Genomic DNA, 115,343 nt, shown 5'->3' with positions numbered 1-115,343 from the left:
CAGCAGCAGCCATGCCCTCATCGGTGGTCTCTGCGGAGCCACCCTGGCCTCGGCTCACGGTAACTGGCATGTGCTTATCTGGTCCAAAGCTAAGGTAGATGCCAAGACGGGTGCCGTCACCATGGACGGTCTTTTCCACAAGGTGGTGATCCCCATGATCACCTCTCCTATTCTCGGCTTCATTGTCGGTTTCATCGTCATGGGCTTCTTGTTTTGGTTGATCCGAAACTGGCGTCCGCGCCTCATCAATTCCCTGTTTGCGAAGCTGCAAATCGTCTCGGCTGCCGGCATGGGCTTCAGTCACGGTCTCGCCGATGCCCAGAAGACCATGGGCGTGATCGCGCTCACGCTTTTCACCGCCACCTCGGCGGGCACGCTGGACAGTGCGCCAGGCTTCCTGAGCTTCCTGCGCACGCCCACGTTTGAGGTCGCCACCTGGGTGAAAATCACCTGCGCACTGGTCATGGCGGCTGGCACCTGGGCGGGAGGCTGGCGCATCATCAAGACCCTCGGTCACAAGATGGTGAAGATGAAACCTGTGCACGGCTTTGCTGCTGAAACGACTGCCGCCGCGATCCTGTATGCCACCGGCCACATGGGCATGCCCGTCTCCACCACCCACGTCATCACCACCTCGATCATGGGTGTCGGTGCGGCGAAGCGCTGGAACTCCATCCGCTGGAGTCTCGTGGAGCGCATCGTCTGGGCCTGGGTCATGACGATCCCGGTCACGGCCCTGCTTTCCTACGTGATCTATCGCGTCATCTACCGCTTCGTTGGCTGAGATTTTCGCCCTCTTTAGGGGATGTGGGTTTCGCTCATTAGCCACGGCCACTGCGCCGCATGACCACGAGGGCATCCCCAGGCATGAGCATGGCGGTGGGATTGGGGTTCATATCGGTCCCGCCCTCCTTACGCAGGATGGCCAGCGCCATGAGTCGGCCTGCGGCCTCCGCCTCCAGGTCCTCCACCCGCCGATGCAGCCAGGGGGAGTTCGGGCCGATTTCGATCTCCTCCATGTCCAGCCCCAGCTCGGTGAGGTGATGCTCAAAGTCGAGGCTCGACTTGGTTTTCCCGCCCAGGAGCTCCCGCGCATTGGGATGTAGAATGAGGTGGGCGATCCGATCCGCCCCAATGTGAGCCGGTAGCACCACTCGATTGGCGCCGGCCTGGAGGAGCTTGCGCTCCGTGGACGGTACCTCCCCTCGGGCGATGATCTGGATCTGCGGATTCATATTCCGGGCACTGAGAGTGATGAAAACATTGGCCGCGTCGTTGGGCAGCACCGTCGCCAGGACCTTGGCACGTGCCACCCCGGCCATTCTCAGCACCTCTTCATCTGTGGCCTCTCCAGAGAGCGTCAGCCAACCGGACTCCCGAGCCTCAGCCACCCTCTCGGCCGATTGGTCCACAATGACAAACGGGGTGCCACCGCTCTCAAGCTGACTGGCGATCATGCGGCCGATGCGGCCATACCCGCAGATGATGACGTGCCCGGTGAGTTTTTCGATTTCGTTTTCCATACGTTTTCCTCCCAATGCGCGGTGGATTTGAGCCTCCGTCAGCCACTGTACGAGTGAACCGGTGATGAAGATGGTGCCCGTGCAGCCCAAGACGATGAGGGCCATGGTCCAGACCCGCAGCCAAGGCTCCGTGATCGGCCTCACCTCCCCAAATCCGACACTGAAGTCTGTGATCACCACCATGTAGATGGCATCTCCCCACGACCACCCGGCCACCCGGTAACCGATGGAAAAGACCACCATCACCGCCGCCTCAAAAAGGATCGCGTAAATCAGATGGGTCAGTGGCCGGCTGAAACGGGGGCGCATGGTCGGGGCGTAGCGTGCCCTCTTACCAGCCGGAGCCATGCCAGCGCCTTCATGGAAATGACTTTATGGGTGTCGGCTCCCCGCAGGCAGCGTTCGGAGCCCCGGCTTCAGCCGGAAGGTCTAGGGAGAATCGAAGCTCACTGATTCTGCCTACAGGCGGGGCTCCGAACTCAGACCCCTGAGCCCGGAGGCGGAAACTTTGAACTGAAGCCGCGAACGGCCTCAGGCTTTCACGGGCAGACCGGCGGCGGCGAGGATGCCTTCTTCAGAGACGATCTTGTTGGCCAGATCGGGTTTGCAGTCGCTCTTGAGTTCATCGCGGAATTTCTTGATGAAGCTCTGGGTCGGCCAGGAGCAGGCTTCGCCGAAGGCGCAGATGGTCTTGCCTTCGATCTGGTTGGCCACGCTCTCCAGGGTGTCCACATCATCCGGGCTACCATTGCCGGAGACGATACGGTCACTCAGCTTCTTCATCCACAGGCTGCCTTCGCGGCAGGGGGTGCACTGGCCACAGGATTCGTGGGCGTAGAAGTTGTTCAGGTTGTTGATGACCCAGGTCATGCTGCGGGTGTCATCCATGATGATCACACCGCCGGAGCCGGCCATGGAGCCGCAGGCGGCCATGGTGTCGAAGTCCATCGGGATATCCATGATGGTCAGCTCACGACCGTCCTTGAGTTTGAATTTCTCATCGGCACGCAGGACCTTGGCGGAGGAGCCGCCAGGGATGATGGCCTTGAGCTTGCGACCGGGTTTGAGACCGCCGCAGAGGTCGTTGATCACTTCACCCATGGTCACCTTGCCCACTTCTACCTCGTAGTAGCCGGGCTTTTGCACGTCGCCACTCACGCAGAGGATACGGGTGCCAGTGTTGTTCGGCGTGCCCAGTTTCGCATACTCCGCACCGCTCATCTGGATGATGTGCTTCACATGGCAGAGAGACTCCACGTTGTTCACGATGGTAGGGCACATGTAGAGGCCGAGGGCCGCTGGGAAATACGGAGGCTTGATGCGTGGGTAGGGGCGCTTGCCTTCCAGAGACTCGATCAGGCCGGTCTCTTCACCGCAGATGTAGGCCCCGGCACCGCGGTGCACGTAGATCTCGCAGTCGAAACCGCTGCCCAGGATGTTTTGGCCCAAGAAACCCTTGGCACGAGCTTCGGCGATGGCTTTTTCGACGATCTTGGCCGCGTAGGGGAACTCCTCGCGGATGTAAATGTAGGCCAGCTTTGCCCCCACGGCGAAGCAAGCGATGGCCATGCCTTCGACGAGCTGATGGGGGTCCTGATGCAGAATGTAGCGGTCCTTGAAGGTGCCGGGCTCGGATTCATCGGCATTGCAGATGAGGTAAACGGGCTTGGTGTTCGTGGGTGGGATGAAACCCCACTTCACGCCGGTGGGGAAGCCTGCGCCGCCACGGCCCCGCAATCCTGCGGCCTTCACCTCATTGATGATGGCCGTCTTCTCCATCGTTAGCGCCACCTTGAGCTGCTCGTAACCGCCGTCATTCAGGTAACACTCGATGGACGGGTCATAACCGACTCGGTCGATGTTCTTGAAGATGAGGCGTTTCTCACGCGCGTGAGGCTCTTTGCCGGGGAGATACTGGACTGCTGCCATAGCGCCAGTATCCGACTCCGGCGAAGGGCGGCAAGCAGGTTTGTGAAAAATTTCACAAGCCGGACCCTCAGGGCGGCAGCTCACATGACCGAACGGCCCTGTTTCTCGCTCCTAGCAGCCAGCGGTCTGGAGAAGGTCGAGAGGCATGGAAAGCTTTGGTTTTCAGTCTTTTGTCCCTGGTTAGGGGGCCACCTGCACCTTGACGCCGATGTTCTTGTAGGCGGCGATGATCTCAGCGGCGATTTTCTCATAGGAGCGTTCCTCCAGGAGAATGGGCAGGTGCTTGAATCCGGCGTTTTCACTCATGTCCGGCGGGGTGAGGGAGCGGGGGTAGCTGAAGCGCCCGCCGCCCAGCATTTTCACGCGGGGATCGGCAAAGAAGGCGCGTTTGGCCTGCACTTCACCATACACGGCTTCCATGAAGCGGATGAAGCGGGTGCCTTTGCCATCCCCATCCAGGTGGCAGAAGTAATACACCAGCAGTTGCGAGCGGTGATACATTTCACTCATGCGGCTAGGCGTGGAGCATTCGGCCACCCATTGCTCGCGGGGCATGGTCATGTGTTTCTTCAGGCTGTCGATGCTCGGGGGAAACCCTTCATTTTTCTCCCACACGGAGATGTCGTCCTTGATGGCGTTTTTATGCGCATCTGCCCGGAAGGTGCCGGATTTGTAGGGCAGCATCTCCGCATACTCGGCCGTGCCTTCGATGATCCAGGTGGGCATGAAGCCGAGATAATCATCCATGAGCTGATGGGTGATCTCATGGACAAGGGTGCCGTTGCTGTAGCTGTCGTTTTTGAAATACGTCTGTCCACGCTTTTCCAATCCCAAGCTGGGGAAGGGGATCTTGAAAATCTTCTCACCGGTGTTGTAAACGCCGCCCGAGTTTTCCGGCCCCCCTGCTTCAAAGTAGTCCTGGCGGGATTCATACAGCGCCGCTTGGAAGCGCTGCATGCCTTCCGGTGGGCGGCAGACGACCCCCCAGGGCAGGGCATTGATGAGGGAGCGTGTGGCTTCAAAGGTGCGGGCCACTTCCTTCATCACGCTGCCTGCGAGCTTGGCCTGCGAGCTGAACTCGAACGCCTCAGACTGATACACATACTTCCGCTGAGCCACGCTTTCAGAGATCGTGGTAATCTCAATCGAACGAGGTGGAACGGTGACGTTTTCGGGCCAGGTGCGTTGCGCGATGGGCACACGATTTGGGTCGCTGACGGAAGTTGCCGCAGTAGGGACGGCGGCGCCTCCGCCCGTGCTGGCCACGGCTTCTTTCACAAAGGCCTGATCCACCGCACTGAGTCGGGCCAGCGGGAAGGGGACGGTTTTCTCAGGACTCATGCGCAGCAGCACGCTATCGCCATCCATCCCGGCGAATTCCGCATTCACCGTTCTCCCGGCATCGTCCGTCCATGAGCGCACGGCTCCAGCCATCTGAGCAGGCAGGCTGGCGATCAGCAGAAGGCTGAGGCAAAGGGTGATTTTTTGCATGATCTCGACGGGTTTATCATGAGGCAGCCTTGCGGTGCAAGCATGTGTGACAAACTATCACTGGAACCTGCGCCACATCTCTCTAAAAAGCACGCCCCATGGCCCCAACCCCTCCGCACGTTTTTGAACAGCCAGCCCCCGCCTTCGATGTCTCCACCATCGAGACCCCCGCCTATGTCGTGGACCTGGGTTTGCTGAAGAAAAATCTGGAGAAACTGGCGGATGTGCAGGCCCGCTCCGGAGCCCGCATCCTGCTGGCGCTCAAGGGATTTTCCATGTTTTCCACCTTTGATCTGGTGCGTCAGTATCTCTATGGCTGCTGCGCCAGTGGCATTCACGAGGCGCTGTTGGGCCATGAGGAATTCCGCAAGGAACTGCATGTCTATGCTCCTGCTTTCAAAGAGGCGGAGATGAAAGAGCTGATCCCAATCGCTCACCATCTCAGTTTCAATTCCCCCGCGCAGTGGCAGCGCTTCCGTCCCATGCTGGAGGCCGCGCGCGCCGCTGGGCAGCATGTGCCGAGCCCGGGTATCCGAGTGAATCCTGAGCATAGCGAGGTGGAGTGGAGTCTGTATGATCCCTGCTCACCAAGCTGCCGCCTGGGCACCCGCTCCGTGGATGTCGAGGACCAGGATTTGAGTGGTCTCGAGGGCTTGCATTTTCATGCGCTCTGCGAGCAGGACTCCGACGTGCTGGAGCGCACTCTGGCCGCAGTCGAGAAGCGCTTTCCTAAACTGCTGGCTCAGGTCCAGTGGGTGAACATGGGCGGCGGGCACCACATCACCCGTCAGGGCTATGATGTGGAGCGCCTGGTGCGTGTCATCCGCAGCTTCAAAGAGCGCTGGGGTAAGGAAGTGTATCTGGAACCGGGTGAAGCCGTGGCCCTGAATACCGGCTACCTCATCGCGGAGGTGCAGGACATCGTGCCGACCGATATTCCCACTGCTATTCTGGATACCTCCGCCACGGCACACATGCCAGACACGCTGGAGATGCCGTATCGTCCGCACATCATCGGCACAGATCTCCCCGGTGTCCTGCCGCATACCTACCGCCTCGGGGGGCTCACCTGTTTGGCGGGAGATGTGATCAATGAATACAGTTTCCCTGAGCCTCTGAAGCTGGGGCAAAAGCTCGTCTTCACCGACATGGCGCACTACACCATGGTGAAAACCAGCACCTTCAACGGGGTGCCGCATCCCGACATTGATCTCTATGACCCCGCCACGGGAGAGGTGCGCGTCGTGCGTCGGTTCGGCTACGAGGACTTTAAGCGCAAGCTGTCGTAGGACAGGGGGCAGTATTCAGTTATCGGTATTCAGTGGGCAGTGATCGAACTGAATACCGAACACTGTTAACTGAACACTGACATCATCCCCAGTTTGGTGAGAACACCGCTCAGATCGTCGGGCAATGGAGCCTCCACGCGCAGGACCTGACCACTGGTCGGGTGCTTGAGCGTCAGGGTGCGCGCATGGAGAAAGAGCCGCTTGAGACCAAGGTCTTTCTTCATCTTGCGGTTGAGATCAAAGTGACCGTAAACATCATCGCCTAACAGATGATGCTGACGTGACGATGCCTGCACACGAATCTGGTGAGTCTTACCCGTGATGAGATCGATATTGAGCAGAGAAAGCCGCTCTCCGGGATGTTGAGCCAGCGTTTTGAAATCCAGCTCCGCATTGGGCGGTCGGCCTTTCAGCACCGTGGTGCGGACGCGGCCTTTTTCACGACTGGTGGTGAGGTGATCCTGCCAAGTGCCCTCGGTGCCCGGGTTGCCACGCACAAGCGTGAGATACTGCTTCCGCACGCCATCCGTCTCAAACAAAGCGCGGCATTTTTCCGCTGTTTTGGCATCCCGTGCCCCCAGCAGCACCCCGGAGGTATCTTGATCCAGGCGGTGGATCAGCCAAACTTTGCCACCAGGGCCCTCAAAGCATTTTTCCTCCAGGTCATAGCTCCCCTCAAAGGCCGCCAGCTCCGTGCTGCGGGCCTTGTTCGGATGCGAGAGCACCCCCGCCGGTTTATTGACGACGATGATGAAACGATCCTGATGCAGGATGGGGCATTGGGTGATTGGTGGGCCTTCCGTCGAGGGCATGGTTGAAAGTCTTGAAATGATGAGCGGAGCGTCAAGGCCTAGATTTTGCAGCCGAGCCTTCACCCAGTAAAAAGCGGCGAGCCATCGGGTTCAAACGAATGATTCCGATGGATGCCACGCAACAGGCACAGATCAGCAGTGCGATCACCATCTTTCCTGGCACACTGTAGGGAGGGAGGGGGTGTCCAGATTTCTGAGCGGCGAATTCAATGACTTCAATCCATGCGTGATGCATGAGATAGATGCCATAGGAGCAACTCAATAGAGTGAGCAAAGTTTTGGAGAGCGACTTTGAGGAGATCGCAGGCAGAGCCAAGGCAAAACTTGCTGCGGCGTAACCAGCCAAAGGCTTCATATACATCGAGTCCAGCCAGGGCTTTTCCGTGAGGGTGAGGAATAACAAAGCACCGCCAATCGCCGCACTTAGAACGCCCTTGAGCCATCTCCAATCGAGACGTTGGACTTTCCCAAGCAGGACAGCAGCTGCTACATAAAGGCAGCTCATTTCAACGGCATGATCGAAGCCAAAATAATGCCGGACAGAGCCCACGTAGGAAAACAAGAGTGAGGCTGCAATCAGGGTGCCTCCCAAGACATACTTCTGACCTGACAACTGACGTAAACCCAGGAGCAAGGCCTGACATGTCAGCAAGAGAGGGATGAAATACATCTGTACGGCACTCTCCCCGTAAAAGGCGGCTCCGATAAGATCAGCGTGGAGCGACTCGCCTTGAAAGGCGTGCTTGGCTCCGCGCATGCCCAGATAGGCAAGGGTCCAAAACAGGTAAGGAAGTAACAACCGATGCAGATGCAACTCATGCAGCTTGGACCATGAAAAGGAACCTGAGCGATTCTGCTTCCGATCAAAGTAAAACAGTCCGATGACGATGAAGAACGGAACGCAAAAAACGTTGAACGAACCCCCGAGCCATTCGGCATGAGGTTGGTTGGGAGCCAGATGAATGATAACGACCCCAAAGGCAAAAAAGAGCCTCCAAAGATCTAGGGTGACATTGCGCTGAGCATCCATCCGTTTTAGAAAAGGGGGGTGCGATAGCATCCTCTTTCTTCAAGAAATGGACCCCCGCATCTCATCCTCTAGATGCCTTTGCAGACGAGGCAAGGAGAAACCCTTGCGGAGACTCGTGGCGGTGAAAAGCGACGATTTAAAAGCCAGGAGCTGGCAGGGGACTGCAAACTCCTGGCGTGACTGGCATCAACCCAGATCAAAGAGCAAGCCCTCGGTTTCTCCGGACGAGGTCAGGGTCAAGGTGCCTGCATCCTCCGTGCTGAGGGCATCGCCTGGGTTCAGGGTCTGACCGTTGGCGGTGACTTGACCTCTGATGAGCTGGAACCACACCCCACGACCGGTTTTCACCTCGTGAGTGACTTGAGCCTCATCCTCCAAGCGCACACGATACACCTCAGCATCCTGGTGGATGACCGCGGAGTTTTCACGTCCGTCGGGGGAGATGACCAGCACCTTGGGTTCCTTCTCCAAAGCAGGATCAGGATGCCATTCGGTGTAGCTGGGCACGAGACTGCGAGCCTGGGGCTGGATCCAGATTTGCAGGAAATGGGCCGGGTCTGAGCGGGAGGGGTTGAACTCACTGTGCAGCACCCCTTTACCAGCGCTCATGAGCTGGATCTGTCCAGGTTTCAGCTCGCGGCCGTTGCCGAGGCTGTCCTTGTGGGCCAGGGAACCCTCCAGCACGTAGCTGAAGATTTCCATGTCCCGGTGCGGGTGTGTGGGGAAACCTCCACCGGGGGCAACTCGATCTTGATTGATCACTCGCAGACTGCGGAAGCCCATGTGAGCGGGATCATAGTAGTCGGCAAAGCTGAAGGTGTGGTGGCTGTCCAGCCAGCCGTGGTCGGCGTGGCCTCGTTCGTGGGATTTGCGAATTTGGGTTTTCATGACAGCGGCATCTTGCTCTGAATCGGGCGGCATGACCAATGCGGCGGTTTTAGCCTGAGACTACATCTTGGGTATGCTGGGGCGATCCGGTGGTTGGAAGGACGGACCGCTCCGCTCGGACTTGTAATCCCTGGTGGACATGCTTAGAAGAAGGCCGAATCTTCTCCCCCTCATGCCTTCTTTGGAGCTTCGCCCCTTGCGTTCATTCATCGCCGCTGCCGAGGATGGCAACATCAGCCGTGCGGCGGCGCGTCTGCATCTTACTCAGCCGGCGCTCAGTCGCCAGATCAAGGGTTTGGAGGATGAAATGGGCGTGCCTCTGCTGGAGCGTGGAGCCCACTCCTTCAGCCTCACTCCGGCGGGTGAGCTGCTGCTACGGGAAGGCAAGATCTTGATTGAGCGTGCCGATCTGTTGGAACAGCGTGTGCGTGCCACCGCCAAGGCCCAGACGATACGCATTGGCTACTCGCCGTCACTCACCGCCGGTATCCTATCTCCAGCCATGGAAGCCTTCACTCAAGTGCACCCAAAAGCGCGCGTGGAGCTTTTCGATCTCACCACGAATGAGATGGTGGATTCCCTGCAAAAAGGGTCTCTCGACATTGCCTTGACCGTGCCGCCCCTGAAGGACATCCCCGATATCACCTGGACCACTGTGCAGCAGCAATCCTGGCGGGTCGCGATGTCGCGGCAGCATCCATTGTTAGGTAAAAAGGTACTGGAGCCTCAAGATCTCAATGAGCAACGGCTCGTGGTCTATAGCCAGAAGGAGTATCCCGATTACTGGGCTGCCATCGGCGGCTGGTTCCGCCAGCAAAAGATCAATGCTCGCATTGCCAGTGAATGTGATGGCATCACCAGTCTCATCTCCGCGGTGGATGCGGGCTTGGGCATCGCCCTCGTGGTGGAGCATACGGCCTGCCTCATTCCCGAGCGAGTGGTTTTGAAAACGCTGAAACCTCAGCCCGAGCCGGTGAGCATTGCGGCTGGAATGCTCGATCGTCTGAAGCATGACAAAGTCCTGGCGGTCTTTGTCGAGGAGTTGAAACGCGCAGGGACGATGGATCTGCACCTGCGACACACCAAAGGATAGCCCTAGCATGCCAGTGCTGGAAGCCATTTACATCGCTCCGGCGCGGGGGCAGCCCATGCAGCGGGTGGAAAGGGTGGTGGCTATGGCTGGGCAAGGACTGGTCGGGGATCGCTATGCCGCAGGGCTGGGATATTACTCGGGTCGCTATGACTGCGAGGTGACTTTGATCGAAGCCGAGGTTCTCGAATCCGTAGCTGGCGAGGATCATTTGCCAGTGTTAGAGGGCCAACATCGAAGGAATTTGGTAACGCGTGGTTTGGACCTCCGCTCTCTCCAAGGCCAGCGCCTCAAGATTGGAGAAGTGCTGCTGGAATACCATCGTCCCCGGCCCCCCTGTGACTACCTCCAGCGGATCACCCAGCCCGGCATGACCAAGGCCCTCGGGCGTGGTGCGGGGATTGGCATGCGAGTGATCTGTGGTGGATTACTGAGAGAAGGGATGGTGATCAATGTGGAGGAAACTGCCTCTTTCACACGGTGGTTACCTTGATCGCCTTGGTGCCATGGATGACATGCGATGGCGGGTATTAAAACCTTTGCTAAGATTAAATTTGGCATGCCGATCTGACTGGCAGATGATGGTTGTGGAAGCTGTCGTTTGAACGGAAAGATACCCCACCAAAGGGCAGATGTCGGTTCGAGTCCGGCCGGCTTCTGGCCGTGGTCCAAAGGAAAGACACCTGTTTGCCAAGCAGGGGATGTGGGTTCGAGTCCCACCGGCCTTTTTATTCTTTTGATGGCTCATGAGCAGTTCCAAAACCTTCAGCCAAGCCGAGTGGGATACCTGCATCAAAGTATTGCAGGTGTTGTCGCGTGACCCGGATGCTGCATTGGACGTCATGACCCTCAAAGGGTTGGTGACCAAGCTGTCTCGGGATGCCAAAAAGCGGCAACGAAATGAAGCGGCTACTCAGGACCGGCAGTTAATCTCCCAAACCCGCCTCTGGCAGGCCAATGCGGAGGCTAATCATCCGGTGCTTCCTATGGCGACATCATCTGTGGCAGATCAGGCATCGAATAGCGTGGGTAGGCTGCATGCACCCCGGGCGTGTTATGTCTGTAAAGGGCCTTTCAGCCAGGTTCATCATCACTATCATATGCTGTGTCCGCCTTGTGCGGAGATCAACGAGGCTCGGAGATCGGCGCGTGTGGATCTGTCAGGCCGCACGGCCTTGATCACTGGAGGTCGGATTAAAATCGGTTGGCAGCTTGCTCTTCGGCTGTTGCGTGATGGTGCTCGGGTCATCGTCACCACGCGTTTTCCTCATGATGCAGCACTGCGGTTTGCCAAAGAGATGGATTGTCAGGACTGGCGAGACAGGCTGGTGATCCATGGACTGGATTTTAGGAATGTGACGGGGCTGGAGAACTTCATCCGTCATTTGTTGGAGACAGAGTCTGCGCTCGATATCTTGATCAACAATGCGGCGCAGACCATTCGTCGGTCACCGGCTTTTTATGAGCACTTACGGGAAACGGAGTTGGTGCCCTTACCCGCGCATGTGCCTACTTGGGTAAGTTCGGGATTCGGCCAACTGGCTGCGCCTGCTTCAGAAACCTTGGCCGCTATGCCCCAAGATGCATTGCCTTGGCTGCCCGCGAAAATGCTGGATGCAGATGGTCAGCAGGTGGACCTCACTCCAACGAATAGCTGGACGGCGCGTGCCGGAGATGTCTCGACGGCAGAATTGCTGGAGGTGCTGCTGGTCAGTCAGAGTGCGCCCTTCTTGTTGGCCAGCCGATTGCGTCCGCTGATGCAGCGCAGCTCTTTTTCGCCCCGGTTTGTGGTGAATGTCTCTGCCATGGAGGGGCAGTTTAATCGTCCGAGTAAGACTGCCTCGCATCCTCATACCAACATGGCTAAAGCGGCGCTGAATATGTTTACTCGGACGAGTGCACAAGACTTTGCCACTGATGCCATTTGGATGAACAGTGTGGATACGGGGTGGGTCACTGATGAGAATCCGTTTCCCAAAAAGACACGCATTCTCAGCGAGCAGCATTTCATTCCGCCTCTGGATGCGGAGGATGGTATGGCACGAGTTTATGATCCGATCATTCGCGGGACCACTCAGCCTGATGTGCCGTGTTGGGGAAACTTTTTCAAAGACTATCAGCCCTATCCTTGGTGATCTGTTTGTTCTTGCGCTTTGTCTGTCATGTCTGCAGCTCCGTCACCCTTGCATTGTCCGCATCCTCAACCTCTTGCCACGCCGCCTTATGGTGTCGATGAACTGCAGCCGCTGCTGGGGTTTCTGCGGGAGCAAAAGCCAGTGGATGAACGCATCACCTTCCCTCGCGGCACCGTGCAGCCGGATGGTCGGCTGGACATGTGCAAACAGAATCTGGGCGTGGTCGGTTGTCATGAACTGACACAGGCCTTGCGGGGGCATCCGCACCTCCGTAGCCTCATGCTGGGCACGGATGCCATTGGGGATCAAGGTGCCAGGGCGGTGGCGGTTTTGATGCCAACAACCCCGAACCTGCACACCGTTTATCTGGGGTGCAATGCCATTGGTTCTGAAGGTGTCAGCCATCTCGCCGCTGCTGTGATCGAGAGCCCGCAGGTGCAGTCCCTCTGGATGAAACGCAACCCCATCGGGCCTCTAGGGATCAGGCGCTTGGCGGACATGCTGAAGGATGCACCTCATCTGCGGACGCTGGATCTCGTCCATACGCAGATGGACTTGGACTCCTTGGAATACCTGATGGAGGCTTTGGTGGCTTCTCCTGGTGTTGAGCGTCTTTATCTGGGCGGGAATGTCTTGGACTCACGAGCTGTCTTGAGCTTGAAGCGCCTGTTGGAAAGGCCCGGCAAACTCATCGGCCTTTATCTCAATGTGAACAGACTAGAGGATGCTGGTTTAGAGGTGCTCGCCGAAGGGCTTCTGCACAATACGACGCTGCGCGAGTGCGGCCTCGGCAGCAATGGCTTGAGCCCGGTGGCTGGTGATATCTTGGCTCCGGTGCTGCGATCTCATCCGACTCTGGAGCGTTTAGAACTGGGGCGCAGCTCGAGCACCAAGGTTTTGGGAGCTTCGCCCAATGCTCTTGGGGATGGTGGTGTGAGATCACTCGCCGAGGCCTTGCCGTCGGCTTCTGTGCTCCGTCATCTGGAACTCGATGGCAATGGCATCACGAGCCAGGGGCAGGCGGCACTGGCTGAGGTGATCCCCCAGAGCCGCCTCGTCAGTCTGAAAATCGAATTTCCTTCTCCGGCTTTGCTGAAAGCCTTGGCAGATAACCTCGCTCAATATGGTAGCCCAATCATGCCCGAAGAACTGGCGATGATTCGAAGCGTGTATCGTTAGAGGTGGCAGCTAAACGCTCTGTTGTGGTTTGACGACGGCTGTCCCTCACTCAGCTTCCTTCATCTCTTTCAGCATCTCCAGCAACTGATCGGTGAGGAGGGTGGCGGCATCTTCCTGAACGCGGTTGGTGCCTAACCAGGTTTCATATCCGCCGAGGGCATGCTGTTCTTGAGTGGGGAGGTAACCGTGCCTTCCATTGGCTAGGCCGATGACCATGGTTTGGGCAAAGGGGCTGCGCTTTTTGAGATCGAGGCCGATTTCGACGAAGGTCTCAAAGGGGATGCCGCAGATGGCGTAGTCGCCGATGCGAATGGCCTGTACGATGACGGTGACGGTTTCTTCGGGATTCTCCGCCGCGTTGACGATGTTACGCGCATAGTTCTGGGCCAAACGAGGCAGTTGCTCGATCGCGTTTTTGTCTTTAACCGCGAGTACAGCCTGGGCTTCGGCCACCTGTTGGGCGGTAGGTTTCCGATACTTCAGGGTGACGGATCGCTGGCGCATATCCAGCGTCAGGCCTGGGGTGTGTTTGCCGATCTTTTGATGGGCTAGCCAGGCGGTGTCGGCGGCTTTCTGAGCGACGATGCGGATTTGCTCGAAGGGCTCGCGCGGAGGCCGCACGACGCCGAAGGGGATGTTGTTGATATCGCCGGAGGTGCCGTTGGACATCATGGCGACAAAACCCTCGCCACCGCGGACACGGGCGGGCATGAGCCGAGCAAATTCACCGAAGTAATCGGCGGACATTTCACCCGCAGGTGCTCCACCGACATAGTGCAGGGAGTAGTTGGCAAAAAGGGCGAGCGGTTTCCGCTTGGCGTCTTGAATGGAGAGGATGGTGATGTCGGGATCCGTGGGGCCTGCGGGACGTTCGATGACTTCAGGGCTGGTGCCGGGATTGGTTTTCACCTTGTCTAGGCGCCCAAAGGGATTCAGCGGCATTTTGCCCTCTTTGACATACCAGCGGCGGTTGAAGACCTCCTCGGGCAGGGGATGGGCGGCCATGCCTACCTGAGCAGGCTGTCGTGCCGCGTGAGCTTGGATGATGGCTTCGGAGGCACCGTGAACGAACTTTTGATAATAGCGTGAAGCCATCTCGCTGCGGGTATTCAGGGAGGGGCCGCTGTGGGTATGGGTGGAGCTGATCAGCATCTTCTCCACGGGGATGCCGGTCTTCGCCGAGGCTGCGGCTTTGACTTCATCCAGCACATCGGGACCCGCACCCAGATTATCCACCACCATCAAGGCGAGTTGAGTTCGGCCATCGCTCAAGACCAAGGCGCGAGCATGAAAGGGATCGTGGGCTTTTTGGGCCATGTTCGCATTGAATCCCCCCGGCATGTTCATGGGAAACTCCTCGGGGGTGATGTCCACCGCCGCCGCACCGGCTTCCAGCACGGGTTTCTCGGCGGAATAGCAGAGGGGCGATAGGGCAAAAGCCAGGAGACTGCACCAAAGGAGATGTTTCATCGAGGTGGTTGGTTGACGGTGGGTTGGGCCAGTGACGCGTTTCACTGCGCAGCGGGCGTCATCAGAAAGGCCAGCAGATCCCGCAGCTCGGCATCGGTGAGCGAAGCGACAAGGCCCGGGGGCATGAGGGAGGTTTTGAGCTCGGTGCGACTGAGGATCTCATGCTTCTTAAAGGTGCGTTCTTTGCCCGTGATATCGCGATACACTTCCGTATCTGAGGAGCGTAGGAGGATGCCGATGAAGTCGGAGCCATCGGCCAGCTTGAGCTGGATGGGATAAAACTGCGGAGCCACTTCTCGCTGAGGTTCTAAGATGCTGCGCAGGATGGCGGTGCGATCTCCCTGGGCGGCGACGAAGGTTAAGTCCGGGCCGACGATATTCCCCCGGCCCGTGTGGCGATGGCAGCTCGCACAGAGGCCGATCTTGGGATGGAAAAACAGTCGGCGTCCGGCCTCCACATCCGCCTGACCTGGGAGTGAGTCCAACAAGCGCAGCCACGCGGTGGTGTCGCTGAAAGGGGGGCGCAGGGGATTCAGCGCGAAGAGTTTGTCATGCGTGGTGAAACGCAGCGCACGCTGGGCCTCCTGCTGGATGGCGGGCTCTTGATCTCCGGCCAGCTTCACCACGAGGTCCAGGTCTTCGGGCCTTGGGGAGATGGAGAGCGCGGCAATGGCGGTGAGCCGTGGGGGCAGAGAGAGAGCAGGGTTCGCGGCGATCTCGGCCAACACGGCATAGGCCTCGGGCGCGTTGCGGCCCGCGAGGCACTGCGCCACCTCGGCGGTGAGGCGGGGTTGGTTCAGAGCCAGGAGTTCCTTGAGCAAAGAGATGGTTAGGCTCTTGTGCGTGGGAGGCAGCAGACGCAGGGCGTAGGAGCGGATGAGCGGTGGTGAGGCGGTGTCTTGCACTCGGGCCGCGAGGACATCGGGACTGGTCACACCTGCCTCGGGTTCACCACGCAGGGTGTTCCAGGTGGCGAGGGCGGCTTCAAAGAGGCGGTAACTCAGATCCGGCTTCGTCAGCAGGTGCTCCACATCGGGGGCAAAGCTCTTCATGTCCGCATCGGAGATCCAGCGCAGGCATTCAAACTGAACCTCAGGGTTTGTGCTACCTAACAAGGACCGTGCCCATTTTTCATCGTTGAAGTCGGCTTGGCGGAGCGCCACCACGGCCCACGGTTGATCCTCGGCGGGCATGGCTTGCACACTCTCGGGGGTCCAGTCTTTGCTGCTGCGGGCTAGGGCGGTGAGGGCGGCATCGCGGATGTAGGGGTCGCTGCCTTTCGCCCAGCCCATGAGCTGTGCGAGCTCGGGCGTCTCTTCGCCAGAGCGGAGCTTTTGTGCCAGGGCAGTGGCTTCATTGTGGGGATCGGTCAGCGGTTTGATCCAGGTGGCAAGTTTTGGGTCCACCTCCAGCTTCCAAAGTCGTCCTCGGCCATGGATGGGATAGGAGCTGAAGACCCAATCCGTGAGATACAGCGTGCCATCGGGACCGCGCGCCATGCCGACCGGGCGGAAGAAATCGCTGCCATGCAGAAGCTCGATCCGCTCGGCCCGATAACCCGCGCCCTGGCGGGTGAGGGGGAAGTAATCCAGGCGATGATCGCTCCAGGAGGGGATCAGCACGCCGCCACCGAGATCCAGGATGGAACAAGGGCCTTCACCGCAAGGATGCACCATCCCGAGTGTCCCCCGCAGTTCACCGTTCCAGGCCACAAAGGGGTGCACTGCGGCATTGCCATAGGTGCGCTGGTAACCGTAGTCGGCCCCTTCCACGATGTGCAGGAGACGACAGGGAGGACGGCTACCGGGATCATTCTCGGCGGCAAAGATTTCCCCCGCTTTGGTCACTCGCAGGCCAAAGGGATTCCAAAAGCCACGGGCAATGCGACGCAGTCCCTTTCCATCAGCGGCGCAGCGGAAGATTCCGCCCTCGCCACGGCCCGTGAGGCGGGTGCCATCCTGGCCGATCAGGGTCCATTCTTTGGCAAAGTTTTCTCCCAGCGAAAAGACCAAACCACCATCGGGATGCCAGGCCATGCCGCTGAGGCCGTTGTGCGGGTAATCCTCCACCGTCTCTAGGCGGGCCAGTGTCTCCTCCACATCGCCCATGCCGTCGCCATCGCTGTCCTTCACTCGCAGGATGCGGGAGCGCTCGGCCAGATACAGCCAGCCATCGGGGCCGTGCAGCAGATTCATCGTCGCCTCGGTGCGGTTGTAAAAGACGCGCCGGTTCTTGCCCTCGGCATCGAAGATGAGGATCTCATCCTTGGCGGGGCCGGGGTAGTTGGCGGGGCGGAAGTGGGTGTGGCAGGCGATCAACCAGATTTGGTCCTTGGCATCCACATCGATGCCAGTGGGGGTCACCAAGTCAGGATGCTCCGCCAGCAGCGTCATTTTCACCCCGGGCTGGAGGATCTCGATGGCCGGAGCAATCTCCGCTGGCACCTCCGGCATTGTCGGCGGGCCTGTGCGCGCGGCAAAGGCGGAGGGCGCGGTCAGCAAGAGAGAAAGCAGAGGCAGCAGACGCAAACGAAACATGCTTAGATAAACGCCCGCAAAGCGCATCTCTCCACAAAGAAATGTCATTCCAGCGAAAGCATCACAAAAACACCAGCGGGCGTTGGTGATGATGTTGAAAAGAAGCCGCTTCAGACCGTTCTATCCTGCCATGCTATCTCGTGCACTTGCTCTGACTTTCCTCGGCTTCAGTCTCGCTTCTCTTCAGGCGGCGGAGCCGGAGGTTCGTATCGAAAAGAACATCCCCTACCTGCCTGCGGATCGGAAAGAAAAGGCCGATCTCTATCTTCCTCCCACGAATGAGCAGAAGCATCCCGGCGTGGTGATCATCCATGGCGGGGGCTGGACCAGTGGCATCAAGGATGCGGCGCGTGAGATCAATATCGGCACCACCCTGGCCTCTCACGGGTATGTCTGCATGAGCATCGACTACCTGCTGCACGACTCCAAGAGTGAGCAACCCTGCTGGCCGCAGAATCTGCATGACTGCAAGACGGCCGTGCGCTGGCTGCGAGCCAATGCCGAGCGCCTGCATCTGGACCCGGATCACATCGGTGTCATCGGCGGCTCCGCTGGCGGGCACCTGGCCAGCATGGTGGGCGTGACCCAGGCTAAGGATGGCCTCGATCCCGCAGGGCCTTATGGCGAGTTCTCCTGTGCGGTGAACTGCGTGGTGGATATGTATGGCCCGGTGGATGTCGCCGCATGGAAAGACGTCTCCGCCCTGCGCACGACCCGCGCGGCCAATCCAGCCCTCTACAAGCAGTTTACCGTGTCCACCTATCTGGATAAGAACGATCCACCTTTCCTCATCCTCCATGGCACCGCCGATAAAACGGTGGATGTGAGCCAATCCGTGGCATTTGATAAGGTGCTGACGGAGCACGGCATCGAGCATCACCTGGAGATCATCCCCGATGCGCCTCACACCTTTCATCTCCAGCCGAAACAGAAGGACCTACGCCCGCTCGTGCTGGCCTTTTTTGACAAGCATCTGAAGCCTGCGGCAAAGTGACCGCTTGCAGGTCCGGCGCTTCACGTTCAGAAAAGAGGCATGTCAGACCTTACCGATCGTCTTCAAGAGATTCGTCACCGCATTGCGGAGGCCGCGCAACGCTCAGGCCGCGTCGCCGATGCCGTGGATCTGCTGGCGGTTTCGAAAACCTATCCTGTCGAAGTCATCCAGGAGGCCGTCGAGGCAGGGCAGGTGATGTTTGGCGAGAACCGTGTGCAGGAGATCTTGCTCAAGCAGCCGCAACTGCCCGGACGTCTCCAGTGGCATCTCATCGGGCCTTTGCAGTCCAATAAAGTGCGCAAGGTGCTGCCTCTGGTGCAGATGATTCACGCCGTGGATAGCGTCTCGATCGCTCAGGACATCAATCGCATCGCGGGTGAGCTGGGCTTGCACCCCAAAGTGCTGCTGGAGATCAATCTGGCGGCGGAGTCTTCGAAGCACGGTTTCACACCTCAAGTGATCCGTGAGCAACTGGAGACCCTGTATGGTCTGGATCGCCTGTATATCCAGGGAGTCATGTGCATCCCGCCCTTTGATCCCGTGGCGGAAAAGACCCGCAAGTATTTCACTCAACTCCGGCAGATCCGGGATGAGCTGGAAAAGCTCGGTGGAGCCCCGCTCCCGGTGCTCTCCATGGGCATGAGCCATGACTTTGACGTGGCCATTGAAGAAGGGGCCACCATCGTCCGCGTCGGCAGCGCCATCTTTGGTTCGCGTGCGGCCAAGGCGTGAGGGAGGAAGCCAAAACGTGGGCTGGATGTGTTTGGCGCAAACAAGCTGGGTTGCCTGATTCCATTTACCTTCGCCAAACGATCCGGCTGTTTGGGGAAGGTTGTTAGCGCTAGACCATGCGCGCGTTCAAAGAAGCCGGATCGTTCGGCGACGAACCCACAACTGACAGCCAACTTGGATACGCCGAACACATCCGGCCTTGTATGTTGAGGGCAAGAGCCTCACCCTAAAATCGCCTCGGTCATGCGCAGGGCTTGAGCGTTGGGCTTCACATCATGCACTCGAAAGATGCGGGCACCGAGTTCGCGGGTGTGGGAGGTGAGCGCGACCGTGGGCCAATCTCGGTCTTCCACGGCTTCGCTTTCCAGCAGTTGTTTGATCATGCTCTTGCGTGACACGCCCACCAGCACGGGGCGTTCTTGGACGGTCAACTTTGGCAGGGCCTGCATGAGCGTGGCATTGTGCTCCAGAGTTTTACCAAAGCCGAAGCCGGGGTCGAGGACGATGCGCTGGGGCGCGATGCCTTGCTCCTCCAGCACGCGTAGGCGCTCTTCAAAATAGGCACACACCTCAGCGACGACATCGGCATACTGCGGCTGCTGCTGCATGGTGCGTGGGGTGCCGATCATGTGCATGACCACGAGGCCCGCATCGGTCTCAGCGGCCACTCGCGACATCATGGGATCTCCCCGCAGGCCGGTGACGTCGTTGATGATATCGGCCCCGGCATCCAGCGCGGCACGGGCGACGCTGGCCTTCATGGTATCAATCGAAATGAGCGCCTGGGTTTGTGACCTCACGGCATGGATCACGGGCAGTACGCGTTTGAGTTCATCCGCTTCGGAGACGGGCTCGGCTCCTGGGCGGGTGGACTCGCCCCCGATGTCGAGAATGTCAGCCCCCTCTGTTGCGAGCTCCAGGGCATGTTCCACTGCCCGGCCAGTATCGTGATAACGTCCGCCATCGGAAAAAGAATCCGGCGTGACATTGACGATGCCCATGACCAGGCCGCGCTGGGTGAGGTCATGCTCCTTGCCGTGGATGCGCCAGATGAATTTCATGAGTCGGCAGTTCAGACGAGATGCCGCCGAATCACAAGACGCTTTTCAGCAGCCGTGTCAGATTTGCCCCGGCGCTCTGGCCCACACTCACCACCTCGGCGTGGTGCAGCGTCTGGTCCTTGAGCCCTGCCGCCCAGTTGGTCAGCATGGAGATTCCGGCCACCCGCATGCCCAGAGCCCGTGCCTGGATCACCTCCGGCACGGTAGACATGCCCACCGCATCCGCTCCCAGCGTGCGCATCATGCGGATCTCCGCCGGAGTTTCATACTGCGGGCCGAGCGTGGCCGCATACACCCCCTGATGCAGTGTGAGATCGAGCTGGGTGGCGGCTTGCAGAAAGGCCTCGCGCCAAGCTGGATCATACACTGCGCTCATGTCATGAAAGTTCGGTCCGCCTAACAAAGGGGAGGTGCCGAGGAGATTCAGATGATCCGTGATCAGCATCAGATCCCCCACACCAAACCCGGCATTGATCGCCCCCGCGGCATTGGTGAGGATGAGCTCCTTCACTCCGAGTGAATGCAGAAAGCGGATGCCCGCCGTGACTTCATAAGCGCTGAGACCTTCATACAAATGCCGTCGCCCCTGCGCCACCACCACAGGCCGGTTTTTGACTTGCGTCAGCACAAATCGCCCCGCATGACCCGGCACGGTGGAGGCGGTCAAACCCGGCACCTCCGCATAAGACAATTCCGCTTCAATACCCAAGGACTCAGCCACTTCCCCCAAGCCAGAGCCGAGCACGATGGCAACTTCAGGACGGGCATTTTCAAAGGCGGTCAAAGACATGGCCGGATCAATGCCCCTAGCGTTTGGGAATGCAATCGTGTCTTGGGTTTCGTGCACAAGATGCTTGTGAACCCCTAATAGGCACTAATGCGCTAATGATTTCTGTGGTCCAATCATCAGTGCCCATCAGTGGTTTGAAAAGTTGATTTCAAGAGCACTTTTGAATCAACACCGATGCGCCATTGGAAGGTCGTCGCGTTCTTGGATTAGGCTCCAACTTCGGCAGGTGCATCCCCGCGCACATCATAGCGCAGTTCCACCAGACCTGTGCCGAGTTGCTTCACCGCCGTCAGCTTGAAGGCGCGGGTGGCATGCCGTGGGAACAGAGGCTTGCCCTTGCCTAACGTCACCGAGCCCACCTGCACGATGATTTCATCGAGCAGACCCGCATCGTAAAACTGCCCTGCCAGCCCACCGCCACCCACGACCCACAGATTTTTGTCCCCAGCCGCGGCTCGCATTTCCTCATGCACCGTTCGCACATCGCCTTGGACAAAACGGAGATCTGCTCCTTCGATCTTGGGCAATTCACGACTGGTGAAAACCCACGTTGGTTGGGTATAGGGCCAGGGTGAGCCGACCTCCGCCACGACCTGCTCCGCATTCCGCATCATCCATTCATAAGTCCCTGAGCCCATCGCCAAGGCACCGACCCCAGCAATGAATTCTGGATAGGTCGTCTCATTCACATCGCCCAGGGGGAAGAGCCACTCCAACGAATCATCTTCCGTGGCAATGAATCCATCCAGACTGGTGGCGGTGTAGTATTGGGTTTTCATGGGGCGGTGGAAAGGAGACGGAAAACCGATGTTCGCCAGTGTCTATTCGGGGTTCGAATGGCTTCACCTCGCGCGCCGACTGCGACAGGCATGAATCAGCCCCGTTTGCAGGAAGGGTGCGGGTGGTTCAAACCCTGCATCGGCAATAATAGAGCGGACTTCTTCAGGCGGGATCATCGCCACTTCACGACCGTAAACGACACGTAAGTTCTCGACATTCTCGGCAGGCACATCGGCCTGCCGCATGAGGGCCATCCAGATTTCGAGATCCTCTTGATAGCCTTGGGAAGGCAAGTCTCCCGCCAGATCGGCACTGACCAGCAATCCATTTGGAAGCAGGCGCTCGGCGATGGCGCGGTAATACTGAACTCTTGCCGCACGATCCACGATGAAGTGAGACACCAGCAGGGAAGTGGCCGCATGAAAGGGCTCGGTCGCAGGCAGGGTATTCAGATAGCCTTCATGGAACTCGCATCGCTCGGCAATCCCTGCCGCCTCGGCTTTCCTCCGACACAGCGCCAGCATGGGGGCAGAGGGCTCCACGGCCGCGAAATGCCAGCCTGGAAACATGGAGGCCAGCTTGAGAATCTCTGCCCCGGTCCCGGCTCCCACACAGAGAATGCGAGCGTCAGCGGGTAGAGGATCAAAGACGGCGCAGATCAAGAGATGCAGCGCATCTCGGAGAGGGGCGGTTTTCTCAAAGCGCTTATCGTATTGCGCCGCGTGGTCTTCGGTGAAAAAAGCAGCAGGATCGGTCTTGGACATGCGAGAGATCGGAGAGTTGGGGAAAGTGACTCTACGTTTCGTGATTCGTCGCTGGTTGATCTTGTGATAACCATGCGACGGAATCGTTTAATGGGAGTCATGCTGCGGATAGGGCAAAAGGGCAGGCCCTATCCAATAGATCCAAGCGAGTCCTGCAAAGACACTCGCGCATCCGGCCCATCCTAAAGATTTCAAAGTGCCATGTCGTGCATGGAATCGGGTCATAGCAAAGACGGAAAGAAGCGGATAGATGAGCATGAAGATGGGCAATGCTAGGTGATGAAACCCGAGTATCTCAGAGAGCTTGGCCTCGTCAGACATCGACCCATCGACAATCACTTTGAGCCACCGCAGACTCGCCATTCCAAACGCGGTAAAGATCCAATCCACGGGTCTGATCAAATCACTTGGCATCCGATTCCTCCACAGCAGCCACCCCATGCTGAGGGAAGCCAAGGTGAGTTCGATGATGGGACCCGCCAGGATGACCCAAGCCAATTTCTGGCCGAGAATTTGCATGTCTGCGGACGACAGCAACATTTGGTCATAGCATAGCTTTGGGTGAGCCCCCAGGGAAAGAGCTGTGCTGTAATGAGCCAGCTCATGGGTGAGAATCAGCAGTGGCATAAAGACCGCTGTGATACCAATGGCGAGGAGGTCATTTTTTCTTGCCATAGATGGGTGATCCGTTAGCTCGATCAGCGGGCCAGGGCAGTCTTGAATTCCTCCAGGGTCATACCCGCACTGGGATCATGATCCAGCTCTGCATCTCGCTGCATGGCCTCTGCAATCTCCTCATCGAAGATGGCGCGCTGAGCTTCAGGAAGCTGGAACGCTTGTGCTTCGAGTTCAATGAACCTTGCCATCTTGGCAAGATGATGAACTCATCCGCAGAAATTAGCAACCTGCGGCTTGAGGTCCACGAATCGCTCCACTCAATTCCTCATAAAGCGCCTGCACCTTGGGCATCGCTAGACCTGCGGCCGCTGCTTGGCGCACGGGCTGTCCCCAGATGGCTTCGAGTTCCACTTCACGACCTTCGAGGTAATCGATGAGTGAGGAGGGCTTGTAGGCCTGCATGGTGCGGGTGCGCTCGATCATGTCGTGGACGAGGCCTTCTGGGAGTTGATGGCCGAGCGCGGCGGCGGTCTGAATGATCTCGGTCATCAGTTCACGAACGCGGTTTTCCAGCGTGGGATCAGCCAGGATGGCGGCGGTATCGATGCCTCCGGCGGCAATGGACAGTCCGTTGAAGGGGATGTTCCACACCAGCTTCTGCCAGCGTGCTGCAGCGAGGCTTTCGACGACTTGGCAGTCAATCAGACTGTCTCGAAACGCCTGGGCGATGGCGTGGGTGCGGGGAAGAGGAGCGCGGGTGTGTTCCCCCAGATTGATGCGGCCTTGAGCCAGATGATGAATGACCCCTGGGGCGAGGCGATTGATGCAGACGAAGCACAATCCACCAAGCACGCGCTCCGCACCGAAGTGCTCGGCCAAGAACTCTTCATTGCCCAAGCCGTTTTGCAGCGTGAGCAGCAAGGTTCCCTCATGAAGAAGCGGCGGGATGAGATCGAGCAGAGCTTCATTGGCCGTGACCTTGAGGGCGATGATCACCAGATCACACGGACCGATCTCCTCAGGGCTGCGATGTGCGTTCACCTTCAGCTGGACGTCGCCCTGCGGACTGGTGATCTGCATGCCCTCGCGGGTGACGATTTCATAGTCACTGCGCATGAGAAAATGCACATCGTGTCCGTGCTGAGCCAATCTGCCGCCATAGTAGCAGCCCACGGCTCCAGCCCCGATGATGGCAATGCGGCCTAACGAAAAGGAATGAGAAGAGGCAACCACGGAAGATTCAGAAGACACGGAGGTGGGAGGTTTTGGAGAAACAAATATTCCGTGAGGCCATGTCATGTCTGACACGGAAGTGCAATTCACTCGGATGGAGAAGCGGTGGGCCAAAGACCCAGATTCGTGAGAGCTTCGACACGTTCGGCCCGAGTATTGAAATAGAAGTGAGCATCAATGGGATGGAGTTCACCGTTGGTGTCTAAAATGACATTGTTCTCATGCAAATCATTGATGCACAGATGGCAGTTAAGGGAATCTCCAACCGTGAAACTCGGGATCAATGAGTTTGGAGATTCGTGATGCAGTCCCCTGGCTTCAAGTCCCTCTTTTAGAGCCGCCCAAGGTGGATGGACTCCTTCGACAAAAGGTTGTGAGACGACAATGTGAAGCCTTCCATCATAAAGATAAAAACCCTCCAGGTGGATGGAATCTTGGAAAAGGTAGTTTGAGAGAAGATGGTCCGTTCGATAGTCGAACAAGGATTCGGTGGCGACTGCCTGGACGTCGAGATCTTTGACGACGCGGTTTTGAGATAAGAAATGCGCGACTTTGTGTTCACTGCCACTGCGCATGGCATGCGTTGCCATGAAATCCCGGATGCCAGTTGGGTCCAGCCATAAGCCGGTGCTGCTGGCAAACTGGCTCAGGGCCTGGGTTTCATCGTCGCCTGCAGCGCCTGGACTTTTTCCAGGGTCATCGGGCCCTGATTGCTCAATTGCCGCTGCCGCGCTTCGGAGAAGACCTTGCGGACCTCCGAAATCGTCTTGGGCTTGGTGATAGGCACCTGGATCTTGGGCATAAGCAGCGAGCAATGCTCTAAGCTGCGATCAGAAACCCTGGAATCAAGCAAAAGGTTTTCACTGGGTGTGCTACCGCCTCCGTCGAAGTTCTGGTCTTTATGGAAGCCCTCTGTTTTGAGCAGTCGACGCGGCGGCGCTCTCGGTCAGAGCGCCCGTCTTGATTCATCGCTCGTGGAACTTACGCAATCAAATGCCCTGTGATTGGCTTGGCGAGCTCGGTTTTCACCGTGCTCACGAGATCCTCGATGGCGATGAGTTCCTGGCTGCGGCTGACGAGGTTTTTGATCGTGACCTGCGGGTATTCACCCCCGAAGACGATGGCGAGGCGGGCCTTCTGATTTTCAGCGGCTTGGAACTGCTTGCCAACCTTCTGGGAGCCGAAGCTGAAGTCCACGCGCACATTGGCGGAGCGAAGCGCCTGCACGGCAGCTAAGGCATGACCACGTTGGGCTTCATCGGCAATCACCACATAAGCATCCACGCCTTGCTGGGCATTCAGATATTCGGTGATGCCCATCTGGGCACCAGGAGTTTTGGAGAGTAAGATGCCAAGTACGACATCCCCCATAGCGAAGCCGGCGGCTGGCATGTCCACATGACCATCGCTCATCAGAGCGCAGAGCTTGTCATAGCGTCCACCACCCGCCACAGCACGCAGGCCATGCTTGAGATCGAAGACTTCAAACACGGTGCCGGTGTAGTAGGCCAGACCGCGCACGATGCTGGCATCGATCTTCACATAAGGCCAGAGACCCCGTGCGGTGAGATCCGCACGCAGGGCTGCGAAGGCTGGATGATCACCATCTGTGGAGGTCATGAAGGAACGCACCTCATCCAAGGTTAGGCCAATGGCGGTGAGCTTTTGGGCGGTCTCTTCAGGCTTGGCGCGTTCGATCTTATCGATGATCTGAAGGAAGGCCGAGCCATGTTCTTCCGCGATGCCTTTGTCCTTGAGGAAATCGGTCCAGATCTGGCGATTGCTCAGGCGGATGACGAAGTCTTCTTTAGAGATACCGAAGGCGAGCATCACATCGATGGCCAAGGCCACAAGCTCCGCATCGGTGCCTTGGCTGGCATCACCGAGGATGTCGGCATTGAACTGGATGAACTCACGCGTGCGGCCTTCCTGAGGCTCTTCATAGCGGAAGCAGGAGCCGATCTGGAACCACTTGATAGGTTTCTTGTAATCGCGATGACGGGTGGTGGCCATGCGGGCCAGGGAAGGGGTCACCTCAGGGCGCAGGGAGATTTCGCGCTCCGCTTTATCTTGAAAGCAGAAGAGCTGAGCCGTGATCTCATCACCGCTTTTTTTGCGGTAAAGGTCCGTGCTCTCCACGACGGGAGCTTCGTATTCGACAAAGCCGTAGCGGCGGGCGACGGAACGCCAGGTGTCGAAAATGTAGTTACGCAATGCGCACTCCTCTGGGAAGAAGTCGCGAAAGCCTTTGACGGTGCGGAAGGAGGCCATTAGAAGGGCCGGACACATGGCTGCCTGGGCTGCGAATTTCAACCGAAAATGAGTCCTACAGCTTTGTGGGATGCCCCATGCTGACTGACCTGTTGCTCCGAAACTTCCGCTGTTTTGAAGAATGCCGCGTCACGCTGCATCCTGAGATGACGGTCTTCATCGGGCGTAATGCCCAGGGGAAAACCTCTCTGATGGAGGCGGCTTGTGTGCTACTCCGGCTACAATCTCCCCGCACCAGCAATCGTGGTGAACTCATCCGCTTAGGTGCTAAAACCTTGCTGATCGAAGGCACGCTGGATGGGCATCGGCTGCGCTGTGCACAGTCCGCCTCGGTGCGCCGATTGGCGGTCGATGGTGCGGTGTGTGGTCGCTCCGCAGATTATCTGCAATCCAGCGGTCTGCTGGTGTGGATGGACCATCGCGATATGAATCTGCTGCGAGGTGGCGCAGAGCATCGGCGGCGTTATCTGGACTTCGCTGCTAGCCAGATGTTTCCTGACTATCTTAAGGCCCTGCGTGGTTATGAGCGTGCACTGAGAGGGCGTAACTATGTGCTCAAGCGTGATGCCGTTATCGCTTGGAAACAAGCTGATGCCTTTGCCAAAGTGATGGATGATTTCGCCCAGGTGATTATCGCCAGGAGACAGGAGTTGGTGGCGATCCTTCAGCCTCACGTCACCCGCATTCATGGAGTCTTAAGTGCTGGGGGCGAGGTTGGCGTAACGAACTATGCACCCAGTCTTATCGAGGGATCCTTGCTTGAAAAACTTGGGCTGTTGCGTGAGGAGGAACAGCGTCTGCGGCAGACCCTCGCGGGACCGCATCGGGATGATGTGGATCTCAAGCTCAATGACCTGGATGCGACCTCCTTTGCTTCAGAGGGACAGCAGCGCAGTATGGCGCTCTCTCTAAAAATTGCTCAGGCCCACGCCTTGGAACAGGTATCGGGCAACGCGCCACTTTTGCTCTTGGATGACGTATTTGGTGAGCTGGATGCGGATCGGCGCCGAGCGCTTCTTCAACTCCTGCCCACGGGCACTCAAAAGGTTCTCACCACCACGACGCTGGATTGGGCGCGGGGCGAGTCTCTCCCCGGACAGGTGTATGGGGTCGATAGGGCTCGGATCGAGCTCAAGTAAAACCTTTACGCCGCCTAAGTTTTAATCTTGTTTTTAAATATTGCGTATTGCAATACAATGACTGTCAGGAGTCGAAATTTCAATTTTCTCAGCGGGGATTCTTCCCTTGACCCTAAAAAAGCCCGCTCTTAATCTTCCGACAAGTTCAGGAGCCCCGTGGGTGGCGCTGCTTTTGTGATCTGAGAAAAGCCGGATTCCTTCCACTCCCCCACAGGGTCCGCTGCTACAATTTTCTCAATCTCAACATTTTCAGCTTCATCATGCTAGGCAAACTTTTCGGCTTTGTCGCCAACGACATCGGAATCGACCTCGGAACAGCAAATACTCTCGTTTACGTCAAAGATCATGGCATCGTGCTCCGAGAGCCGTCCGTGGTGGCGGTAAAATCCGGCTCCAATGAGGTGGTCGCCGTGGGGGATGACGCCAAGCGCATGCTCGGGAGAACGCCGGGTGGCATCACCGCCATCCGCCCCTTGAAGGACGGTGTGATCGCCGACTTCCGCGTGACTGAGGCCATGCTGCGTCACTTTATCAAGAAGGTCCAAGGCGGCGGTCGTAAGATGCGTGGCCCACGTGTGGTCATCGCGGTGCCCTCGGGGATCACCGAGGTGGAAAAGCGTGCCGTGAAAGAGAGTGCCGAGCAGGCAGGTGCCCGTGAGGTTTATCTGATCGAGGAACCCATGGCCGCTGCGATTGGCGTCGGTCTGCCCGTGCAGGAGGCTGCTGGGAACATGATCGTGGACATCGGTGGTGGCACCACTGAGGTGGCCATCATTTCTCTCAGCGGTATCGTTTACAGCCGCAGCGTCCGCGTGGCTGGGGATGAGCTGGATGAGGCCATCATCAACTACATGAAGCGTGCCTATAACCTCATGATCGGGGAGCGCACGTCTGAGGAGATCAAGCTGCGCATCGGTTCTGCTTTCCCGCTGGGTAAGGAAACGACGATGGAAGTGAAAGGGCGCGACATGGTGGCCGGTCTGCCAAAAACGATCACCATCACCAGCCAAGAGGTCCGTGAGGCCATGCTGGAGCCGCTGAATGCCATCATCGACGCCGTGCGCACCACTCTGGAGCGCTGCCCACCTGAACTTTCTGCCGACCTCGTGGACCGAGGTATCATGCTCGCCGGTGGCGGTGCCCTGCTGCGGGGGCTGGATAAACTGCTCCAGGAAGAGACGGCCCTCCCCGTGCATGTGGCTGAGGACCCTCTCAGTGCCGTGGGCGAAGGCACAGGCCGCGTGCTGAGCGAGCTGGAATTCCTGCGCAAGGTCAGCACCACGGACGTGTAAGGGAACTGCCATCGATGGAACCCCATCCTGCTCCGTTCACAGCGAGGCTGAAGGAATGAGGCGGAGTAAGATCAAAGGCTGAACCATGAAAAAGCTCAATATCCTGGCACTGCTGCTGTTCATCGCGGCGGTCGTATCCGTCTTCACGATGGATACGCCTGTGACGAGGGACATCCAGAGCCGGACGATGACGGTGCTCGCTCCATTCATCCACTCCAGTGCGGCGGTGGAGCAAAGTGTCAGCGGGGCGATTGCCTCCCCAGATGATCCACGCGAGCTGAAGCGCGAAACGGATCGGCTCCAGATTGAGGTGGACCGGCTGCGCATCATTTCGCAGAAGCACGCGCAGACACTGGAGGAAAATCGTAAGCTGCGGGACCTTCTTGAGTTCAAACAAGCTGCTCCTTTTAAGCTCACAGCAGCACGTGTGATCAAGCGTGTCTCCTCCACCTGGTGGAACAGCATGATCATTGACAAAGGGTCGCTGGACGGTTTGGCGACGGATAGTCCGGTGATCAGCGCTGCTGGGTTGATCGGTAAGACTGGCAAACTAGCCCCGCATATGGCGGAGGTCATTTTGCTCACGGATGAGACCTGCCGTGTGTCGGCTCGTATCGAGGGCACCTTGGAACAGGGCATTCTTTCTGGGGAGCGTGCTGGGCTGGACCTGCGTCCGGATTTGCATTTGCGCTTTCTGAACAAGAACGTGTTTATCAATCCCGGTGCCAATGTGATCTCCACGGGGGAAGGCGGGCTGTTTCCTGCCGGTCTGCTCGTTGGCCGTGTGAAGCGTTTTGTTAACCGCGATCTCTCAGGTGAGGCGGTCGTGGAGCCCGCAGTGGACTTCTCCCTGCTGGAGCATGTTTTCGTCGTGGAAATGCAACCGACGGCCGAAGAAGCGGCTCAACCTGTTGCGCCCAACAAATAGTGTATCCACATGATCCCGGCGATGAAAGATGTGCGAACCTATGATGCATCAGGGGTCTTTGGGATGCATTTGGTTAGTCTCTGCTCACTCGCTGGACAAAACATGACTTTGGCCGCCGTTTCGTAAGACCATGGTTTTCTATCCCGTCACTTTCCTGCTGCTGCTGATCACCTTCGTGGTGCAGGAGTTCATTCCGGGGATCCCGATGGCTCAGTATGCCACGCTGTTTCTGCCGCCGGTGTTTTTCTTTGCTGCTTCCGTGGCGGTGCCTTTTCCGGTCATGTTGATGCTGGCGTTCGTCACAGGCTTCCTCTGGGATGCCCGCTACGTCCCGGGGGTGTTTGAGCCGGCGAAGCATGTGACGAATTCATTTCTGGGAAATGGGATCATGCCTGAGCTGGACATGGTGGCCGGCGGGTTTGGTTTCGGGCTGTCCATTTTGCTTTTCGGGTTGCTGGGCACTTTCCTCCAGGGGGTGCGGCCTCTTTTCCGTCGTGGACGGCTGGAACTGCCGGTCCTGTTGGTGGGGTTCACCACCTTCGCTTGGCTGTTCAGCGAATACATGATCATGACTTTTTTGCGTGGCAGCCTTTATTTTCCAACGGGAGTCTGGACCAAGATGGTCACAGATACCCTCCTGGCCATGCTGGCATCTCCGTTGATTTTCCTTCTCCTCTACATGCTAGCCGGGCTGTCGCGTTACGAAATCAAATATGAAGGACTGAGGTATTCATTCGATGGTCGTTAAATATCGCTTTCGTCTCTACCTGATGACCCTCGCCATGCTGTGCGGGTTTGGGTTGCTCGTGTATCGGCTCTGGTCGCTGCAGATTGTGCGGCAGTTAGAGTTCGTGAACAAAGTGCCGGAGGCTAAGCGCCAGCTCGCTCGTATCCCGGGTGTTCGCGGTGAGATTAAGGATCGCAATGGGATCGTGCTGGCCACCAACAAAGCCTCCTTTGAGGTGCAGGTGAATTTGCGGGAAGTCTTCGAGGAATACGCACGGCAATGCCGTCAGAAGAAGGTCGATATCCCAGTGGTGCCTTTCGAATACATGGATCGTGGTCTGCCTCGTAAAAAAGAGGAGCCGGACATCGTGCGCATGTTTCAGGAGCTGATCATCTCCCGCTTGGATGAGATGGGGCTGGCAGTGCCTTACAATGCGGACGCACTGCGTGTGCACTATCGCAGCTTTGGCGGTGTGATTCCGTGGGTCTATCGCGACAGTTTGAACTTTGCCGAGTTCAGCCGCTTTGCGGAGCACAATCTCGGCTTACCCGGAGTGACGGTGGCGGAGCGCGGCAGCCGTGTGTATCCTTATGGAGCCATGGCGTGTCACATCATGGGGTATGTCCGCCTTCCAGATGATCAACGTGTGTCGGTGGAGGAGCGTAAAGGCTGGGACTACTACATGCCAGATGACTACGGTGGCGCGGGGGTAGAGAAAAGTTTCGATAAGCATCTGCGGGGCAAGCCCGGGGTGCGCACCATGCAGGTGAATGAGCGTGGTCGCTTGGTGGGAGAGGTCAGCTACGAAGCCCCGCGCAAAGGCAATGACGTGTATCTCACCCTGGATGCCCGCATCCAATACATTGCCGAGAAAGCTTTGCGGGATGGTAAAGTGGGACGTGGCTCGGTCGTGGTGATTCAGCCTCAGACCGGAGAGGTGCTGGCCATGGCCTCAGTGCCGAGTTATGACCCGAATCGCTTCATCCCGAGCATCTCTCAGGCAGACTATGACATGCTGCTGTCTAACAAGACGGTGCCGCTGATGAACCGTGCCACCCGCACCTTCGTGCCGGGCTCCACTTACAAGGTGCCTATCGCTTTGGCCGGGTGCTTGGCCGGTATTCAGAATCGTAATTTCAACTGCGCAGGCAGCGTCACCTACGGCAGCAAGGCCATGCAGTGCTGGATTCAACGTCAGAGCGGTGGCTCTCACGGCTCCCTGGGCTTGAGTGACGCTCTCATGCGCTCCTGCAATTGCTACTTCTACCAGTATGGCAATGCGGCGGGGATCGATAACATCACCAAGGTGGGTAAGATGCTCGGGCTCGGTGAACGCACGGGCATCGAGTTGGAAGAAGATGAAGGTGGTATTTTGCCCAATCCGGCTTGGCTACGCATGACCAGCCCCCGGGATCGCTGGAGTAATGGTCATACGGCTAACACCTCCATCGGGCAGGGCAGCGTCCTGGCCTCGCCCTTACAGATGGCCTCAGTCTCGGCGGCTGTGGCTTCGGGCAGGTCCTACATTCCCCACCTGTTGAACCGGGTGATGGATCACGATGAGCTGGTGATGGAAAACAAACCCACCCTGCGCACCGACCTGAGCCAATTTTTCGATCCGAAGTCCCTGGAGCTGGTGCGCAAAGGCATGTGGAAGGTGGTCAATGACGCCGGCGGCACCGCCAAGGGAGCCCGCATCCCTGGGGTAGAGGTCGCTGGAAAAACCGGCACCGCTCAAAACTGGCGGCGTAACGAAAAGGGGGTGCGTGTGGTAGATAACCATACCTTGTTCATTACCTTCGCGCCCTACGTCAATCCCAAGTTCGCCATCTGCATCCTCGTGCAGGGAGGAAAGTCCGGCGGTGGCTGTGCCGCACCGGTGGCTCACCGTGTCCTGGAGCAAGCCCTGGCGCTGGACAACGGCTATCAAGTCACCCCAGAGCCTCTGGGTGAGGTGGAGGGTAATTTCAATCCGATCGAAGCCGTCACCTACTCGGATCTGGCCCTGCCTGTCGTGGCAGCTGCGGATGAGGATGGCGATACGGGGACCAGCGAGCCCCAGCATGAATCTACTGACGAAGCACCGAGCCCACAAAACACACCGAACATCCGCAAGAATGCGGATCGTGAGGGCTCGGAAGGTGTGAACTCCAACCGTGCGGTGCCAAAAGCAGAGCCTGTCCGCAGAGCTCCGCTGTTTAACCGTGGAGGCAACTCCGACTCGACGTCTCCTCCCTCCAACGGGGGCGGTTTTTTCCGTCGGCTCTTTCGGCAGTAGCCCGTTTATCTTTTTAACCAACCCTGACTATTTTTTATGCCTCTTGGAATCGTGAAGCGAATCAAAGAATTCATCACTGGAAAGAAGGACCTTAAGAGCGGCACCCGTCTCGTCATCAATTGCGAGAAGCTGGAAAACCGCGTGGCGCTTCTGGATAATGGCGTGCTGGAGGAATACACCATTGAGCGTGTCGGCACGAGCACCATCGTGGGGTCGATCTTTAAAGGCCGCGTCAAAAACATTGAGCAAGGTCTGAAAGCCATGTTCATCGACATCGGCTTGGATAAAAATGCGTTTCTACACTTCTGGGATGCCATTCCAGAGGCCCTTTCCAATCAAGGCATGGAGGAGGTCACTCGTGGCGGCCAGCAGAAGAAGCGTAAGCGGATCGACGCCAAAGACATCCCCGAACTTTACCCTGTGGGGTCGGAGATCATGGTGCAGGTCACGAAAGGGCCGATCGGCAATAAAGGCCCACGCGTGACGACCAATATTTCCCTCGCCGGACGTCTGCTGGTGCTCATGCCGCAGAACGATCAGTTCGGTATTTCCCGCAAGGTGGAAGACCCCAAAGAACGTGCTCGCCTCCGTAAGATCATTGAGAAGGTCAATCTGCCTGAGGGGATGGGCCTTATCATGCGCACCGAAGCCTCGGGCAAACGTGCTCGTCACATCATTCGAGATCTCAGCTTGCTCATCGAGCAGTGGAATGAAATCGTTGCCAAGCGCGATGGTCAGAAGGCACCCGTTTGTTGCTTCCAAGAGCCGGAGTTGATCGAGCGCACCGTGCGTGATTTCCTCACGGAGGAGATTGATGAAGTGGCCTGCGATGATCCGGGCACCGTCGAGCGCATGCAGAAGATGGCCGCGCTGATTTCCCGTCGCGCGAAGAGCCGCATCAACCTGTATCAAGGTCAGACCGCACTGTTTGAGCACTACGGCATTCAGAAGCAGATCGACAACGCCTTCTATCGGCAAGTTTGGTTGCCTTGCGGCGGTTACATCGTCATCGACCAGACGGAAGCCCTAGTGTCCATCGACGTGAACACGGGCCGTAACAAAGGCGCGAAGGATCAGGAAAAACTGCTTTTGGATACCAACCTGGAGGCAGCTCAGGAAGTGGCCCGTCAGCTCCGCTTGCGGAACATGGGCGGCCTCATCGTGGTGGACTTCATCGATATGAAGCATCGTAAGGACCAGCAGGCTGTTTATAAAGCCATGCTGGAGCATCTGAAGCGCGACAAGGCTAAAACTCAGGTGCTGCCGATCAGTCAGTTTGGTCTCATGGAGATGACGCGTCAGCGTCTGCATGAGAGCCTCAGCAGCGCTCTGTATGAGCCCTGCCCGTATTGCAAAGGCCATGGCCAGGTGAAGACCACCATGACCATGAGTGTGGAACTGCAGCGTCGTCTCAGCGCTATCCTGGGACGCGGCAAGGATGAGCAGAAGAGCCTGCTCGTGGTCGTCCACCCAGAGGTGATGCAGCGCCTGAAGAGTGAGGATGGTGAACTGCTGGTGGATCTGGAGCGCAAATACAGTGCTCGCCTGACTTTCCGCAGTGATCCCTCCCTGCATCGTGAAGAGATGAAACTGGCCAACGCGGCCACAGGTGAAGAGATTCGTAATTGATCCCTCACGCCTTCTCGATTTTTGAACAGACCCTGAGCCTTCGCTTGTCAGCTATACCGTATGCCTTCTGCTCCTCCTTCCAATAAGACAAAGATCATCTTCATTGGCGCTGCCATTGTCTTAATCGCAGCTCTTTATTATGGCTGGCAGTTTGGCAATGAGACCGCTCCGCCACCCGCGGTAGAAAAAGTTGCTGAGCCGAAGAAGAGCGAAGTTCAGCCTTTGGCTCCTAAGGCGACCGATCTTGCTAACATGCCTCCGGCCACACAGCTCACCACGGCTGAGGAAGGGGATGTGCTCATCGATGAGATTTTGCGCTCGGACAAAGAGATCCCTCAGATGGCGCGTGATCTTCATGAATTGGTGAAAAAGCTGAATGGTGAAGCCCAAGTGAATGCCAGCCGCCACCTCGTGAATCTCACCGGTGACGAAGATTACGGCCTGATCGCGGGTTTCTTGGTGGATGATAAAATGAACCCGGATGTGATCGAGGTGCTGTTTTCAGATCTCATGAATCGTGATCGGGCGCTTCAATTACCTCTGTTCATGAACATTCTGAAAAATCCCAAACATCCTCAAAATGAGGAAGTGCGGAATGTGCTGACCATTCTCGCGGGAGATGATTTTGGCACGGACTTCACAGCTTGGGATAAGTGGGCTTCGGATGAGTTAAAGACTCTTCAGGAGCAGTGATTTCAAGCGCAAGCCGTTTGGGGGCGAAAGATTGAACTGTCTTCGTGACAGTGCTGTCTCCCTTCATGCCTTGCACTCTGCATCGCTATTTGATATCCTTACGGCTTCCCTTTTTAGTCCCCCATGAAAAACCCTGACGAACTCATGCTCATCCCTCGCGAGGAGGGCTTCCGTGCATGGCGTCTTAAAGGCGGGCAAGTGATTCAACCGGAGCCTGAGCATTACTCCCGCCGTGGAGTGACATGGATCGCCTTGCCGGCACGCAATTTGGTTTCTGTGCCCATGCGTTTTCAGGGAGTGGACACCGCACGCCAGGAAGGCATGGCCCAGCTTGAATTGGAGGCTGCCGGGTTCAGCGCTGAGATCGGGGAGACACACAATTTTGATATCTGGAGGCTCGGCCAAGACGAGCGGGATCAACGTGCGGCCAGCTTCATCCAGGTGTCACCACTGCCAGGGGATGTTTTGGAGGATGGTAAGGACGCTCAGTTTGCTCCTTCAGTCGCATTTCAGCATCTGGAACCCGGGGAGGCCTTGATCTGGCGTGAGGCTCAGACCTTAGTTCTGGCCATCCCGCATGATACGGGTGCCCCCTTGCACTGTCAGGCTCTCGCAGCACGTGTGCTCGATGCCGATGCCGCAGCGGAGATTCGCTGCATTTTGGCATCCTTAGAGTTAGGTGGTCTGTCTCCGAATGTGCAATCGCTGGCTGTGGTCAGCAGCGCTTTAAAGGCGGACGACGCTTCGGGTGAAGCTGCTGTGGAAGTAGCGCGGCAGGAGCATATCTCCGAAGACTTTGCCCAGGCCCTGGATCTACCGGTGTATCTGCGCCAGGAACAGATGCCTGTCGTGCCTAACCATCCGTCACGCTTGATTCCGGCGACCGTGGTGCAGCAGCGTCAGGAGCGGCAGCAACGTCGGATGGTCATGATGGGGGCTCTAGCCTTCGTGTTCGTTTTGGTGGCGGCCTTGAGTGCCTTTGCTGTTCGTGTGGCGATTCGCGAGCATTCACTTGCGCAAGAGGCCGTGCAGTTGGATGCCCTCGAACCAGACTTGGCGAGTATTCGTGACGCGCAGTCGGCGTGGGAGGACATGAAGTTCGCCATCACCCCCGACCTGTATCCGGTGGAGAGCCTGCATCAGTTGGTCTTACTCTTGCCCAATGAAAACATCCGCATCACCCGCTTTGAGGTGAGGGAAGACGGCATCGTGATTGATGGGGAGGCTTCCAGCCTGGGACACGGCATTGATTTTCGCGAAAAACTGACTTCCGCAGAAGCCTTCAAGCGTTGGACGTGGGAGTTCCCACAACCGACCAGCCTCCCAGATGGCCGTGCCACCTTCCGTGCAGAAGGCCGCCCCATCGGGGGAGCCGAAGAAAACACCGAGATCACCCAGCTATGACCGCCAGTGAACAACGTCTCGCACTGGGCCTGGGGGCCGTGATTGTCCTTGGCGGAGCCTTCATCGGCCTCACCAAATTGAAATCCTGGAAGCAGCGTGTGGATGCGCGTTCCATCGAGGTGCAGACTCGCCGGATGGAGGCGGATGATTTGCTCGCCCAGAAAGATTTCTGGCAGCAGCGTTCCTCTTGGCTCACGGAGACGCAGCCTGAGTTTACCCGTCGGGGTGAGATCGATACCAGCTTTCTGGAGCAGATTGAGTCTTCCGCCACCTCTCATGATATCAAGCTGCCGCAGATCCAGCCGATCGAACCTGCCGAGCGTGCCGGTTTGATTTCCTCCTCCTTCACCATCGAGGCACGCGGAGACTGGGAAGCCATGAACCGCTGGCTGCACGATCTCCAGAAACCGGACGCTTACATCAGTATCCCCATCCTGACGATGGTGCCTAACGAAGAGGATACCAGTCAGGTGGTCGTGAAAATGAACATTCAAAAATGGTTCCGCCTGCCACCGTCATGAATGCTCACCTTTTATTTTTTCAATCTCAGAACGCGGCGCTTCTCAACAGAGTTCCGGCATGGACTGTCAGTAGTGCAGTGAGTTGGGCCATTCCTCATGGCCTAACTAAAATTAACCCAAGATCACGGCGTTCATGAAGAGACTGATTCTAACATACGGTTTGGTTGGCGGCTTGGCTTGGAGTCTTCAGGCTCAAGACGGTGAAGATGTGGCACCTGAGGCTCCAGCACCGGCGATCACGGAGACCGTGCCTGGTGAAGAAGCGACCATCCCTCAGGCCTATGGGGATAACCGTTATGAAGCGACCTGGAAGAGCAATCCGTTTCTCCGCAAGACCGTTGTCATTGCCGGTCCTAAGGTGGACTGGAGCGCGGACTGGGCTCTGGCCGGGATGTATCGCAGCACGACTGGAAAGGTCACGGTCAGTTTGCAAAACAAACAGACGGGTGAATTTAAGCGTGTCACCAGTGATGCGAAGCCCGAGGATGAGTTCCGCATCGTGAAGGCTAACTTTAACCGCAATCGCAACGAAGCTTCTGTGGACATCGCCCGGGGCAGTGAAACGGCGACACTCAAGTATGACGATAACCTGAGTTCCAAGCCGGTGACGGTGGCCAATACCTTCAAAGCACCGACTGGACAACCCGGGACTCCAAATGCCGCAGGGCGCCCTGGACAGCCCGTCAATGCGACTCCTCCTGGAGCCGTCCCGAATGCAGGTATGCCAGGAGCCGCCAATACACCTGCGGCGGTGAATCGTCCCAACATCACACCAGGTCCTGTGGGCCAGCCTCCTACCGCCGCCCCACCCACCATTTCTCGCCGTCGGCAGTTGATCCCCGCTCCTGTCACCCCGCCGCCAGCCCAGCAGTAAGTTCCGCCAGCTTTTTTTGACATGATCGTTTTTCTCCGCCGCTTTTTCCTGGTCACCTGCTTGGCTGGTCTGATTCCCACGGCTTGGTCCCAGATCCCACCGCAGACTCGCCCTGCGAATCCGAATGCCGTGCCTCCTGGGGGTAATCCATCCTTCACTCGGCCCCGCCCTGGAGCACCGACATCGCCTCGACCAGGGGTGAGCGGTCAGGGACAGGCTGCTGCAGGGGAGGAACGCACGGCCATTCGACCTGAAGATGCGATCAAACCCGATGGTGGTGTCGAACTCCAGTTTCCAAACACCCCGCTCTCTCAAATCCTGCTGGTGTATGAAGATTTGACCGGCCTGAAAATCATCCGTGATGCCGCCATTGAGCAGGTGACGGTCTCCATCGAAACCACGGGTGAGTTGCCCAAGGACCGGGCCATCATGTTCATTGAGAAGAGTCTCTTGCTGAACGGTTATTCCTTCGTGCCCGCAGGGGAGGGGATGGTGAAGATCCTCGGCGAGGGCAAAAAGCCACCGACGGAAGGAGCCCCTCTGTATGAGTCAGCTTCGGATCTTCCCGAGACGGAGCAGGTGGTCAGTTTTGTGGCGATTTTGAAGTATCTGAATCCTGATGATGCGGTGAAGGCGATTGATCAGGTCATTCCTCGCCACAGTTATGGTTCCATCACCCCGGTGCCCAATTCCAAGGCATTGGTGATCGTGGAAAACAGCGGCACCATCCGGTCCATCCTTTCGTTGCTAGATCGTCTGGACGTGAAACCCGGGGCCACGGTGACCAAGCGCATCCAGCTGGTGCGTTCGGATGCGGAAGATGTGAAAAAAGCCTTGGATGAAATCCTCGGTCTTGAAGAAAAAGAAGGCAGCGGCAGCTCACCACGGCCTACCATCACGCCCGCAGGCCAGGCCCCAGGTGCCATCCCGGCAGCCACTGCCCCGATCAATCCGAATCTTTCCGCAGATGCCGGCACCTCGGCCGAAGTGAAGCCCAAGATTCTCGCGATCCCACGCACCAATCGTTTGTTAGTTGTGGCGATGCCGGAGACCGCCGACTACATCTCCACTCTGGTGGAGGAGCTCGACTCCGCCTCAGAGCTGCGCACTTTCGTTTCCCGCACCCTGAATTACTTGGACGTGGAGGCGGCCCTCGGCATCATCAGTGATGCGATTTCCCGGACCGAAGGTGAGGATTCAGGCTCTGCCAGCAGCGGTGTGAATAGTCTGGGCCAGCCTAACAGTAGCTCGAACAATCGGAACAACTCCTCCTCATCGAACAGCAGTGGAGGCTTGTTTGGGAACAATAACAGTAGCAGTAGCGGCTTCGGTAGCAATAGCCTCACTGGCAATGGTAGCAGTGGTTTGGGCGGTTCCGGTAGCAGTTTTGGAGGCGGTGGCGGATTTGGCGGAGGCGGTGGTGGTGGAAATCTTCAGCCTTTGCGTGTGAACAATGGCCCGCGATCCATCGTGGTGGGTAAAACCCTCCTCATCAGTGATCCCACTGCAAACTCCTTGTTCGCCTCTGGGCCGCCAGAGCATTTGCGTGTTCTCAACGAGATTTTGGATGAATTGGATCGCCGTCCTCAGCAGATCTTGATCTCTGCCGTCATCGGTGAAATCCAGTTAGGGCGCAGTGATTCACTGGGCGTGGAGTGGCTGTTCCGCAATGGCGGGTCGAGTGGCGTCGCCAGCCAACTTGGCAATTCGGTCGCCCCCCTGGATCCGCGCGGAGCTGTTTCACTTGCCAACTTAGCAGCTCAGCAAGGCTTTACTCTCTATGGTGGACTCAGTAACGGACTTGATGTCGTGATCAGTGCTGCCAACTCGAACAGAAATTTTAAGGTGATTTCACGCCCTTCCGTTTTCACCATGAACAACACCCCTGCGGTAATCAGTAGTGGTCAGTCTTTCCCGATCGCCACTTCTACCCAAGGTTTTGTGGGTAGTGGATCGAACAACGGTCTGCTCTCCAATGTGCAGTATCAAGATGTGGGACTGACCCTTAACATTGTCCCTCTCATCAATTCTTCGGATGAATTGACGCTCCAAATCTCCCAGGAGAACAGCGAATCCGTGCCGGACGAAGAAGCCAATATTGCTGGTAACGATTATCCGGTGCTTACTAAGCAGCTTCTGAATACGGTGGTGATGTGCCGCAATGGTTCTACTGTATTACTGGGAGGGCTTATACGAGAGTCAAAGAACAAAGGGCATGTGAATGTGCCTATTTTGTCCGACATTCCGATTCTCAAATACCTGACAGGTTCCACTTCCACTCAGGATGATCGACGTGAGCTGCTCATTTTCATTGAACCTCGCATCGTGGCGGACAAATATGATCTGCCACCGAATGCCGAGGCTGGCGTGGGTAATAGCTCCTTCGGGCGTCAATCGATGGATTTTATGAATCACGAGAAACGTCTTAGTGCCGAAGAGGCTAAAAAAGCTTATTTGCCAGTCGTCAAAGAAGGGCGCATTCGTTCTTTGTTCAAAAAGCTCTTCGGCCGCGATAAGCCTTCTGAGGATGACTTTCCCATGGCACTGGAAGAGAATTAATCGGCGTTACTCACGTCAACAGCTTGTTTGATCTTCTCTTCAATCAACGTGAGCGAAGAGAAGCACAGATGATCAGGAGAATGAAGCAAGTTAAGAATGATAGGGATGCGACGGTGCGAAAACGCTGAACGCTCTTGAGTTCAGTATCCGTGGGCTTTCTTGACTGAAGTAAGAGGTTAAAAATGCGCCCAGCACCCCAAATGTTTCCAAGCAGCATCGCGAAGAGAGACAGCAGACCTCCAAGGGCGAACATGAGGATCAAATATTCGAGAATCATGTGGAGCATCTCAGTTGAGGCTTACGGATGCCCTAACATTAAGGGATAGACTTCCCGCTTCCTGCAAAATAATCATTCACGGCGGGAAAATCCTGCCGCCAATTCCGGACGGTTTGAGGGCTGATGGTGCACGTTAAAATCCTCTCTCCATCCGAGGCATCGGCGACGATGACCCCATGGGGGTCCACCAAGGCGCTGCGGCCGCAGTAGGTGGATTGGGGCTCTTGACCGCAGCGGTTCACGCCCAGTACGTAAGCTTGGTTTTCGATAGCCCGGGCTTGGAGCAAGGTCAGCCAATGCTGAATACGCCGCGCAGGCCAGGCGGCGATGTAGATGAGGAACTCGGCTCCTTGGGCTAAGGCCGCGCGGGCGAGTTCGGGGAAACGCAGGTCGTAGCAGATCAGCGGAGAGATTTTGATTCCTTGCCATTCGAAAACACGGACCTGTTCCCCTGGCGTGTGGACTTCGCTTTCACCGCCTAAGCTGAAGGGATGGATCTTCGTATAGCGCGCCAGTTCATGGCCGTTGGGGGTGAGGGCTAAGGCTTGATTGAACCCGCGTCCATCGGGAGCTGAGGTCACTAAACCTCCGATGACAGCGCAGTCCCAGTCACAAGCCAACTCATGCAGGAAGCGCTCGGTTTCTCCGCCCGACGCTTCGCGAGTGACGTCGAGCTGGCAACTGAACCCCGTGGCAAACATCTCAGGGAGAACGATGACTGATCCAGGTTTAGGGGGAGTCGCCTCGAGCAGGCGACGCACCCGATCAAAGTTCGCGGTTTTGTTTTCCCAGACAGGATCAAGCTGAACGGCGTGGATATTCATGGTGGATCAAGAATGAGAATCTGCATGAGGTAAGCTCATTTGCATCAGCGCATTCGCCTTGGCATGGACACAAACTTCCCCTAAACCTTTGCCTATGGCCCAATATATCGTTCAGCCAGGAGATAACCCGAGTAAGATCGCACGGAAGTTTGGGATGACGCTGTCCCAGTTTCAGAAGCTGAATCCGGGTCTGTGTGAATACGGCACAGATAACTGCAAGGTGCTATTTCCTGGGCAGGTATTGACTGTTAGCGGTGTTGTCACCGGACAGCCGATGGAAGCTCCTGTAGCACAGCCGGTCAGCTTCAATGCACCGCCGCCATGGATGCAGATTGGCATCATGGAGCAGGGCGTGCAGGAGTGGCCTGGAGATCAGGATAATCCACGCATTCTGGAGTATCTGCGTAGCGTGGGCATCAGTGGCAATTTGCTCAAAGATGAAACGGCCTGGTGCGCGGCCTTCACCTACTGGTGCCTGTGGAAGTCGGGTTATCCGGGGCAGCGCAGCGGCCGTGTGTCGGACTGGTGGGGATGGGGCAGGCCTGTGGCAGCGACTTACGGTGCAGTGTGTATCCTCCAACCTCTAACGACCGATCAGGCCAGCAGCGGTCACATCGGCTTTCTGCATGCGATGGATGCCACGAATGTCTGGCTGCTGAGTGGGAACTCCGCAAACCAAGTGCGAATCAGCGCGTATCCTCGCAATAAACTGATTCATAACTCACCCTATCGCTGGCCTTTTTAAAACCGCATGATCTCCGAGCAACCTGTCGCCATTCGTCATTACCGTCACGAGGATCTGGAAACGCTGCGCCAGATCACGGTGGATTCTTTTGGGGCAGTGGCCCTGGATCAGATGCTGGAGGATCGCCTTGGCGTCTGGAATGGGCGGGATTGGAAAGCCCGCAAGGCTGATAACATCGACGATGATTGCAAGGTGAACCCGGAGGGCTGTTTCGTGGCGGAGCGTGCCGGGCAGATCCTCGGTTACATCACCACTCGTGTGGATCAGGTCAATTCCATTGGCCGCATCCCCAATTTGGCCGTGGTGGAGGCTGCCCGCGGGTTAGGCTTGGGACGCCGTCTCATTCATCACGCCCTGGATTACTTTCGGGATCAAAATCTGAAGGTGGCGAAGATTGAAACCATGGCGTCCAACGTGATCGGTCAGAATCTCTACCCGAGCTGTGGATTTGAAGAAATCGGCCGACAGGTGCATTTCGCGATGAAATTGTGACCGCTCGTCGCTTGATTGAACAAAGCGCAAATGCACTCAGTCTGGAATCGGGTGACGTATCTTGATTTGTTATGAACACAAAAACTCTTTTTAACCTAGGCCGTGCGCTGCTTGCCCTCGTCGGTGCTGTTGGCCTTATGAGCTGCGCCTCTCCGATCGAGCGGCGCATCTCCAGCAACCCGGAGATCTACAGTAAGCTCTCTGACAGCGATAAGGTGCTGATTAATCAAGGTCGCATTCGAGAGGGGCTCTCGAAGGAAGGTGTTTTCCTGGCTTGGGGCCGCCCTGACAACGTGGCCGCTGGCAGCCAAAAAGGGGTGAAGACGGAGAAGTGGACCTATCTCGGCTCACAGCCTGTTTACACCGATAACTGGGGTTGGGGTGGAGGCTGGGGAGGCTACGGCCGTTATGGGCGTGGTTTTGGCTACTATGGGGCCTGGGATCCCTACTGGGGAGGTTACGGCACCAGTGTCACTTACATTCCTTATAAGGCCGCTAGTGTGACCTTCCGTAACAATCGGGTGACCGAATATCTGCGTGGGCCGCAGTGAGGCTGGGGGAAATTGGGGCCAGCCTTCCTAGGCCTCGCCCCACGCACCTCCGCCGGGAGTCTCGATCTTCACGCGATCTCCTGGCTGCACGGCAAAACTGGTGCTGGAGGGCAATTCCGTCTCGATGCCATTTTGCCACAGCGTCTGTCGTCCACAGGCTCCTGGGCTACCCCCTGCCATGCCATAAGGGGCGTGACGACGATGCTGGGTGAGCATGGAGACGGTTAGGGGTTCGAGGAACTCAAATTCACGAATGACACCGTGCCCCCCGCGCCATAGGCCGCTGCCTCCTGAGCCCTGCCGGATTGCGAACTGGTGGAGACGGACAGGGTAACGCTGCTCAATGATCTCTGGATCCGTGATGGCGGTGTTCGTCATGTGGCTATGCAGCGCATCAGCTCCTGCGTAACCGTCTCCAGCGCCCGTCCCTCCGGCGATGGTTTCATAATAACCGAACCGGGCATTGCCGAACAAGAAGTTATTCATGGTGCCCTGGCTGCACGCCTGGAGCTGAAACACCTGAAGCAGTGTATCCACGAGTCGCTGACTCACCTCCACATTGCCTCCGACCACGGCGGGTGCCTCAGCCGCATCCATCGGGAAGCTCGGGTTTAAAAGCGTATTGTCTGGTAGGTGCAATTCCACCGGCGCCAGCAGTCCTTCATTGAGGGGCAGATCTTCCTGAAGAAGCAGCCTCAGCACATACAGCACGGCGCTATTCACGATGGCTCGGGTGGCGTTGAGATTGCCTGGATGAACGGGCGCGGTGCCAGTGAAGTCGAGCTTCAGATGGCCGTGAGTGGTCGGGGAAACCTGCACGCGGATGGTCGCACCATCATCCAAAGACTGCTCTGCCATGCCCGCTTGGATCTGGGGGATGCGCTTGCGCATGACGTCCGCACTGTGATCCAGGATGCTGGCCAGACATTGCCGCAGTGCCGGTGAGTCATCTCCTGCCAATTCGAGGAAACGTTGAGCTCCCTGGAGATTGGCGGCAAGTTGAGCGTGCAGGTCAGCGAGATTATCCGCCAGGTTGCGCGTGGGATACGGCCCTGTGGTCAGGAGGCTGGCGAGGGTTTCAAAACAGGATGCGCCTACTTTCACCAGATGCTGAGGCGGGATGACGACGCCTTCTTGCTCCAGCCGGGTGGCCGCGGCAGGCATGGAGCCTGGCGTGATACCGCCGATCTCCGCATGATGCGCTCGGTTCGCCACAAACCCGAGCAACTTTTCCTCCCGATCAAAGACGGGTGTGATGAGAGTGACATCCGGCAGGTGAGAGCCGCCATAAGCCGGGTGATTGGTGATCAACGTGTCTCCTGGCTGCAAGTCAAAACCGCGTGTCGCTTCTCGCACACAGACACCTAGCGCGCCGAGATGCACCGGAATGTGTGGAGCGCTGGAGATGAGCCTCCCTTCGGCATCCAGCAGAGCGCAGGAAAAGTCTAGCCGCTCGCGGATATTTGTGGAGATGGCGGTGCGGCAAAGCAATGCCCCCATTTCTGAGACGATGCTGTGCAGGCGATGGCGGACGAGATCACGTCGTGAGGCCTGAGACATGAGCCCTTGTGCAGAATCGTTCGTTATGGAGGACTCAGCGTGGGGGATCTTTTTTAACACATGGCCAAATCCAGGCACACGTTCAGTGCGCCATCCTGCCGTCACCACCAGCGTGCTGAAGGCATCTTGGATCAGCAGCGGACCCTCACCGAGAGACTCGGATGACGGAACCGAGGTGGATGATGAAGGATCGGGGGGGCAGGCGCGAACGATGACCCGCAGGCTGACCAGTTCGACAGTGCGTTGGGCAGGGGGAGGATAACCAAAAAGACGTTGATAGGACTGCCGATACTTTTCGGGAAGCTCCACAGCGGTTTGGAAGGGAACCTGAAGCGGCGTATCTTGCCCTCGCAAGCGCATTTCCGCCATGAATGATGCCTGAGGGGTGCGTGTCTCGTCGGGGGCGATGGCGGTGCTGTTCAGTGTTGAGCTTGCTTCCTCGACCAAGGCTTGCACCCACGTATCGACCTCATCCAAGCACTCGCCGAGAGGGCTAATCACCTGCTGCTCAGCGAAACGTTCTGGCAATGCCTGATACAAGCCCACGGCACTGAGAATGCCCGCATGCTCAGGGGCCAGAATCGTGCTCATCCCCAGGCGATCTGCCACCTCACAGGCATGCTGGGGCCCCGCGCCCCCGAAGGCGAGTAGAGCATAGTCAGCAGGATCATAACCCTCCGCCACTGAGATGCGGCGGATGGCATCCGCCATATGCTCAATGGCAAGTTGAAGGCAGGCGTGCAGCAGTTCGTCTTCGCTTTTAAAGCCACTGCTCAGAGCCAGCAGCTCTCGCAAGCGGGCTCTGGAGGCTTCTTTATCGAGCGGGATGGGGGCTCGTGCCGGATCAAAACGGCCTAACAAGAGATTGACGTCGGTGATCGTCAGCGGGCCGCCGCGACCATAGCAGGCTGGGCCTGGGTGAGAACTCGCACTCTCGGGACCGACGGTCAGACCATGCGGAGTCCACTGGCAGATGGAGCCGCCACCGGCCGCTACGGTTTCGATGGCGACGCAGGGGGCCAGAAGTTGCATACCTGCCACATTCTGAGTGAAACGATAACCAGGCTGCCCGTCGATGCGGGCGACATCCGTGCTGGTGCCTCCCATATCGAGCGTGAGAATGCGGGAGTAGCCGAGTTGCGCAGCCGCATTGGCCGCGCCAATGGCACCCCCTGCCGGGCCGCTGAGCAGCAAGTCCTTGGGCTGGATGGTGGCCGTGGATTCGAGACCGCCTGCAGAATTCAGGATGAAGAAAGAGGCGTCTTTCATCGGACGGGCCACACCTTGAAGAAAGGATTCCACCGGCCCTGTAAGGTAGGCATTGGCAACAGCGCTTTGAGCTCGGGGTAGAATCTTGGTGAAGGGAGCCACTTGGCTGGAGGCGCTGACATGGCTGAAGCCTGCCTCGAAGAGGATCTCCGCCACACGCTGCTCATGCTCAGGGTGCGCGTAACTGTGCAGGAGCGCCACTGCTGCATGACGATAGCCTTCACTCACGAGTCGCTCGGCCTCTTGGCGAACCTGTTCTTCGTCCAGCGGCCCGATGATTTGACCGTCAGAGGTGAGGCGTTCAGCCACTTCCGCCACCGCTTTGGCGAAGACCGGCCGGGCTTCGTGTTTCAGCGCAAAGAGATCCGCCCGGCGCTGATCCCCGATGCGCAGCAGATCCCCAAATCCTCGGGTGACGAAGAACACGGTGGGAGAGCCTTTACGCTCCAGCAGTGCATTCGTCGCGCGTGTGGTGGCTAGCCGTAGCTCCAGGGGCGGGAACTCTTGGCCTAACGAGGTGTGTGTTAAAAGCCTCGCGGCCAGCACGGGGGCTTCTTCGCCGGTGCTAAGATCCAGCAGAAAAGGAAGCGATGGAAAAGTAGCATCTGCCGCTTGAGGTTCGATTTCAAGATGGTCGGCCGTGGAATGACGGATGCAGACTCGCACTGGCCCAGCTTGCCCGATGAAGCCTTGGAAAAATCCAGGGCCCATGTTGGGTAGCGCCTCCACGTGCCACCCATGAGCATCTGAGATCGCCGTCACACGCACTCGTAGCAAGCCGGTGGAGAGCACCTTGCAGCGGCTTTCGCGACCCTCGGGATCGCGGGCAAAGGCATCCGTGAATGTGCCACCGGTATCCGCTGCGATTTTCCACATGATCTTAGGCTATTGCTCTGAAAAGGGCAGGCTGATGTTGGGCACCCAGCGGACTTCCATCAAGGTATCCAGGTAGGCGGTCAGTTCGGCGGGCTTGAAGATTGCCTCTGCACGCGCGAGCCAGTCTTTGGCTTCACCCTCATGGGTTTTACCAAAAGCGATGGCTGCATGGCTGAAATAATAAGCCGGCGTGTCATCCATGAAGGTGAAGTGATCTTTCAATGTCTTTTCTGCCGCTTCGAATTTACCTAATTTGACTTCACAAACGAGGCGCTTGTAGAGCGTCAGGTGACGAATCTGTAGCGGCAGCTTGGGGTAGTCATCGAGCAGCTTTTGGAAGGCGGCTTCCGCTTGAGCCCATTCATGCTTAACGAAGAGCAATTCGCCTTTGTTAAAGCGGGGTTCGATGGCCTCCGGGCGTAATTGTTCGGCTTTGGCAAAGTTCTTTTCCGCTTCTGCAAAATCCCGCAAGGCCGGGGTCATAAAGATGGAACCGCGGAGGTTGTAAATGTCCGGGATGTCAGGGTGCGCGGCTTCGAGTTCGTCGAGCTTTTGCAAGGCCTCGCTGTAGTGATTTTCTTGCTGCAGACGTTGCGCCTCTCTGAGCTTTTCGAGCACCTCGGAAGAGGTCTTCTCCTGAGCCTGGGAAAAGATCGTTACGAGCACCAGCGTGAGGGGGATGACGCAGCGGAGAATCATGACGGACCTTAGCTTCGGAGCCGCGACAGGCAAGGGGGGAAGTGCCCTTGCGGATCGCAAAAAACGCACAGCTTTAAGCAAGTGAAGGGCACCCTTCGGCGAGAGGCTTCGATATCAAAAATTGTATGTAATCAAGGACAGCTGCGAGACGTAATTTCGCCCCCCCCAATCCACCCCCCAAGCGCCTAAGCCTTGAAAACAAAACATCTCATCACGACCACGTTCTTCGCCCTCGCCGCCTCATGGGCTCATGCGGACGCCTTGTCAGACTCCTATTTGGCCATGTTCAAGCCTCTCCCCACGGAGATGCCTGCGCCTGAGAATGAACTGACTGAAGCCAAGATCAAACTGGGCCGCATGCTCTACTTCGAGACACGCATCTCGAAAAACGGTCAGATGTCCTGCAATAGCTGCCATGTGCTGGATAAGTATGGCCAGGACAATCTGCCTTTCTCTCCCGGACACGAAGGCAAGCTAGGGGGACGGAGTTCACCCACCGTCTATAACGCAGCGATACACATCGCTCAGTTCTGGGATGGTCGTGCACCATCCGTGGAGGAACAGGCCAAAGGTCCGGTGCTCAACCCTGTGGAAATGGGTATGCCGAGCGCTGACTTTGTCGTGGAAGTGCTGAAGTCTATCCCTGGCTATGTGGAGGCTTTTAACGCAGCATTTCCTGAGGAAAAAGATCCTGTCAATTATGACAACTTTGGCAAAGCCGTGGGAGCCTTTGAGCGCCGTCTCGTGACTCCCGCCCGTTGGGATGAATACCTGAAGGGACGCAAGGAAGCGCTGACCGCAGAGGAGCAGAAAGGGTACGAAACCTTTGCCAAAGCCGGGTGTGCCACGTGCCATAACGGTCCCGCTATTGGGGGCGCGATGTATCATAAACTAGGCCTCGTGAAAGCTTGGCCGGGCCTCAAAGACCTGGGTCGTTATGAGGCGACCAAGCAGGAAAGTGACAAGCACTTTTTCAAGGTCTCGAGCCTGCGGAATGTGACGGAGACAGGGCCTTACCTCCATGATGGGTCCGTCAAGACACTGGATGAGATGGTGAAAATGATGGCTGAGCATCAATTGGGCAAAACACTGACAGACGAAGAAACCGTCAGTATTGTGACCTTTCTGAAGTCACTCAAAGGCGAGTTGCCGAAAGAATACATCGCCAAACCTCGGTTGCCAGAAAGCGGGCCAAATACACCGAAGGCCTGAGGTCGATGGAGTTCTATCGATCCGCTGGCCAGATTTCAGGAAGTGGAAACAGATCCTCTTAAGATCTGAATTGTTGAACCTCTTTCGATCCGAAAGAGGTTCAACGTCATCATCGAGTTGCGATGAAAACCAAAAAAGAAAAAGGTTTCTTCATTCAACTCAAGGAGACTCGGCTTCGCCTTCCTCAGGGAAACGTTCCACGAAGCGCATGGCGTAGTCGATGAAGCGCAGGGGCACGTCATCGGTCGGGCCGTTACGGTTCTTCGCCAAGATGAGCAGGGCCTGCCCCTTCTTGCGCTCTTCTTCCTCCTCGGTGCCGACTTCCATCTTACCGCCAGCGTAGTCTTCACGGGTGAGCAGGCCCACCATGTCGGCATCCTGCTCGATGGAGCCGGATTCACGAAGGTCGGAGAGCACGGGGCGCTGGCCTTTACGGCCTTCCACGGAACGGTTGAGCTGGGCCAGGACGATGATCGGCACGTTCAGTTCTTTGGCGATGCCTTTGATCCCCGCTGAAATTTCCGCGATCTCAATCTGACGGTTATCCTGCGCACGACGGCTGCTGGAGGTCATGAGCTGGAGGTAGTCAATCATGATCATCTGGATATCGTGCTGCTTTTTCATGCGGCGCGCTTTGGCACGCATTTCCAGCACGTCGAGACCCGGTGTATCATCAATCAGGATGGTGGCCTTCTGCAGCTCACGCGTGGCTTTCGACAAAGCCTCCATCTGAGCGCGTGACATGAGACCGCGGGAGAGATCACCTAACGAAAGCTGGGCGCGTGAGACGAGCAGACGGCGCACCAGCATGGTGGCACTCATTTCCAGACTGAAGACCGCACAAGGCTTGTCACAATCCACGGCGACGTGCTCCACCAGGTTCATGGCGAGGGAGGTCTTACCCATGGAGGGACGAGCCGCGATGACGAACATTTCACTGCCCTGCAGACCACCGCTCATGCTATCCAGCTTGCTGTAACCCGTGGAAAGACCTCGGAGCTGCCCGGGGTGCTCGAGCATGTATTGGATGTTATCGATGGCCTCGGCCACGTGGGAGGCCAGAGACTTCACACCATCGCTCTTCCCATTCGTGGCTTCACGCACCGCCAACACACGCTGCTCACTGTGGTCGATCAGCGTATTGATATCCGCATCCAGTTCCGTTTTACCGAACTCGTATGCCGCATCGATGTTCAGCGAGCAGGCATGGATCATCTGCCGCAGGATATGCTTATCCAGGACGATCTTTTTGTAATAGGAGTAATGCGTCGGGACCGGGACGAACGTGAATAACTCCGTGATGGCGGCTGGCCCGCCCACGCGCTCCAGCAGGTTTTGATCCCGCAGTGCATTGGTGAGCATCACTGGGTCCACAGGCAAATTCTTGTCGTAGAACTCCAGGAGCTTTTCGTAAACGGTCCGGTTGGCCTCGTGATAGAAAGCTGCCGCTGGCAGGGTCACGCGGCTCTCACTGAGCCGTTCGTTCGGGTCCTGCAGAATGCTGGAAATGACGCCTTTTTCCGCTTCGTCACTGAAGGGAAGCTGACGGTTGATGTTGGCGAGCAATTCCTCCGCAGTCGGGATCTCATTCCGCTTACGGCCAAAGGGATTGGACTGCGGTTTCGGGGTCGCCTTTTCGGGCAGCTCACCAGGGGCGGCTGCAGCTTGGACAAGGTTGGAAGCGGATTCTGCCATGTCAGAAGATTCATGGCCGAAACCACCGCTGGATTCAATCAGAGTAACTTTGAGAACAACCTGTGGATAACTTGTGCATAATTTCTTCGATATGTGAAAAACTCAAAGCTGGTCACAAAGGGATTACCTCTCGTAAGATGAGGCTTTCCCACCTCGTTCCTTAGCCCCCCATGCTCCGACCATTCACAGCTCTAGCCCTCCTCGCCGGCCTCACGGTGAGCCTCTACGCGGCCAAACCGGATCGACCCGAAAAGCCCGCCAAGAAGGAAAAAGAATTCGTGGCTGCCAAGCCTGCTTTCACCCCTGATCCAGCGGTGCCAGCCTTTGATCCCAATCAGGTGACTCCCGAGCATCTGGACACCAGCATGTTCAAGGTGCCCGAGGGCATGGAGATCTCGGTCTGGGCCACCTCTCCCATGCTGTTTAACCCCGCCAACATGGATGTGGATGCCGAAGGCCGTGTCTGGGTCGCGGAAGGTATCAACTACCGCCGGCATAGTGGCCGCAGCCGTGAGGGGGACGCCATCCGCGTGCTGGAAGATACCGATGGCGATGGCAAGGCGGACAAGTCTCACGTCTTCGTGCGGGAAAAGGAGCTGGAGTGCCCTCTGGGTGTGGCGGTCTTTGACAACGTCATTGTCGTCTCCAACGCCCCGAACATCATCGTTTACACCGACGTCAATCGTGACCTCAAATTCGATCCGGCTGTGGATAAGCGTGAGGTGCTGCTGGATGGCTTCGAGCAGCCTCAGCACGATCACAGTCTCCACGCGGTGTATGCGGGACCGGATGGCCGCTGGTATTTCAGCAACGGCAACTGTGGTGCCCAGTTTAGCGATAAAAGCGGTAACACCTTCCGCATCGGCAGCGGTTACTTGAACAACAGCTACACTGGCGAAAAGAGTGACGACGGTCACGTCTATGTCGGTGGTTTCACCGCCAGCCTGGACCCGAGCGGCCACAACGTGCGCATCCTCGGTTACAACTACCGCAACAGCTTTGAGGGCGTGCGTAACTCCTTCGGCGACATGTATCTGAATGACAATGATGATCCCCCCGCCTGCCGCGTCAGCCATCTCATCGAAGGCGGCAGCTTCGGCTTCTTCTCGCCCGACGGCAAACGCCAGTGGCGTGCCGACAAACGCCCTGGTCAGACCATTGCCGTGGCGGAATGGCGTCAGGACGATCCCGGCAGCATCCCGGCTGGAGATGTCTATGGGGGCGGTGCCCCGACCGGCATGACCTTTTATGAAAACGGTGCGCTGGGCGACAAATGGAAAGGCCTGCTGCTGAGCTGCGAAACAGGTCGCAACGTGGTGTTCGGTTATCTGCCAAAACCCGATGGCGCTGGCATGAAGCTGGAGCGCTTTGATTTCTGCACCAGCAACACCACCGGTGTCTTCAAGGGCAGCGACTTCGTGGGGGGCAAGGACAACATGTCCGATGAGCGCCACACGCTGTTCCGTCCGAGCGATGTCTGCGTCGGCATGGATGGTGCCATCTACATCAGCGACTGGTTTGACAAACGCACCGGCGGTCACATGGATACCGATGAGACCTGCAGCGGCACGATTTATCGCATCGTGCCGAAGGGCACCAACCCCAAGGTGACCAAGGTAAACTACGACACGATTGAAGGTCAAATCGCAGCCCTGAAATCACCCGCCAACAACGTCCGCCATACCGGATTTGTGAAGCTGAAGGAACAGGGAGACAAAGCCCTGCCTGCCGTCACCGCCTTGCTGGATGATGCCAATCCCTACATCGCAGCACGTGCCGTCTGGCTGCTGGCTCAGATGGGTGAAAAGGGTAACCTGAAAGTCCGCACCTGGCTGGAGTCTGACGATGCCAACAAGCGCCTCGTGGCTCTGCGTGCACTGCGCGCTGCGGGAGGAGATCTCATGCACCTTTTCAACACGCTGGCTGCCGATGACAGCGCCGCCGTCCGTAGTGAAATCGCCGTCGCCATGCGCGATGTGCCGTTTGCCCAGAGTGAGCACATCCTGGTGGAACTGGCCAAACGTTCCGATGGACAAGATCGTTCTTACCTTGAGGCCTGGGGCATCGGCTGCACGGGTAAAGAAGCCGAGGTTTGGGCGGCCCTTCACAAACTGAGCAACGGTGTAGCTCCCGAAGAATGGACCAACGCCTTTGCCCAAGTCACCTGGCGTCTGCACCCCGCCGCTGCTGTAGAAGCGGTGAAAACTCGTGCGCTCTCCAGCAAACTGAGTGCGCCCCAGCGCAAGCTGGCTCTGGACACCCTGGCCTTCACCCAAGACGCCTCGGCCGCTCAAGCCATGCTGGCGGTAGCCAAGGATAAGGAATCCCCAATCCATGGTGATGCCATGTGGTGGCTGATCAATCGCAGCACGAATGACTGGTCCAGCTACAACATCGCCGGTGAACTGAAGGCTCAGGGCATCTTCGATCCTGAAGCCACCAAACTGGTCACCATCGAGACCCCTCCCGCCATGCCGAGCCTGGTGAAGCTGGATGAGGTGCTGGCGCTCAAAGGTGATGCCAAGAATGGCTCCTCCCTGGTCGTCCGCTGCGTGATGTGCCACCAGATCAATCATCAAGGCGTCGAGTTTGGTCCGAGCCTGCAAGGCTGGGGGCTGAGCCAGCCGACCGACATCATCGCCCAAGCCATCTTGGAGCCGAGCAAGGACATCGCTCACGGCTTCGAGGGCATGGAGATCGTCACCAAGGATGGCATCAAGATCCACGGCATGGTGCTCACCGATGGGGATGTGCTCATCGTTCGCAGCATGGGCGGCCAGACCCAGTTTGTGCCGAAGAGCCGCATCGCCAGCCGTAAGAAGATGGACCGCTCTCTGATGCTCAGCGCCAGCCAACTCGGACTCTCCGCCCAGGACATTGCCGACATCGTGGCCTACATGCGCCAGACGGAGTAATCGTTAGTCTTCGCTTACAGCAAAAAAGCGGTTGGGAAGTCCCATCCGCTTTTTTTGTGTCCTGCTCGGATTCGAGGTTATCCAAAGCAGCAATCTTGGGCAGGCTCGGCTTTACTTGACCTGCCTCAGATAATGCGTCACCGCCGTCTCGTTGTGCTTACGGATGACCTGGGCGAGCTTATCCGCATCTTGTTGGCGAAAGGCCCGCAGGATGGCTCGGTGATCTTTATTGGCTTGTTCGGGGCTGGGCGGTTGAGTGCCTTGAAAAGCAAGGCGGTGTAGCCTTTCCCACTCGGCCAGGAGGGCTTGGAGCCCCTCTTCGGCGCGGCTGAAGCCTGCGATGTGGCAGGGCAGGAGATGAAACTCACGGTTGGCCTGTTCGAAGGCCGCATGATCCCCGCGTTCAGCCGCCGTCTCCAGTCGCTTGAGAATGGTTTCCAGGGCACGGAGATCAGCCTCCGTCATCCGAGGCAGGGCCTGTAAGGCGGAGGCGGTTTCCAAGGCACCTAACAGAGCAAAGATCTCGGTGATGGCGGAAATATCCACGGGGGTGACACGCACGCCGGTATGCGCTCGAATTTCCACCAGCCGCTCGGACTGAAGCTGCCTCAGGGCCTCCCGCACCGGGATGATGCTCACCTGAAAACGTTTGGCCAAGGCATCGATGACCAGCACCTCCCCAGGCTGGAGTTGCCCGCCCATGATCTCGGCCCGCAGCGCTTCATACACCGCCCGCTGCTTGGTGGGGATCGGCGTGGAACGAATTTCGACATTCGTTCCTTCCGAGGAAAGCTGGGATTTGGCGCGTCGCATGAGGGCGGGGGACTGGAAAAGTCATTTGCCATATATCATATATGATGTATGACGCAACAAGCATCCGCGTTTTCTGCGCAATGCTTTCCAACCAGAATTCTTCGCATCGCATGAGCATCCAACGCATCGGCATCATCCTCAATGGCGTCACCGGACGCATGGGCACCAACCAACACCTTGTTCGTTCCATCTTGGCCATCATTCGGCAGGGCGGGATCAAGGTCTCCGATGATCTGACCCTGATGCCAGACCCCATTCTCACGGGCCGTAGCGCCAGTAAGCTTCAGGCGCTGGCCGACAAGCATAGCTGCGTCAAAACCGGGCCGCTGAAGACCAGTACGGATTTGGAAGCGGTCTTGGCGGACCCTGCTTACCCGATCTTCTTCGATGCTTCAGGCACCCTGCACCGTGCCCGCTTTGTCGAGATGGCGGCCGCCGCTGGAAAGGCGATTTATTGTGAGAAACCCACGGCCGTGGAGACGGCGGAGGCACTGCGTCTGGCGGAGGTTTGTGAAAAAGCCGGGATCAAGAACGGTGTGGTTCAGGACAAGCTCTGGCTCCCAGGCCTGCGCAAGCTGGCACTGCTGAAGGATCAAGGGTTCTTCGGTCGCATCCTCAGCGTGCGGGGTGAGTTTGGTTATTGGGTGTTCACCGGCGAGCATGAGGGCCAGCCTGCTCAGCGGCCTTCTTGGAACTATCGCAAGGAAGACGGCGGCGGCATCATCGTGGACATGCTTTGCCACTGGCGCTACGTGATTGATAATTTGTTCGGCGAAGTGAAGTCCGTGTCCTGCCTCGGTGCCACCCATGTGCCGAATCGAGTGGATGAGAAAGGCCAGGCCTATGTCTGCGATACAGATGATAGCTGCTATGCCACCTTTGAGACCGCTGAGAATGTGGTGTGCCAATTCAACAGCTCCTGGACCGTGCGTGTGCGTCGCGATGACCTGCTGACGCTTCAGGTGGATGGCACTCATGGCTCGGCGTTGGTGGGCCTGCGCAAGTGCTGGTTCCAGTCTCTGGCGGGCACGCCGAAACCGATCTGGAATCCCGATATTGATAGCCCGATCAATCACTACGACCATTGGCAGGAAGTGCCGGACATGATGGAGTATGACAACGCTTTCAAGATCCAGTGGGAGCTCTTCATCAAGCACGTGGTTCTCGATACCCCCTTCCGCTGGACGCTGCGTGAAGGTGCCAAGGGCGTGCAACTGGCTGAACTCGGCCTGCAGAGCTGGGCTGAGCGCAAGTGGCTGGATGTCCCAGCGATTTGATCCTGCTCTCGATCACTCCTCCGGTTCAGGCTCTGCAAAGCGGACTTCAATGTCGGGCAGAGTCTGAGCCAAGGCGCTGCCTTTGGCCTTGCCCATCACACACATGGCGGTGGCGAGGGCGTCGCTGGTGGTGCAGTCGGGGGCGATTACCGAGCAGGCGATTCTTGTGGTGAGACCCAGGCCTGTCTTGAGCGAAAGGATGTGAGAGTAACGAGTGCCCTCAATCTCAATGAACTGATAGAGATCCCCCGAGGTGGATACGGCACGATTCGCCAAGACCACAGTCGTGAGTTCATCGGCATCCCCAGCCCGATTGAAGGTGCGCAGTTTGATTTCCCAGCCCGGTTTCCCCGGTGGGGCATCGCCGACCGCAGTGTCTCCGCCCGCCTGGACCACGGCTTGAGAAAGGCCCTGTTGTTTCAGGAGGCGCAGGCATTCATCTGCGGCATATCCTTTGGCAATGCCGCCGAGATCCAGAAGGGTCCCGGTTTGAAGGGTGACGCTGCGCGTGGTTGGATCAAGCTGGATGCGATGCCAGTCCGTGGCCGTGATGGCTGACTGCAAGCGGGTCTGCGGGGGGAGCTTGCCCTGCCGCTTCGTGCGGCGCCAAAGCTGAGACAGATGGCCACAGGTGGGATCGAAGGCGCCTGCGGTCTGTTGCGCCAGGGTGACGGCACGTTGGAGAACCTCAAAAAGCGGGGGACTGACTTGGACGGGATAGGAAGTCCCGGGCGCACACAGGCGCATCAGTTCACTCGTGGGATCATAGTCCGTGAAGCTGTGATTCAGCTCGGCGATGCGTTTGAAACAAACCTCTGCGGCCGCTTCCGCCTGGGGCTGGCTTTCGGCATAACAAGAGATGCGGAATGTGGTGGCCATGCCGGGGCCGGAAAAGTCAAAGCGCTGGAGTGGGGCAGGGGCCGATGAATGGAGGGGCGATTTTGGGGCTGTTTGGCCTACGTTGATGTGAGATGCTATGGATCGCCCCCTCACCCCAGCCCTCTCCCCGCTGCGCAGGGCGAGGGAGTCAGACGCTGACGCGATGTGAGGTTTCGAAGACCTAGAGACATCATCCCTCTCCTCGGGAGGAGAGGTTAGGTGAGGAGCGATGGTGCCCTTTTCCTGGAGAGGCGGCTTCGTGATTTCCACAGCCGTTTCGCCCGCCTGGATACCCCCCAAACAAAACACCCCGAAAGCCAGAAGGCTAACGGGGTGCCAAAGGTTCATTGAAGAACAGAACTGCGGTTAGGCCACCAAAGTCTGATTGCGGTCAGGGCCGACGCCGAGCAGGCTGACGCGAGCTCCGGTGAGCTCTTCCAGGCGCTTCAGGTAGGCCTTCGCCAGATCAGGCAGATCGGCGAAGTTCTTGATCTGACTGAGGTCCTGCTTCCAACCCTGATGGGTTTCATAGATAGGCTCGCAGGCTTCGATGTCTTCGATGGTGCTCGGCGGATAGTGGATGGTTTCACCGCGCAGCTTGTAGGCGATGCAGATATCGATGGTGTCCAGACCGTCCAGACCGTCGAGGTTGGTGATGGCCAGTTCATCGGCACCGTTGATCATGACGGCATAGCGCACGAGCACGGCATCCAGCCAACCGCAGCGGCGGGCACGACCGGTGGTGGCACCGAATTCACGGCCCATGTTGTGCAGCATGTCACCGATGGCGTCGTTCTCCGTGATGAAGGGACCGGAACCCACGCGGGTGGTGTAGGCCTTAGCCACTGCCACGACCTTATCGATCATGCGTGGAGGCACGCCAGAGCCTGTGCACGCACCGCCAGAGGTGGTGTTGGAGCTGGTGACGAAAGGATAGGTGCCGTGGTCGATGTCCAGGTAGGTTCCCTGAGCGCCTTCGAAGAGCAGGCTCTTACCGGCCTTGATGGCTTCGTGGCAAATGACAGCGGTGTTGGTGATGTGGGGGGCCAGTTCCTTAGCGGCGGCCAGCACTTGCGTGATGGTTTCCTCCACCGGCACTTCGTCCACACCGGCTTCGCGCAGGAATTCGTTGTTGGACTCGATGCGATGACGCAGCTCTTCGGCCAGTTTCTCCGGCTGGGTCAGCAGGATGGCGCGCAGACCGCAACGCTCGACCTTATCCGCGTAGGCGGGACCGATGCCACGACCGGTGGTGCCGATCTTCTTGTCGCCACGCTTGGCTTCACGAGCCTTGTCCAGGCCTTTGTGGTAAGGCATGACGAGGTGAGCGGTCTCGCTGATCTTCAGGTTCTCCGGCGTGATCTTCACGCCCTGGCCACGTAGCTTGTTCATCTCCTCGATCAGGCCAAGCACGTCCATGACGACGCCGTTGCCGATGACGCAGAGCTTGTCTTCCCACAGAATGCCGCTGGGGATGAGATGCAGGATGTATTTGGTGCCGTTGTTGATGACGGTGTGCCCCGCGTTATTACCGCCTGCGGCGCGGACGACGACGTCTGTGTTCTCTGTGAGGTAATCAACGATCTTACCTTTTCCTTCATCGCCCCACTGGGCACCGACAACAATGGTATTGGACATTTACTTTGAGTTTTTCACGGCGCATGGAGGCCGCATCCTTGGTTGGTTTCTGTTCTATCTAAATGGGCAAAAGGAATCTGGCTAGCGGCAATTCACTGCCGCCAGGGATCGCCACGGGGTGCGATCTGGGGGGATTCCGATCAGGCGGTCATTTGGCTGAAGGAAAAGACGGCGTAGGCGCAAACGAGCAGCGCCAGCACGCCCAGGCCGATCAGAGGACCGGCTCCATTGCCTTTGGCCTTGCCTTTCGGGCCGAATCCGACCCGGCGGCTGCGATTGATCGGTGTATCGCCATACCCGCTCGCCATGGTGCGGGTTGGGGCGCTGTAGGTGGGCGCCTCTTCGTAGTCGCCAATGAAGGTGCAGTCCACATGACCGACGGTGAAAAGACTGCCGTGGCCCAGCTCGAAACGCTCCGCAGGCTGGCCCGAGACTTTGCTACCGTTGGTGGAACCCAAATCCGTAAAGGTCCAGGTGCTGCCGTCGAAGACCAGCTCGCCATGATGGCTGGAAACCGAGTCATGGGCAATCACGATCGAATTGTCATCGGTGCGGCCGAGCGGCATGCGCTCTGCGGTCAGCTCGATTTCGCCACTGGTGCCTTCGGGGGTTGTATACTGAATTTTTGCCATAGCGTGAGAGGATTTAGCAGGCCACGGCCTAACTGGCAAGCCGCAATCCTCGCTCCCCGGTCAGTGTTCCACAGGCAGGGAAATCGGCGGTTCCGGCTCGCACGGAAGGCGGGATTGTGCCAAAAGGGCAAGCTGCATGTCCGCCACCTTCCTTTATGCCCTCTGCCGATCTGGTTCTGAGCCTGCCCTGAAACGGGATGTGGCGGTGCGGCTGGGAGGGCAGTTGACCCCCGCTTTCATGCGCCCGCAGTTGATCACCTGGAAGGCGTTGGACGGGGCTGAAACCTCCCTTTTCGATTCCGGGTTTGCCTTGGTTGCGGGCAGGACGGTGGGGAAGGCCACGACCGTGGGCGAGGTTGTCAGCCTCGTTCAAGCCGCAGGTATCACCCCGCAGCGGTTGCAGGTGCTACCGCGTGAGGCCCCAGAGGAAGGCGTCTCCGAAGAAACCTGGGGGCGAGTGAGCACTCTGGGCCGGGAGCTGGCCGAGGCCTTGGCCGTGCCCCATGGCGGACGGGCGAGCCCGGGTGAGACGGTGCTGGATATTATCGTCGGCACGGTGGCTGAGCCTTGGCTCGTCGGGGTGCGAAACCATAGGGACGGGGCTTTTCCCGATGTGGAGGAGCTTTTGCGCGTGGCTCTGCCTGAGGCGGCTCCCTCGCGTGCTTGGCTGAAGATGGAGCAGGCGCTGCGCTGGTTGGGAAAAGACTCCGCCTTGGCCGGAGCCACGGTGCTGGAGCTGGGGAGTGCGCCGGGCGGGGGCTCCCTCTGCCTGTTGGATCACGGAGCGACGGTTTATGGGGTGGACACTGGGGCGATGGACCCCCGAGTGCTGGCTTATCCCACCTTTCATCATCTCCGGGTGTCTGCTGGGGATCTCCAGCGTGAGATGGTGCCTCGGCAGGTCGATGTGCTGGCCTCGGACATGAACCTGGAGCCGCGGGTGGTCTGCCAATATGCCGAGAAGTTCGCCTCACGGCTGCGCCCGGCCGGGCTCATCCTGACCCTGAAGCTGAATACTCCTCAGGTGGAGGCCAGTTTGCCGACGATCATCGACCGCGTTCGGCGCTGGGCTCCTGGCCCCGTCGATGTCAGGCAGCTTCCCGCCAATCGCCGAGAGATCACCCTCGTCTCTTGGGCTGAAAACGACCGGCGCTGATGCACACAAAACCACTCCTCGGCAGCATCATGGTATGTGAAAAGTCGGGGTCTCCGACGTTCTAGGGAGATGATTCGTCTCCTCTCGCTGTTCCTCCTCTCCACCGCTTGGTTGCAGGTGCAGGCTCAAACCAATGTCTTGACGCTCGGCGTCACGGGAGATGGTAAAACCGATGATACGGCAGCGATCCAAAAAGCCGTCAATGAGCATGGCAGCCTGCTTTTCCCCAAAGGCACCTACAAGCTCAGCCGCACCATCGCCGTGGATCTCTCCAAGACGGGGCTGGCGGCTCTCTCCAGCGATGGCACGGCGCGGTTCATCATGAGTGGGGCAGGTCCGGCCTTTCAGATCATCGGGCACCATGAGGGCACTGCCGCACCGTCATCCCTGAAGCCTGAGGTGTGGGAGCAGGAGCGGACACCGATGATCAGTGGGCTTGAGGTCTTTGGCGCTCATCCGGAGGCGGATGCTTTTTCCATTGGCGGCACCATGCAGGTCACGCTGCATCGCGTGGTGGTGAGCAAGTGCCGCCATGCCGTGATCCTCACGCCGCGCAATCGCAATGTCTTGATCAGCGACTGCCATCTCTACGATAACACCGGCATCGGGGTCTTCCTCGACAACGTCAATCTCCACCAGATCAACATCGTCGGCTGCCACATCAGCTACAACCGAGGCGGCGGTGTGGTTTCCCGAGGCGGCAATGTGCGCAACCTGCACATCGGCACCTGCGATATCGAGGGCAACCATCACGCCGACTCGCCACCCTCCGCCAATGTTGAGCTAGACTCCACCGGCGGGTCCATCGGCGAGGTGGCCATCACGGGCTGCACGCTCCAGCACACCAGTAAGGCTCCCGGTTCAGCGAATATCCGCATCCTCGGCGCAGGCACCGATCCCAACCTGGAGCGCCGGGTGGGTCGTGCCCATACCCGAGAAGGCAACGTCACCATCACCGCCAATGTGTTCAGCGACGTGCGGGTGAATATCGAGGTGAAGGAATCCCGGGGCGTGGTGATCAGCGGCAATACTTTCTGGGAGGGCTTTGAGCACGATATCCTGGCGGAGAACTGCGAGCACCTCATCGTCAGCCATAACAACTTCGACCGGAACCCACGCTATCTGGTCAATGGTTTCGACAACTCCGAGAATAATGGCTTGGTTTTCAAAGGCTGCTCAGACAGCTCTATCTCGGGCAACATCATCGCCGGAGTCGTGCGCCAGCGTGCTGCGGTGGATGTGCAAGACGGTCGCCGTCTCATGATCACGGGCAACAGCATCCTGGATAGCGATGGCGCGGGCCTGCGCTTGGAGTCGGTTCAGCAGAGCCTGATCAGCGATAACCTCATCCGCGACGACCGGGAAGGGGACAAGAAGTCCAAAGAACCCTCCCTGCTTCTTATCGGAGGGAACGATAACCAGATCGGGGCTAACCTGCTGGGCAATGGCAAGAAGGTGGAGTGAGGCAGGGCCACTCAGTCGTTACTGATCAGCTTTTTCACAGGCACCGTGTTCAGCCCAATGCCGAACGGTGACTGGGTCTAAGTCGTAGCCGTTAGGCCAAGTCAAGACACCGTCATCAATGTCCATGTCGGCAAAAAACGCCGGAGAATGAAGCGGCATTACCATCGGGCCTGTTTGCGCCAAAAGCCAATCGGATAGATTTAACTCTGCGACTACACCGTCACGAAACCGGACGGCAATCTGATGGTCTCCTGTCACCCGGGCTCGGGTAATGTCGCATGCTGAAAGAGTGGTCAAGGATGCAGGCATAGAGCCATTTTATATTAGAGGAGTAATTTTAAGGCGATTCGTTCCTCTGGCATGTAGGGCTTACTTCTGCCCATAATACGCCCCCGGGCCGTGCTTGCGGAGGTGATGCTTGTCCAAGATGTGACTGGGAATCGGTGTGACGCTTGGGTTTAAAGCGAAGGTGGCTAGGGCCATCTGGGCGCACATTTCCAGGGCGATGCTGTTGTTCAGGGAATCCTGGGCGTTTTTGCCAAAGGTGAAGGGGGCATGATGAAGCTGCAGCACGGCAGGCATCTCCAAAGGGCTGAGCTTCAATTCGCGGAGACGCTCGACGATGGCCACTCCCGTGTAATGCTCATAGTCTGCGGCCACTTCCTCCGGCGTGAGCGCACGCACCACGGGGACGGTGCCATAAAAGTGATCGGCATGCGTGGTGCCGTAGCAGGGAAGCTCGCTCCCAGCTTGGGAGAAAGCGGTGGCGTGCAGGCTGTGGGTGTGGGTGACTCCGCCGATCTCAGGAAACTCGCGATAGAGATGGAGGTGGGTCTTGGTATCTGAAGAGGGGCGCAGTTTTCCCTCCACCACGTGGCCTTCGAGATCGAGGATCACGATATCATCCGGGGTGAGCGCGTCATAATCCACGCCGCTGGGTTTGATGGCCCACAAGCCTGAAACACGGTCGATGCCGGAGACATTCCCCCAGGTCAGGCGCACGAGACCACTGGCGGGGAGGGCACGGTTAGCATCACAGACTTGCTGTTTCAGGTCGGAGAGAGTCATGGCGAGGGGATGTTCTGGAGCGGTCGAGAGCGCTTTTCAAGAATGACAATCTGGATTTGGCAAGGATGAACTTCGTCTCGACGGTCTGCCAAGGCCGTGTTACGCGTTCCACCCCCAGCCAAGAATTTGGCGGTGGATTGTCCCATTTCCCCACATGGCCGAAGCCCTCCCTACGAAGAACCCGTCTCAGATGACGGATGCCGAGATCGCGCAGTTGAAGATGCCCTATGGTCGCATCCTGGTTTACCTGAAGCCCTGGCTGGGCCGTTTCATTCTGGGGGTGGTGCTGGGGATCGGCGCCGCCGCCTTCAATGGGGTGCTGATCATCGCCATCTCCCTGATTTTCCAGTTGGTCCTGGATGGTGGTTCGCAGACCCTGGGCGAGCCCTTGAAGGTGCCGATTTTGGGGGAGGTGAACATTGCCGAGCTCCTGGGTTTCTCCAACGATACGAAGGTGGGGCTCTGGGGGGTCATCTTCGCCTGTGCCTGCATCCCAGTGCTGATGTTCATCAACGGTTTCCTGGAGTATCTGAACAAATACTGCCTGGCCTGGGTGGGCGCTAAGATGCTGTTTCACATTCGCAGCGACGTGTTTCGCAGCATCTTGCGGCAGTCTCCGGCTTTCTTTAGCCATACCAAGGCGGGGGAGCTCATGCAGACGGTGTTTAACCAATCCCGCGTGGCCCAGACGAACGCGGTCCAGCTTGTGCAATTGCTGACCAATCGCCCCCTGACCATCATTGCCATCCTGTATGTGTTGTTCGCGCAGGATTGGTTCTTTACCTTGATGTCGCTGGTGATCTTCCCGCTTTGCTTGGCCCCCATCATCACCATCGGGCGGCGTGTGAGGAAGTCGGGCTCGCGTGAAGAAAAAGAAGTGGGGACCATGATGACCACCATGCATGAGTCCTTCACCGGGATTCGTCTGGTGAAAGCTTATGCCCGCGAGAGCTATGAGGTGAAGCGTTTTGACAGGGCCAACCGCACGATGATTCAGAACATGCTGCGCTGGACCCGGGCCACCGAATTGGTGGGCCCGATTGTGGAATCTGTGGCTTCCATCGGGATCGCGGCAGGGCTGGTGTATTTCTGGATGCAGCAACGCAGTGCCGGCGAGCTGATCGTGCTGGTGATGGCGCTGACGAAGATCTACCCGCCGGCCAAGGAACTGAGCAAGGTCAACATGCTCATGCAGAAGACGGTGTTCGCCGTGAACAAAGTGGTGCACCTGCTGGATCGCGCCGCCGATATTCAGGATGCACCGAATGCGCCTGATCTGCCACGCATCAAAGGTGCGGTGACCTATGAGAATGTGTCCTTCTCCTACAGCAACATTGATGGAAAACCGCTGGAGCGTGCGGCGGTGACGGGGGTGCATCTGGAACTCGCCCCAGGAAAATTCTATGCCCTCGTCGGCCCCAGCGGCGCTGGCAAGAGCACTTTATTCTCCTTGCTCCTGCGGTTTTATGATCCGGCCTCCGGGCGGGTGCTCATGGATGGCATCGATATCAAGACGGTGACTCAGGACAGCGTGCGGGACAACATCGGCCTGGTCAGTCAAGACACCTTCCTTTTCCACGACACGATCCGGGAGAATATCCGCTATGGCCGCCTGGACGCGACCAATGAGGAGATCCTCGCCGCAGCGAAAAAGGCTCATGCCCATGAATTCATCCAGCAGATCCAAGGCGGTTACGACGCCGTGGTCGGGGATGCGGGTTGCAACCTTTCAGGCGGGCAGAAGCAGCGACTGTCCATCGCTCGTGCCATCTTGCGCAATGCTCCGATCTTGCTGCTGGATGAAGCGACCAGTGCCCTGGATACCGAGACGGAGAAAATCATTCAGGAAGCCATTCACACCCTGTCCGAAGGGAAGACCGTGATCGCGATCGCACACCGTCTCTCCACCATCATGGAGGCGGATCAGATCGTGGTCATGAAGGACGGCCAGGTGGATGCCGTGGGCAGCCACAGCGAATTGCTGAAGACCAGCGTCTTGTATCAGAAGCTCTACTCGCTCCAGTTCAACGAGTAAGCCGCACTGGCGATGTGGCCTTGAGTGGGGTCGCAAGGAGACAAGAGGAAATTTCCCTTGTCTCCGCGACACCACCCTGACAGCGATCCATCACCAAGCGGCCACGACCTCGTAGGCATAGCCTGTGAGGTATTCCGTTTCAGGAATCGTGGCCAGGATCGGATGGTCAGGGCGTTGCGTGTAAGTGGCGACCCGGCGCAGGGTCTTTTTCGCATCCACAGCAGCGTCTTCGATGCTGGCGTGAAACTCCCCTTTGCTCACGTGATGGCTGCAACTGTAAGTGGCCAGGATGCCGCCGGGTTGCAGCATCTTCATGGCACGCAGATGGATCTCCTTGTAGCCGCGCATGGCGTCCTTCACGCTGGCTTTGGTCTTCGTGAAGGAAGGCGGATCGAGAATGATCAGGTCGTAGGTGGCTCCGCTGGATTCCTGCTGCTTGAGGAAATCAAAGCAGTTGGCGGCGATGAACTTGATATTGGCTCCTGCGATGGCGGCGTTCTTTTCCGCCAGGGCGACGGCGCTTTCACTGATGTCCACGGCGGTCACTTCGCTGGCACCTGCCAGGGCGCAGGCTTGGGCAAAGCCGCCTTGATTGGTGAAGCAGTCGAGGACACGGCGGCCTTTGGCCAAACGGGCAGCGTGTTGATAGTTATCGAGCTGATCGAGATACAGGCCGGTTTTTTGTCCTTCGATGAGATCGGCATGGAAGGCGCTGCCCTGATACCGCACCACATAAGGTTCTGGGGTTTCACCATACACCGTGCCTTTGATTTGCTCCAGCCCTTCGGCTTTGCGGACACCGCCTTCATTGCGTTGGACGATGCCCTTCGGGGAAAACACTTTCACCAGGGCTTCGATGATGAGCTCCTGCCGTTGAGCCATGGCGAGTGTCAAAGTTTGCAGGACGAGGTGGTCGCCGTAACGATCCACCACTACGCCGGGAAGGCCGTCCGACTCACTCCACACCATGCGGCAGAGGCTGGTATCGACACCGGCATCCTCCCGGCTTTTCAGGGCACGCTCGATGCGGCGGATGAAGAAATCCAGATCCAAGTCCTGGCGGCGATAGGAGAACAAACGTGCGCTGATCTGCGACTTGGGATTGTAGATGGCGCTGCCCATGGGCTTGCCTCGTGCATCCTGAAGCTGAACCACGTCGCCAGGCTGAGGATCTCCGAATCGTCCCTTGATCTCCGTGGCATAAACCCAGACGTGACCGTGAAAAATGCGCGCGCGCGGCTGGATGGAGAGAGTAGGCATGGCTGGGAAGGGGGAAACGAACCCTTTCCATGCACTGGCTTTGCAGGGATAGCAAGTAGTCCAGTTGGGCTCCAACTGGGTTAGAGAAGATGCGAGAGTTCATTGAGCCGTTGGAGCCTAACGGCGCTACTTGAGGGCTGGCGCAGCAATCGTCGTCCAGTTGGGCTCCAACTGGGTTTGAGGAGGAGCGAGAGTTCATTGAGCCGTTGGAGCCCAACGGCGCTACTTGAGGCGCTTGCGCTCTGCCGGACCCTTCATAACTTTCGACATGACATGAAGTTCCACTTTTTCGATCCAGCGTCTGACGTGGAGGTGAGTCGGAGGAACCTTCCGCATTGGGAGCAGCGGGATGCTTATTACTTCCTGACCTGGCGCACGGCAGATTCGATTCCGGCAACCGTGTTGGATCAATGGCTAAGAGAGCGAGGCCAGTGGTTGACTGACCATGGCATTGATCCTGCCCAGGAGGATTGGCAGCGAGATCTTGAAAAACTCCCTGAAGCCGAACATCGAGAATTCTACCGGCGCTATACCGAGCGTTGGCATCGGATGCTGGATGCTTGTCACGGAGAGTGTGTGTTACGTGATCCGAACGTGAGTGAAATCGTTGCGGAAAATCTCCAGCATCAAAATGGTCATCCCTATGAGCTGGAGGCTTGGGTTGTGATGCCTAACCATGTGCATGTTTTGGTCGGCGTGCCAGGGCGCGGGGCTTTGAAGACGCTGTGTCGGAACTGGAAGAACTATACAGCCAAACGCATCAACCAACGGTTGAATCGCGTAGGACAGTTCTGGCAGTGGGAAAGCTTCGATCACCTTGTGCGTAGCGAAGCTAGCCTGGAGAAGTTTCGTCGTTACATCCTCGATAATCCTGGTAAAGCCAAGTTAAGCGAGGGCTCGTATCGGATGTGGAGTAAGGGGCAGCAGGAGCCTCGTTGCGCTCCCAAGTAGCCCAGTTGGGCTCCAACTGAGTTAGAGAGGGTGCGAGAGTTCATTGAGCCGTTGGAGCCTAACGGCGCTACTTGAGGGCTGGCGCAGCAATCGTCGTCCAGTTGGGCTCCAACTGGGTTTGAGGAGGAGCGAGAGTTCATTGAGCCGTTGGGGCCCAACGGCGCTACTTGAGGGCTGGCGCAGCAACGTAGTCCAGTTGGGCTCCAACTGGGTTTGAGAAGATGCGAGGGTTCATTGAGCCGTTGGAGCTCAACGGCGCTACTTGAGGGCTGGCGCAGCAACGTCGTCCAGTTGGGCTCCAACTGAGTTAGAGAGGGTGCGAGAGTTCGTTGAGCCGTTGGGGCCCAACGGCGCTACTTGAGGGCTGGCGCAGCAATCGTCGTCCAGTTGGGCTCCAACTGGGTTTGAGAAGGAGCGAGAGTTCGTTGAGCCGTTGGAGCCCAACGGCGCTACTTTGTCGGCACAAAACCTCGGGCGACTTGGGCTGCGGTGGCAAAGTCGGCGAAGGTGAGGGTCAGGTATTGCAGCTTGGCCTTGAGCGGTTCCTTGAGGGTGGGCTCCACGATCAAGGATTCGTTCATGTAGATCGAGATCGGTTTGCCCAGATTGTTTTCGACCACGTCTTGGACCTCTTCCAATTTGTCCCCTTGGAAATAGACACGCACCTGCGGTTTGGTTTCATAGGTGAGTCTGAGTTCCAGGCGCTCGATGTCAGCGGGCTTCAGGTGCAGTTCGGCAGCCTGAGTGGCGCAGGTGGCGATCGCGAGAAGGAGGAGAGGCAGGAGGTTTTTCATGGTCGGTCGTGGAGATGATGGTCTGGAGACCGTCCTGCGAATCAGCAACTTTGATTCCACGGGCGAATGGGATGGGGCGATGAGTCGAGTGATAGGATGAAAATACCATCCTGCCATCCGATGAAGGTGGCCGTTGCTTCCCTGAGCGACCACCCCCCAGACGCAAAAAGCCAGAAGGATAGGTTCCTCCTGGCTTCGTGAGGGTCTTGTTAGGCGGCGAGTCCTAGTTGGCGACGAGGTCGTAACCACGCCAGTCCTTGATGGTCACCTCGGCAAAGCTGCCGACGGGGAGCGTCTTGTCCACGAAGACCGTGGTATCAATGTCCGGTGCATCCATCTCACTGCGAGCGACGCCGGGTTCCTCAATGAGGACGCGCATTTTACGACCGACTTGGGCGCGGTTCACCTGCTCCACGCTGCGCTGGATGGCGCGCATGGCTTCATTCCAGCGGGCCTTGCGAGTCATGTGATGGAGTTGACCTTCCATCTTCGCGGCGCGGGTATCTTCCTCACGGGAGTAGTTGAAGACCCCGGCGCGTTCGAATTTTTCGTCCTCGATGAATTGGAGGAGCTCATTGAAATCCGCCTCCGTTTCACCCGGGAAGCCGACGATGAAGGTGGTGCGGATGGCGATGTCGGGGACGCCTGCCCGGATGCGCTTGAGTAGATTGCGGATGTAGGCGCCATCGGTCTCACGGCGCATGAGGGTCAGCATGTTATCGCTGATGTGCTGGAGCGGCATGTCAATGTAGCGGGCCACCTTGGGGCTTTCCGCGATGGCCTGAATGAGGTCGTCGCTCCAGTGCGCGGGGTGGGTGTAAAGCAGGCGGATCCAGAAGTCGCCGGGGATGGCGTTGAGTTCCCGAATGAGGGTGGAGAGGGATTCGCCTTTGGTGGAATCGACGCCGCTGCGGGGTTTCGGGCGCTCACCTTCCCACTTATCCATGCCGAAGTAAGTGGTGTCTTGAGAGATGAGATTGATCTCCTTCACGCCGCTCTCGATGAGCTGGCGGGCTTCCTTGATAACGCTTTCCTGGGTGCGGCTGCGGTGACGACCCCGGATGCGGGGAATGATGCAGAAGGAGCAGGGATGATTGCAGCCTTCCGCGATCTTGATGTAAGCGAAGTGCTTCGGCGTGAGGCGGAAGCGCGGGGTGTCGTAGTCCGGGATGTATTGAGGCCCCTTGGTGACGAGGTTTTCCTGCTCTTCCTTACCCATCAGGCCCTGAATGATCGGGGCCACCTGGGTGATCTGGTCCAGGCCGATGAAGGCGTCCACGTCGGGCATCAGGCTGGGCAGTTCATCCTTGAATCGCTGGGACAGGCAGCCAGCGACGATGATCTTTTGCTTCTTGCGTTTCTGCTGCTCCTCGCGGGCATCCACGGCTTCATGAATGGCTCCCACCGATTCCTTCTTGGCCATGTCAATGAAGGAGCAGGTATTGATGATGAGGACATCTGCCAGATCAGCCTCGGGCGTCATGGTCATGCCTGCCTGCTGGAGGTGGCCGACCATGATTTCGGAGTCAATGAGGTTCTTGGCGCAGCCGAGGGAGACGAGACCGACTTTGATCATAGGGGGGAGCAAAATACGGGAAAAAAGCCGAGAGGAAAGAAGAAGATGGTTTTGGGTAGGGAAAGTGGACCTCCAAGTCGGATTTCAAAGACGAATAGCAATCGCTGGAAATCTGCGCTTCACCCACGTATATCATCCATAATCATGTCTCCCGCCCGCCCATTCCTCGCCCGCGCCCGCTTTGCAGGTCTGCTCGCTGCACTTTCTTTGGCCGTGGTCGGCTGGGCGCAGACTCCTCCCGCACCTGAGGCTCCCCCCGCACCGCCGGTGCCGCCGCTACCGGGTCAGGAGGGCCAGCGAATGGCTATCCCGGATGATTTGCTCGGGGATGAGCACGTGCGCGAGGAGTTCGGGGTTAATCAGTTCACCACCCCGAGCATCCGCAAGCTTTTTGAGATGCTCGATGGCCTGGGTAAGCTCTCTTACGATGCGCTGAAGCGCCCGATCAGTCGCCAGACGCCTTCAGATCGCGTCTTGGTTTCCCTCGGCCTGGGCAGCCTCATCGCAGACGGTTTTCTCATCGTTCAGTGTGAGAAAGTCGAAGCCATGGAAGATGTGGGGCGGGCTCTCATTAAATATGCCAAGGTGCTGGGCACTGGCAGTCGCATGAATCGCCACACGCAGAGCCTCTTTGAGCACAGCATCGAAGGTGAGTGGGATAAACTGCGCACGGAACTGGCGAAGACTCAGGCCGATGTGGAGGCTGAGATGGTCCAGCTTCGGGATGTGGACATCGCTCACCTGGTCAGTCTGGGTGGCTGGTTGCGCGCTTTTGAGATCGCTACCCGTAGCGTGCAGGATAACTACACGCCTGAAAAAACGCTGCGCCTGCTGCGCAAGGACATTGCCGAATACTATCTGGCCAGTCTGGAGCACCTGAGTCCGCGCCTTCAGAACAACGAGGCGCTCAAATCTCTTCGGGATGGGTTTAAGGAATTGGTTCCGATGCTGGATCTGCCCGCAGACAAACCCCTCACGGAAGCCCAGGTCAAAGCTCTGGCGGATCAAGCCGCCAAGCTGTCCTCGGTGGTCATCGGCTCCATGAAAAACTAAGCTGACTCGGAGCCCTTTTTCTCTTTCTTTACCTACTCATGCCTCAACTTTCCCCCGAACAACTCGCCCAAGTCGAAATTTGGGCCGCTGATGGAGCCACCCTCAATCAAGTGCAGGATCGCTTGAAGACCGAGTTCGGAATCACACTGACCTATCTCGATGCCCGTCTGCTGATGCTGGATGTCGGGGTGCGGATCAAAGACAAACCTCGTGAGCCAGAGAAAGTGGCCGAGACGGCTCCAGTGCCGGAGGCGAATCTGGACGCTGAAGACGCCGAGGTGGAACTGGCGGATGATGAGTCCTCCGCACCGGGGAGTCTGGAAATGACCACGGACCAAATCGCCATTCCTGGGGCACTGATCAGTGGCAAAGTCGTCTTTAGCGATGGGCAGAATGCTTCTTGGTTTCTGGATCAAATGGGCCGCTTGGGTCTCAGTGGGGCTCCTCAGGGGTATCAGCCCCCTCCTCAAGACATCCCGCTTTTCCAGCAGCAATTGGATCTGTTTCTGCAAAAAGCTGGATTTTAGCCTAGGGTGTGTTTTAAAATTCGGGAGAAGCTCGCCCGTGAGAAGGTGCTGAAGAGCAAGCGAACGTCGATGGGGCTATGGGAACATAGCTTCGAGGCGTTCAACGCAGCTATTCAGCACCTTCTCACGGGCCCTTTGGGTTGAGTCAGAACGAAGGCCATGGCGGCGTTGCTTCGCTGGGCCAGTATCTCAGAGGATACAGGCACGGCGCTCGCGCCTTGCCCTGACCTCCGTTCTGACTCAACGAGCTCTTCCCGAATTTTCAAACATACCCTCAGACTTGCTGTTTAATGCAGTCTCACAGCAAGTCCGTCCTCGCTGCATTTTGAGTGAAGACGGAGCGAGGTATTTCCGTCTTGTCTCTTGCTGTTGTCTTCATTCATGAGTTCTGCCAGCCCATCATCGACTCGCGCCCTGGAAGGGTTGGCTCCGCCGACTCATCAGGCCTTGGCCATGCTGGATCTCGCTCTGGACGATGAGATGGACGACCTCCTGCCCATGGAAAGCATGGAGAAGGCGGGGGATGTGATCGGAAGTTACACCCTGGTCAAGAAGCTGGGGGAAGGGGGATTTGGTATCGTCTGGCAGGCGGAACAGACCCAGCCGATCCGGCGGACCGTGGCGGTGAAAGTTATCCGGCCAGGGATGGATTCTCTGGCGGTCTTATCCCGATTCCGAGCGGAGCGTCGGGCTCTGGAGCGCATGTCGCATCCCAACATCGCCGTGGTGTTAGATGCCGGCACGACCCCTCTCGGGCGGCCTTATTTCGTCTTGGAGTTGGTCAATGGACGCCCCATTACGGCCTACTGTGAGGAGGCGGGATTGACCCTCCGCCAACGCATCGAACTCTTTTTGGATGTTTGTCGGGCGGTCCAGCATGCCCATCAGCGGGCGGTTTTGCATCGGGATCTGAAGCCCTCGAACGTGCTCGTGGCCACCGGTGACACCGGCCCCGTGGCGAAGATCATTGATTTTGGCATCGCCAAAGCGCTGACGGATGAGTCGGGCGGCCCTGAAAGCATGGCCTGCACCGTGCGAGGCATGGTGTTAGGCACGCCCGAATACATGGCCCCTGAACAGGCCGCACTCGGCGGGGAGGTCGTCGATGTCCGTGTGGATGTCTATTCGCTTGGAGCTATCCTTTACCAACTTCTCACAGGGGTTCCTCCTCTGGAGGGGGATGCGGAGACGCGCAAGACCTCCATCACCGCGATGCTTCAGCGCATCTACGAGGTGGAGCCCATGCAACCGAGCCAACGTGCCCGGCAGCGGCGTGGCATCGGCAAGCATTCTCCTGCGGTGCCCGAGCAATTGGCTGGAGATCTCGACTGGATCATCCTCAAAGCCTTGGAGAAAAACCCGGAACGCCGCTATGACTCTGCCAACGCTCTGGCGGATGACCTGCGTCGTCATCTGGATGATGAACCCATCAGCGCCCGGCCACCCGACCGCTGGTATCGGCTGCAGAAACTGGTGCGCAGAAACCGCGCCGCCTTTGCCCTCGGGGGGATCATTGGCGCGAACCTCATCATTCTCGCAGCGGTCAGCACCTATGCTTTCATGCAAGAGTCGAAAGCCCGAGGCAATGCGGATCGCTTGAGAATCTTGGCGGAGAGTCAATCCCGCAAAGCGGAAGCGCTGAACGAGTATCTGACCAAACTTCTGGAGCAGGCTGGGGATTTCGTCGCCAAAGGCAAGAATCCAGAAGCTCTTCGCTTGGCGGTGAATGAAAGTGTCAAGGAGGTGAAGCTCCTGCAAGGCGAGCCCGAGCTGCAAGCCGAGTTGCTGGATCGGCAGGCCCAGATTCTCATGGCCATGGGCGACTACCGAAGTGCTCTGCCGTTGGTGCAGCAGCAGTATGACGTGCTCAAGGGCCTCTATGGTGAGCATGATCCCCGCACGCTGACAGTGCTGTTAAAAGTCGCACGCTCTGTCTGTGATGTCGGCGACAAACCCGAAGCGCTCAGGCTTTATACCTTGCTGGAGAAAGCCTGGCAGGATCTCGGACCGAAATATGACGAGCAACGTCATGAAGTGGCCAGATACCACGCGCGTGAGTTGGCTCGCCAGGGGCGGGGGAAGGAAGGGCTGGCGTTGATTGCCGCCCAGGGAGAGGGAGCGGGTGGAGGAAAAGAAACGTCGTGGGCGGCTCTGCTGCTGATGGCGGATATCCAGCTTGGCATGGCGGAGCTCTCTGGGGCCGAGAGAAACTGCGAGCGAGTCCTCCAGCTCATGGCCCACTTGCCACCAGAAAAAGCCACAGGCCGATCCCTGGCACTGCGCACGCTGTCACGAGTGAAGGCCAAACAGCAAGACTATGAGCAAGCGGCTCTTCATCTGGAGGAGTCCATCCGGCTGAATTCACTGCAAGGCGGTGCTGAGCATTACTCTCTTGTCGGCCGCTGGATCGAGGTGGCGCATCATTACATGAAGACCAAGCGCACGCTGGATGCCTTTCGGGCAGCCGATGAGGCATTGCAGATCACCCGCGCTCATGGCAATGATCTGTCGATGCCCCGTGCGCTCCGAGCTGCGGCTGAAGTCCGCGAGGCCGCGCATGAGTATGAATCAGCACTGGCCTTCCGGCGTGAGTGCATGGAGCGTGAGCGGCTGCACAACACGGATCGGGGCAAGTGGATCTATGAGCTGTCTCAAATCGTGCGGCTGGAGTCGCTGTTGAATCTTTACGATGACCTTGAGCGGGATGCCGTACTGCTGTGGCAGCAATGCCAGACGGAGCCGGCTGTCACCACCGACCCACGTTACAAACGCTCTCTTTGCCAAGGGCTGATCAATGCCTGTGAGAAGTGGCAAAAAGACACCGGAAAAGTCGTTTTCCAGGAGCAGATGCTGGAGTGGAAAACGATTACCACCGAAGGTGTGGTGCAACAGTAAGTCAGGCGCGGTTCGTGCTAGAGTGTGTTTTTAAATTCGGGTGAGGCTCGCCCGAGAGAAGGTGTTGAAGAGCAAGGCGAATGCCGATGGGGCTATGGAAACATAGCTCCGAGGCGTTCAATGCAGCTATTCGGCACCTCGCTCACGGGCCCTCCGGGTTGAGTCAGAACGAAGGCCATTGCGGCGTTGCTTCGCTGGGCCTGTATCGCAGAGGATACAGGCACGGCGCTCGCGTCTTGCCCTGGCCTCCGTTCTGACTCAACGAGCTCTTCCCCAATTTAAAAACACACTCCAGGTGATGGTTGAACCCGCCCGCCTTCTCTCCTATCCCTCTCCAACCTCATGTTTTCCATCCAGCGTTCCAGCGGTATTCTATTGCATCCTACGTCGCTCCCGGGGCGATTTGGCATTGGGGAGATCGGGCCCGAGGCTCACCTTTGGCTAGAGTCTCTCCACCGCATGGGGCAGAAGCTCTGGCAGATGCTGCCGCTCGGTCCTACGGGCTTCGGAGCTTCGCCGTATCAGAGCTTGTCCAGCTTTGCGGGCAATCCTCTGATGATCAGCTTTGACTCCCTGCTCAATGATGGCGTGCTGAAGCCTCACGACCTGTCCATGGTGCCGTCATTTCCGGATCATAAGGTCAATTTTATCGCCGCACAGGAAGTGCGTTCAGCCTTCTTGCGGCTCGCTTGTCAGCGTTTCATCATGCAGTGCAATTCCAGCCCGCTGTTGGAGCGGGCGTTTGAAGCCTTTTGTGAAAGGGAGGCCGAGTGGTTGGATGATTATGCCATGTTCATCGCCATCAAGGCGGATCAAGGCGGGCGCTCTTGGAATGACTGGGCTCCTGAACTGGCGATGCGTCAGCCTGAGGCGATGGCTGATGCCATGGTGCGCCTGAGCAGTGAGATCGAAGAGGTCAAGGTGGAGCAGTTCTTCTTCTTCCGTCAGTGGCAGAAGCTGCGGGCAAGGGCGCAGGAGTTTGGCATTCAACTCATCGGCGATATCCCCATCTTTACGGCTCACGACAGTGCGGACGTGTGGGCTCGACCGGATCTCTTCGAGTTGGATGAACGTGGCAACCCCATCGTGGTCGCTGGGGTGCCGCCGGACTATTTCAGTGCCACGGGCCAACGTTGGGGCAATCCGCTCTACAAATGGAGTGCCCATGAAGAGGAGGGCTTTGCCTGGTGGAAGTCCCGTCTGCGTAAGACTCTGGAGATGGTGGACATCGTTCGCATTGACCACTTCCGTGGCTTTGCCGCTTACTGGGAAATCCCCGCCAATGAACCCACTGCGGTGAACGGACGTTGGGTCGGCGCTCCGGGTGACGCTTTGTTTGAGGCTCTGAAAGGTGAAATGGGCGATCAGGTCCCGGTCATTGCCGAGGATCTCGGCATCATCACCCCCGACGTGACCGAGCTGCGTCTGCGCCACGGTTTCCCGGGCATGAAAGTGATGCAGTTCGCTTTCGGGGCAGACAGCTTGTCCGAAGATTACATCCCCGAAAATTATCCCGATGAATCGGTGGGTTACACCGGTACGCACGACAACGATACGGTGCAGGGATTGTTTCACAGCGGTGTGAGTGATGATAGCACGCGCACGGCAGAGATGATCGAGGCGGAACGCCGAACCATTCTTGGTTATACCAAGACCGATGGCTCACAGCTTCATTGGGACTTTATCAAGGCGGTCTGGAAATCTCAATCCCGCATGGCCATCGCCCCCTTGCAGGATCTGATGGGCCTCGGCAGTGAGTCCCGCATGAATACACCGGGCAAGATGGGCGACTTCTGGAGCTGGCGTTTCACCTGGGATCAACTGACCGAAGAGATGGAAGCCACCATGCTGGCGATTACCCGGGAAACGGGGCGTTGTTGATCCGTCTTAACGCCTGATAGGTGGCTACATCCGGTCTTTTGATTGAGAGCCGCCTGCTCCTGCGTTTTTTTGTTTCTCGCCTTTGTTTGATGAAGTTCGTTCCTTTTCTCTTTTGTGTTCTCGCCAGTCTCCCAGCATGGGCCATCCAAGTGGATCCCGTGAAGGGAGATGACCGTCATGATGGTGTTCAAGCTCCCGTGCGCACCATTGCGCGGGCCGTTAAGTTAGCGGGACCTGGAGACACCGTGCATCTAGCCCCCGGCACCTATGCCGAGAGTGTGGTTTTAAATGGCAAGCAGGGCCTGCCTGGGAAGCCTATCACGGTGGATGGACATGGCGCGGTGATTGATGGGAGCGATGCCTTGCAGGCTGAGGAGTGGGAGTCTCTCGGCCAGGGGCTCTATCGTAAAGTAAAGCTCTTGCCACGCATGGATGCGGCGATTTTGATGCGCTGGTATTTCCTCTGGGATGGCCGTGTAAACCGCATGGGACGTTCCTCCAAAGGCATCCGCACGCCTTTGAAAAAGGTGGAGGAATTGCAACCGGATGAATGGACTTATGTCGAAGCCGAAGACGCCTTTTATGTGAAGCTCCCCGTGGATCGGCCTTTGGCTGCGGCCAATATTCGGATACCCGTCCGGGCCAACGGGGTCGCCCTGGCGGGCAAGGGCGCGCATGTCGTCATTCGTAACCTCACGGCCACGCATGTATATAATGACGGCTTCAATGTCCATGGGGATCAGATCGACACCGTGTATGAAAACATTGCCTCCATCGAGTGCGGTGACGATGGTTTCAGCGCCCATGAAACGGCGGAGTGCCGGATCGATGGCTTTGTCAGCATCGGCAACTCCACCGGCTTATGCGATGTGGGGGCCAGTGTCACTCACTACAAGAATGTTTATATCGGCGGCTGTCACGGGCATGACGTTTTCTTTCTGGGAGATGCTGCCCACAGCCTGGAAAATGCCTGGGTGGAGAGCCAAGCGACTCTGGCGGTGACGATCTCTCAACACATTGGCAGTGACCCTGCGCGTTTATGTCGTGCGAGTTTCAAAAACGTGTTTGTGCGTCGTCAGCCAGGATTGAAGGGCGATGTGAAAGTCACTCGGAATGCCGTGCTGGAGGCTGAGAACTGCACCTTTGAGGGGCTTAACTTTTTGGCGGCTGCCGGAGCCGATGTGAGCCTCACTCGCAGCGTCCTGACAGGCAGCCCTGACAAACCGCAGCTTGAGATCTTCAATGAAGCCACCTGGAAAGGGGTCTCCAATCACTATGACCTCCAAGGTTTGCGCAAAGGACCGCTGCAAGTGACGGAAGCGGGATTTGCAGCGTATCAGAAGAAGCCGGAGGTCAATGAATCCGATTCAGTGTGGGCCTCAGCAACAGAGGTGAAGCCGGGTATCGGTGCCGATATACCGAGCTTCGCTGAGATTCAAAGCAAGGCGGCAGCCTTTCAAAAGGCCTCCGACTGAGTAAAGTTCTTTGAACAATCATCCATCTGATTGGATGGCGCGGGAGAAGTGATGCGGCCACTCTTGGCCGCAATCGAAGGCCGAGAGAGAAACGAGATTGCTGCGTTCTATAGCAGTCCGTCCAAGGTTCTTGACACGACTTCTTCCGAAATGTCTTTCGCTCTGACTTCCTTGCGGCCAAGAGTGGCCGCATCACTTTCGCAGCAGTCCGTGACCGTGAATAGGATGCAGGCTTTACCCTGTCTTCATGGAATTGCCGACGGCTTTCTGCGCTTCCGTCAGTTCTTGATGCAGCTCGATGATCTCGCGTTGGATTTCGGACGCTTCATCCGGCGTGAGGCCGGGTTGTTTGAGCTGGGTTTGCAGGCGCTGTTTATGCTGATGCAGGCGTGTGATGGAAAGGATGTTCAAAGCTTGTCGCGCCTCTTCGATCTGGCCGGGTGGCGGAGCCATGTGCAGCACCTGAGTAAGTGCGGCTTCCTCATCCCGGGGTAGCGTGAAGAGGAAGCTGTTGAAGGCTTCCTGATTGAAGGGGTCGTAATCGGCTAACCAAAGGCGTGATAAAAGGTCGGTGCCCGAGATATCCTGAAGAATGCTGGGGTCGCCATTGGCCCGAATCCATTGGAGAACTTCCGGTTCGGCGATGCAGAGTCGGCACAAGGTTAGCGCGATGGGGTTTTGCGCGGCCAGCAGGCTTTCTCCAGGCTTGGCTTCATTCTTCGCTTCCTTCGCTTTGGGCGTGCTCCCTTTCTGTGCCCGCTTCACCAGCTTGCGCATGATGTCTTCCGCGATGCCCAGTTTGGTTGCTACGCGTTGAATGGTGGTTTCTTGAGCCAGGGGCGTGTCGAAGAGTTTGACGTTCTCTGCCATCTCTTCGGCAAATTTGATGCGTTCACGCATGTCCGTCAGGTCCTTGCGGGCTCCGACGCTGGCGAGCTGATAATCCACGAAGTCCTTGGCTTCATGAATGAGCTGAGTGAATGCCTCGACGCCTTGTTTGCGGATGTAGGAGTCGGGGTCTTCCCCCTGGGGAAGCGAGGCGACTTTGACGATCAATCCATAGGGCACCAGGGCCTGGAAAGCACGTTCGGCGGCTTTATAACCAGCGTTGTCGGAGTCGTAGCAGAGCACGACTTCATCCGCGAGGCGCTTGAGGGCTTTGGCGTGGTATTCGGTGAAGGCAGTGCCTTGCCCGGCGACGACGTTTTGCACTCCGGCTTCGAAGACCATGAGGGTATCGATCTGGCCTTCACAGACGACGGCTTGCCCCGCTTTAGAAATCGCGCGGCGGGATTTGTCGAAGCCAAAGAGAACCTTGCTCTTATTGAATAACAGGGTCTCGGGAGAGTTGAGGTATTTGGCCGTCTTCGCATCGGCTTCCAGCACTCGGCCACTGAAGGCGATGACCTCACCGTTTTCATTGCGGATGGGAAACATCAGCCGGTTGCGGAAGCGCGGATACGGGGCGCTGCCGTCATCGCGGGTGGCGAGGATGCCAGCATCGGTGAGGACACGGGCCCCGAACTTGTGCTGGGCCGCCCATTCCCGCAGTGGCTGGGTTTGCGCAGGGGCAAAACCGAGCTGCCAGCGCTTGGCCACCTCGGCCGTGATGCCACGGCTTTTCAGATACTGACGCGCGGCATCGGCCATCGGGTGCTTCATCAGCAACTGGTGATACCATTCGGCGATTTCTTTATGCACGCGAATGAGGGCGGAGCGCTGCTTGGCGATGGCCTCGGCATTGGCATCCCACACTTCCTCCTCGATGCGGATACCGGCGCTATCGGCGAGGCGTTTCACCGCTTCGGTAAAGGTCAGCCCGTCATGCTCCATGATGAAGCGGAAGGCATTGCCTCCTGCGCCGCAGCCAAAGCAGTGATAGCTGTTGGTGGAGGGGCGCACATTGAACGAGGGCGACTTCTCATTGTGGAAGGGGCAGAGGCCCACCCAGTTCGTCCCGGCACGGCGCAGCTTCACCGAGCGCCCGATCAGGTCCACGATGTCCGTGGCCGCGAGCACTTGTTGAAGGGTTTCTTCCGGGATACGGGCCATAGCAGGGGGTGACCATCATGGAAGGGGAGCGACCCGGATGCAAGAGGAGGGCATGTCAGGGATTCAAACAGCCGCTTTCCGACGCAGACGAATCCAGAGCAGCGCGGCGGCCAAGGTGCCGAGAAACCACCAGGGCCACCACGTCAGGCTGGCGGCAAAAGCGCGGATATCCTCGGCAGGCAGGTCCAGGCGATGCTGATACCACTGGGTGTGCCAGCCAAACAGCAGGGTCATCAGGCCATAGGCCAGATTGATGGTCAGGCCGCGAAAGCTCAGGGCGGTGGCGCGGCGCGTGGAGTCCACGATCTCATTGAGGTAAAAGGAGAGGAAAAACTGGAGGAAACGCATGCTCAGCATCAGCGGCACCACCAGCGCCACGCCCACAAAGCCGGGCTGCGGATAGGCGGCGAAGCACAGCCCCGCAAAGGTGGCCAGGGTCAGCCAGATGAAGTTTCCCCGCAGGCTGCCCTGGGTCGTCATCCGCTCCATGAGTCCTGAGCTGGCCAGCGCCAGCAGGGAGGAAACCGTGCCGATCACCCCATACCAAGCCTCGGTGACGCCCACGAGACGATAGAAGTTACTGGTGACGGTCAGGAACAGGCGAATGATGCTGTCGAAGACCACACCCAGGAGGATCAGGGTGAAGGCGGCCTGGCTTTTCCAGATCCAGCCACCGGTTTCCCAGATGCGTAGGAAGGCCTGCTTCGCCTCCGGCCACCAGCCTTGGCGCGGGGCGGGTGTTTCCGATGGAGGTTCCGTCATCCGCAGGGTGACTAGGAGGCAAACCACCCCGGCGATGAAATTCAGCACCAGGGGGATTTTCATCGTCCAGGCCCGGTCGGGAGCGGCAAACCCAAGCCAAGTCAGGGCCGCGCTGACCTTGCCATGATCATACAGCAGACCACCGCTGATGGAGGTGATGATGAACCCGATGGCCGAGGCACGGCTCAGCTTCGCCATGATGCGCGGCCACAGCGTGGGGCGTTCATCGGGGGGCAGGGAATCATAGGTCAAGGCTTCATCCGCCCCGCTCGCCGCCGCCTCCGCCGCGCCACTGAGGACCCGGTTCACCACAAAGAGCCAGAGCACCACATCATGATTCCCCACCGGCATGAGGCACAGCACCGCCATCTCTGCCACCATCAGCCAGCCTGATGCGACCACCAGGGCCCGGCGTCCGATCTGATCTGCCAAGGCCCCCGAAGGCACCTCCAGCAGCACGATGGTCAGCGCCCACACGACATTCAGCGCGGCGAACTCCCCGATGCTCAACCCCAAGTCCAGAAACAGGACGGTGAAGATGGGGTAGTAGAAGCGGCAGTTGAAGAGCAGCCGGAACCAAATGAAAAGACGGGCATTGAGAGGCATCAGCGGGAGAGGGCGGGCAACGGTGGCTCAGAGCGGCAGGTGTGGCAAAGTGCAGATGCAGGCTTTTCCACGTTACCGCCGGGATACGTCTCTCGTTAGGCCCCGGTGATGTCACCTTCACTGAAAAACACTTTCATCGGTCTGCTGCTGCTCTCGGTTTTGTTTCTCGTCATCGAGCGTGTCCTGGGACGAGCCCGGGGCCCGCTGATCCGGCGCGGCTGGTGGACGGATGTCAGTTACTTCTTCTTCACTCCCTTCGTGACCAAGGTGCTGTCCAAGCTGGGCATCCTGCTGCCTGCGGCGCTGCTCGTCTGGTGTGGGGTGGCGAGCGTGGAGGATTTCCGCCAGCAATCGTATTCGGGATTTGGGCCGGTTTCACGACTGCCCTTGTGGGTGCAGGGGCTGATGATTTACCCTCTGGCGGATCTTTTAGCCTACTGGAGCCATCGGCTGTTTCATCGCGGTCGCTGGTGGCCCTTCCATGCGGTGCATCATAGCTCGGAGGATCTGGATTGGCTGAGCAGTGTGCGGGTGCATCCGGTGAATGATCTGGTGAATAAGTTCATCCAGGTCACGCCCCTGCTCCTGCTGGGTTTCAATCCGTGGGTGACTCTCTCCACCGCGCCGTTCTTCACCCTTTACGCCATCTTTCTGCATGCCCGGGTGGATTGGGGCTTTGGGCCGCTGCGCTATGTCATCGCCACACCGTTATTTCATCGCTGGCATCACAGCCGTCAGCGCGAGGCGTGGGATAAGAACTTCGCGGGTTTGTTCCCGTTCTGGGATTGGTTGTTTGGCACGCTTTACTTGCCCCACGGAAAAGTGCCGGAGGATTTCGGCATCACCGAGCCGTTTCCGAATCATCTGCCAGGGCAGCTCTGGGAACCGGTGCGTCGTTTGATGCAGCCCCAGGGCAGGGAAGAAAGTTCGGAGGCTGGAGTTTCCCCTCATTCCGAACTTGCAAAGCGGTGATGGTTTCCGGTTTCATGAGGCGTTCTCTTTCGTCTCATGAATCGCCGTTCCTTTTTTCGCTCCTCTGCCGCTGTCGCCGCCACCACTGGCGTGGCCCTGACTCAACGCGCCTCGGCGGTGTCGATCGATAAAGCGGCGGCGGACCCGACCTACAAGATCAAGAACAGCGGCATCAAACACACGCTCATGGGCTGGTGCTGGAAGCCGATGGATATGCTGGTGCTGGCCCAGCATGCCAAAGACATCGGCCTCGTCGGCATCGAGGGCATCGATAAGAAGTTGTATCCCGAGGTGAAGAAGCTGGGCCTCGGCATCAGCTTGGTGGGGTCTCACGGTTTTGCCAAAGGCCCGTGCAATCCCCAGTTCCATGATGAAGTCGTGAAAAGCCTCACCGAGAGCATTGATGTGGCGGCCGATGTCGGCTGTAAAAAGGTCATTACCTTCACGGGGATGAAGTTCGAGGGCATGGACCGGGACCAGGCCATCAAGAACTGCCTGGATACCTGGAAAGAGGTCCTGCCCCACGCCGAGAAAAAGGGCATCACCCTCGTCCTGGAGCATCTGAATAGCCGCGATAACACGCACCCGATGAAGGGGCACCCCGGCTACTTCGGCGATGACGTGGATTTCTGCGTGGACCTGATCCACCAGATCGGCAGCCCGAACTTCAAGCTGCTGTTCGACATCTACCACGTCAGCATCATGAATGGCGATGTGATCCGCCGCCTGCATCAGCATAAGGAGGCCATCGGCCACATCCACACCGCTGGCAATCCGGGCCGCTGTGAACTGGATGAAAACCAGGAGATCAATTACCCCGCCGTGATGAAGGCCGTGCTGGACATCGACTATCACGACTACGTGGCGCATGAATTCATCCCGACCTGGGATGACCCCATCCTGGCCCTGCGCCACGCGGCCATGGTGTGTGATGTGTGAGGCTGAACCAAGTCGCTATGCCTTCTGCGTCCTCACTTCCAGATGATGTGAATGACGACATCCTTGATGCCATTCGCGTGAGGGTGTGGTCAGGTTTTTACGATGAAGCTGAGGTTCAGGAGCTTATTGACGAAGTGCTCGAAGACGGCGCAGATGAGGTCAGGTTGAGAGCTGCCGTCGCTCCTGAATTCAGCCGCAAAGCGGAAGCTGAAGGCACATGGCCCGAGACGACGGACTGTGATCGACTCGATGCTGTCTTTCAGCGCTTGGCTCAGCGTGGAGTGCTCGGCCTTCACAACGCGGGCTACACCATGTCCGATGGTCACGAAGATGCGAATGACCAACTGGCGAAAGAACCGTCGGGTCGGTATTTCGGTTATTGTTTCTATCATGGTCAGGACTTAGAGCGGGCGGTTCGTGGAGAAGGTCTGATGCTGGCCTTTGATCATGTGGAGGGCGATGTCCCAGAGAAGATCAAGGTGGCGCAGGTGATCCGTGACGAGCTGGAAAGCGCCGGCTTCGTGCTGAGTTGGGATGGCACGTCCAATAAGCGAATCCACATTCCGAAGTTTCACTGGCAACGCCGTTACCAAAAGGATCTGCCCCATTACTATCCACCACGACCTGCTCCCATCGTGTCTCCGGAGCCGACTTCATTCCTAGGGCGGCTTTGGCACAAACTCGTGGGTTGGTCGGGGGTGTTTGGGTTGGGCTTTCTGGATATCTGAGAGGCGTTAGGTCGAGATCGTGGGCGATTGCGGCTCAATATGCTGAAGAAATGTCACTTTAGACTTTCCTGAAGGCTGCATCTCCCTGAAGAATGCCCGCTTTCCTGGCGTTCTCTTGGACCGTTTTTGCGGTTTTCGTCCCTTTGCCTCGTTTTTAGCTCATGTCCTCCCCCAAAACCCCCTCTTCCACTGGTCGTAACATGGCACTCCTGGCCGCCTTCCTTGGCTGGCTGTTTGATGGTTTTGAGATGGGGCTGTTTCCTTTGATCGGTAAACCCGCTCTTCAGGACCTGCTGGCTTCTCACATTGCGCCCGAGATGATGACGGCGACGCTGGACCGTTGGTTCAGCGTGATCATCGCCACCTTCCTGGTCGGCGCGGCGACGGGTGGGGTGTTCTTTGGCTGGTTGGGCGACCGCATCGGTCGTGTGAAGGCCATGTCCTTTTCCATCTTCACGTATGCGATTTTCACCGGCCTGTGTGGTTTTGCTACGGAGGCTTGGCACATCGCCATCCTGCGCTTCATCGCCTCTCTGGGCATGGGCGGGGAATGGGCGCTCGGTGTGGCGCTGGTGAATGAACTCTGGACGAAAGGCAATCGCGCCTTCGTGGCCGGAGCCATCGGTGCGGCGGCAAATATCGGTTATCTTCTCGTGGCAGCCTTGAGCCTCGGTATGAACACCTTCATCGGCACCATGCGGAGCTGGACTCTGGCTCTGGGCGGCTCGGAATGGCTGGCCAATTACCTGCTGGATCATCAGGCCTGGCGTTTCCTCATGATCATCGGGGCATTGCCTGCACTGATCATCTTCTTGATCCGAATCTTTGTGCCGGAGTCGGACAAGTGGGAGGACGAAAAGGCGGCTGGGAAGACCAGTCACTGGAGCACGGTGGATCTCAACGGGGTCTTGATCGGGGCAATCGCGGCGATGGTCATCATCTGGTCGTGGTCTCCGATGGGGATCGATGCGGGAATTACGAGCACGGTGGCGGCGGTGATTACCGTTGTTTGCTTTGCCGTGGTGGTGTGGGGTTACCTGCTGCCTGTGCGTCGTTACCTGAGCCGGGCTGAGACTGCCGGGAGCATCACGACGGAAAGCCGAATCGCCGTGCGTCGAAATCTGATCCTGGGGGCCACCCTGGCAGGGATTGCTCTTCTGGGCACCTGGGGCGCAGCCCAGCAGAGTGCCAAGTGGTCCACTTCGGCGGAACTGGCTGCGAATGGTTACACCAACGTGGCTCAATTCACCCAGATCGCGACCTCCGTCGGGGCCTGTGTGTTTGCCTTCATCGCGCCTGTGATTGCCAATATCCTGAATCGTCGCCTGACTTATTTCATCATGTGCGTGGCGGCGGTGTCTTCGGCTTTGCTGTTTTACAAGACCAACACCGGCATTGGCCCCTGGTTCTTCACCAGCGCCTTCCTGATGGGGGGGCTCACCGCCAGCTTCTACGGCTTCTTCCCGCTTTACCTGCCGGAGTTGTTCCCCACCAGTGTGCGGGCGACGGGGCAAGGCTTCTGCTTCAACGTCGGCCGCATCATCGCCGCCATTGGCGGTTTGCAGATCGCCAACCTTGTGGGTGTCTTTGGCAGTTCCGCCAGCGCTTACTCGGCCCTCTGCGCCATCTACTTCGTGGGCATGGCCTTGGTGTGGTTTGCCCCTGAGACGAAGGGCAAGGCACTGGCTTGATTGCTCTGGCCAATGAGACTTGTGCAGGCTAAAGAGCCTGCTTCATCTTCTCTATTCCGTGGCTTCTTTTTATACTTACGACCAGTTGCATCACTGGGCTGATGCAACGTCTTCACTGACTCCGCCAGCGCGCCTCGCGGTGATTGGCGATCCCATCGCGCATTCCAAGTCGCCTCAGATGCATAATCCGGCGCTGCAGGCGTGTGGCATTGACGCTCAGTATGTGCGGGTGCAGGTGCCTGTGGGGAGTGTGAAGGAGGCCTTTGGTCTCTTTGTGAAGCATGGCTTCCTGGGGGTGAACATCACCATCCCGCATAAGTTTGAAGCCTTGGAAGCCGTGGATGTTCTGGACCCTCTCGCGCGTCGTCTCGGTGCGGTGAACACGTTAGCGATTCGTGATGGCCAAATGTTCGGTTACAACACGGATGGTCCGGGCTTTCTGCGCAGTGTGAAAGAGGCCTTTGGCGCGGATGTCAAAGACCTGCGTCTTCTGATCCTCGGTGCTGGTGGTGGTGCGGGGCGTGCGGTGGCGGTGCAGAGCGTTTTGTCTGGCTGCCGTCATCTGCTGTTGGCGAATCGCACCGAGTCCAAGCTGGCTCCGTTATTGAATGAGCTCTCAGGGTTGACCGACCCTTCAGCTCCGGTGCAGTTGCAAACCTGCACCCTCGACCCTGCGGATCTGGCGGCTCGACTGCCCGAGGTGGATCTCATCGTCAATGCCACCTCGGTGGGGATGAAAGCGGAGGATGCCCCGCTATTGCCTGCGGGTTGCCTGGAAGCGCGCCACTTCGTTTACGACATGGTCTATCGCGCCAGCGGTCCCACGGAGTTGATCCAAGCCGCCACAGCGGCAGGGGCCCCCTATGCCGATGGCATGTGCCTGCTCCTGCATCAGGGAGCCATCTCCTTTGAGCATTGGTTTCCGAATGAAACCGCGCCGATCGAAGTGATGCGGAAAGGTTTGTTAGGCTGAGTCCCAGCGGCGGCTGCCGGAAAAGCAAAAGACCTGAGGACGCTTGCCAAGTGTCCGTCGCGAGTCGGGAGGATGAAGGCCTCTTGGTTTGCCAGTCAGTTCATGATTTGAGGCCAGCCTTGCTCTTGGCCTCTTGCACATACGATTCCACGCGTGGGGCTTTCTTTCCCCCGTTCCAAGTGACCAGCACTTTTCCAGACGCGTCTGTGATCACGACATAGGGTATCTTCCATTCCGCTTTTGGATCGAGATTGAACTGCTTAAAGAATGCCGAGACGACGCTTGAATCATTGCTATCGAGATCGGCCATCACAAACGAATCAGCGGTGATGGAAACCTCCGCTTCCTCAACGTATTTTCTCAAGGACCGACAGTGTGAGCAAGTCGTGGTCCCCAAGATATAAATGCCCAGCTTCTCCTTTTTTCTGGCGGCATTGAGTGTTTTACCCATCTCCGCATGCGTGACTGGCGGCTTCGCCTCCGCCGAGCCGACTGTAACGGCGGTGATGACGAGGGAGATGAAAAAAATGCTTCACTGAGAGGTCGATGCGCATGGCGGTAACAAGGATGAATTTTTCCAAACGGTCGATCAGCTCGGGAAACAAGCGGATCGACGACTCACCACGCTAAACCTCCGCGAGCCCGAGGCAAGTGCCCTTGATCGGACTCGCGGTTAGAATGATCGGGTGGATCAGATGTATTCGTTGATCAGGTTCTCCAGCATTTCCTGGCGGCCTGAGCTGATGAGCGGTTCACCGTTTTCAAGGGTGTAAGCTTCCAGTTCCTCGAAGCTGGCGGTGCCAGATTCGATCTTGGCGCCGATGCCGGCATCGAAGGTGGAATAACGAGCGTTGCGGAAAGAATCGAGACGACCGTCCTCAATGATGGAGGCAGCGATCTTTAGACCGCGGGCGAAGGCATCCATGCCACCAATGTGAGCGTGGAAAAGATCCACGGGCTCAAAGGATTCACGGCGCACCTTGGCATCGAAGTTCAGGCCACCGGTGGTGAAGCCGCCGTTCTTCAGCATGACCAGCATCATCTGGGTGGTCAGGTAGATGTCGGTGGGGAATTGATCCGTATCCCAGCCGATGAGTTCATCCCCGGTATTGGCATCCACCGAGCCGAGAGCGCCTGCGGCCACGGCGACTTCCATCTCATGCCACATGGAGTGTCCCGCCAGGGTGGCGTGGTTGGTTTCCAGGTTCAGTTTGAAGTGATCCATGAGGCCGTGCTCACGCAGGAAGTTGAGGCAAGCGGCGGCGTCGCTGTCATACTGGTGCGTGGAGGGTTCACGCGGTTTCGGTTCAATGTAGAACTGCCCGGTGAAGCCGATCTTCTGCTTATACTCCACCGCCATGTGGAGGAAACGAGCCAGGTGATCCAGCTCACGCTTCAAGTCGGTATTCCAGAGGGTGGCATAACCTTCGCGACCTCCCCAGAAGGTATAACCTTCACCACCGAGACGATGCGTGACCTCGATGGCCTTTTTCACCTGCGCCGCGGCATAGGCATAGACATTGGCGTTCGGGCTGGTGGCCGCGCCTTGATTGTAGCGGGGATGGGCGAAAAGGCAGGCGGTGCCCCAGAGGAGCTTCTTACCGGTGGCGTTTTGAGCTTTCTCCAGCTCATCGGCGACGGCGTCCAGATTGCTGTTGCTCTCGGCCAGGGTTTCCCCCTCCGGAGCCACATCGCGATCATGGAAGCAGTAGTAGTCCACGCCCAGCTTATCCATGAACTCAAAGCAGGCCCAGACGCGGCGTTGTGCGTTGGGGATGGAGTTGCTGCCGTCATCCCAAGGGCGCTGTGCGGTGCCCGTGCCAAAGGGATCGGCCAGGCTGTTGCGCATGGCATGCCAGTAAGCGATGCCGAAACGGAAGTGATCCCGCATCTTCTTACCCGCGACGACTTCCTCCGCGTTGTAGTGTTTGAAGGAGAGGGGATTGCGGGACTTGGGACCCTCGTATTGGATCTTGGGGATATCAGGAAAAGCTTCGCTCATGGTAGGGGAGCGCATTGGATACTTTTGCCAGGACAGCGTCAAGCCTGTTCCTCGGGTGGTGGCATCGCGCAGGTCGTTTCGACAGGAGGACAGGATTTTCAGAATTTGCAAGAAGCGAGCACGTTGGAACCTGCATGGAGGTCTGCCTGCATTCGAAAAAAGTGGCCCGGAGGGACCCAACCAAAATCCCTCCGGGCCTTAATTGACCGGGCTGTCCCCAACCATGAAGTGACAGTCCAGCTCGTTGTGGTGAAGCTCTCGCTTCGGGTGATGAATTCAGCAGCTAACAGGCCAACTGCTAAAGGATTTTCACAAGATTTGGCCAAAAATAAGCCGCTCTTTTGCGAGGACCGGACAATTTGTCCAGCACCCTAGAGCGGCTTCGAGGGGAAGAGAAGGGGACGGCGATTTTACAGTTCCGCCTTGATCGCTGCGAGCAGATCCTCGTAACGATCAAAGGGTTTGAACTGGGGGAATTGAGCCTGGATGCTCTCCGGGCTGTGGAAGAAGAACCCTTTGTGAGCCTCTCCCAGCATGGTGGTGTCATTGAAGGAGTCGCCTGCCGCGATGATGTGGTAGTTCAGGCTTTTGAAGGCGGCGACGGCCTTTTGTTTTTGGTTAGGCTGGCGCAGCTTGTAGTCCGTGATGCGGCCTGAGCTGTCGGTTTCCAAATAGTGGCAGAAGATGGTGGGCCAGCCGAGCTGGCGCATCAGGGGCTGGGCAAATTCCTCGAAGGTATCGCTGAGAATGATGACCTGAGTCAGGGAACGCAGCTCGTCGAGGAATGCTTTGGCGCCCTCCAGCGGGGTGAGTGTCCCAATGACTTCCTGAATATCACTGAGCTTCAGCCCATGCTGATCCAGAATGGCGAGGCGACCTTTCATGAGGACATCGTAGTCCGGTTCATCCCGAGTGGTGCGGCGCAGTTCGGCAATGCCGGTCTTCTCAGCGAAGGCGATCCAAATCTCCGGCACGAGAACGCCTTCGAGGTCCAGGGTGACGATGGTCTGTTTTTTCATGGGCGGCGCTTCTGTGTCATGGGAACAGGCGGCTGTCCAGTTTGAGCGTCCATTTGATCTCGGGTTTCGTAAACCTTGGTTCACGGACCGCTTCCCGATGGCAGTCTTGGCTGGCCTTCTTCATAAGGTCGGCTGTATCCCCCTCCATTCCTAAATGACGTTTATTTCTCGCGGCTTTTTAGTCGCTTTGATCGGGTTCTGCTTGGCTGGCATCAGTTGCAGTCAGATTCACACCGCTGGTTCGCTTGGCTATTTAATCAACGGAGACACGCAATTGCGTCCGACACCGACCGATTACCGGCACATCGCACCTCGTGTTCAGGATGTGACTCCGACGCCTATGCAATGGGGATTGGACTTCTAAGCCATCCATCACGCTAAAATGACCTGCGCCTGGGCCAGTTCCTTGGTGTGAGTGAGCGAGATGAGCAGGCGCGTGGCACCCTGGTTCTGTGCGTGAAGCCCGGCACCTCCATGGAGGTGCAGGGTGGGTTTGCCTGAAGCCTCGCGAATCACTTCGATGTCCTTCCAATCCACCCCCTCGGCCCACAGGCCGGTGCCCAGTGCCTTGGCGGCCGCTTCTTTGGCAGCAAAGCGGGCTGCGTAGTGCATGGCTGGGTCTGCGCAGGCATCGCAGTAGGCAATCTCACCGGGGGTGAAGGTGCGATTTTTAAATCGGTCGCCATGTTTGGTGAGGAGGTCGCGGATGCGCTCCACCTCCACCAAATCAATGCCTAGGCCGATGGGACTCATGCGCGGGGATACTGCGCCATGACGGCAAGGAACTCGGTGATGGCCTGCTTCATCCCGACAAAGACGGAGCGTGCGACGATGCTGTGGCCGATGTTCAGCTCCGCCAGATGCGGGACACAAAAGAGATCTGGGAGGTTCGTGGTGGTGAGACCATGCCCGGCATTGATCTGCAATCCGAGGCTGTGCCCAAGCTCGGCGGCGGCTTTCAGGCGAGCCGCCTCCTGGGCTCGTTTCTCACCCTGTTCGTTGGCAAAGGTCCCGGTGTGAAGCTCGATCATGCTCGCGCCGATGTCTGCGGAGGCGCGCACTTGCTCGAGGTCAGGATCGATGAACATGCTGACGCGGGTGCCATTGGCTTCGAGCTGCTGCACACTGGCGCGCAGCACTTCCTTCTGGCCCACGACATCCAGCCCGCCCTCGGTGGTGACTTCCTCGCGGTTCTCCGGCACCATGCAGACGAAGTCAGGCTTCACCTGGAGGGCGATGCCGAGAATCTCTGGGGTATTGCCCATTTCCAGATTGAGCTTGGTGCGGATCTTTTCACGCAGCAGATAGACATCCGCATCCACGATGTGGCGGCGGTCAGCACGCAGGTGAATGGTGATGGAATGAGCGCCTGAATCCTCCGCCAGGTGAGCGGCCTCCAGGATGGAAGGCTCCACATTGTGAGCCCCGAGCATGGTGCGGTAACGTGCCTGCCGAAGCGTGGCGACGTGGTCAATATTAACGCCGAGAAGGAGGGGGGAGGCCATGGAGGAAAGCGTGGGGTTGGTTTAGCTCAACCGATGGCATCAGGAGGCGGGTTTGCAACTGATGCGATGATGCGGAGAACTCGGGGTGGGGGGGATCAGGCAAGCGATGAAAACAGACGATCTCAACGAATCGCAGGGCATCAAGCTCAACGGAACACCTGATCCATCTCCACCTGGATACCCGTTGCGGGATCGGTCACGGTGCCTTCGAGGAAACCTTTTTGCTTCCCATCCGCCGTGTAGATCGTGATGGAGGTCAGCGGTGGAGCGACAACCCAGACGCTTTTGACTCCGGCTTGCAGGTAGGTATCCACCTTTTCCATGATCTCCAAGGAGCCCTGCGATGGAGAAAAAATCTCCACCGCAACCACCGGCGGCTCTTTCATCCGCACGGTGTCGTGGCGGAAGTCCACCTGCTTTCGTGGGTAGAGGCAGATGTCGGGCGTGTAGGAGACACTCTCGACGATAACTGCGACTTCGCTCACGCAGCGGTAGTCTGACCGCTTGGCAAACTCAACGATTAGATTGGCTTGGACAATTCCGTGGTGAAAGCTCGGCATGGGTTTTCCCCTCTCTTCTTCGTAGCTCAGCGGAGCTGGGTCTTCGAGAATGGCGGTGCTCATGATGGGGAGAGTATAACCGAGTTATACCACGTCGCCAAACGCGAATATCAATGCAGGAAGTGACGATAGCCGGTGAAGACCATGGCCATCTTACGCTCATCCGCGGCGGCGATGACTTCTTCATCGCGGACGCTGCCGCCGGGTTGAATGGCGGCTGTGGCTCCAGCTTCGGCGCAGGCGATGAGGCCGTCGGCAAAGGGGAACATGGCGTCACTGGCGACGACGCTGCCTTCCAGAGACAGGCCGGCTTCTTTGGCCTTCCAGACGGCGATGCGGCAGGAATCCACACGGCTCATCTGGCCGGCACCGATGCCGAGGGTGCGGTCGTGGCTGGCGAAGACGATGGCGTTCGACTTCACATGCTTCACCACACGCCAAGCGAAGCGCATGGCTTCCAGCTCGTCACGGGTCGGTGGGCGCTGCGTCTTGACTTTGTTTTCCAGGTCTTCGAGACCGAGGGCGCGGGGATCGCTATCCATCACGAGGACACCGCCGGGGGCGCTGCGGATGATCGGGTCGCTGAAGGTCTTGGTCACCTCAGGCAGCATCTGGATGAGGCGCAGGTTTTTCTTCTTCTGCAACAGAGCGCGGGCATCGGCGTCGAAGTCAGGCGCGATGATGATGTCCGTGAAGATCTCGGAGATGATGCGGGCGAGGCCGACGGTCATGCTGCGGTTGATCACGATGACGCCGCCGAAGGGAGCCTGCTTATCGGTTTCGAAAGCCTTGGACCAGGCTTCGCGCAGATCCTCATCGGCACAGCCCACGCCACAGGGGTTGGTGTGCTTCAGGATGGCCACGGTGGGGCGGCGGAACTCATGGATGAGTGCGGCTGCGGAGTGGACGTCGAGGATGTTCGTGTAGCTTAGGTCCTTGCCGTGCAGCTTGACGAAGTAGTCGCTGAAGTTCCCATACAGAGCGGACTTCTGGTGCGGGTTATCCCCGTAGCGCAGCTCGCTGTGCAGAGGCAGGCTGAGAGAGAAGGTCTTCTGCGTGACGGCCTCTTTGTTCAGGAAGCTGGCGATGGCGGCATCGTAGCTGGAGGTGCGCTGGAAAACCTTGCAGGCCAGACGCTCGCGGGTCGCCAGGGTGGTATCGCCCTTGTTTTCTTTCAGCTCTTCCAGAACGACGGTGTAGTCGGCCGGGTCAGAGATCACGGTGACCCAACGATGGTTCTTTGCCGCGCTACGCAGCATGGAAGGGCCGCCGATATCAATGTTTTCGATGGCTTCTTCCAGGGTGACGTCCTTTTTCGCCACGGTCTGTTCGAAGGGGTAAAGATTGATCGCCACCAGATCGATGACGGGAATGTCATGCTTCTGGGCATTCTTTTTGTCTTCGTCATTGTCCCGGCGTTGCAGGAGGCCGCCGTGCACTTTCGGGTGCAGGGTCTTCACACGACCGTCAAACATTTCGGGAAAACCGGTGTGCTCAGAGACATCGATTACCTTCAGACCGGCTTCTTTCAGATGCTTCGCCGTGCCACCTGTGGAAAGGAGTTCGACGCCGAGTTCAGCCAGGCCTTTGGCAAAGTCGAGCAGGCCGGTTTTGTCGGAGACGGAGAGCAGGGCGCGAGCGATAGGCATGTGGGCGAGAGAGGGGATGGTTGTAGGCAGCGCAGTAAACGGGGAAAGCGGGCGGGGGCAATGACGAATATTGACCCACTTTCTGGCAGCCGGAAACGGGTTCTGGCCTAGATGGGGGACCGTGTAGGACGTTTGACCCACCGCTCGACCTTGAGGCTGGTTTTTAGAATGAGAGCCACGCTAGCGCATTGGACCGTGGATCGGCTTACTCTATTCCACACTCACCGTCACCCGCTGGGTTGGTTGAGCGGTCAGCTCGAGGACGGAGAGGGAGTCCACATCGTCGGTGGGCTTGTGGCTCGGGTTGAGTCCATAGCTGCGGTAGCCTTCCGGGCCGTTCAGGGTGAGGCGGACGTCCAGGCCGAGTTGGCTGTTGCCATTGTCGAGCGCCCACTCGTGCAGGTAGAGGTAGGTGCGTGGCAGGGTAAAGGTCAGGCGGCGTTTCTCCCCGGTGGTGGTGAGGGTGGCTTTGAACTCTTTGGGATCGAAGTTGGCGGCGTAGCCATTGCCAAAGGCCCAGGGGGAGATGGAGTGGATCTTGCCTTCTCCGTCGGCGGATTTGCCGGTGACGAGCACGGTGGCGGTGCTGCCTTGTTCGAGGCGCTTGCCATAGCTACGAGCATCGAGATTGAGGCCCAACTGCCAAGCCGGGCTGGTGCCATCGGGGCTGTCCTGGAGAAGGTCGGCGGGGATGTCGAAGGTGAGCACGAGGTGGTTGACTCCGGCGCTGGCTTTCAGGAGGACGCCGGATTCACGGCTGGTCGGCCCGTCGAGCAGCAGGGGTCTTTCCTGACTGAGCCCCAGGTTTCGGGTGATGACGATGCTGCGGGTGAAGACCAGCGTTTCGCTGCCGATCTGGAGGGTGAGCTTGAGAGGACTTTCGGCGGAGGCTTGCTGGGCTGAGGGCAGGCGAAATTGGAGATTGAGTGGGGTGACGGCGTCCCGCTTGAGCTCAAAGTTACCTTCGAGCTTTTGGCCTTCAAACTCGGCCACCCAGGTGCCATTGACCGCATCCGTGCCGGGATTGACGACCTGACAGCCGACCAGGAAGCTGCCTTCCTGATTGAAGAGTGTCTCCATCCCCCAGACCACAGCGACGGGTTCTGGCCGGGCGCGCACGGTTTCGACTCGGGCCGTGGAGCCGCTGCAAATCAGCACGGGCAGGCGCAGCAGAGCTTCTTGGAGGGCAGAGGCCTGGCGTGAGCGAGGGGAGTAGGTGACCGTGACCGTCTGGGTAGTCCCGGCTTCCAGAGCCAGGCTGGAGCGTGCGGCGATGGGATTCCAGCCGCCTGCAATCAGAGGCAGCAGCGTGAGGTCCAAGGTGCTGGAGCCTTTGTTTTTGATCTGGTAGAGCAGCGTTAATTGGCCATCCGGTTGCTGTTTGACCCGGGCACCAGACAGTGACCACGGGGCCGCAGTGGAGCCATCCAGAAGGTCCTGATAAAGCAGGGCACCGAGCTGGCGGTGGAGGGTGGGGCGTGGGGTGTAGGTGCCGATGGCGTCTTGATAAAAGTATTCCCGGTAAGTGCTCTCGACGTGTTCAAAGACCTGACCTTCATTCAGGTTTTCGGGTTCCGGCATGGAGACGAGGCGGGAGAGGTCGCCCAGATCGGCATGCACCACGCCGAGTTCGCTGGCGGTTTCCGCCTGGATATCGGCCAGCGGGCGGTTTTGCCCGAGGATGCTTTCAGATTGATCCGAGACGGGTAGCCAGGGACTGCAGACGATGACTTCGGCCCCCATCTCGCGGGCTCCTGCTATGGCGGCTGTCAGTGCCCGTGAAAAGCTAACGGGGGACATGTCGGTGTCATTTTGACCGTAGCAGAGCAGCACCACATCCACGGGGGCTTGCCGGGCGGAGGATTCCAGTATCGCCGCTGCATCGAGGACACTGCCGTCCATGCGGGTCAAAATGCGCATGGCCAGCGTGGGCATTTCTTTGGCCAAGGCACCTGGATTCACCTTCACCCCGCCGGTGTAGAAAAACTGCTTGGCGAGTTGGGCCGCAAACATGCCGGGAAAGGTCTCCGTCGGCTGTCCCTCGTGGATGTCGAGGACACTGGCGTCTCCCAGCACCAGGAGATGGAAGGGCTCGCGCTGTGAGAGCTTCCGGTAAGCTTTCGGGAGGTATTTCTGAAAACGCTCCTGCCGGGGTGGACTGAGATCGAAATGGGTGCGGGGCTCGAGGGTGGGGAGGGGAAGCCGTTTTTCCAGGGCGTCCGCCTGGGCTTTTTTCTCCGAGAGATCAGGGGCGGCCTGGGCCTGGACCAAGCTGCATGTCAGGGCGAGCCACCCCACGGTTCCCAGGGCGCTGCTGATGGTTCGGTTGCCTGCGATCATAGACCGCTCAATTCACCCCATTGAGCGGCCTTTTCCAGTGCGAAGATATTCACAATGAGCGACTTTTTGCGTCGCCTTACTTTTTCGCCAGGGCTTCCAGGTAATCCAGCAAGCTGGCAAACTCCCGCACGCTGAAGGTCATCATCAGGCCGGGAGGCATCATGGACATGGGCAGCTTCTGGCGTTCCTTGATGTCGCTGGTCTTAAAGGTGAACTCCTGGGAGGCGATGTTGCGCAGCTTCACCTCCGTGGCGCCTTCCAGCGTAATGAACCCCATCTGCTGGGTGCCATCTTTGAGCGTGATCATCTCACTGGCAAAGCCCTGGGCGATGGTCTTGTTCGGGTCGAGGATGTTTTGGGCCAACTCAGCACGCTTGTAGGTCTGGGCAATGTTACCCAGGTAAGGACCTTTCTGGGCTTCGCTCTCCTTGGTGGTGTGGCAGGCCACACATGTGGCGCGGGTGAAGATTTGCTCGCCCAGGACGACGTCGCCCTTGGTTGTCATGACTGCCGCGATGGCTTCTTCGGGTTTCAGCGTGGCGATCTTCGGGGTCTTGTCCTCCACCTTGGTCAGCTTCATGGTCTTGGCCGCGCGTTCGGCGGTGGCTTTCACCTTCGGATCGGGATCATCCAGGGCCAAGAGAACCCGCGGAGCTGAGGTCGTGTGTTTGACTGCGGCAATGGCTTCGAGGATCTGAATGCGGCGCTTGGCATCCTGCCAGCCGTGATCCAGCGCCTTTTGGGAAAGCTCACGGCTTTCAGGGCTGCCCGTGGTGCGGCTGGCCAAATAGAGCAGGGCGGAATCGGCAAAGCGAGAGGTCGAGCCTTCCATCTTCTCGGCGATCTGTTCCACGAGTTGATGGTGGTTTTCCAGCTTCGGAGCCGCGAAGAAGGCGGTGGAGGCGGCTTCGTAATCTTTGAAGGCACCTTCCATCTTTTGCAGGGGTGTCAGGGCCTGGAGCGTGGCTCTAACTCCCTCAGCCCTGTCGGTCTTGGTCAGGGCGATGATGGCCTGGGATAGAGTGGCGGAGGAAGTAATGTGGGCACTCTTACCCGCTGTTCCTTCGGCCTCACCGGAATCCTTGCGGGCAGGAGTGCCCGCATCACTGACCACCTGCACCAGCAACGGCACGGCATCCGCAGGCACGTCTTCGGCCACGGCGAGCTGCGCCACGGCATCGGGGATGACCTTAGCATCTTGCTTGGCCAGGGTCAGGATGCGCTGAAGGGCGTCATCGGATTGAATGCGGTTGCGGTTCATCTCCTTCACCAGGAAGGCCGCTTCTTCAGGGGAGGCTTTGGCAAGCGCTTCCTTCAGAGCTGCAGCAATGCGTGGCGTCTCACTCCAGGGCTCAGGCTGATAATACGGACCGCGAGTATCTGGACGTGTGCCCCAGGAATCGCCTTTCCACTCACCTTCCGTGAAATGCAGCCGACAGAGAGCCGCGAGAATGCCTTGGCGGAGGGTGGCGTCGGTGGCTTTGTTGAGACGCTCGATGAGGCCAGTGACGACTTCGGGCTTGTGGATCATGGCAAGAGCCTTCAGAAGGCGGTGAACCCAAATGGTAGTATCGTTGCTCTTGCCTGAATCTGTGTTGTTATACAAAGCTCCCAAAAGATCAAGAGGCTGCTGATGTGTAGCGAGCGCTCGGATGGATGTGTGGGCGACCACGGCATCCTTGCTCCAAAGAGTTTCAAATACATAATCGGTGTTACGGCCCTCCGTTGATTGCTTGATGATATCAATTTCGTTGCGTTCAGATGTTCGATAGTCTTTGAACTGCCGTTCATAAACATGTGTTAATTCGCTCTTTCTCCGGAGCAGTTCACGCTGTGCTTCGGTTCTGCGACGATAGCTTTCAGGCTTTGTGAGATCGAGCATCATCACAAGGTCCTTCTCGCTAAGCTTCGCAAAATCCGGCATCGGCTCCGGCTTAAACCCCTTCGGTCTCACCTGCACGATGTAACCGACATCGGGCCCTTCCCAATTGAAGGTGGCGCCTTTCCAACTGGAGGCATAGACGCGGCTCATGCCGTCTACATCCGCATCGGTGGGGCGGGTCATTTTGATGAAAGCTTCCGGGGCTTTGACCTCTTCAAAAGTGGCTCCCTTCGGTTTAACCGAATGTTTGTAAATGGCGCCGGTGCCCCAGTCAGCGGTGAAGGGGGCGTTGTTCCAGGCTTCGCCGAAACCGGGTTCATCGATGTAAACGGCACCGCAACCGGAACCGCCGCCGTAGTCCGCTAGAGGCTGGATGCACTCGTCGTTGAAGTTCTTGTAAAGGCGTGGATAACCGTGGTCATCGAGGCCGGTGAAGTGGTGAAAACGCACGTTCCAGCCGCCGCCGTCATTGGTATTGTCTCGGGCAAAGATGTCCATGAGCGGGCTGATGGCCACCTCCAGGATGTTGCGGGTGCCGGTGGAGTAGATTTCCAAACCGGTGCCATCAGGCCGCACACGAATGACGCCGCCGCCACGATGCTGGAGCGTCCTTCCATCCGTGCCTTCGGCTTTCATGAAACCGAAGTCACCACCGGCGATGTAGAGCCAGCCATCCATGCCGAGGCTGAGACCATTGGTGGTGTGGTCGGCTGGGCGATCTGCATAGCTGAACGCGATGTTTTTGACCAGAATGTTTTCCTTTTCAGCCACGCCATCGCCATCCGCATCAATGAACTCACTCAGATGAGGAGGGTGCACGAGGTAGAGGCGATCATGATCCCACACGAGACCGCGTGGAGCATCCACTTCGCAGAAGACCTTGGTTTCATCGGCCCGGCCATCGCCATCCAGATCACGCATGCGGATCACGCGCCCCCGCTTGGGATTGCGTCCCAGGGAACCGTTGCCATCGCTGCTGACATACAGGGTGCCATCAGGAGCGGCAGCGACATAGACGGGGTAGTTGGCTGCGGCGCTGTTGGCAAAGAGGCTGACCTCAAAGCCTTCAGCCACCTTCACATCTTTCAGGATCGCCGCTTCTTCTTCGGGACTGAGTTTGACGATCTTGGGGGGCACATTGCCTTCGTTTTTGTAGGGATCGGACTCGGCTTTGACCACTTTATCGGCGGTGGCTTTTTGCTCGGCGCTCATCTTGGGTGCCAGTACCTTGATGCCGTCACCCTTCAGCTTCACCTCGCGGATGCTGGCCCAGCCACCGCTGTTTTTGCTGAGGATATCGATCTTGATGAACTTGATGTTATCCGCTTTGGCGAAGTCGTTGGTGTAAGGGGCACCCTTGGTGTTGCTGGAGGCATCCACCAGCACAGTCCAGGTTTTGCCATCGGCAGAGCCTGTGATCTTATAACGATACACACCATTGTTTTCCCAGGTGGTGCTGATGCCGGTCAGTGAGTGTGGCTTTTCCAGTTCCAATTGCAGCCACTGGGGATAGTCGGCATTGCTGGCGCACCAGCGGGTATTTTCATCACCATCCACTGCACGCCAGGCGAAGTTGTTTTTGTTCGACTCTTCCGTGCTGGCGGTCATCGTCACCAACGTGGCGTCCTTCGGAGCCGGTGGGGGAGTCGCTGCTGCTGGCTTGGGTTGAGGTTTGGGCGGCTCGGGATTGCCTTTGACAAAGGTGACCTTGTTTTGGCCCTGGAACGCCGTGAGGTAATCGGGGCTGAGTTTGCCGCAGGCCCAGAGCACGCCGCGTGTGAGCAGATCCAGGTAACGGGCATCGGCGACGGTGTCGTTGTTATGGCCGATGGTGGTGCTAAAGCTGCGAGCGCCTTGTTTTTCATTGGTCCAGGCGACGATGTATTCCACTTCCTTGGTGGTGCCGTCCTTCTGTTTCACCACCTGCTTGCCCATGGCCAGAGGGTGGGCATCGAAGAGATTGACGTTGTTATACAGCTCCTCCTTGATCGTGGTCCAGTCCGCCAGTGGTTGAGTGATGGGATGCTCTTTATCGACATAGGTGATGGCAATGGGCTCCTGCGGTCCGTGGGAGTTGGATTGCAGGCCCAGGTGCTTGAACCAGGAGTCATTGCCGGGGCGGAAGCTGTGCATGGCGCAGTGCAGATGCACGGCGGGGACGGTCTTATGGACATCCAGGAGGCGTTTGATGGCCCCCAGGTCCTTCATGCCGGCGGCACATTCATCGTGGATGATGATGTCGTAGCCCTTGGCCCAATCGGGATTGTCATACAGCGGTAGAGGTGGATTCGTGGATTTATCATCGGTCCACACCACATCCACCTGCACATTGGCGCGGGATTGGATGCCCTGGCTGAGAATCTCGTGCTGCTTGGCGTAGTCGTGACAGCAACCTCCAGCGACGAGGAGGGCTTTCAGGGGTTTGATCTCAGCATGAGCCAAAGCGGCTGAGAGGAAAAACGCGGTGAGAAGGGCAAAACGGACCATGGGTGGAATAAACGCGGCCCAGAGAATCGTGCGAAAATACTCTTTTCGAGCAGAAAAGTGCACATGAGGGAAAATGCACTTTAATATGCATATCAATGAGTATAAAAGCGTGCATGAGAACAACATTACTCCTGGATGAAGACCTCATCGCCAAAGCCGCAAGGCTGACCGGCATCACTGAAAAAACCAAACTTGTGCATATGGGACTCGAAGCATTGATCGCACGTGAAGCCTCCCGTCGTCTGGCGGCCTTGGGAGGCAGCATGCCAGACTTGAGTGTTCCTGACCGGGCTCGCCCCATTGAGGAGCCCTTGAACACCTCTCGGGTGCCGTTCAAAAAAGTCGCTGAAGACCCCAAGCCTTATGGTGCTCGCTGATACCAATGTGTGGGTGGATTTCCTGAAGGGGAAAAACAGCGACCAGCGCCTGGGACAGATGCTCTGGGCAGGGGAAATCGTGACCCATTGGATCGTCATTGGGGAGTTGGCTGTCGGTGGTCTCGCGAACCGCGGCCAGTTCCTCAGCGATCTGCGTGAATTGGAGCGAGTGGAGGCTGCGACGGAACGGGAATCGCTGGTTTTGATCGAAAACCGCAAGCTCTACGGTCGCGGGATTCGCTGGAATGATGTTCAGCTTTTGGCCAGTTGTCTGATCCACCACGTGCCGCTGTGGACGCATGACAGGCGTTTGCACGATGCGGCGATGGAACTCGGTTGTGCGTGGCAAGGCTGACTTTTTCCTTGGCGGATGGGAAGAGTCTCGGGATACATAGAGACGAATGACTCCCACGGCGGCAATTTTAGTTTCAGCACTCGGCGGCTACCTGAGCGGTTCGCTGCCTTTTGGTTATTGGGCAGGTAAGCTCAAGGGCATTGATATTCGCCAGCATGGCAGTGGTAACATCGGCGCCACGAATGTGATCCGTGTCCTGGGGAAGGGGATCGGCATTCCGGTTTTCATTCTGGATGCTTTGAAGGGTTGGCTTCCGGCCTGGCTGGCGGGCGTGTGGGTGGCTCAGCAGGGCGCAGCGCAAGAAATCATCTCTGCGGCCGCCGTGGTCGCCGGGTTAGCGGCTGTGCTGGGGCACATGTTCACGTTCTGGCTCAGCTTTAAAGGTGGGAAAGGCGTGGCGACGACGGCGGGTGTCTTGCTCGGTATCGCCCCCCTGGCCATGCTGGGTGGGTTGATCGTGTGGTTGCTGTTTTTCTTCACCACACGCTATGTCTCCCTGGCCTCCATGATGGCGGGTGTGGGAGTGGTGGCGACCATGGCCACGGTGATGGGGCGCAATGGTCAGTGGGATCTGGTCATGCTGGGCTTTGGTATCCTCATCATGGGGCTCGTGATCGTTCGCCATCGCTCAAACATCAGCCGCTTGCTGGCAGGGACAGAGTCCAAGGCGGGTCGCAAAAAGGCCTGATTGAACTATCTTTTTCGGCGTCTCGTTTTACCTCTCTTCGCATGTCCAAAGAACTCGCTACCGGGCTCCTGAAAAGCTATCTGCAACAGCGCCTGACAGCGGGGCAGACGCATGTGGGCCTGCGCCCTGGAGCTCTGGACATATTGCTGCCAGCGAAGGCTGCTGCACCCGCTCGCCTGGCTCGACCTGAGCCTCTGCGCCGTTCCGCAGAGACGGGGTTTTCACCATCGACTTCGGAAACGTCCGCCTCTTTTTCAGCTCTGAAGGCGCAGGCGATGGAGCCCGCCCCACAGAGCCGCATGCCCGCGCGTGAGACTGCTCCTGTGACCCGAATGGCCGCAGCTTCATCCGATGCCAGTGCATCATTGATCGAAGTGACCGGCAGCACGAAGGCGGAAAAACTGGCTGCTCTCGCTGCTCTGGCCGAACAATCCCCTGAAGCGCGTGCTCTAGGCACCCTGCGTCAGACGATGGTCTTTGCCGTCGGCAGTCCGGATGCTGAAATCATGTTCATTGGTGAAGCTCCGGGCGTGGAGGAGGAGCGTCAGCGGGAGCCCTTTGTGGGGCCCGCCGGGCAAAAGCTCACGGGCATCATCAAGGCGATGGGATTGGATCGCAGTGGCGTTTACATCAGCAACATCTGCAAATTCCGCCCCGCCATGGAAAACCAGGGCAACTCGAATCGTCCACCGACGGTGGCGGAGATGCGCGCCTGTCTGCCCTACATTTACACCGAGATCGCCATCATTCAGCCCAAGGTGCTGGTGGCGCTCGGAAAAACCGCCGCTGAGGGCCTGGGCATCAGTGGTCCGGTGACTCGGTTACGTGGCAAGTTTTACACCGTTCAGGATCTGCCGACGATGGTGACCTTCCACCCCAGCTACATTCTGCGTGAGGAAAAAATGGCGGATGGTGGAGTGGTGGCCAAGCGTCAGGTCTGGGAGGATATGCTCCAGGTCATGGAAAAAGTGGGCCTGCCGATCAGTGAGAAGCAGCGTAGTTATTTCAAACGCTAGGAAACCTCACGCGGAAAGGGAGCTATGAAACTCCGGCCACTCGGATTCATCATTACCAGCTTTGCACTCATGAGTTGGCTCAGTCCGCTCTCTGGAGCAGGGACGAAAGGGCAACCTGAGAAGGACTTTCGCGGGCAGGAGATGCAGGTGGCGGCTCTCCTCAGGGAGTATCCACGAGCCGTCTCTTTCACGCCTTTGGCGAGGGATAAAGAAGGTGAGATTCGTCGATTATTCATGGCCGTAAGCCCTTTGCTTGATCGCTTTAACTTGCCTCTTGACGGACTTTTTGAGGCGCTACAGGCGGACGCAAAAAAACGTTTGGATGCCAAAAAACTCACGACCATTGAACGCGCTCGATTAGCTTTTTTTGTTCATGATTATGCGTCGGCCTGTGCGCTGGCGCTCAAGGCAGGCGATACGGCGCATCAGTCCAAGCATCGGGTGGTATCAGAGGTGGTGGATGCGCTGGCTCTGGCAGCCTATTCCGCCCAAGAAATGCGTCGCTTTGAAGATGCCCGAAGATATCTGAAAGTCGCGGCGGGAGAAACTGATCCCAAGGTGGATTTGGAACTGTGGGCCGACATCCAGGCCTCAATGGCAAATCTCGCTTATCTTCAGAATGACTTTCAGTTTCAGTTGGCCGTTCTGCGAGAAATCCACCAGCAGTATAGTTTGGCTTTAGGTCCAAGCCACGGAAAAACGCTTCGCTATCAAAACGAGTTGGCCGCTGCACTTTATGATCAGAAGCAGGACGCGGCTGCTGAAAAGGAGTATCAAGAGATCCTGCAGCGTTTAGAAAAGCAGAAGAACGCACCGCCCGATGCGATTTTGGTGGTCCGCAAGAACCTAGCTAAAGTTCTGAAATCCTTGAAACGCGATGTCGATGCGGAAGTTCAGTGGCGTCAAGTGATTGCCCAGTTGAAAGACAGTTACGGAGGGCAGCATGAAAAAGTTATCGTGGCTCGCAACTCGTTGGCCTTCTGCCTTAACGATCAAGGCCGCTACGCTGATGCTGAGGCGGAGTTGGTGTCTGTGATGGATTTAGCCCGCAAGGCTTACGGGAACGATGCGCAGGCGACATTGACAGCGCGCCATAATTTGGGCGCTTTTTATTATGATCGAGGCCGCTACACAGAGGCGGCTACTCAGTACCAAATCCTTTATGAAAACGAGAAACGTGTCTATGGGCCAGATGATCCTAGCACCCTCACGAGCTACAGTTTCTTGGGAAGCTGCATGAATGACACCGGTAAGCATGCAAAAGCGGAAGAGATTTTCAAGCACGTCTTGGAAAGGCAATTAGCCACTCTACCTGTGGATGCTCTGGAGACCCAAGCGACACGAAACAATCTGGGTATTGCGTATCGTGAACAGGGAAAGCTGAAAGAGGCGGAGGAACAGTATCGCATTGCCTTGAGCGTGCGGGAGCGGGTGCTGGGGCCAGACCATGAAAGAACTTTGGCCGTTCGAAATAACCTCGCCGTTCTCTACAGCAGCCATCCAGAAATGTTGGGCGATGCAAGAAAACGTGAGATATCAGAACTCAAGGCCACTTTGGCCCAGCTTGAGGCGCAGTACGGGCGTGGACATGCCAATACCGTTCCCAGTCGCTCAAATTTGGCTTCGGTGCTGGAATCACTCGGGCAGCTTCCTGATGCGGAAAAGGAGTACCGCGACATTCATTCGATTCTTATTGGAGAACGCGGTCGGGAGCACCCTGAAACCGTGAAAGCGTTGATGAGTGTGGCCATCAATCTGATGCGACAGAAACGAATGAATGAGTCGGAGGCTCTTTTCCGAGAAGGCTACGGCATTCTTGAAAAAGTCTTGGAACCGGAGGACGACCAAATGATTGTGTTTCGACACAATTTCGTGATTTGCTTGGCGAATAATCAGAAAGTCATGGAGGCTGTTCAGCAGGCTGAACTCGTTTGCCAAGCCATCCGTAGCCGTCCCGGCAGTAATGCAGCGATGCTTGCGTCGATGGAAAATTTCATCGCACAGACCCGGTCAACCATGCGACCGGAGCAGAATGCCGTTGGGAGTATTCTGCAATCGCTGTCCAGTCAGGGGAATCTGCAGGTAGGCACGTCAATCCCAGTCAGCGGAAACACCTTGCCTTTTCAAAATCAGACTCCTCCTGAAGGCACGATTTCTAGACCACTTTCGGTCACACCGCCGACCACGAATGCGGTGGTGCCACTCCCCGCTTCACCTTGATGAGCTTGTCCCCCCGAAGTGCGGTTGTCCTGCCTTGACTCCTCGGGCTTCCAGTCCAACTCTCCCCGCTTTCCATGTCAGATACCCCAGCCGCTCCAGCCTCCCTTGATTTCATCCGCGAAATGATCGCTGCCGATGTGGCTGCGCAACGCAACGACGGCTGGGTGATCACCCGCTTCCCACCGGAGCCGAACGGTTACCTGCACATCGGTCATGCCAAGAGCATTTGTCTGAATTTTGGCCTGAGCGTGGAAAACGCGCCCAAGGCGAAGTGCCATCTCCGCTTTGACGATACCAACCCCACCAAAGAAGAGGTGGAGTATGTGGATAGCATCCAGGAGGACGTGAAGTGGTTGGGCTTTGACTGGGGCGACAATCTTTTTTACGCCAGTGATTACTTCGAGAAGCTCTATGGCTTTGCCGTGCAGTTGATCGAAAAAGGTCTCGCCTATGTGGATGATCAGAATGCCGAAGAGATGCGAGCCAATCGTGGCACACTGACCACTCCCGGCACGAACAGTCCGTATCGTGACCGCAGTGTGGCCGAGAACTTGGATCTGTTTGCGCGCATGCGTGCCGGTGAATTCAAAGAGGGCGAGAAGATCGTGCGGGCCAAGATCGATATGGCCTCGCCGAACATGAACATGCGTGACCCGGCGATCTACCGCATCATGCACGCGCATCATCACCGCACAGGAGACGCGTGGTGCATTTATCCGATGTATGACTTTGCGCATCCTCTGAGCGATGCGCTGGAGGGGATCACACACAGCCTTTGCACCCTGGAGTTTGAGCATCACCGCCCTCTCTATGAGTGGCTCATTAACAATGTGTCTGGCCTGCCGGGGCAACCTTATCAGCGCGAGTTTGCTCGCCTGAATCTGACCTACACCGTGATGAGCAAGCGCAAGCTGCTGCGTCTGGTGAAGGAAGGTTTTGTCAATGGCTGGGATGATCCACGCATGCCCACCATCAGCGGCATCCGCCGCCGTGGTTATACCCCGGCAGCCGTGCGGAGCTTCTGCAAAACGATTGGCCTCACCAAGTATCCATCTCTCACCGAACTGAACCTGCTGGAGCACAGCGTGCGTGAAGACCTGAACAAACATGCTCAGCGTGTGTATGCCGTGCTGCGCCCGATCAAGGTGGTCATCACCAACTATCCTGAAGGTCAAGTCGAGCATGTGGAGTTGGTGAACAACCCGGAGAACGAGGCTGACGGCACCCGTAAGGTCCCCCTGAGCCGTGAACTCTACATCGATGCGGATGACTTCATGGAGAACCCCATCCCTGGGTTCCATCGCTTGATTCCAGGGGGAGAGGTTCGTCTGAAGTATGCCTTCTGCATCATCTGCCAGGAAGTGATCAAGGATGAGACCGGGAACATCGTGGAACTGCGCTGCACGTATGATGATGCCACGCGTCATGGGGTGAAACCTGTGGGCCGTCCGAAGGTGAAAGGCACCATTCACTGGGTCAGTGCGGCTCAGGCTCTCGATGTGGAAGTGCGTCTTTACGATAAACTGTTCACCGTCGAGCAACCGGATGGTGAGGAGGGCGACTTTACACAGTTCTTGAATCCGCAATCTCTCGAGGTCGTGACGGCGAAGATCGAACCTTCCGTGGCTGAGGCCAAACCAGGCGCGCACTATCAGTTTGAACGCGTGGGTTACTTTTACAGCGACCCCAAAGACACGCAGCCAGGGAAGCCTGTGTTTAACCGCACCGTCGCTCTGAAAGATGGCTTTGTGAAGAAGTAGGAAGACGCGGAATTCGTGTTTTCAGTATCCGATCACTTGAAGTCCCGGAACGCGGGAAAACTCGTTCATGTCGTTGGTCACAACGCCATAGTCATGAACGAGCGCGGTGGCGGCAATCCACAAGTCATTCGTGCCAATCAAGTGACCTGTGCGCGCGAGTTCTCGATAGAGCTCACCGTATTGCCATGAGATTTACAGAGTCCATGGAAGAACGGGATAAGGCTGACATAGCCGCTCCCAATCACGTCGTGGCGAGGCGGACTGACCGCAGGCCAATTCACCCGCGACGGTAAAGGTGATGTAAAATAACTCATTGGGACGGGCGGCGAGGAAGGCATCCACACGCCCCGCGATACCTCGGCGAGCCTCTCGCTCCGCCGTGATGATGAAGTTGGTATCTAGGATCAGTCCCATGGATTGTCTGGAATGGGATCGTGTTCGGTGGCTGCTTCGACGGCCTTCAGGTATTTTTCGCTGACCTGAGCGCCTCCATTTCGGTACTGCTGTCTCAGGGCTTCCCCAGTCAGTGGAGCATCCGGCCAGATCGCCCTTTTCACCACTTCGGTAAAGGATTCGCCGCCCCGCTTGGCTTTCCGGAGTTTCTCATAGGCATCCAGTCCAAGCGTGATTGTCTTGGTGCTCATGCATGAAATTGACACGAAATGTGAAAAAGTCAATGTGGCCGATGGTGAGCGATGATGGCTTCATCACCGTGCCGCACCGGTGCCTTCCTTAACGGATGTATGCGTCAAGCGGGCTAAAACACTGCTGAGTTATGGCGACCATTTCTTGACTAGATCTCGCATCACTGGCCCTTTCACGGCCCTCATGTCATCTGCCCTGCCTATTTTTGAAATCCGCAATGCGGTGCTTTCATGCCTTCACGACCCGAAGGTGCCAAACATGCTGATCAAGGCACCGACAGGGTCGGGTAAATCCACTCAGGTGCCGCAATTTGTGTTGGATTCAGGCATTCTCAAAGAAGGGCAGAGGTGCATTGTCTTGCAGCCACGCCGCATTGCCGCTCGCATGCTGGCGCAACGGGTGGCTAAAGAACGCCAAGGCCGCTTGGGCGGCGAGGTGGGGTATCAGGTGCGCTTCGACAATGTAACCTCGCGCGAGACCCGGCTGGTCTATGTGACTGAAGGGGTGATGCTACGGCTGCTGATGGATGATCCAGAGCTGGCGAAAGTGGGCTGCATCGTGATCGATGAATTTCACGAGCGTCACCTGGATGGGGATTTGGTCCTGGCTTGGGCACGGGCTTTGCAGAAAGAGCGGCGGCCTGATCTCAAGATCATCGTCATGTCCGCGACGCTGACTCCCGGGCCGCTCACGCAGTTCATGGACCCGGTGGAGTTGCTCGAATCTCAAGGGCGCACCTACCCTGTCGAGGTGCGATATCAGGCACCGACGAGAAACATGCGCACGAATGAAGTGGAGCCTGTCTGGGATCAAGCTGCGCGCGCCTGTGAGACCCTAGCTCAGGAGTTAGGCACCAGTGGAGATATCCTGGTCTTCATGCCCGGGGCCTATGAAATCCGCAAGACCATGACGGCGCTGCAAGGCCGTAGCTTTGCCAAAGGACGACGCATCGTGGCTCTGCATGGCGAGCTTTCCCCTCAAGATCAAGATGCGGCGGTGACTCCCGGTGAGCAGCCCAAGATCATCGTCAGCACCAATGTGGCTGAAACATCGCTCACCATCGAAGGCGTGCGAGCGGTGGTGGATGCCGGACTGGCCCGTATCGCCAGCTATGATCCGCGTCGTGGCATCAATACTCTGACCGTGCAGAAAATCAGTCGTGCCAGTGCCGAGCAGCGGGCTGGACGTGCTGGACGCCTCGGACCAGGTATCGCCCTGCGCCTGTGGGCCGAGCGTGAGCATCTACATCGCGCTGAAAGTGAGTCGCCAGAGATTCAGCGGCTGGAGTTAGGCGAGGCCCTGCTGGCCCTTCATGTGGCCTCAGATAAGGCCAAGCTTGCGATCGAGTGGTTTGAGCCGCCTGCGGAAGCGGCGCTGAAGCGTGCCGAAACCATGCTGCATGATCTGGGGGCGATTGCGCATGGGCGTTTGACCCCGACGGGCCAAAAGATGGCCGCTTTCCCCACGCACCCTCGATTTGCCCGCATGCTGTTGGCAGCATCTGACAATGGGTGTGTGCGTGAGGCAGCGCTCTGTGCCGCCTTGGCCCAGGGACGAGACATCCTGCTGGTGGGGAAGAACCAAGCCTCGCACAAGAACGAAGACTTCTGGGAGCCGGGGGATCTCTCCGAATTCCAAGCCCTGCTCCGAGCTTTCATCCGCGCTGAAGCGATGAACTTCGACCCTCAGGCCTGTGCTCCTCTGAACGTGCATGCCATGGCCGCACGTGAGGCGGCACGGAGTTACGATCAGTTTTTGCGTTTGGCCCAGCGGGCCGGTTTGATCCTCAATGATGAAGTGGCCACGGCCGAGTCTTTGGCGAAGACGTTGTTAGCCGCTTTCAGTGATCATCTTGGGGTGGAGACCAGTTCGGGTAGCCGCATCTATCGCTTGGCGGGTGGTTACAGCGGAAATTTAGCCAAGGATGCGCACATCAAAGCTCCCCGTCTTCTGGTGGCGGCAGAGATCACGGAGGTGCAGGGAAAGGCCCTAACCGTGCAACTGAACCAAGTCACCAAAGTCGAGGAAGAATGGTTGCGAGAGCTGTTTCCTGATGACTTCACCAGCGGGCATCGTGCGCAGTATGATGCGGTCAATCGGCGAGTGATGAACTTGGAGGAAGTGCGCTTTCGCAGCCTCGTCCTGAGCAGTCGCGAAAAAGGCGAGCCGGATGAAAGCACGGCGGCGACCTTGCTCGCGGATGAAGTCATTGCGGGCCGACTGACACTCACACTCTGGAATGAGCGCGTGGAGCAGTGGATTACTCGCGTCAATTGCCTCGCCAAATGGATGCCGGATCTGGAAATTCCCGCCATCACGGAGGAAGATCGCCGCATCATCATCGAGCAGGTTTGTCACGGTGCGACGGCGTATCGTCAGCTCAAAGACAAGGACGTTTTCCCGGCTCTACACCAGTGGCTCAGCCATGCGCAGCGCGACCTTCTGGAGCGCTATGCCCCGGAGCGCCTGAACCTGAAGAACGGTAAAACGGCGAGGATCGTCTATGACGAGAAACAACCGCCCAGCGTTAGTGTGGTGCTCCAGCAGATGTATGATGTGAATGAAAATCCCAAGGTGGCCGGTGGGCGCATCACCGTGACGGTGCACCTGCTCTCGCCCGCGCAACGACCGATTCAGACCACGGGGGATATCGGACGCTTCTGGAAAGAAGGTTACCCAGCGGTGCGGGCCCAATTGCGCGGACGCTATCCAAAGCACGAATGGCGCTAACCCGTTTCAGGAAAGAGCCGTCACTCAGGGCTTCGTCAGGAGGACGTCGTAGCCGTAAATTTCTCGGAACAGATCGCTCTTGGAGTTGATGGCAATCTGCTCGACGGTCGTGTCATCCACGCCTGGGGCTAGGATATAAAGACGGCTGCCTTCGGGGCGCAGATGAATGCTCTTGATCCGCTGGGTATGCGTGCGGTCCAGGGCATCGGCGATGCGTAGGATGGCGGCCAGCTTGAAGACGATCATGCGCTCTTCACGGCTGAGATCGGAGAACGTCGGGTGATTCGGCTCCGGATTGTAGCGCCGATGATAGCGTGCCAGGAGCGCCACCATCTCGCGGTCGGAATTGCTGAGGCCGAAAATCTCCGTCTGCAACAGGATGTAGAGGCTGTGCTTGTGATGCTCACGCGGGCTGATGAACATGCCCACTTCGTGGAGCACGGCTGCGACGCGCAGGACTAATTCATATTTGGGTTCCAGTGCATGGAGGTGCTGGAGTTCCCGGAAAAGCTGCTGAGCAAAGGCGGCGACATGGTCTGCATGCTTGCGATCCGTCTTGTAGCGCACGCCGATCTCACACGCGGCCTGGACCACCTCTTCTTGGAAGTTAGCCGTGTGCGGGCTGGCGGTCATGAGATCCAGCATGAGTTCACGCTGGAAGTCACCTTCCGGGATCCACAGCGCCTCATCGCCAAAACGGCGTGCGAGCGCCAGATTGGTCTGGAGAGCAGGGACGATGCCTTCGCCACCGGTGTAGTGGACGTGCAGCTTCTTCACCAATTCATCGGGATTCAGTTCCGCCAGCTTTTCAGTGAATCGTTCCAGCTGCTCTTCGGTGATCCGAAAGGCACCTTGTTTAGCCGCCGTCACCTCGGCCGCCACGCTCTGAATCTCCGCACCGATGGCCACATGGTTATCGATCTTGTAGCCGGAGTAATCTTGCGCGAGGTGATCGACGACACCTCGAATGTGCTCCTCCAGATGGCTCAGATGTTGGGTGGCTTCACCGTCGATGCCTGCCACAGCTTCACGAGCGCGGAAGATGCCCAGGCGGTAGTTACTGTAGGCGGCCAGGCGTCCATCTTTGAAATACAGGGCGCGGGTATTCCCTGGACCGATGTGGGAGATGAAGGTGTGCCCCACCCGGAGTTCGGCATTCTTTTTGAGCATCCGCAGCCCGATCTGATAGACGAGGCGCGTCATATCGCCGTCATCGATCAAGCGAGCGGTGAGGCCCGTGCTGACCTGGAGGCGGTTGAGGAAAATCTCATGGTTGCCTGCTTCCGAGAGAATATTCGTGTTGTAGAGCCGAACATTCGCCAGCGGTAGGCCGTATTCTCGCACGGTCAGCAGGTAACCTCTCAGAATTCCCGCCGCTTGTTCCACCGTTGAGCGGGTGATGGTGCCGGTGCGGAAGATGTCTCGGGCGATTGGTAGCGGCTTATCCAGGTGCTCAAGAAGCGTAAAGTCACCGGATTCATTCCGGCTGCCAATGATCAAGGACAGCGAGGCTGCACCAACGTAGATGATGGCTTGTTCTGGGGACGGTGTCGCGGGTTGGTCGGACATTGAAAATGAAACGCGATGAGAACTGAAAAGGAGGCAGTTGTAGAAGGTTACGCCTCGGGCGGGTCAACGTATCAGCCATGCTGATCTCTCAACCAGGCGACGCTGCCTACGGCGACGGCGTTACCTCCAAGCTTGGCGAGCGTGTATTTGATGCCCGTGGCAAGTGAGGGCAGGGCAAAGCGGTTCACCTCTTCTTTCAGCCTGGTCAGATAAAGCTGAGGGATTTCTTCGACGAGCCCGCCACCCAGCGTGATCTGGTCTGGCGCTAAAAGATTGACCACTGAGGCGATTCCCATTCCTAGGTAGGTGATGCTGTTGCCAAAGATGGAAAGGGCGGCGGCTTCTTGGCGATTATAGGCGGCAGAGAGCGCCTTGCTGCGAATATCGCGAAGGTTGCCGCGGGTTTTTTTATCGAGATCCGGCAGCTGTCCGCGATAGCAAGCGATGCCAGCTTGCGAAGCAATCGCGAGACGGCTGGTGAGATCCTCAATCATCACGGCCCCTGGGATACTGCTGCCCAGATGGGTGCCAGGCACATAAATCATGCCAAGTTCCATGGCGGAGACGTTCCGCCCCATGATCAGCTTGCCATCATAGACAAAACCAGTGCCGACCCCCGTGCCGGGGAAGACGCCCAATAGCGAACGCGCTCCTTTCCCTGCGCCCTGTTTGTATTCGCCAAAGGTGCCTGCATCCACATCATTGAGCACAGCCACGGGCTTTTTGAAAGCGGTGGTCAAAATGCCCGTCAGCCCCATGTTTTTCCAACCGAGGTTGGGGGCGTTGATCAGGATGCCTTTTTGAGGATTCACCAATCCAGGGCAACCGATGCCAATGCCCTGAAGCCCAGCGGGATCGATGCCAGCCGAGGCGATGGCCTCATGAATCACGCTGACGATTTTTTTCCGACCTTTGATTTGGCCGTCGGAGCCACCAGTCGATTTACGCGCGGTGCCAAGAACTTGATAATTTTCGTCCAACACACAGGCCAGCATCTTGGTGCCACCCAGATCGAACCCCACCCAAAAAGGAATCTTCTTCAGACTGCTCACCGTGGCAGGTTTGACTTTCTTGCTGGACTTCTTCTCAGACTTCTTGGGGCGAGTTGATTTAGCAGCCATGGGGAAAAGGGGATAGCTCCGCTAATGAGCATGGGAACCCCCGTGGCGGCAAGTAACAATCCCACCCCATTGTGGCTTGGTTCAAGGCATCTTCACGCGTGCCAGTGCGGCGGCGAAGCGGTTATTGACTCCCAGCTTCTTGAAGACTCGGTCCAGATGGTTTTTAACCGTGTTCGGGCTGATCCCCAGCGCCGTGGCGATCTCATCGTTCGACATGCCCTTGGCGAGGCATTCCAGGACCTCTTCCTCACGCTTCGAGAGGGCTTCCCGCTGACCTGGGGTGGCCGTGGGGAGTACGCTGGGCTGAACAAACACCAAGCGTTGTCCTTTACCTGCCAGGGGCATCACCCAGGCTACGAGGCTTGTGTCTCCAAGTTTGAAGTCTGTGGCCGCTGGGGCCTGAGGGGGCTCCGAAAGGGTGGACTGAATCAAAGACACCATCGGTTCCGGCAGGAGCTCGCCACGCTTGAGAGAGACACCGGCGATTTTAGCCATGGTCTCAAAAGCCTGCGCCGTGGCCCCTAACAAACGATGAGATGAATTGGTGACGAGCATCGCTCCGCCCAGAGCCTTCTCGACGGCGGTGATCATGTCCAAAATCTGCCGGGTGGGACGCTGCAAGGCCTCCTCCGCAATTTCATTGAGGGCGAGGTCGATCCCGAAACTGCCTGCCAGTTTGTTTTCCGAAATGATCGGGGACGAAGTGCCAACGAGCAGACGCCATCCGTCCGAAAAAGCTTGTGCACGCAGGGAGACCTTCGCTTTGGAAGACATCAGTTCCCCGACGGATTGTCCACTTGGGGAAATGGGAGGCAGGGGACACTCGTCCTCGATGAAATCCAGATCGTCATCCAGACGATTGTTGCGGCGGATGTAGCGGGATGACACTCCTTTGTTAGGTAGGGTTGTTTCTGCAGAGTTTTTTATCTCGGTTTCCCAACATACCCAAGAAGCGAAGCAAATGCTGTTAGTCACTAGCACTTGTCTTAGAATTTCTATATGGACATTCTTGTCGGACAGTCCAAGCGAAGTGATCCCTCCCAGAATTTGGGAGAGTTTATCAACTAGTGTGGTTAGCCAATTCACGCTAAGCTTTTTCAAAAGCATTCTCCACGCCATAAGAGGTAAGCATGTAACAAGGTATGAAGCAAAAGGGGGGTAAGTAGGATGACTTTGCTCGGATCATCCGCTTTTCATACCTATAATAGTCCTTTCATACCACAGTCGTCAACTGGCCATGTGCTGGCATGTGCGGTGCTGATTTGTGTGCACCGCTGACCGCCCAGCGGGGATTCGTTTTGAGAGACCGGATTCCCCACCGGACGGATTAGCGGGTCAACACTAACAACAACACCATACGATGAAATTGACACTCCCTTATCAAGGCCTTCTGCGTGCATCCCGGCTCGCAGTGCTTTCTGCTGCCGCTCTGCTGGCCGCAGGACAACTCCAGGCAGGTGAGCCATCCGCTAAAGCTCCTGCTCCCGTCATTGAACCTGAAGCTCCCTTCGTTACCGGCACTCTGTCGCTGATGGTGGACACTCACTTCGTGTCCTACGGTCAAGACGTCTGGGCTGCTGGCCAATCCTGGCAGGATCCCCTTTTCCACCCCTCCCTTGAACTGAACTTCAATCTGGGAAGCGGTTTCTCCTTCATTCTCGGCACCTGGTGGGATGTGAACGACAATGCTGCCTCCAGCATTGGTGATCGCATTCAGGAAGTGGACGTCTGGGCTGGCTTCGGTTATGCCGTCGGCGACTGGAAGTTCACCCTTCTGTATCAGGCTTGGATGTATGGTAGCAGCACCGAAGAGATCGTGGACTTCAAAGTTGCTTACAGCAGCTTCCTGAACCCATACATCCTTCTTCATGGTCGCACAGACCGTGGTGCTGCCACCACCTTCGGTGAAGGTCTGGTCGTTCAGGCAGGTATCGCTCCAGGAGCTTCCCTGGGCCCTGTTTCCCTGTCCTTCCCGATCGCTCTGTCCTATGACACCTATGATTTCCACGGCGGCCAGGCTGGTTTCGGCTTCGCTTCCGCTGGTGTCTCGGCTTCCATCCCTCTTACCAAGAGCATCACCGCCAACATCGGCGCCACCTACTACTACACCAATGACAACGTCATCGTCACCAACCCTGACGAAGGCTTTGTGATGGGTAGCGCAGGTATCACGGTGACCTTCTAATTCCTTTGTTAACAGGCGGGAGGCTGGACTTCCCGCCTGTTTTCAAGATCGATCTTATCTCTCAGACTTTTCCAAACTTCTAGTTATCTCATGAAAAGAAATACCTTTCTTTCCCTTCTTCTGCCGTCGCTGGCTCTGGCCAGTTCTATTCCTTCCACGCTGCGAGCGGAGGAAACCGTGAAGGTGGGCGTGCTGCACTCGCTGAGCGGCACGATGGCCATCTCGGAGACGTCGCTGCGCGACATTTTGCTTTTTACCTTTGATGAGATCAACGCCAAGGGCGGAGTGCTGGGCAAGAAGATCGAGCCCGTCGTTGTGGATGGTGCGTCCAACTGGCCGCTGTTCGCTGAAAAAGCCAAGCAGCTCTTGGAGCAGGACAAAGTGGCCGTGACGTTCGGCTGCTGGACCTCGGTGAGCCGCAAGTCGGTGTTGCCAGTGTTTGAAAGCAACAAAGGTCTGCTGTTCTACCCGGTGCAGTATGAGGGTGAAGAAATGTCGCCTAACATCATGTATACCGCTGAAGCGGTGAACCAGCAGGCCACCCCAGCCGTGGACTACATGCTGGAGAAGGGCTTCAAAAAGTTCTACCTGCTGGGCAGCGACTACGTCTATCCTCAGACCACGAACCTGGTGTTGCTGGAATACCTTTTGAGCAAAGGTGTGCCGCTTGAAAACATCGGTGGTGGCTTCAAGAAAGATGAGTCCGGAAAGATCATCTCCGCCGGTAAATACACCCCATTCGGTCACACGGACTACCAACAGATCGTGTCCGAGATCAAGCAGTATGCTGCCGGTGGTGACACCTGCGTGATCAGCACGCTGAATGGCGACACCAACGTGCCGTTCTTCAAGGAGTATGCCGCAGCAGGTCTGACCGCTGAAACTTGCCCAGTGGTGAGCTTCTCGATCTCGGAAGATGAGTTCCGTGGTCTGCCTGCCAAGCAGTTGGTGGGTCAGTTGGGTTGCTGGACCTACTTCCAGTCGATCAAGTCCCCAGCCAATGAGAAGTTCATCTCGGACTTCCAAGCCTGGTTGGCCAAGAGTGATGTGCCAGGGATCGTGAAAGAAGGTCGCGTGACCTGCTCACCGATGGTGCTGAGCTATGATGGTGTGTATCTGTGGAAAGCCGCCGTGGAGAAAGCAGGCAGCTTCGAAGTGGACAAAGTGATCGCGGAACTGGAGAAGGGGATCAGCTTTGATGGTCCTGGCGGAACAGTGACGAGCCAGAAGAACCACCACGTGACGAAGAACGTGTATATCGGCGAAACGAAAGCGGATGGACAGTTCAAGATCCTGAAGTCCTACGACAACGTCTATGGCGAACCCTTCCTCAAAGGCACCTTCAAGCCTAAGGAGTAAGG

General features: G+C 57.7%; 96 protein-coding genes and 1 tRNA gene (1 of these 97 running past the window's edge). 50 read left to right on the top strand and 47 right to left on the bottom strand.

Annotated elements, in window-relative coordinates; genetic code table 11:
• Positions 1-784, top strand: the 3' portion of a protein-coding gene (locus B5D61_RS18515; RefSeq protein ID WP_245846564.1) for an inorganic phosphate transporter. 308 nt of this gene lie to the left of the window's left edge; 784 of the gene's 1,092 nt are visible here — the last part of the coding sequence; its start codon lies beyond the left edge, outside the window; the stop codon is at positions 782-784.
• Between the two features lie 37 nt (positions 785-821).
• Here the strand turns inward: B5D61_RS18515 and B5D61_RS18510 are convergent, their stop codons facing one another.
• The 3 genes from B5D61_RS18510 to B5D61_RS18500 all read right to left on the bottom strand — a co-directional run bounded on the left by B5D61_RS18510 (position 822) and on the right by B5D61_RS18500 (position 4,943).
• Positions 822-1,832, bottom strand: coding sequence for a potassium channel family protein (locus B5D61_RS18510; protein ID WP_078814960.1), 1,011 nt, complete (start codon positions 1,830-1,832; stop codon positions 822-824).
• A gap of 222 nt (positions 1,833-2,054) precedes the next feature.
• Positions 2,055-3,452, bottom strand: a complete 1,398-nt coding sequence (nuoF, locus tag B5D61_RS18505) for an NADH-quinone oxidoreductase subunit NuoF (RefSeq protein ID WP_078814914.1) — start codon at positions 3,450-3,452, stop codon at positions 2,055-2,057.
• A 180-nt stretch (positions 3,453-3,632) separates the two neighbouring features.
• The gene (locus tag B5D61_RS18500) at positions 3,633-4,943 is read right to left on the bottom strand and encodes a hypothetical protein (RefSeq protein ID WP_078814913.1); all 1,311 of its coding nucleotides are present in this window, start codon (positions 4,941-4,943) and stop codon (positions 3,633-3,635) included.
• A gap of 98 nt (positions 4,944-5,041) precedes the next feature.
• On the opposite strand from B5D61_RS18500, the gene nspC reads away from it, so the two are divergent.
• Positions 5,042-6,232 (top strand): carboxynorspermidine decarboxylase, encoded by a 1,191-nt coding sequence (nspC, locus tag B5D61_RS18495; protein WP_078814912.1) that lies wholly within the window; start codon positions 5,042-5,044, stop codon positions 6,230-6,232.
• Between the two features lie 65 nt (positions 6,233-6,297).
• On the opposite strand, the gene B5D61_RS18490 is transcribed toward nspC, so the two are convergent.
• The 3 genes from B5D61_RS18490 to B5D61_RS18480 form a co-directional block, all read right to left on the bottom strand.
• Positions 6,298-7,044 carry an RluA family pseudouridine synthase gene (locus B5D61_RS18490; RefSeq protein ID WP_078814911.1) on the bottom strand — a complete coding sequence of 249 codons (747 nt, stop codon included), beginning with the start codon at positions 7,042-7,044 and terminating at the stop codon, positions 6,298-6,300.
• A 31-nt stretch (positions 7,045-7,075) separates the two neighbouring features.
• Positions 7,076-8,074, bottom strand: coding sequence for an acyltransferase family protein (locus tag B5D61_RS18485; protein ID WP_176159521.1), 999 nt, complete (start codon positions 8,072-8,074; stop codon positions 7,076-7,078).
• A 186-nt stretch (positions 8,075-8,260) separates the two neighbouring features.
• Entirely contained in the window at positions 8,261-8,962 is a 702-nt protein-coding gene (locus B5D61_RS18480) for a pirin family protein (protein WP_078814959.1), read from the bottom strand.
• A gap of 172 nt (positions 8,963-9,134) precedes the next feature.
• Between B5D61_RS18480 and B5D61_RS18475 the strand changes: the two genes are divergently transcribed.
• From B5D61_RS18475 to B5D61_RS18455, 5 genes are all read left to right on the top strand, one after another.
• A complete protein-coding gene (locus tag B5D61_RS18475; RefSeq protein WP_176159520.1) occupies positions 9,135-10,055 on the top strand; it encodes a LysR family transcriptional regulator in 921 nt (306 codons plus the stop codon).
• Positions 10,056-10,062: 7 nt separating this feature from the next.
• Complete coding sequence (locus B5D61_RS18470; RefSeq protein WP_078814908.1) at positions 10,063-10,545, top strand: MOSC domain-containing protein; 483 nt, start codon at positions 10,063-10,065, stop codon at positions 10,543-10,545.
• Between the two features lie 97 nt (positions 10,546-10,642).
• Positions 10,643-10,711: transfer RNA gene (locus tag B5D61_RS26430), tRNA-Trp, on the top strand.
• Positions 10,712-10,798: 87 nt separating this feature from the next.
• Positions 10,799-12,187, top strand: coding sequence for an SDR family NAD(P)-dependent oxidoreductase (locus B5D61_RS18460; protein ID WP_078814907.1), 1,389 nt, complete (start codon positions 10,799-10,801; stop codon positions 12,185-12,187).
• 27 nt (positions 12,188-12,214) lie between these two features.
• Positions 12,215-13,366, top strand: coding sequence for a leucine-rich repeat domain-containing protein (locus tag B5D61_RS18455; protein WP_078814906.1), 1,152 nt, complete (start codon positions 12,215-12,217; stop codon positions 13,364-13,366).
• Between the two features lie 45 nt (positions 13,367-13,411).
• Here the strand turns inward: B5D61_RS18455 and B5D61_RS18450 are convergent, their stop codons facing one another.
• Together B5D61_RS18450 and B5D61_RS18445 are read right to left on the bottom strand one after the other, a co-directional pair.
• Positions 13,412-14,836 carry a neutral/alkaline non-lysosomal ceramidase N-terminal domain-containing protein gene (locus tag B5D61_RS18450; protein WP_078814905.1) on the bottom strand — a complete coding sequence of 475 codons (1,425 nt, stop codon included), beginning with the start codon at positions 14,834-14,836 and terminating at the stop codon, positions 13,412-13,414.
• A gap of 41 nt (positions 14,837-14,877) precedes the next feature.
• Entirely contained in the window at positions 14,878-17,373 is a 2,496-nt protein-coding gene (locus tag B5D61_RS18445; RefSeq protein WP_176159519.1) for a PVC-type heme-binding CxxCH protein, read from the bottom strand.
• A 130-nt stretch (positions 17,374-17,503) separates the two neighbouring features.
• Between B5D61_RS18445 and B5D61_RS18440 the strand changes: the two genes are divergently transcribed.
• Together B5D61_RS18440 and B5D61_RS18435 are read left to right on the top strand one after the other, a co-directional pair.
• Positions 17,504-18,367 (top strand): alpha/beta hydrolase, encoded by an 864-nt coding sequence (locus B5D61_RS18440; protein WP_078814903.1) that lies wholly within the window; start codon positions 17,504-17,506, stop codon positions 18,365-18,367.
• A 39-nt stretch (positions 18,368-18,406) separates the two neighbouring features.
• The gene (locus tag B5D61_RS18435; RefSeq protein WP_078814902.1) at positions 18,407-19,099 is read left to right on the top strand and encodes a YggS family pyridoxal phosphate-dependent enzyme; all 693 of its coding nucleotides are present in this window, start codon (positions 18,407-18,409) and stop codon (positions 19,097-19,099) included.
• 221 nt (positions 19,100-19,320) lie between these two features.
• Here B5D61_RS18435 and folP read toward each other — a convergent pair whose 3' ends face one another.
• From folP to hisS, 9 genes are all read right to left on the bottom strand, one after another.
• Positions 19,321-20,160, bottom strand: a complete 840-nt coding sequence (gene folP, locus B5D61_RS18430) for a dihydropteroate synthase (protein ID WP_078814901.1) — start codon at positions 20,158-20,160, stop codon at positions 19,321-19,323.
• A 31-nt stretch (positions 20,161-20,191) separates the two neighbouring features.
• Positions 20,192-20,950 carry a purine-nucleoside phosphorylase gene (locus tag B5D61_RS18425; protein ID WP_078814900.1) on the bottom strand — a complete coding sequence of 253 codons (759 nt, stop codon included), beginning with the start codon at positions 20,948-20,950 and terminating at the stop codon, positions 20,192-20,194.
• A 206-nt stretch (positions 20,951-21,156) separates the two neighbouring features.
• Entirely contained in the window at positions 21,157-21,729 is a 573-nt protein-coding gene (locus tag B5D61_RS18420) for a dihydrofolate reductase family protein (RefSeq protein ID WP_078814899.1), read from the bottom strand.
• Positions 21,730-21,792: 63 nt separating this feature from the next.
• The gene (locus tag B5D61_RS18415; RefSeq protein WP_078814898.1) at positions 21,793-22,494 is read right to left on the bottom strand and encodes a class I SAM-dependent methyltransferase; all 702 of its coding nucleotides are present in this window, start codon (positions 22,492-22,494) and stop codon (positions 21,793-21,795) included.
• Between the two features lie 87 nt (positions 22,495-22,581).
• A complete protein-coding gene (locus B5D61_RS18410) occupies positions 22,582-23,169 on the bottom strand; it encodes a hypothetical protein (RefSeq protein ID WP_078814897.1) in 588 nt (195 codons plus the stop codon).
• Positions 23,170-23,192: 23 nt separating this feature from the next.
• Positions 23,193-23,360, bottom strand: a complete 168-nt coding sequence (locus B5D61_RS26425) for a hypothetical protein (protein WP_176159518.1) — start codon at positions 23,358-23,360, stop codon at positions 23,193-23,195.
• A 31-nt stretch (positions 23,361-23,391) separates the two neighbouring features.
• Positions 23,392-24,363: a putative 2-dehydropantoate 2-reductase gene (locus B5D61_RS18405; RefSeq protein ID WP_245846563.1), complete on the bottom strand. Its 972-nt coding sequence runs from the start codon at positions 24,361-24,363 to the stop codon at positions 23,392-23,394.
• Positions 24,364-24,431: 68 nt separating this feature from the next.
• Positions 24,432-25,160: a putative polyvalent protein kinase domain-containing protein gene (locus B5D61_RS18400; protein WP_078814895.1), complete on the bottom strand. Its 729-nt coding sequence runs from the start codon at positions 25,158-25,160 to the stop codon at positions 24,432-24,434.
• 166 nt (positions 25,161-25,326) lie between these two features.
• Complete coding sequence (hisS, locus tag B5D61_RS18395; RefSeq protein WP_078814958.1) at positions 25,327-26,616, bottom strand: histidine--tRNA ligase; 1,290 nt, start codon at positions 26,614-26,616, stop codon at positions 25,327-25,329.
• 77 nt (positions 26,617-26,693) lie between these two features.
• Here hisS and recF point away from each other — a divergent pair, with 77 nt between their 5' ends.
• From recF to B5D61_RS18340, 11 genes are all read left to right on the top strand, one after another.
• Positions 26,694-27,755 carry a DNA replication/repair protein RecF gene (recF, locus tag B5D61_RS18390; RefSeq protein WP_078814894.1) on the top strand — a complete coding sequence of 354 codons (1,062 nt, stop codon included), beginning with the start codon at positions 26,694-26,696 and terminating at the stop codon, positions 27,753-27,755.
• Positions 27,756-28,015: 260 nt separating this feature from the next.
• On the top strand, positions 28,016-29,047 hold the full coding sequence (locus B5D61_RS18385) for a rod shape-determining protein (RefSeq protein WP_078814893.1): 1,032 nt from the start codon (positions 28,016-28,018) through the stop codon (positions 29,045-29,047).
• Between the two features lie 85 nt (positions 29,048-29,132).
• The gene (mreC, locus tag B5D61_RS18380) at positions 29,133-29,975 is read left to right on the top strand and encodes a rod shape-determining protein MreC (protein WP_078814892.1); all 843 of its coding nucleotides are present in this window, start codon (positions 29,133-29,135) and stop codon (positions 29,973-29,975) included.
• Positions 29,976-30,105: 130 nt separating this feature from the next.
• Positions 30,106-30,723 carry a hypothetical protein gene (locus tag B5D61_RS26420; protein ID WP_078814891.1) on the top strand — a complete coding sequence of 206 codons (618 nt, stop codon included), beginning with the start codon at positions 30,106-30,108 and terminating at the stop codon, positions 30,721-30,723.
• A complete protein-coding gene (gene mrdA, locus B5D61_RS18370; protein WP_078814890.1) occupies positions 30,713-32,980 on the top strand; it encodes a penicillin-binding protein 2 in 2,268 nt (755 codons plus the stop codon). The genes B5D61_RS26420 and mrdA overlap by 11 nt, the downstream gene beginning before the upstream one ends.
• A 36-nt stretch (positions 32,981-33,016) precedes the next feature.
• A complete protein-coding gene (locus B5D61_RS18365; RefSeq protein WP_078814889.1) occupies positions 33,017-34,609 on the top strand; it encodes an Rne/Rng family ribonuclease in 1,593 nt (530 codons plus the stop codon).
• Positions 34,610-34,669: 60 nt separating this feature from the next.
• Positions 34,670-35,302 (top strand): flagellar basal body-associated FliL family protein, encoded by a 633-nt coding sequence (locus tag B5D61_RS18360; RefSeq protein WP_078814888.1) that lies wholly within the window; start codon positions 34,670-34,672, stop codon positions 35,300-35,302.
• Between the two features lie 123 nt (positions 35,303-35,425).
• Positions 35,426-36,706: a hypothetical protein gene (locus tag B5D61_RS18355; RefSeq protein WP_078814887.1), complete on the top strand. Its 1,281-nt coding sequence runs from the start codon at positions 35,426-35,428 to the stop codon at positions 36,704-36,706.
• Entirely contained in the window at positions 36,703-37,227 is a 525-nt protein-coding gene (locus tag B5D61_RS18350) for a hypothetical protein (RefSeq protein WP_078814886.1), read from the top strand. The genes B5D61_RS18355 and B5D61_RS18350 overlap by 4 nt, the downstream gene beginning before the upstream one ends.
• Positions 37,228-37,360: 133 nt before the next feature.
• Positions 37,361-38,101, top strand: a complete 741-nt coding sequence (locus B5D61_RS18345) for a hypothetical protein (protein WP_139373352.1) — start codon at positions 37,361-37,363, stop codon at positions 38,099-38,101.
• Between the two features lie 21 nt (positions 38,102-38,122).
• Positions 38,123-40,660 carry a secretin N-terminal domain-containing protein gene (locus B5D61_RS18340; RefSeq protein WP_078814884.1) on the top strand — a complete coding sequence of 846 codons (2,538 nt, stop codon included), beginning with the start codon at positions 38,123-38,125 and terminating at the stop codon, positions 40,658-40,660.
• A gap of 315 nt (positions 40,661-40,975) precedes the next feature.
• On the opposite strand, the gene B5D61_RS18330 is transcribed toward B5D61_RS18340, so the two are convergent.
• Entirely contained in the window at positions 40,976-41,761 is a 786-nt protein-coding gene (locus B5D61_RS18330; RefSeq protein ID WP_078814882.1) for a carbon-nitrogen family hydrolase, read from the bottom strand.
• A gap of 94 nt (positions 41,762-41,855) precedes the next feature.
• Between B5D61_RS18330 and B5D61_RS18325 the strand changes: the two genes are divergently transcribed.
• The 3 genes from B5D61_RS18325 to B5D61_RS18315 all read left to right on the top strand — a co-directional run bounded on the left by B5D61_RS18325 (position 41,856) and on the right by B5D61_RS18315 (position 43,549).
• Positions 41,856-42,506, top strand: coding sequence for a TIGR02594 family protein (locus B5D61_RS18325; protein WP_078814881.1), 651 nt, complete (start codon positions 41,856-41,858; stop codon positions 42,504-42,506).
• Positions 42,507-42,512: 6 nt separating this feature from the next.
• Complete coding sequence (locus B5D61_RS18320) at positions 42,513-42,998, top strand: GNAT family N-acetyltransferase (protein WP_078814880.1); 486 nt, start codon at positions 42,513-42,515, stop codon at positions 42,996-42,998.
• 71 nt (positions 42,999-43,069) lie between these two features.
• The gene (locus B5D61_RS18315; RefSeq protein WP_078814879.1) at positions 43,070-43,549 is read left to right on the top strand and encodes a hypothetical protein; all 480 of its coding nucleotides are present in this window, start codon (positions 43,070-43,072) and stop codon (positions 43,547-43,549) included.
• Between the two features lie 27 nt (positions 43,550-43,576).
• On the opposite strand, the gene B5D61_RS18310 is transcribed toward B5D61_RS18315, so the two are convergent.
• Together B5D61_RS18310 and B5D61_RS18305 are read right to left on the bottom strand one after the other, a co-directional pair.
• Entirely contained in the window at positions 43,577-47,254 is a 3,678-nt protein-coding gene (locus B5D61_RS18310; protein ID WP_078814878.1) for a hydantoinase B/oxoprolinase family protein, read from the bottom strand.
• 9 nt (positions 47,255-47,263) lie between these two features.
• Positions 47,264-47,953: a tetratricopeptide repeat protein gene (locus B5D61_RS18305; protein WP_078814877.1), complete on the bottom strand. Its 690-nt coding sequence runs from the start codon at positions 47,951-47,953 to the stop codon at positions 47,264-47,266.
• Positions 47,954-48,145: 192 nt separating this feature from the next.
• Here B5D61_RS18305 and B5D61_RS18300 point away from each other — a divergent pair, with 192 nt between their 5' ends.
• Positions 48,146-49,165 carry a cytochrome-c peroxidase gene (locus B5D61_RS18300; RefSeq protein ID WP_217699015.1) on the top strand — a complete coding sequence of 340 codons (1,020 nt, stop codon included), beginning with the start codon at positions 48,146-48,148 and terminating at the stop codon, positions 49,163-49,165.
• A 159-nt stretch (positions 49,166-49,324) separates the two neighbouring features.
• On the opposite strand, the gene dnaB is transcribed toward B5D61_RS18300, so the two are convergent.
• Positions 49,325-50,860 (bottom strand): replicative DNA helicase, encoded by a 1,536-nt coding sequence (gene dnaB / locus B5D61_RS18295; protein ID WP_078814876.1) that lies wholly within the window; start codon positions 50,858-50,860, stop codon positions 49,325-49,327.
• Between the two features lie 170 nt (positions 50,861-51,030).
• Between dnaB and B5D61_RS18290 the strand changes: the two genes are divergently transcribed.
• Complete coding sequence (locus B5D61_RS18290; protein WP_217699014.1) at positions 51,031-53,775, top strand: PVC-type heme-binding CxxCH protein; 2,745 nt, start codon at positions 51,031-51,033, stop codon at positions 53,773-53,775.
• Positions 53,776-53,886: 111 nt separating this feature from the next.
• On the opposite strand, the gene B5D61_RS18285 is transcribed toward B5D61_RS18290, so the two are convergent.
• Complete coding sequence (locus B5D61_RS18285) at positions 53,887-54,588, bottom strand: GntR family transcriptional regulator (RefSeq protein ID WP_078814875.1); 702 nt, start codon at positions 54,586-54,588, stop codon at positions 53,887-53,889.
• Between the two features lie 110 nt (positions 54,589-54,698).
• On the opposite strand from B5D61_RS18285, the gene B5D61_RS18280 reads away from it, so the two are divergent.
• A complete protein-coding gene (locus tag B5D61_RS18280; RefSeq protein WP_078814955.1) occupies positions 54,699-55,865 on the top strand; it encodes a Gfo/Idh/MocA family protein in 1,167 nt (388 codons plus the stop codon).
• 12 nt (positions 55,866-55,877) lie between these two features.
• On the opposite strand, the gene B5D61_RS18275 is transcribed toward B5D61_RS18280, so the two are convergent.
• The 3 genes from B5D61_RS18275 to B5D61_RS18265 form a co-directional block, all read right to left on the bottom strand.
• Positions 55,878-56,744 (bottom strand): FAD:protein FMN transferase, encoded by an 867-nt coding sequence (locus B5D61_RS18275; RefSeq protein WP_176159517.1) that lies wholly within the window; start codon positions 56,742-56,744, stop codon positions 55,878-55,880.
• A 366-nt stretch (positions 56,745-57,110) separates the two neighbouring features.
• On the bottom strand, positions 57,111-58,382 hold the full coding sequence (locus B5D61_RS18270) for an adenylosuccinate synthase (RefSeq protein ID WP_078814873.1): 1,272 nt from the start codon (positions 58,380-58,382) through the stop codon (positions 57,111-57,113).
• Between the two features lie 140 nt (positions 58,383-58,522).
• A complete protein-coding gene (locus B5D61_RS18265; RefSeq protein ID WP_078814872.1) occupies positions 58,523-59,014 on the bottom strand; it encodes an FHA domain-containing protein in 492 nt (163 codons plus the stop codon).
• A gap of 136 nt (positions 59,015-59,150) precedes the next feature.
• Here B5D61_RS18265 and B5D61_RS18260 point away from each other — a divergent pair, with 136 nt between their 5' ends.
• Both B5D61_RS18260 and B5D61_RS18255 read left to right on the top strand, forming a co-directional pair.
• Positions 59,151-60,170 carry an SAM-dependent methyltransferase gene (locus B5D61_RS18260; RefSeq protein WP_078814871.1) on the top strand — a complete coding sequence of 340 codons (1,020 nt, stop codon included), beginning with the start codon at positions 59,151-59,153 and terminating at the stop codon, positions 60,168-60,170.
• A 69-nt stretch (positions 60,171-60,239) separates the two neighbouring features.
• The gene (locus B5D61_RS18255) at positions 60,240-61,634 is read left to right on the top strand and encodes a right-handed parallel beta-helix repeat-containing protein (RefSeq protein WP_078814870.1); all 1,395 of its coding nucleotides are present in this window, start codon (positions 60,240-60,242) and stop codon (positions 61,632-61,634) included.
• Between the two features lie 18 nt (positions 61,635-61,652).
• Here B5D61_RS18255 and B5D61_RS18250 read toward each other — a convergent pair whose 3' ends face one another.
• Positions 61,653-61,943 (bottom strand): DUF2442 domain-containing protein, encoded by a 291-nt coding sequence (locus B5D61_RS18250; RefSeq protein ID WP_078814869.1) that lies wholly within the window; start codon positions 61,941-61,943, stop codon positions 61,653-61,655.
• A 60-nt stretch (positions 61,944-62,003) separates the two neighbouring features.
• Positions 62,004-62,702 carry an L-ribulose-5-phosphate 4-epimerase AraD gene (araD, locus tag B5D61_RS18245; RefSeq protein WP_078814868.1) on the bottom strand — a complete coding sequence of 233 codons (699 nt, stop codon included), beginning with the start codon at positions 62,700-62,702 and terminating at the stop codon, positions 62,004-62,006.
• Positions 62,703-62,856: 154 nt separating this feature from the next.
• Here araD and B5D61_RS18240 point away from each other — a divergent pair, with 154 nt between their 5' ends.
• Positions 62,857-64,737, top strand: a complete 1,881-nt coding sequence (locus tag B5D61_RS18240) for an ABC transporter ATP-binding protein (RefSeq protein WP_078814867.1) — start codon at positions 62,857-62,859, stop codon at positions 64,735-64,737.
• Between the two features lie 90 nt (positions 64,738-64,827).
• Here B5D61_RS18240 and B5D61_RS18235 read toward each other — a convergent pair whose 3' ends face one another.
• On the bottom strand, positions 64,828-65,997 hold the full coding sequence (locus tag B5D61_RS18235; RefSeq protein ID WP_078814866.1) for a class I SAM-dependent rRNA methyltransferase: 1,170 nt from the start codon (positions 65,995-65,997) through the stop codon (positions 64,828-64,830).
• Positions 65,998-66,270: 273 nt separating this feature from the next.
• Between B5D61_RS18235 and B5D61_RS18230 the strand changes: the two genes are divergently transcribed.
• A complete protein-coding gene (locus tag B5D61_RS18230; RefSeq protein ID WP_078814865.1) occupies positions 66,271-66,948 on the top strand; it encodes a transposase in 678 nt (225 codons plus the stop codon).
• A gap of 449 nt (positions 66,949-67,397) precedes the next feature.
• On the opposite strand, the gene B5D61_RS18225 is transcribed toward B5D61_RS18230, so the two are convergent.
• Both B5D61_RS18225 and rimO read right to left on the bottom strand, forming a co-directional pair.
• Positions 67,398-67,742, bottom strand: a complete 345-nt coding sequence (locus tag B5D61_RS18225) for a hypothetical protein (protein ID WP_078814864.1) — start codon at positions 67,740-67,742, stop codon at positions 67,398-67,400.
• Between the two features lie 223 nt (positions 67,743-67,965).
• A complete protein-coding gene (gene rimO / locus B5D61_RS18220; protein ID WP_078814863.1) occupies positions 67,966-69,318 on the bottom strand; it encodes a 30S ribosomal protein S12 methylthiotransferase RimO in 1,353 nt (450 codons plus the stop codon).
• Positions 69,319-69,462: 144 nt separating this feature from the next.
• Between rimO and B5D61_RS18215 the strand changes: the two genes are divergently transcribed.
• The 5 genes from B5D61_RS18215 (at position 69,463) to B5D61_RS18195 (ending at position 77,149) form a co-directional block, all read left to right on the top strand.
• Positions 69,463-70,371: a hypothetical protein gene (locus B5D61_RS18215; RefSeq protein WP_078814862.1), complete on the top strand. Its 909-nt coding sequence runs from the start codon at positions 69,463-69,465 to the stop codon at positions 70,369-70,371.
• A gap of 38 nt (positions 70,372-70,409) precedes the next feature.
• Positions 70,410-70,898 (top strand): hypothetical protein, encoded by a 489-nt coding sequence (locus B5D61_RS18210; protein ID WP_078814861.1) that lies wholly within the window; start codon positions 70,410-70,412, stop codon positions 70,896-70,898.
• Between the two features lie 381 nt (positions 70,899-71,279).
• Entirely contained in the window at positions 71,280-73,793 is a 2,514-nt protein-coding gene (locus B5D61_RS18205; RefSeq protein WP_078814860.1) for a serine/threonine-protein kinase, read from the top strand.
• A 342-nt stretch (positions 73,794-74,135) separates the two neighbouring features.
• Positions 74,136-75,674, top strand: a complete 1,539-nt coding sequence (malQ, locus tag B5D61_RS18200; protein WP_078814859.1) for a 4-alpha-glucanotransferase — start codon at positions 74,136-74,138, stop codon at positions 75,672-75,674.
• Between the two features lie 89 nt (positions 75,675-75,763).
• Positions 75,764-77,149: a DUF1565 domain-containing protein gene (locus B5D61_RS18195; RefSeq protein WP_139373351.1), complete on the top strand. Its 1,386-nt coding sequence runs from the start codon at positions 75,764-75,766 to the stop codon at positions 77,147-77,149.
• Between the two features lie 234 nt (positions 77,150-77,383).
• Here the strand turns inward: B5D61_RS18195 and dnaG are convergent, their stop codons facing one another.
• Both dnaG and B5D61_RS18185 read right to left on the bottom strand, forming a co-directional pair.
• Positions 77,384-79,201 carry a DNA primase gene (dnaG, locus tag B5D61_RS18190; protein WP_078814857.1) on the bottom strand — a complete coding sequence of 606 codons (1,818 nt, stop codon included), beginning with the start codon at positions 79,199-79,201 and terminating at the stop codon, positions 77,384-77,386.
• Between the two features lie 63 nt (positions 79,202-79,264).
• Positions 79,265-80,569, bottom strand: a complete 1,305-nt coding sequence (locus B5D61_RS18185; protein ID WP_078814856.1) for an MFS transporter — start codon at positions 80,567-80,569, stop codon at positions 79,265-79,267.
• Between the two features lie 108 nt (positions 80,570-80,677).
• On the opposite strand from B5D61_RS18185, the gene B5D61_RS18180 reads away from it, so the two are divergent.
• The 5 genes from B5D61_RS18180 to aroE all read left to right on the top strand — a co-directional run bounded on the left by B5D61_RS18180 (position 80,678) and on the right by aroE (position 85,872).
• Entirely contained in the window at positions 80,678-81,541 is an 864-nt protein-coding gene (locus B5D61_RS18180) for a sterol desaturase family protein (RefSeq protein WP_078814855.1), read from the top strand.
• Between the two features lie 36 nt (positions 81,542-81,577).
• The gene (locus tag B5D61_RS18175; protein WP_217699013.1) at positions 81,578-82,480 is read left to right on the top strand and encodes a TIM barrel protein; all 903 of its coding nucleotides are present in this window, start codon (positions 81,578-81,580) and stop codon (positions 82,478-82,480) included.
• Between the two features lie 17 nt (positions 82,481-82,497).
• On the top strand, positions 82,498-83,208 hold the full coding sequence (locus B5D61_RS18170; RefSeq protein ID WP_176159516.1) for a DUF6891 domain-containing protein: 711 nt from the start codon (positions 82,498-82,500) through the stop codon (positions 83,206-83,208).
• A 161-nt stretch (positions 83,209-83,369) separates the two neighbouring features.
• Positions 83,370-84,899: an MFS transporter gene (locus B5D61_RS18165; protein WP_245846562.1), complete on the top strand. Its 1,530-nt coding sequence runs from the start codon at positions 83,370-83,372 to the stop codon at positions 84,897-84,899.
• A gap of 58 nt (positions 84,900-84,957) precedes the next feature.
• Entirely contained in the window at positions 84,958-85,872 is a 915-nt protein-coding gene (gene aroE, locus B5D61_RS18160; protein WP_139373350.1) for a shikimate dehydrogenase, read from the top strand.
• Between the two features lie 100 nt (positions 85,873-85,972).
• Here the strand turns inward: aroE and B5D61_RS18155 are convergent, their stop codons facing one another.
• From B5D61_RS18155 to thrH, 3 genes are all read right to left on the bottom strand, one after another.
• Positions 85,973-86,236, bottom strand: coding sequence for a hypothetical protein (locus tag B5D61_RS18155; protein WP_139373349.1), 264 nt, complete (start codon positions 86,234-86,236; stop codon positions 85,973-85,975).
• A 327-nt stretch (positions 86,237-86,563) separates the two neighbouring features.
• The gene (gene xylA, locus B5D61_RS18150; RefSeq protein WP_078814851.1) at positions 86,564-87,874 is read right to left on the bottom strand and encodes a xylose isomerase; all 1,311 of its coding nucleotides are present in this window, start codon (positions 87,872-87,874) and stop codon (positions 86,564-86,566) included.
• Positions 87,875-88,284: 410 nt separating this feature from the next.
• Positions 88,285-88,893: a bifunctional phosphoserine phosphatase/homoserine phosphotransferase ThrH gene (thrH, locus tag B5D61_RS18145; protein ID WP_078814850.1), complete on the bottom strand. Its 609-nt coding sequence runs from the start codon at positions 88,891-88,893 to the stop codon at positions 88,285-88,287.
• A gap of 154 nt (positions 88,894-89,047) precedes the next feature.
• Here thrH and B5D61_RS18140 point away from each other — a divergent pair, with 154 nt between their 5' ends.
• Entirely contained in the window at positions 89,048-89,257 is a 210-nt protein-coding gene (locus B5D61_RS18140) for a hypothetical protein (protein ID WP_078814849.1), read from the top strand.
• Between the two features lie 8 nt (positions 89,258-89,265).
• On the opposite strand, the gene acpS is transcribed toward B5D61_RS18140, so the two are convergent.
• The 6 genes from acpS to B5D61_RS26835 all read right to left on the bottom strand — a co-directional run bounded on the left by acpS (position 89,266) and on the right by B5D61_RS26835 (position 99,316).
• Positions 89,266-89,646, bottom strand: a complete 381-nt coding sequence (gene acpS / locus B5D61_RS18135) for a holo-ACP synthase (RefSeq protein ID WP_078814848.1) — start codon at positions 89,644-89,646, stop codon at positions 89,266-89,268.
• The gene (locus tag B5D61_RS18130) at positions 89,643-90,398 is read right to left on the bottom strand and encodes a pyridoxine 5'-phosphate synthase (protein ID WP_078814847.1); all 756 of its coding nucleotides are present in this window, start codon (positions 90,396-90,398) and stop codon (positions 89,643-89,645) included. The genes acpS and B5D61_RS18130 overlap by 4 nt, the downstream gene beginning before the upstream one ends.
• A 146-nt stretch (positions 90,399-90,544) precedes the next feature.
• Positions 90,545-91,021 carry a Uma2 family endonuclease gene (locus B5D61_RS18125; RefSeq protein ID WP_078814846.1) on the bottom strand — a complete coding sequence of 159 codons (477 nt, stop codon included), beginning with the start codon at positions 91,019-91,021 and terminating at the stop codon, positions 90,545-90,547.
• Between the two features lie 47 nt (positions 91,022-91,068).
• Complete coding sequence (gene purH, locus B5D61_RS18120) at positions 91,069-92,607, bottom strand: bifunctional phosphoribosylaminoimidazolecarboxamide formyltransferase/IMP cyclohydrolase (RefSeq protein ID WP_078814845.1); 1,539 nt, start codon at positions 92,605-92,607, stop codon at positions 91,069-91,071.
• Between the two features lie 210 nt (positions 92,608-92,817).
• Entirely contained in the window at positions 92,818-94,947 is a 2,130-nt protein-coding gene (locus B5D61_RS18115; RefSeq protein ID WP_078814844.1) for an SGNH/GDSL hydrolase family protein, read from the bottom strand.
• A 76-nt stretch (positions 94,948-95,023) separates the two neighbouring features.
• Complete coding sequence (locus B5D61_RS26835) at positions 95,024-99,316, bottom strand: DUF7133 domain-containing protein (protein WP_245846561.1); 4,293 nt, start codon at positions 99,314-99,316, stop codon at positions 95,024-95,026.
• Positions 99,317-99,429: 113 nt separating this feature from the next.
• Here B5D61_RS26835 and B5D61_RS18105 point away from each other — a divergent pair, with 113 nt between their 5' ends.
• The 6 genes from B5D61_RS18105 (at position 99,430) to B5D61_RS18080 (ending at position 105,732) form a co-directional block, all read left to right on the top strand.
• Positions 99,430-99,693 (top strand): type II toxin-antitoxin system VapB family antitoxin, encoded by a 264-nt coding sequence (locus B5D61_RS18105; protein ID WP_078814843.1) that lies wholly within the window; start codon positions 99,430-99,432, stop codon positions 99,691-99,693.
• Positions 99,680-100,048, top strand: a complete 369-nt coding sequence (locus B5D61_RS18100) for a type II toxin-antitoxin system VapC family toxin (protein WP_078814842.1) — start codon at positions 99,680-99,682, stop codon at positions 100,046-100,048. Before B5D61_RS18105 ends, B5D61_RS18100 begins: the two co-directional genes overlap by 14 nt.
• Before the next feature lie 46 nt (positions 100,049-100,094).
• Positions 100,095-100,736 carry a glycerol-3-phosphate 1-O-acyltransferase PlsY gene (plsY, locus tag B5D61_RS18095; RefSeq protein ID WP_078814841.1) on the top strand — a complete coding sequence of 214 codons (642 nt, stop codon included), beginning with the start codon at positions 100,095-100,097 and terminating at the stop codon, positions 100,734-100,736.
• Between the two features lie 41 nt (positions 100,737-100,777).
• The gene (locus B5D61_RS18090) at positions 100,778-101,752 is read left to right on the top strand and encodes a uracil-DNA glycosylase (RefSeq protein WP_139373348.1); all 975 of its coding nucleotides are present in this window, start codon (positions 100,778-100,780) and stop codon (positions 101,750-101,752) included.
• Between the two features lie 69 nt (positions 101,753-101,821).
• Entirely contained in the window at positions 101,822-103,972 is a 2,151-nt protein-coding gene (locus tag B5D61_RS18085) for a tetratricopeptide repeat protein (RefSeq protein ID WP_176159515.1), read from the top strand.
• A 74-nt stretch (positions 103,973-104,046) separates the two neighbouring features.
• Positions 104,047-105,732, top strand: coding sequence for a glutamine--tRNA ligase/YqeY domain fusion protein (locus B5D61_RS18080; protein ID WP_078814839.1), 1,686 nt, complete (start codon positions 104,047-104,049; stop codon positions 105,730-105,732).
• 21 nt (positions 105,733-105,753) lie between these two features.
• Here B5D61_RS18080 and B5D61_RS27225 read toward each other — a convergent pair whose 3' ends face one another.
• Genes B5D61_RS27225 through B5D61_RS18070 form a run of 3 tightly spaced genes read right to left on the bottom strand, consistent with a single transcriptional unit; the run spans position 105,754 to position 106,376 of the window.
• Positions 105,754-105,924 carry a type II toxin-antitoxin system VapC family toxin gene (locus B5D61_RS27225; protein WP_425440074.1) on the bottom strand — a complete coding sequence of 57 codons (171 nt, stop codon included), beginning with the start codon at positions 105,922-105,924 and terminating at the stop codon, positions 105,754-105,756.
• A complete protein-coding gene (locus tag B5D61_RS18075; RefSeq protein WP_078814838.1) occupies positions 105,925-106,146 on the bottom strand; it encodes a PIN domain-containing protein in 222 nt (73 codons plus the stop codon).
• Positions 106,137-106,376 (bottom strand): antitoxin VapB family protein, encoded by a 240-nt coding sequence (locus B5D61_RS18070; protein WP_078814837.1) that lies wholly within the window; start codon positions 106,374-106,376, stop codon positions 106,137-106,139. Before B5D61_RS18070 ends, B5D61_RS18075 begins: the two co-directional genes overlap by 10 nt.
• Positions 106,377-106,560: 184 nt before the next feature.
• On the opposite strand from B5D61_RS18070, the gene hrpB reads away from it, so the two are divergent.
• On the top strand, positions 106,561-109,107 hold the full coding sequence (hrpB, locus tag B5D61_RS18065) for an ATP-dependent helicase HrpB (RefSeq protein WP_078814836.1): 2,547 nt from the start codon (positions 106,561-106,563) through the stop codon (positions 109,105-109,107).
• Between the two features lie 24 nt (positions 109,108-109,131).
• Here the strand turns inward: hrpB and B5D61_RS18060 are convergent, their stop codons facing one another.
• From B5D61_RS18060 to B5D61_RS18050, 3 genes are all read right to left on the bottom strand, one after another.
• Positions 109,132-110,676 carry a Ppx/GppA phosphatase family protein gene (locus B5D61_RS18060; protein WP_078814835.1) on the bottom strand — a complete coding sequence of 515 codons (1,545 nt, stop codon included), beginning with the start codon at positions 110,674-110,676 and terminating at the stop codon, positions 109,132-109,134.
• Between the two features lie 71 nt (positions 110,677-110,747).
• On the bottom strand, positions 110,748-111,797 hold the full coding sequence (locus B5D61_RS18055; protein WP_078814834.1) for an ROK family protein: 1,050 nt from the start codon (positions 111,795-111,797) through the stop codon (positions 110,748-110,750).
• Positions 111,798-111,878: 81 nt separating this feature from the next.
• Positions 111,879-112,685, bottom strand: coding sequence for a helix-turn-helix transcriptional regulator (locus B5D61_RS18050; RefSeq protein WP_176159514.1), 807 nt, complete (start codon positions 112,683-112,685; stop codon positions 111,879-111,881).
• Positions 112,686-113,157: 472 nt separating this feature from the next.
• Here B5D61_RS18050 and B5D61_RS18045 point away from each other — a divergent pair, with 472 nt between their 5' ends.
• Both B5D61_RS18045 and urtA read left to right on the top strand, forming a co-directional pair.
• Positions 113,158-113,982 carry a hypothetical protein gene (locus tag B5D61_RS18045; RefSeq protein WP_078814832.1) on the top strand — a complete coding sequence of 275 codons (825 nt, stop codon included), beginning with the start codon at positions 113,158-113,160 and terminating at the stop codon, positions 113,980-113,982.
• A 90-nt stretch (positions 113,983-114,072) separates the two neighbouring features.
• The gene (urtA, locus tag B5D61_RS18040) at positions 114,073-115,341 is read left to right on the top strand and encodes an urea ABC transporter substrate-binding protein (protein ID WP_078814831.1); all 1,269 of its coding nucleotides are present in this window, start codon (positions 114,073-114,075) and stop codon (positions 115,339-115,341) included.
• Positions 115,342-115,343 lie beyond the last annotated feature (2 nt).

The organism is Prosthecobacter debontii (assembly GCF_900167535.1).
Taxonomy (GTDB): Bacteria; Verrucomicrobiota; Verrucomicrobiia; order Verrucomicrobiales; family Verrucomicrobiaceae; genus Prosthecobacter; species Prosthecobacter debontii.
Note: the sequence above shows the minus strand (reverse complement) of the source record. Positions and strands in the feature narration are given on the sequence as shown.

Coding starts and splice junctions, on each gene's coding strand:
- B5D61_RS18055 (WP_078814834.1), bottom strand. CDS start 111,797: ATGGCTGCTAAATCAACTCGCCCCAAGAAGTCTGAGAAGAAGTCCAGC.
- araD (WP_078814868.1), bottom strand. CDS start 62,702: ATGACTCTCTCCGACCTGAAACAGCAAGTCTGTGATGCTAACCGTGCC.
- B5D61_RS18305 (WP_078814877.1), bottom strand. CDS start 47,953: ATGATTCTCCGCTGCGTCATCCCCCTCACGCTGGTGCTCGTAACGATC.
- B5D61_RS18445 (WP_176159519.1), bottom strand. CDS start 17,373: ATGTTTCGTTTGCGTCTGCTGCCTCTGCTTTCTCTCTTGCTGACCGCG.
- B5D61_RS18490 (WP_078814911.1), bottom strand. CDS start 7,044: ATGCCCTCGACGGAAGGCCCACCAATCACCCAATGCCCCATCCTGCAT.
- hrpB (WP_078814836.1), top strand. CDS start 106,561: ATGTCATCTGCCCTGCCTATTTTTGAAATCCGCAATGCGGTGCTTTCA.
- B5D61_RS18090 (WP_139373348.1), top strand. CDS start 100,778: ATGTCCAAAGAACTCGCTACCGGGCTCCTGAAAAGCTATCTGCAACAG.
- B5D61_RS18275 (WP_176159517.1), bottom strand. CDS start 56,744: ATGGCCACCACATTCCGCATCTCTTGTTATGCCGAAAGCCAGCCCCAG.
- B5D61_RS18360 (WP_078814888.1), top strand. CDS start 34,670: ATGCCTTCTGCTCCTCCTTCCAATAAGACAAAGATCATCTTCATTGGC.
- B5D61_RS18350 (WP_078814886.1), top strand. CDS start 36,703: ATGACCGCCAGTGAACAACGTCTCGCACTGGGCCTGGGGGCCGTGATT.
- B5D61_RS18435 (WP_078814902.1), top strand. CDS start 18,407: ATGTCAGACCTTACCGATCGTCTTCAAGAGATTCGTCACCGCATTGCG.
- B5D61_RS18340 (WP_078814884.1), top strand. CDS start 38,123: ATGATCGTTTTTCTCCGCCGCTTTTTCCTGGTCACCTGCTTGGCTGGT.
- B5D61_RS18100 (WP_078814842.1), top strand. CDS start 99,680: ATGGTGCTCGCTGATACCAATGTGTGGGTGGATTTCCTGAAGGGGAAA.
- plsY (WP_078814841.1), top strand. CDS start 100,095: ATGACTCCCACGGCGGCAATTTTAGTTTCAGCACTCGGCGGCTACCTG.
- B5D61_RS18330 (WP_078814882.1), bottom strand. CDS start 41,761: ATGAATATCCACGCCGTTCAGCTTGATCCTGTCTGGGAAAACAAAACC.
- B5D61_RS18130 (WP_078814847.1), bottom strand. CDS start 90,398: ATGGCCTCCCCCCTCCTTCTCGGCGTTAATATTGACCACGTCGCCACG.
- B5D61_RS18320 (WP_078814880.1), top strand. CDS start 42,513: ATGATCTCCGAGCAACCTGTCGCCATTCGTCATTACCGTCACGAGGAT.
- B5D61_RS18410 (WP_078814897.1), bottom strand. CDS start 23,169: ATGGCAAGAAAAAATGACCTCCTCGCCATTGGTATCACAGCGGTCTTT.
- urtA (WP_078814831.1), top strand. CDS start 114,073: ATGAAAAGAAATACCTTTCTTTCCCTTCTTCTGCCGTCGCTGGCTCTG.
- B5D61_RS18450 (WP_078814905.1), bottom strand. CDS start 14,836: ATGAAACATCTCCTTTGGTGCAGTCTCCTGGCTTTTGCCCTATCGCCC.
- nuoF (WP_078814914.1), bottom strand. CDS start 3,452: ATGGCAGCAGTCCAGTATCTCCCCGGCAAAGAGCCTCACGCGCGTGAG.
- B5D61_RS18115 (WP_078814844.1), bottom strand. CDS start 94,947: ATGATCGCAGGCAACCGAACCATCAGCAGCGCCCTGGGAACCGTGGGG.
- B5D61_RS18255 (WP_078814870.1), top strand. CDS start 60,240: ATGATTCGTCTCCTCTCGCTGTTCCTCCTCTCCACCGCTTGGTTGCAG.
- B5D61_RS18345 (WP_139373352.1), top strand. CDS start 37,361: ATGAAGAGACTGATTCTAACATACGGTTTGGTTGGCGGCTTGGCTTGG.
- B5D61_RS18280 (WP_078814955.1), top strand. CDS start 54,699: ATGAGCATCCAACGCATCGGCATCATCCTCAATGGCGTCACCGGACGC.
- B5D61_RS18285 (WP_078814875.1), bottom strand. CDS start 54,588: ATGCGACGCGCCAAATCCCAGCTTTCCTCGGAAGGAACGAATGTCGAA.
- B5D61_RS26420 (WP_078814891.1), top strand. CDS start 30,106: ATGGTTTTCTATCCCGTCACTTTCCTGCTGCTGCTGATCACCTTCGTG.
- B5D61_RS18230 (WP_078814865.1), top strand. CDS start 66,271: ATGAAGTTCCACTTTTTCGATCCAGCGTCTGACGTGGAGGTGAGTCGG.
- B5D61_RS18415 (WP_078814898.1), bottom strand. CDS start 22,494: ATGTCCAAGACCGATCCTGCTGCTTTTTTCACCGAAGACCACGCGGCG.
- B5D61_RS18265 (WP_078814872.1), bottom strand. CDS start 59,014: ATGGCAAAAATTCAGTATACAACCCCCGAAGGCACCAGTGGCGAAATC.
- B5D61_RS18140 (WP_078814849.1), top strand. CDS start 89,048: ATGACGTTTATTTCTCGCGGCTTTTTAGTCGCTTTGATCGGGTTCTGC.
- B5D61_RS18085 (WP_176159515.1), top strand. CDS start 101,822: ATGAGTTGGCTCAGTCCGCTCTCTGGAGCAGGGACGAAAGGGCAACCT.
- B5D61_RS18460 (WP_078814907.1), top strand. CDS start 10,799: ATGAGCAGTTCCAAAACCTTCAGCCAAGCCGAGTGGGATACCTGCATC.
- acpS (WP_078814848.1), bottom strand. CDS start 89,646: ATGAGTCCCATCGGCCTAGGCATTGATTTGGTGGAGGTGGAGCGCATC.
- mrdA (WP_078814890.1), top strand. CDS start 30,713: ATGGTCGTTAAATATCGCTTTCGTCTCTACCTGATGACCCTCGCCATG.
- B5D61_RS18210 (WP_078814861.1), top strand. CDS start 70,410: ATGCCTCAACTTTCCCCCGAACAACTCGCCCAAGTCGAAATTTGGGCC.
- B5D61_RS18235 (WP_078814866.1), bottom strand. CDS start 65,997: ATGCCTACTCTCTCCATCCAGCCGCGCGCGCGCATTTTTCACGGTCAC.
- B5D61_RS18475 (WP_176159520.1), top strand. CDS start 9,135: ATGCCTTCTTTGGAGCTTCGCCCCTTGCGTTCATTCATCGCCGCTGCC.
- B5D61_RS18165 (WP_245846562.1), top strand. CDS start 83,370: ATGTCCTCCCCCAAAACCCCCTCTTCCACTGGTCGTAACATGGCACTC.
- dnaG (WP_078814857.1), bottom strand. CDS start 79,201: ATGGCCCGTATCCCGGAAGAAACCCTTCAACAAGTGCTCGCGGCCACG.
- nspC (WP_078814912.1), top strand. CDS start 5,042: ATGGCCCCAACCCCTCCGCACGTTTTTGAACAGCCAGCCCCCGCCTTC.
- B5D61_RS18385 (WP_078814893.1), top strand. CDS start 28,016: ATGCTAGGCAAACTTTTCGGCTTTGTCGCCAACGACATCGGAATCGAC.
- thrH (WP_078814850.1), bottom strand. CDS start 88,893: ATGAAAAAACAGACCATCGTCACCCTGGACCTCGAAGGCGTTCTCGTG.
- B5D61_RS18195 (WP_139373351.1), top strand. CDS start 75,764: ATGAAGTTCGTTCCTTTTCTCTTTTGTGTTCTCGCCAGTCTCCCAGCA.
- B5D61_RS18420 (WP_078814899.1), bottom strand. CDS start 21,729: ATGAAAACCCAATACTACACCGCCACCAGTCTGGATGGATTCATTGCC.
- B5D61_RS18440 (WP_078814903.1), top strand. CDS start 17,504: ATGCTATCTCGTGCACTTGCTCTGACTTTCCTCGGCTTCAGTCTCGCT.
- B5D61_RS18240 (WP_078814867.1), top strand. CDS start 62,857: ATGGCCGAAGCCCTCCCTACGAAGAACCCGTCTCAGATGACGGATGCC.
- B5D61_RS18250 (WP_078814869.1), bottom strand. CDS start 61,943: ATGCCTGCATCCTTGACCACTCTTTCAGCATGCGACATTACCCGAGCC.
- B5D61_RS18105 (WP_078814843.1), top strand. CDS start 99,430: ATGAGAACAACATTACTCCTGGATGAAGACCTCATCGCCAAAGCCGCA.
- B5D61_RS18325 (WP_078814881.1), top strand. CDS start 41,856: ATGGCCCAATATATCGTTCAGCCAGGAGATAACCCGAGTAAGATCGCA.
- malQ (WP_078814859.1), top strand. CDS start 74,136: ATGTTTTCCATCCAGCGTTCCAGCGGTATTCTATTGCATCCTACGTCG.
- B5D61_RS18170 (WP_176159516.1), top strand. CDS start 82,498: ATGCCTTCTGCGTCCTCACTTCCAGATGATGTGAATGACGACATCCTT.
- B5D61_RS18225 (WP_078814864.1), bottom strand. CDS start 67,742: ATGAAAAACCTCCTGCCTCTCCTCCTTCTCGCGATCGCCACCTGCGCC.
- B5D61_RS18470 (WP_078814908.1), top strand. CDS start 10,063: ATGCCAGTGCTGGAAGCCATTTACATCGCTCCGGCGCGGGGGCAGCCC.
- purH (WP_078814845.1), bottom strand. CDS start 92,607: ATGCCTATCGCTCGCGCCCTGCTCTCCGTCTCCGACAAAACCGGCCTG.
- B5D61_RS18215 (WP_078814862.1), top strand. CDS start 69,463: ATGTCTCCCGCCCGCCCATTCCTCGCCCGCGCCCGCTTTGCAGGTCTG.
- B5D61_RS26835 (WP_245846561.1), bottom strand. CDS start 99,316: ATGGTCCGTTTTGCCCTTCTCACCGCGTTTTTCCTCTCAGCCGCTTTG.
- B5D61_RS18070 (WP_078814837.1), bottom strand. CDS start 106,376: ATGAGCACCAAGACAATCACGCTTGGACTGGATGCCTATGAGAAACTC.
- B5D61_RS18510 (WP_078814960.1), bottom strand. CDS start 1,832: ATGCGCCCCCGTTTCAGCCGGCCACTGACCCATCTGATTTACGCGATC.
- B5D61_RS18365 (WP_078814889.1), top strand. CDS start 33,017: ATGCCTCTTGGAATCGTGAAGCGAATCAAAGAATTCATCACTGGAAAG.
- mreC (WP_078814892.1), top strand. CDS start 29,133: ATGAAAAAGCTCAATATCCTGGCACTGCTGCTGTTCATCGCGGCGGTC.
- B5D61_RS18125 (WP_078814846.1), bottom strand. CDS start 91,021: ATGAGCACCGCCATTCTCGAAGACCCAGCTCCGCTGAGCTACGAAGAA.
- B5D61_RS18185 (WP_078814856.1), bottom strand. CDS start 80,569: ATGCCTCTCAATGCCCGTCTTTTCATTTGGTTCCGGCTGCTCTTCAAC.
- B5D61_RS18175 (WP_217699013.1), top strand. CDS start 81,578: ATGAATCGCCGTTCCTTTTTTCGCTCCTCTGCCGCTGTCGCCGCCACC.
- B5D61_RS18205 (WP_078814860.1), top strand. CDS start 71,280: ATGAGTTCTGCCAGCCCATCATCGACTCGCGCCCTGGAAGGGTTGGCT.
- B5D61_RS18315 (WP_078814879.1), top strand. CDS start 43,070: ATGAACACAAAAACTCTTTTTAACCTAGGCCGTGCGCTGCTTGCCCTC.
- xylA (WP_078814851.1), bottom strand. CDS start 87,874: ATGAGCGAAGCTTTTCCTGATATCCCCAAGATCCAATACGAGGGTCCC.
- dnaB (WP_078814876.1), bottom strand. CDS start 50,860: ATGGCAGAATCCGCTTCCAACCTTGTCCAAGCTGCAGCCGCCCCTGGT.
- B5D61_RS18080 (WP_078814839.1), top strand. CDS start 104,047: ATGTCAGATACCCCAGCCGCTCCAGCCTCCCTTGATTTCATCCGCGAA.
- B5D61_RS18425 (WP_078814900.1), bottom strand. CDS start 20,950: ATGTCTTTGACCGCCTTTGAAAATGCCCGTCCTGAAGTTGCCATCGTG.
- B5D61_RS18180 (WP_078814855.1), top strand. CDS start 80,678: ATGTCACCTTCACTGAAAAACACTTTCATCGGTCTGCTGCTGCTCTCG.
- B5D61_RS18260 (WP_078814871.1), top strand. CDS start 59,151: ATGTCCGCCACCTTCCTTTATGCCCTCTGCCGATCTGGTTCTGAGCCT.
- recF (WP_078814894.1), top strand. CDS start 26,694: ATGCTGACTGACCTGTTGCTCCGAAACTTCCGCTGTTTTGAAGAATGC.
- B5D61_RS26425 (WP_176159518.1), bottom strand. CDS start 23,360: ATGGCAAGGTTCATTGAACTCGAAGCACAAGCGTTCCAGCTTCCTGAA.
- B5D61_RS18310 (WP_078814878.1), bottom strand. CDS start 47,254: ATGTGGAAAATCGCAGCGGATACCGGTGGCACATTCACGGATGCCTTT.
- B5D61_RS18290 (WP_217699014.1), top strand. CDS start 51,031: ATGCTCCGACCATTCACAGCTCTAGCCCTCCTCGCCGGCCTCACGGTG.
- B5D61_RS18355 (WP_078814887.1), top strand. CDS start 35,426: ATGAAAAACCCTGACGAACTCATGCTCATCCCTCGCGAGGAGGGCTTC.
- B5D61_RS18480 (WP_078814959.1), bottom strand. CDS start 8,962: ATGAAAACCCAAATTCGCAAATCCCACGAACGAGGCCACGCCGACCAC.
- B5D61_RS18270 (WP_078814873.1), bottom strand. CDS start 58,382: ATGTCCAATACCATTGTTGTCGGTGCCCAGTGGGGCGATGAAGGAAAA.
- B5D61_RS18075 (WP_078814838.1), bottom strand. CDS start 106,146: ATGGGACTGATCCTAGATACCAACTTCATCATCACGGCGGAGCGAGAG.
- rimO (WP_078814863.1), bottom strand. CDS start 69,318: ATGATCAAAGTCGGTCTCGTCTCCCTCGGCTGCGCCAAGAACCTCATT.
- hisS (WP_078814958.1), bottom strand. CDS start 26,616: ATGGCCTCCTTCCGCACCGTCAAAGGCTTTCGCGACTTCTTCCCAGAG.
- B5D61_RS18060 (WP_078814835.1), bottom strand. CDS start 110,676: ATGTCCGACCAACCCGCGACACCGTCCCCAGAACAAGCCATCATCTAC.
- B5D61_RS18455 (WP_078814906.1), top strand. CDS start 12,215: ATGTCTGCAGCTCCGTCACCCTTGCATTGTCCGCATCCTCAACCTCTT.
- B5D61_RS18500 (WP_078814913.1), bottom strand. CDS start 4,943: ATGCAAAAAATCACCCTTTGCCTCAGCCTTCTGCTGATCGCCAGCCTG.
- folP (WP_078814901.1), bottom strand. CDS start 20,160: ATGAAATTCATCTGGCGCATCCACGGCAAGGAGCATGACCTCACCCAG.
- B5D61_RS18485 (WP_176159521.1), bottom strand. CDS start 8,074: ATGGATGCTCAGCGCAATGTCACCCTAGATCTTTGGAGGCTCTTTTTT.
- B5D61_RS18045 (WP_078814832.1), top strand. CDS start 113,158: ATGAAATTGACACTCCCTTATCAAGGCCTTCTGCGTGCATCCCGGCTC.